General features: G+C 64.1%; 114 protein-coding genes, 3 tRNA genes and 1 pseudogene (1 of these 118 only partly in view). 69 read left to right on the top strand and 49 right to left on the bottom strand.

All coding sequences use genetic code 11. The annotated features are described in order from the left end of the window. Positions 1–119 precede the first annotated feature (119 nt). Both IVB01_RS03055 and phaC read right to left on the bottom strand, forming a co-directional pair. Positions 120–518 (bottom strand): MAPEG family protein, encoded by a 399-nt coding sequence (locus IVB01_RS03055; RefSeq protein ID WP_247280961.1) that lies wholly within the window; start codon positions 516–518, stop codon positions 120–122. A 64-nt stretch (positions 519–582) separates the two neighbouring features. Further along, the gene (gene phaC, locus IVB01_RS03060) at positions 583–2,403 is read right to left on the bottom strand and encodes a class I poly(R)-hydroxyalkanoic acid synthase (RefSeq protein ID WP_247280962.1); all 1,821 of its coding nucleotides are present in this window, start codon (positions 2,401–2,403) and stop codon (positions 583–585) included. Positions 2,404–2,659: 256 nt separating this feature from the next. Between phaC and IVB01_RS03065 the strand changes: the two genes are divergently transcribed. The 5 genes from IVB01_RS03065 to IVB01_RS03085 all read left to right on the top strand — a co-directional run bounded on the left by IVB01_RS03065 (position 2,660) and on the right by IVB01_RS03085 (position 7,689). Then, a complete protein-coding gene (locus tag IVB01_RS03065; RefSeq protein ID WP_247280963.1) occupies positions 2,660–2,935 on the top strand; it encodes a hypothetical protein in 276 nt (91 codons plus the stop codon). A 223-nt stretch (positions 2,936–3,158) separates the two neighbouring features. Next, positions 3,159–4,379 carry an LL-diaminopimelate aminotransferase gene (locus tag IVB01_RS03070; protein ID WP_247280964.1) on the top strand — a complete coding sequence of 407 codons (1,221 nt, stop codon included), beginning with the start codon at positions 3,159–3,161 and terminating at the stop codon, positions 4,377–4,379. A 28-nt stretch (positions 4,380–4,407) separates the two neighbouring features. Then, on the top strand, positions 4,408–5,724 hold the full coding sequence (locus IVB01_RS03075; protein ID WP_247280965.1) for a homoserine dehydrogenase: 1,317 nt from the start codon (positions 4,408–4,410) through the stop codon (positions 5,722–5,724). 81 nt (positions 5,725–5,805) lie between these two features. After that, positions 5,806–6,807 carry a class II fructose-bisphosphatase gene (gene glpX, locus IVB01_RS03080; protein ID WP_247280966.1) on the top strand — a complete coding sequence of 334 codons (1,002 nt, stop codon included), beginning with the start codon at positions 5,806–5,808 and terminating at the stop codon, positions 6,805–6,807. A 162-nt stretch (positions 6,808–6,969) separates the two neighbouring features. Continuing rightward, on the top strand, positions 6,970–7,689 hold the full coding sequence (locus IVB01_RS03085) for a haloacid dehalogenase type II (RefSeq protein ID WP_247280967.1): 720 nt from the start codon (positions 6,970–6,972) through the stop codon (positions 7,687–7,689). 72 nt (positions 7,690–7,761) lie between these two features. Here IVB01_RS03085 and IVB01_RS03090 read toward each other — a convergent pair whose 3' ends face one another. Both IVB01_RS03090 and IVB01_RS03095 read right to left on the bottom strand, forming a co-directional pair. Beyond that, the gene (locus IVB01_RS03090; protein ID WP_247280968.1) at positions 7,762–8,733 is read right to left on the bottom strand and encodes an MBL fold metallo-hydrolase; all 972 of its coding nucleotides are present in this window, start codon (positions 8,731–8,733) and stop codon (positions 7,762–7,764) included. 203 nt (positions 8,734–8,936) lie between these two features. Then, the gene (locus tag IVB01_RS03095) at positions 8,937–9,602 is read right to left on the bottom strand and encodes a GntR family transcriptional regulator (protein WP_247280969.1); all 666 of its coding nucleotides are present in this window, start codon (positions 9,600–9,602) and stop codon (positions 8,937–8,939) included. A 117-nt stretch (positions 9,603–9,719) separates the two neighbouring features. Here IVB01_RS03095 and IVB01_RS03100 point away from each other — a divergent pair, with 117 nt between their 5' ends. From IVB01_RS03100 to IVB01_RS03135, 8 genes are all read left to right on the top strand, one after another. Continuing rightward, on the top strand, positions 9,720–10,514 hold the full coding sequence (locus IVB01_RS03100) for an enoyl-CoA hydratase/isomerase family protein (protein ID WP_247280970.1): 795 nt from the start codon (positions 9,720–9,722) through the stop codon (positions 10,512–10,514). Between the two features lie 9 nt (positions 10,515–10,523). Beyond that, positions 10,524–11,783, top strand: a complete 1,260-nt coding sequence (locus tag IVB01_RS03105; RefSeq protein WP_247280971.1) for a CoA transferase — start codon at positions 10,524–10,526, stop codon at positions 11,781–11,783. A gap of 52 nt (positions 11,784–11,835) precedes the next feature. Continuing rightward, on the top strand, positions 11,836–12,828 hold the full coding sequence (locus tag IVB01_RS03110; RefSeq protein ID WP_247494245.1) for a tripartite tricarboxylate transporter substrate-binding protein: 993 nt from the start codon (positions 11,836–11,838) through the stop codon (positions 12,826–12,828). 199 nt (positions 12,829–13,027) lie between these two features. After that, the gene (locus tag IVB01_RS03115) at positions 13,028–13,510 is read left to right on the top strand and encodes a tripartite tricarboxylate transporter TctB family protein (RefSeq protein ID WP_247280973.1); all 483 of its coding nucleotides are present in this window, start codon (positions 13,028–13,030) and stop codon (positions 13,508–13,510) included. Between the two features lie 12 nt (positions 13,511–13,522). Then, positions 13,523–15,061: a tripartite tricarboxylate transporter permease gene (locus IVB01_RS03120; RefSeq protein ID WP_247280974.1), complete on the top strand. Its 1,539-nt coding sequence runs from the start codon at positions 13,523–13,525 to the stop codon at positions 15,059–15,061. Continuing rightward, a complete protein-coding gene (locus tag IVB01_RS03125; RefSeq protein ID WP_247280975.1) occupies positions 15,058–16,062 on the top strand; it encodes a 4-hydroxythreonine-4-phosphate dehydrogenase PdxA in 1,005 nt (334 codons plus the stop codon). The genes IVB01_RS03120 and IVB01_RS03125 overlap by 4 nt, the downstream gene beginning before the upstream one ends. Before the next feature lie 129 nt (positions 16,063–16,191). Next, positions 16,192–16,407, top strand: coding sequence for a hypothetical protein (locus IVB01_RS03130; protein ID WP_247280976.1), 216 nt, complete (start codon positions 16,192–16,194; stop codon positions 16,405–16,407). A 125-nt stretch (positions 16,408–16,532) separates the two neighbouring features. Continuing rightward, a complete protein-coding gene (locus IVB01_RS03135; RefSeq protein WP_247280977.1) occupies positions 16,533–17,564 on the top strand; it encodes a glycosyltransferase family 4 protein in 1,032 nt (343 codons plus the stop codon). A 60-nt stretch (positions 17,565–17,624) separates the two neighbouring features. Here IVB01_RS03135 and IVB01_RS03140 read toward each other — a convergent pair whose 3' ends face one another. The 5 genes from IVB01_RS03140 to IVB01_RS03160 form a co-directional block, all read right to left on the bottom strand. Beyond that, the gene (locus IVB01_RS03140; protein WP_247280978.1) at positions 17,625–18,041 is read right to left on the bottom strand and encodes a cupin domain-containing protein; all 417 of its coding nucleotides are present in this window, start codon (positions 18,039–18,041) and stop codon (positions 17,625–17,627) included. Positions 18,042–18,089: 48 nt separating this feature from the next. Beyond that, positions 18,090–18,833: an SDR family oxidoreductase gene (locus tag IVB01_RS03145; RefSeq protein WP_247280979.1), complete on the bottom strand. Its 744-nt coding sequence runs from the start codon at positions 18,831–18,833 to the stop codon at positions 18,090–18,092. Between the two features lie 204 nt (positions 18,834–19,037). Continuing rightward, a complete protein-coding gene (locus tag IVB01_RS03150; RefSeq protein ID WP_247280980.1) occupies positions 19,038–20,270 on the bottom strand; it encodes a biotin/lipoyl-binding protein in 1,233 nt (410 codons plus the stop codon). Then, positions 20,263–20,700, bottom strand: a complete 438-nt coding sequence (locus IVB01_RS03155; protein ID WP_247280981.1) for a hypothetical protein — start codon at positions 20,698–20,700, stop codon at positions 20,263–20,265. Before IVB01_RS03155 ends, IVB01_RS03150 begins: the two co-directional genes overlap by 8 nt. Positions 20,701–21,059: 359 nt before the next feature. Next, positions 21,060–22,139 (bottom strand): methyl-accepting chemotaxis protein, encoded by a 1,080-nt coding sequence (locus tag IVB01_RS03160; RefSeq protein ID WP_247280982.1) that lies wholly within the window; start codon positions 22,137–22,139, stop codon positions 21,060–21,062. A gap of 271 nt (positions 22,140–22,410) precedes the next feature. On the opposite strand from IVB01_RS03160, the gene recJ reads away from it, so the two are divergent. The 3 genes from recJ (at position 22,411) to IVB01_RS03175 (ending at position 26,077) form a co-directional block, all read left to right on the top strand. After that, entirely contained in the window at positions 22,411–24,252 is a 1,842-nt protein-coding gene (gene recJ, locus IVB01_RS03165) for a single-stranded-DNA-specific exonuclease RecJ (RefSeq protein ID WP_247280983.1), read from the top strand. Between the two features lie 130 nt (positions 24,253–24,382). Beyond that, the gene (locus IVB01_RS03170) at positions 24,383–25,192 is read left to right on the top strand and encodes a glucose 1-dehydrogenase (RefSeq protein WP_247280984.1); all 810 of its coding nucleotides are present in this window, start codon (positions 24,383–24,385) and stop codon (positions 25,190–25,192) included. 93 nt (positions 25,193–25,285) lie between these two features. Further along, the gene (locus IVB01_RS03175; protein ID WP_247280985.1) at positions 25,286–26,077 is read left to right on the top strand and encodes an aldolase; all 792 of its coding nucleotides are present in this window, start codon (positions 25,286–25,288) and stop codon (positions 26,075–26,077) included. 5 nt (positions 26,078–26,082) lie between these two features. Here the strand turns inward: IVB01_RS03175 and IVB01_RS03180 are convergent, their stop codons facing one another. Then, positions 26,083–27,312: a lytic murein transglycosylase gene (locus IVB01_RS03180; RefSeq protein WP_247280986.1), complete on the bottom strand. Its 1,230-nt coding sequence runs from the start codon at positions 27,310–27,312 to the stop codon at positions 26,083–26,085. Positions 27,313–27,457: 145 nt separating this feature from the next. Here IVB01_RS03180 and IVB01_RS03185 point away from each other — a divergent pair, with 145 nt between their 5' ends. Further along, a complete protein-coding gene (locus tag IVB01_RS03185) occupies positions 27,458–27,718 on the top strand; it encodes a hypothetical protein (RefSeq protein WP_247280987.1) in 261 nt (86 codons plus the stop codon). Positions 27,719–27,778: 60 nt separating this feature from the next. Continuing rightward, positions 27,779–28,030: a hypothetical protein gene (locus IVB01_RS03190; protein WP_247280988.1), complete on the top strand. Its 252-nt coding sequence runs from the start codon at positions 27,779–27,781 to the stop codon at positions 28,028–28,030. Here IVB01_RS03190 and IVB01_RS03195 read toward each other — a convergent pair. Beyond that, positions 28,027–28,551: a MarR family transcriptional regulator gene (locus IVB01_RS03195; protein WP_247280989.1), complete on the bottom strand. Its 525-nt coding sequence runs from the start codon at positions 28,549–28,551 to the stop codon at positions 28,027–28,029. The genes IVB01_RS03190 and IVB01_RS03195 overlap by 4 nt on opposite strands. A 54-nt stretch (positions 28,552–28,605) precedes the next feature. Between IVB01_RS03195 and IVB01_RS03200 the strand changes: the two genes are divergently transcribed. Both IVB01_RS03200 and IVB01_RS03205 read left to right on the top strand, forming a co-directional pair. After that, positions 28,606–29,085: a carboxymuconolactone decarboxylase family protein gene (locus tag IVB01_RS03200; protein ID WP_247280990.1), complete on the top strand. Its 480-nt coding sequence runs from the start codon at positions 28,606–28,608 to the stop codon at positions 29,083–29,085. Between the two features lie 21 nt (positions 29,086–29,106). After that, the gene (locus tag IVB01_RS03205) at positions 29,107–29,610 is read left to right on the top strand and encodes a cupin domain-containing protein (protein ID WP_247280991.1); all 504 of its coding nucleotides are present in this window, start codon (positions 29,107–29,109) and stop codon (positions 29,608–29,610) included. A gap of 30 nt (positions 29,611–29,640) precedes the next feature. On the opposite strand, the gene IVB01_RS03210 is transcribed toward IVB01_RS03205, so the two are convergent. The 3 genes from IVB01_RS03210 to efp all read right to left on the bottom strand — a co-directional run bounded on the left by IVB01_RS03210 (position 29,641) and on the right by efp (position 32,924). Beyond that, positions 29,641–30,627: a DUF808 domain-containing protein gene (locus IVB01_RS03210; protein ID WP_247280992.1), complete on the bottom strand. Its 987-nt coding sequence runs from the start codon at positions 30,625–30,627 to the stop codon at positions 29,641–29,643. An 83-nt stretch (positions 30,628–30,710) separates the two neighbouring features. Next, positions 30,711–32,333 (bottom strand): M23 family peptidase, encoded by a 1,623-nt coding sequence (locus IVB01_RS03215; protein WP_247449065.1) that lies wholly within the window; start codon positions 32,331–32,333, stop codon positions 30,711–30,713. Between the two features lie 24 nt (positions 32,334–32,357). Continuing rightward, on the bottom strand, positions 32,358–32,924 hold the full coding sequence (gene efp / locus IVB01_RS03220; protein WP_027572324.1) for an elongation factor P: 567 nt from the start codon (positions 32,922–32,924) through the stop codon (positions 32,358–32,360). 162 nt (positions 32,925–33,086) lie between these two features. Between efp and epmA the strand changes: the two genes are divergently transcribed. From epmA to IVB01_RS03235, 3 genes are read left to right on the top strand one after another with little or no spacing between them, the layout of a single operon-like run. Beyond that, complete coding sequence (epmA, locus tag IVB01_RS03225) at positions 33,087–34,139, top strand: EF-P lysine aminoacylase EpmA (protein ID WP_247280994.1); 1,053 nt, start codon at positions 33,087–33,089, stop codon at positions 34,137–34,139. Next, positions 34,136–35,230 carry a lysine-2,3-aminomutase-like protein gene (locus tag IVB01_RS03230; protein WP_247280995.1) on the top strand — a complete coding sequence of 365 codons (1,095 nt, stop codon included), beginning with the start codon at positions 34,136–34,138 and terminating at the stop codon, positions 35,228–35,230. The genes epmA and IVB01_RS03230 overlap by 4 nt, the downstream gene beginning before the upstream one ends. Positions 35,231–35,273: 43 nt before the next feature. Next, complete coding sequence (locus tag IVB01_RS03235) at positions 35,274–35,528, top strand: hypothetical protein (RefSeq protein WP_247280996.1); 255 nt, start codon at positions 35,274–35,276, stop codon at positions 35,526–35,528. A gap of 71 nt (positions 35,529–35,599) precedes the next feature. Here the strand turns inward: IVB01_RS03235 and IVB01_RS03240 are convergent, their stop codons facing one another. From IVB01_RS03240 to IVB01_RS03265, 6 genes and pseudogenes are all read right to left on the bottom strand, one after another. Further along, on the bottom strand, positions 35,600–36,685 hold the full coding sequence (locus tag IVB01_RS03240; protein ID WP_346015593.1) for a 3-deoxy-7-phosphoheptulonate synthase: 1,086 nt from the start codon (positions 36,683–36,685) through the stop codon (positions 35,600–35,602). A gap of 233 nt (positions 36,686–36,918) precedes the next feature. Then, positions 36,919–37,497, bottom strand: coding sequence for an HdeD family acid-resistance protein (locus IVB01_RS03245; protein ID WP_247280997.1), 579 nt, complete (start codon positions 37,495–37,497; stop codon positions 36,919–36,921). 71 nt (positions 37,498–37,568) lie between these two features. After that, positions 37,569–38,609 carry a PrsW family glutamic-type intramembrane protease gene (locus tag IVB01_RS03250; RefSeq protein ID WP_247280998.1) on the bottom strand — a complete coding sequence of 347 codons (1,041 nt, stop codon included), beginning with the start codon at positions 38,607–38,609 and terminating at the stop codon, positions 37,569–37,571. Between the two features lie 238 nt (positions 38,610–38,847). Continuing rightward, a complete protein-coding gene (locus tag IVB01_RS03255; RefSeq protein ID WP_247280999.1) occupies positions 38,848–39,120 on the bottom strand; it encodes a hypothetical protein in 273 nt (90 codons plus the stop codon). A 97-nt stretch (positions 39,121–39,217) separates the two neighbouring features. After that, positions 39,218–39,844: pseudogene (locus IVB01_RS03260) on the bottom strand (PilZ domain-containing protein). Positions 39,845–40,054: 210 nt separating this feature from the next. Continuing rightward, positions 40,055–40,129: transfer RNA gene (locus tag IVB01_RS03265), tRNA-Glu, on the bottom strand. Between the two features lie 223 nt (positions 40,130–40,352). On the opposite strand from IVB01_RS03265, the gene IVB01_RS03270 reads away from it, so the two are divergent. From IVB01_RS03270 to IVB01_RS03280, 3 genes are read left to right on the top strand one after another with little or no spacing between them, the layout of a single operon-like run. After that, a complete protein-coding gene (locus IVB01_RS03270) occupies positions 40,353–40,607 on the top strand; it encodes a PilZ domain-containing protein (RefSeq protein ID WP_247281001.1) in 255 nt (84 codons plus the stop codon). Between the two features lie 56 nt (positions 40,608–40,663). Continuing rightward, positions 40,664–40,921: a hypothetical protein gene (locus IVB01_RS03275; protein ID WP_247281002.1), complete on the top strand. Its 258-nt coding sequence runs from the start codon at positions 40,664–40,666 to the stop codon at positions 40,919–40,921. 6 nt (positions 40,922–40,927) lie between these two features. Further along, a complete protein-coding gene (locus IVB01_RS03280; RefSeq protein WP_247281003.1) occupies positions 40,928–41,095 on the top strand; it encodes a hypothetical protein in 168 nt (55 codons plus the stop codon). A gap of 125 nt (positions 41,096–41,220) precedes the next feature. On the opposite strand, the gene IVB01_RS03285 is transcribed toward IVB01_RS03280, so the two are convergent. From IVB01_RS03285 to IVB01_RS03310, 6 genes are all read right to left on the bottom strand, one after another. Further along, complete coding sequence (locus IVB01_RS03285; RefSeq protein WP_247281004.1) at positions 41,221–41,859, bottom strand: glutathione S-transferase; 639 nt, start codon at positions 41,857–41,859, stop codon at positions 41,221–41,223. A gap of 287 nt (positions 41,860–42,146) precedes the next feature. Continuing rightward, positions 42,147–42,599, bottom strand: a complete 453-nt coding sequence (locus IVB01_RS03290) for a VOC family protein (RefSeq protein ID WP_247281005.1) — start codon at positions 42,597–42,599, stop codon at positions 42,147–42,149. A 434-nt stretch (positions 42,600–43,033) separates the two neighbouring features. After that, positions 43,034–43,174 (bottom strand): hypothetical protein, encoded by a 141-nt coding sequence (locus IVB01_RS03295; protein ID WP_247494246.1) that lies wholly within the window; start codon positions 43,172–43,174, stop codon positions 43,034–43,036. Positions 43,175–43,196: 22 nt separating this feature from the next. Further along, a complete protein-coding gene (locus tag IVB01_RS03300; protein ID WP_247281007.1) occupies positions 43,197–43,406 on the bottom strand; it encodes a hypothetical protein in 210 nt (69 codons plus the stop codon). 181 nt (positions 43,407–43,587) lie between these two features. After that, positions 43,588–43,740: a hypothetical protein gene (locus IVB01_RS03305; protein WP_247281008.1), complete on the bottom strand. Its 153-nt coding sequence runs from the start codon at positions 43,738–43,740 to the stop codon at positions 43,588–43,590. A gap of 57 nt (positions 43,741–43,797) precedes the next feature. After that, a complete protein-coding gene (locus tag IVB01_RS03310; RefSeq protein ID WP_247281009.1) occupies positions 43,798–43,935 on the bottom strand; it encodes a DUF3072 domain-containing protein in 138 nt (45 codons plus the stop codon). Positions 43,936–44,076: 141 nt separating this feature from the next. On the opposite strand from IVB01_RS03310, the gene IVB01_RS03315 reads away from it, so the two are divergent. The 3 genes from IVB01_RS03315 (at position 44,077) to IVB01_RS03325 (ending at position 45,051) form a co-directional block, all read left to right on the top strand. Beyond that, complete coding sequence (locus IVB01_RS03315) at positions 44,077–44,310, top strand: hypothetical protein (RefSeq protein WP_247281010.1); 234 nt, start codon at positions 44,077–44,079, stop codon at positions 44,308–44,310. Next, on the top strand, positions 44,307–44,531 hold the full coding sequence (locus IVB01_RS03320) for a hypothetical protein (RefSeq protein WP_247281011.1): 225 nt from the start codon (positions 44,307–44,309) through the stop codon (positions 44,529–44,531). Before IVB01_RS03315 ends, IVB01_RS03320 begins: the two co-directional genes overlap by 4 nt. Positions 44,532–44,781: 250 nt before the next feature. After that, positions 44,782–45,051 carry a cupin domain-containing protein gene (locus tag IVB01_RS03325; RefSeq protein ID WP_247281012.1) on the top strand — a complete coding sequence of 90 codons (270 nt, stop codon included), beginning with the start codon at positions 44,782–44,784 and terminating at the stop codon, positions 45,049–45,051. 106 nt (positions 45,052–45,157) lie between these two features. On the opposite strand, the gene IVB01_RS03330 is transcribed toward IVB01_RS03325, so the two are convergent. The 3 genes from IVB01_RS03330 to IVB01_RS03340 form a co-directional block, all read right to left on the bottom strand. Further along, entirely contained in the window at positions 45,158–45,343 is a 186-nt protein-coding gene (locus IVB01_RS03330) for a hypothetical protein (protein ID WP_247281013.1), read from the bottom strand. A gap of 429 nt (positions 45,344–45,772) precedes the next feature. Next, a complete protein-coding gene (locus tag IVB01_RS03335; RefSeq protein WP_247281014.1) occupies positions 45,773–46,075 on the bottom strand; it encodes a hypothetical protein in 303 nt (100 codons plus the stop codon). 207 nt (positions 46,076–46,282) lie between these two features. Further along, positions 46,283–46,774, bottom strand: a complete 492-nt coding sequence (locus IVB01_RS03340; protein ID WP_247281015.1) for a hypothetical protein — start codon at positions 46,772–46,774, stop codon at positions 46,283–46,285. Between the two features lie 350 nt (positions 46,775–47,124). On the opposite strand from IVB01_RS03340, the gene IVB01_RS03345 reads away from it, so the two are divergent. From IVB01_RS03345 to IVB01_RS03360, 4 genes are all read left to right on the top strand, one after another. Further along, entirely contained in the window at positions 47,125–47,421 is a 297-nt protein-coding gene (locus IVB01_RS03345; RefSeq protein WP_008558895.1) for an HU family DNA-binding protein, read from the top strand. 54 nt (positions 47,422–47,475) lie between these two features. Continuing rightward, on the top strand, positions 47,476–47,679 hold the full coding sequence (locus tag IVB01_RS03350; RefSeq protein WP_247281016.1) for a hypothetical protein: 204 nt from the start codon (positions 47,476–47,478) through the stop codon (positions 47,677–47,679). Between the two features lie 400 nt (positions 47,680–48,079). Further along, positions 48,080–48,217, top strand: a complete 138-nt coding sequence (locus IVB01_RS03355) for a hypothetical protein (RefSeq protein WP_247281017.1) — start codon at positions 48,080–48,082, stop codon at positions 48,215–48,217. A gap of 814 nt (positions 48,218–49,031) precedes the next feature. Further along, positions 49,032–49,229, top strand: coding sequence for a hypothetical protein (locus IVB01_RS03360; protein WP_247281018.1), 198 nt, complete (start codon positions 49,032–49,034; stop codon positions 49,227–49,229). On the opposite strand, the gene IVB01_RS35415 is transcribed toward IVB01_RS03360, so the two are convergent. Continuing rightward, positions 49,226–49,351 (bottom strand): hypothetical protein, encoded by a 126-nt coding sequence (locus IVB01_RS35415; RefSeq protein ID WP_256464568.1) that lies wholly within the window; start codon positions 49,349–49,351, stop codon positions 49,226–49,228. The genes IVB01_RS03360 and IVB01_RS35415 overlap by 4 nt on opposite strands. A gap of 77 nt (positions 49,352–49,428) precedes the next feature. Further along, complete coding sequence (locus IVB01_RS03365) at positions 49,429–49,659, bottom strand: hypothetical protein (protein ID WP_247281019.1); 231 nt, start codon at positions 49,657–49,659, stop codon at positions 49,429–49,431. Positions 49,660–49,940: 281 nt separating this feature from the next. On the opposite strand from IVB01_RS03365, the gene IVB01_RS03370 reads away from it, so the two are divergent. Beyond that, entirely contained in the window at positions 49,941–50,228 is a 288-nt protein-coding gene (locus tag IVB01_RS03370; protein ID WP_247281020.1) for a hypothetical protein, read from the top strand. Positions 50,229–50,293: 65 nt separating this feature from the next. Here the strand turns inward: IVB01_RS03370 and IVB01_RS03375 are convergent, their stop codons facing one another. Further along, the gene (locus tag IVB01_RS03375; RefSeq protein ID WP_247281021.1) at positions 50,294–50,458 is read right to left on the bottom strand and encodes a hypothetical protein; all 165 of its coding nucleotides are present in this window, start codon (positions 50,456–50,458) and stop codon (positions 50,294–50,296) included. Positions 50,459–50,731: 273 nt separating this feature from the next. Between IVB01_RS03375 and IVB01_RS03380 the strand changes: the two genes are divergently transcribed. From IVB01_RS03380 to IVB01_RS03395, 4 genes are all read left to right on the top strand, one after another. Next, the gene (locus IVB01_RS03380; protein ID WP_247281022.1) at positions 50,732–51,493 is read left to right on the top strand and encodes a Sir2 family NAD-dependent protein deacetylase; all 762 of its coding nucleotides are present in this window, start codon (positions 50,732–50,734) and stop codon (positions 51,491–51,493) included. A 198-nt stretch (positions 51,494–51,691) separates the two neighbouring features. Continuing rightward, positions 51,692–52,321, top strand: a complete 630-nt coding sequence (locus tag IVB01_RS03385) for a cold-shock protein (RefSeq protein WP_247281023.1) — start codon at positions 51,692–51,694, stop codon at positions 52,319–52,321. 114 nt (positions 52,322–52,435) lie between these two features. Further along, complete coding sequence (locus IVB01_RS03390; RefSeq protein ID WP_247281024.1) at positions 52,436–52,921, top strand: DUF192 domain-containing protein; 486 nt, start codon at positions 52,436–52,438, stop codon at positions 52,919–52,921. Between the two features lie 74 nt (positions 52,922–52,995). Further along, positions 52,996–53,072 (top strand) — tRNA-Pro (locus IVB01_RS03395). Positions 53,073–53,138: 66 nt separating this feature from the next. Here IVB01_RS03395 and IVB01_RS03400 read toward each other — a convergent pair. Next, positions 53,139–53,360, bottom strand: a complete 222-nt coding sequence (locus tag IVB01_RS03400; RefSeq protein WP_247281025.1) for an RNA-binding protein — start codon at positions 53,358–53,360, stop codon at positions 53,139–53,141. A gap of 857 nt (positions 53,361–54,217) precedes the next feature. Here IVB01_RS03400 and IVB01_RS03405 point away from each other — a divergent pair. Continuing rightward, positions 54,218–54,412: a hypothetical protein gene (locus IVB01_RS03405; protein ID WP_247281026.1), complete on the top strand. Its 195-nt coding sequence runs from the start codon at positions 54,218–54,220 to the stop codon at positions 54,410–54,412. 25 nt (positions 54,413–54,437) lie between these two features. Here IVB01_RS03405 and IVB01_RS03410 read toward each other — a convergent pair whose 3' ends face one another. Continuing rightward, positions 54,438–55,604, bottom strand: coding sequence for an OpgC domain-containing protein (locus tag IVB01_RS03410; RefSeq protein ID WP_247281027.1), 1,167 nt, complete (start codon positions 55,602–55,604; stop codon positions 54,438–54,440). Positions 55,605–55,859: 255 nt separating this feature from the next. Between IVB01_RS03410 and IVB01_RS03415 the strand changes: the two genes are divergently transcribed. From IVB01_RS03415 to IVB01_RS03425, 3 genes are all read left to right on the top strand, one after another. Then, entirely contained in the window at positions 55,860–56,165 is a 306-nt protein-coding gene (locus IVB01_RS03415) for an ETC complex I subunit (protein ID WP_247281028.1), read from the top strand. Positions 56,166–56,376: 211 nt separating this feature from the next. Then, positions 56,377–56,871, top strand: a complete 495-nt coding sequence (locus IVB01_RS03420) for an Lrp/AsnC family transcriptional regulator (RefSeq protein ID WP_247281029.1) — start codon at positions 56,377–56,379, stop codon at positions 56,869–56,871. Positions 56,872–57,088: 217 nt separating this feature from the next. Further along, positions 57,089–57,385, top strand: coding sequence for a DUF3551 domain-containing protein (locus tag IVB01_RS03425; RefSeq protein WP_247281030.1), 297 nt, complete (start codon positions 57,089–57,091; stop codon positions 57,383–57,385). A gap of 102 nt (positions 57,386–57,487) precedes the next feature. Here the strand turns inward: IVB01_RS03425 and IVB01_RS03430 are convergent, their stop codons facing one another. Beyond that, on the bottom strand, positions 57,488–58,516 hold the full coding sequence (locus IVB01_RS03430) for an AraC family transcriptional regulator (protein ID WP_247281031.1): 1,029 nt from the start codon (positions 58,514–58,516) through the stop codon (positions 57,488–57,490). A gap of 111 nt (positions 58,517–58,627) precedes the next feature. On the opposite strand from IVB01_RS03430, the gene IVB01_RS03435 reads away from it, so the two are divergent. Genes IVB01_RS03435 through IVB01_RS03450 form a run of 4 tightly spaced genes read left to right on the top strand, consistent with a single transcriptional unit; the run spans position 58,628 to position 64,350 of the window. After that, positions 58,628–59,800 (top strand): isovaleryl-CoA dehydrogenase, encoded by a 1,173-nt coding sequence (locus IVB01_RS03435; RefSeq protein ID WP_247281032.1) that lies wholly within the window; start codon positions 58,628–58,630, stop codon positions 59,798–59,800. A gap of 24 nt (positions 59,801–59,824) precedes the next feature. Next, positions 59,825–61,429: a carboxyl transferase domain-containing protein gene (locus tag IVB01_RS03440; RefSeq protein WP_247281033.1), complete on the top strand. Its 1,605-nt coding sequence runs from the start codon at positions 59,825–59,827 to the stop codon at positions 61,427–61,429. 4 nt (positions 61,430–61,433) lie between these two features. Next, entirely contained in the window at positions 61,434–63,437 is a 2,004-nt protein-coding gene (locus IVB01_RS03445) for an acetyl/propionyl/methylcrotonyl-CoA carboxylase subunit alpha (protein ID WP_247281034.1), read from the top strand. A gap of 1 nt (position 63,438) precedes the next feature. Beyond that, on the top strand, positions 63,439–64,350 hold the full coding sequence (locus tag IVB01_RS03450; protein ID WP_247281035.1) for a hydroxymethylglutaryl-CoA lyase: 912 nt from the start codon (positions 63,439–63,441) through the stop codon (positions 64,348–64,350). A gap of 6 nt (positions 64,351–64,356) precedes the next feature. Here IVB01_RS03450 and IVB01_RS03455 read toward each other — a convergent pair whose 3' ends face one another. The 4 genes from IVB01_RS03455 to IVB01_RS03470 form a co-directional block, all read right to left on the bottom strand. Then, the gene (locus IVB01_RS03455; protein ID WP_247281036.1) at positions 64,357–65,280 is read right to left on the bottom strand and encodes a dihydrodipicolinate synthase family protein; all 924 of its coding nucleotides are present in this window, start codon (positions 65,278–65,280) and stop codon (positions 64,357–64,359) included. 75 nt (positions 65,281–65,355) lie between these two features. Further along, on the bottom strand, positions 65,356–66,339 hold the full coding sequence (locus IVB01_RS03460; protein ID WP_247281037.1) for a TRAP transporter substrate-binding protein: 984 nt from the start codon (positions 66,337–66,339) through the stop codon (positions 65,356–65,358). A 23-nt stretch (positions 66,340–66,362) separates the two neighbouring features. Beyond that, on the bottom strand, positions 66,363–67,628 hold the full coding sequence (locus IVB01_RS03465; protein ID WP_247281038.1) for a TRAP transporter large permease: 1,266 nt from the start codon (positions 67,626–67,628) through the stop codon (positions 66,363–66,365). After that, a complete protein-coding gene (locus IVB01_RS03470) occupies positions 67,628–68,236 on the bottom strand; it encodes a TRAP transporter small permease (protein ID WP_247281126.1) in 609 nt (202 codons plus the stop codon). The genes IVB01_RS03465 and IVB01_RS03470 overlap by 1 nt, the downstream gene beginning before the upstream one ends. Before the next feature lie 226 nt (positions 68,237–68,462). Between IVB01_RS03470 and IVB01_RS03475 the strand changes: the two genes are divergently transcribed. Continuing rightward, complete coding sequence (locus tag IVB01_RS03475; RefSeq protein WP_247281039.1) at positions 68,463–69,155, top strand: GntR family transcriptional regulator; 693 nt, start codon at positions 68,463–68,465, stop codon at positions 69,153–69,155. Positions 69,156–69,263: 108 nt separating this feature from the next. Here the strand turns inward: IVB01_RS03475 and IVB01_RS03480 are convergent, their stop codons facing one another. Genes IVB01_RS03480 through dctP form a run of 3 tightly spaced genes read right to left on the bottom strand, consistent with a single transcriptional unit; the run spans position 69,264 to position 72,192 of the window. Further along, a complete protein-coding gene (locus tag IVB01_RS03480; protein WP_247281040.1) occupies positions 69,264–70,622 on the bottom strand; it encodes a TRAP transporter large permease in 1,359 nt (452 codons plus the stop codon). Continuing rightward, positions 70,619–71,173: a TRAP transporter small permease gene (locus tag IVB01_RS03485; RefSeq protein WP_247281041.1), complete on the bottom strand. Its 555-nt coding sequence runs from the start codon at positions 71,171–71,173 to the stop codon at positions 70,619–70,621. The genes IVB01_RS03480 and IVB01_RS03485 overlap by 4 nt, the downstream gene beginning before the upstream one ends. Next, positions 71,170–72,192 carry a TRAP transporter substrate-binding protein DctP gene (gene dctP / locus IVB01_RS03490; RefSeq protein ID WP_247281042.1) on the bottom strand — a complete coding sequence of 341 codons (1,023 nt, stop codon included), beginning with the start codon at positions 72,190–72,192 and terminating at the stop codon, positions 71,170–71,172. Before dctP ends, IVB01_RS03485 begins: the two co-directional genes overlap by 4 nt. A 322-nt stretch (positions 72,193–72,514) precedes the next feature. Here dctP and IVB01_RS03495 point away from each other — a divergent pair, with 322 nt between their 5' ends. Next, complete coding sequence (locus IVB01_RS03495) at positions 72,515–72,757, top strand: pentapeptide MXKDX repeat protein (RefSeq protein ID WP_247281043.1); 243 nt, start codon at positions 72,515–72,517, stop codon at positions 72,755–72,757. A gap of 156 nt (positions 72,758–72,913) precedes the next feature. Here the strand turns inward: IVB01_RS03495 and IVB01_RS03500 are convergent, their stop codons facing one another. Then, entirely contained in the window at positions 72,914–73,261 is a 348-nt protein-coding gene (locus IVB01_RS03500) for a DUF6481 family protein (protein ID WP_247281044.1), read from the bottom strand. 263 nt (positions 73,262–73,524) lie between these two features. On the opposite strand from IVB01_RS03500, the gene IVB01_RS03505 reads away from it, so the two are divergent. The 3 genes from IVB01_RS03505 (at position 73,525) to IVB01_RS03515 (ending at position 75,004) form a co-directional block, all read left to right on the top strand. Beyond that, on the top strand, positions 73,525–73,752 hold the full coding sequence (locus IVB01_RS03505; protein ID WP_247281045.1) for a hypothetical protein: 228 nt from the start codon (positions 73,525–73,527) through the stop codon (positions 73,750–73,752). A gap of 76 nt (positions 73,753–73,828) precedes the next feature. Further along, complete coding sequence (locus IVB01_RS03510) at positions 73,829–74,041, top strand: hypothetical protein (protein ID WP_247281046.1); 213 nt, start codon at positions 73,829–73,831, stop codon at positions 74,039–74,041. Between the two features lie 198 nt (positions 74,042–74,239). Further along, positions 74,240–75,004, top strand: a complete 765-nt coding sequence (locus IVB01_RS03515) for a hypothetical protein (RefSeq protein WP_247494247.1) — start codon at positions 74,240–74,242, stop codon at positions 75,002–75,004. Positions 75,005–75,300: 296 nt separating this feature from the next. Here IVB01_RS03515 and IVB01_RS03520 read toward each other — a convergent pair whose 3' ends face one another. Further along, a complete protein-coding gene (locus tag IVB01_RS03520; protein ID WP_247281048.1) occupies positions 75,301–75,462 on the bottom strand; it encodes a hypothetical protein in 162 nt (53 codons plus the stop codon). 250 nt (positions 75,463–75,712) lie between these two features. On the opposite strand from IVB01_RS03520, the gene IVB01_RS03525 reads away from it, so the two are divergent. Next, positions 75,713–75,901 carry a hypothetical protein gene (locus IVB01_RS03525; RefSeq protein WP_247281049.1) on the top strand — a complete coding sequence of 63 codons (189 nt, stop codon included), beginning with the start codon at positions 75,713–75,715 and terminating at the stop codon, positions 75,899–75,901. Between the two features lie 250 nt (positions 75,902–76,151). Continuing rightward, complete coding sequence (locus tag IVB01_RS03530) at positions 76,152–76,370, top strand: hypothetical protein (RefSeq protein ID WP_247281050.1); 219 nt, start codon at positions 76,152–76,154, stop codon at positions 76,368–76,370. A 428-nt stretch (positions 76,371–76,798) separates the two neighbouring features. Here the strand turns inward: IVB01_RS03530 and IVB01_RS03535 are convergent, their stop codons facing one another. Beyond that, positions 76,799–77,026 carry a DUF2171 domain-containing protein gene (locus tag IVB01_RS03535; RefSeq protein WP_027574503.1) on the bottom strand — a complete coding sequence of 76 codons (228 nt, stop codon included), beginning with the start codon at positions 77,024–77,026 and terminating at the stop codon, positions 76,799–76,801. A gap of 124 nt (positions 77,027–77,150) precedes the next feature. Here IVB01_RS03535 and IVB01_RS03540 point away from each other — a divergent pair, with 124 nt between their 5' ends. After that, entirely contained in the window at positions 77,151–78,434 is a 1,284-nt protein-coding gene (locus IVB01_RS03540; RefSeq protein ID WP_247281127.1) for a hypothetical protein, read from the top strand. A gap of 55 nt (positions 78,435–78,489) precedes the next feature. Here the strand turns inward: IVB01_RS03540 and IVB01_RS03545 are convergent. After that, positions 78,490–78,566: transfer RNA gene (locus IVB01_RS03545), tRNA-Arg, on the bottom strand. Between the two features lie 405 nt (positions 78,567–78,971). Here IVB01_RS03545 and IVB01_RS03550 point away from each other — a divergent pair. The 6 genes from IVB01_RS03550 to IVB01_RS03575 all read left to right on the top strand — a co-directional run bounded on the left by IVB01_RS03550 (position 78,972) and on the right by IVB01_RS03575 (position 90,160). Next, on the top strand, positions 78,972–84,176 hold the full coding sequence (locus IVB01_RS03550; protein WP_247494248.1) for an alpha-2-macroglobulin: 5,205 nt from the start codon (positions 78,972–78,974) through the stop codon (positions 84,174–84,176). 9 nt (positions 84,177–84,185) lie between these two features. Continuing rightward, positions 84,186–86,384, top strand: a complete 2,199-nt coding sequence (gene pbpC / locus IVB01_RS03555; protein WP_247281052.1) for a penicillin-binding protein 1C — start codon at positions 84,186–84,188, stop codon at positions 86,382–86,384. A 50-nt stretch (positions 86,385–86,434) separates the two neighbouring features. Beyond that, positions 86,435–88,177, top strand: coding sequence for a glycosyltransferase family 39 protein (locus IVB01_RS03560; RefSeq protein WP_247281053.1), 1,743 nt, complete (start codon positions 86,435–86,437; stop codon positions 88,175–88,177). Next, entirely contained in the window at positions 88,178–89,023 is an 846-nt protein-coding gene (locus IVB01_RS03565) for a phosphatase PAP2 family protein (RefSeq protein WP_247281054.1), read from the top strand. It begins immediately after the preceding gene. Positions 89,024–89,087: 64 nt separating this feature from the next. Continuing rightward, positions 89,088–89,825, top strand: a complete 738-nt coding sequence (locus IVB01_RS03570) for a glycosyltransferase family 2 protein (protein ID WP_247281055.1) — start codon at positions 89,088–89,090, stop codon at positions 89,823–89,825. After that, the gene (locus tag IVB01_RS03575) at positions 89,822–90,160 is read left to right on the top strand and encodes a lipid-A-disaccharide synthase N-terminal domain-containing protein (RefSeq protein WP_061881543.1); all 339 of its coding nucleotides are present in this window, start codon (positions 89,822–89,824) and stop codon (positions 90,158–90,160) included. The genes IVB01_RS03570 and IVB01_RS03575 overlap by 4 nt, the downstream gene beginning before the upstream one ends. Positions 90,161–90,169: 9 nt before the next feature. Here the strand turns inward: IVB01_RS03575 and IVB01_RS03580 are convergent, their stop codons facing one another. Together IVB01_RS03580 and metC are read right to left on the bottom strand one after the other, a co-directional pair. Continuing rightward, positions 90,170–91,861, bottom strand: coding sequence for a Na/Pi cotransporter family protein (locus IVB01_RS03580; protein ID WP_247281056.1), 1,692 nt, complete (start codon positions 91,859–91,861; stop codon positions 90,170–90,172). A gap of 155 nt (positions 91,862–92,016) precedes the next feature. Next, positions 92,017–93,201 carry a cystathionine beta-lyase gene (metC, locus tag IVB01_RS03585; protein ID WP_247281057.1) on the bottom strand — a complete coding sequence of 395 codons (1,185 nt, stop codon included), beginning with the start codon at positions 93,199–93,201 and terminating at the stop codon, positions 92,017–92,019. A gap of 397 nt (positions 93,202–93,598) precedes the next feature. Between metC and IVB01_RS03590 the strand changes: the two genes are divergently transcribed. The 6 genes from IVB01_RS03590 (at position 93,599) to IVB01_RS03615 (ending at position 102,831) form a co-directional block, all read left to right on the top strand. Beyond that, positions 93,599–94,615: an amino acid ABC transporter substrate-binding protein gene (locus IVB01_RS03590; RefSeq protein ID WP_247281058.1), complete on the top strand. Its 1,017-nt coding sequence runs from the start codon at positions 93,599–93,601 to the stop codon at positions 94,613–94,615. 25 nt (positions 94,616–94,640) lie between these two features. Then, positions 94,641–95,846: an ABC transporter permease subunit gene (locus IVB01_RS03595; RefSeq protein WP_247281059.1), complete on the top strand. Its 1,206-nt coding sequence runs from the start codon at positions 94,641–94,643 to the stop codon at positions 95,844–95,846. Next, positions 95,843–97,363 (top strand): amino acid ABC transporter permease, encoded by a 1,521-nt coding sequence (locus tag IVB01_RS03600; RefSeq protein ID WP_247281060.1) that lies wholly within the window; start codon positions 95,843–95,845, stop codon positions 97,361–97,363. Before IVB01_RS03595 ends, IVB01_RS03600 begins: the two co-directional genes overlap by 4 nt. Positions 97,364–97,374: 11 nt before the next feature. Beyond that, on the top strand, positions 97,375–98,112 hold the full coding sequence (locus IVB01_RS03605) for an amino acid ABC transporter ATP-binding protein (RefSeq protein WP_247281061.1): 738 nt from the start codon (positions 97,375–97,377) through the stop codon (positions 98,110–98,112). 97 nt (positions 98,113–98,209) lie between these two features. Beyond that, positions 98,210–100,450: a tetratricopeptide repeat protein gene (locus IVB01_RS03610; protein WP_247281062.1), complete on the top strand. Its 2,241-nt coding sequence runs from the start codon at positions 98,210–98,212 to the stop codon at positions 100,448–100,450. 143 nt (positions 100,451–100,593) lie between these two features. Further along, complete coding sequence (locus tag IVB01_RS03615; protein WP_247449070.1) at positions 100,594–102,831, top strand: glycosyltransferase family 41 protein; 2,238 nt, start codon at positions 100,594–100,596, stop codon at positions 102,829–102,831. A 16-nt stretch (positions 102,832–102,847) separates the two neighbouring features. Here IVB01_RS03615 and IVB01_RS03620 read toward each other — a convergent pair whose 3' ends face one another. Beyond that, complete coding sequence (locus tag IVB01_RS03620) at positions 102,848–103,882, bottom strand: cysteine synthase A (RefSeq protein WP_247281064.1); 1,035 nt, start codon at positions 103,880–103,882, stop codon at positions 102,848–102,850. Between the two features lie 762 nt (positions 103,883–104,644). On the opposite strand from IVB01_RS03620, the gene IVB01_RS03625 reads away from it, so the two are divergent. The 3 genes in view from IVB01_RS03625 to IVB01_RS03635 are tightly spaced (at most 37 nt apart) and all read left to right on the top strand, a layout consistent with a single transcriptional unit that may run on beyond the window. After that, positions 104,645–106,096: an efflux transporter outer membrane subunit gene (locus IVB01_RS03625; RefSeq protein WP_247281065.1), complete on the top strand. Its 1,452-nt coding sequence runs from the start codon at positions 104,645–104,647 to the stop codon at positions 106,094–106,096. After that, positions 106,086–107,477, top strand: a complete 1,392-nt coding sequence (locus IVB01_RS03630; protein ID WP_247464937.1) for an efflux RND transporter periplasmic adaptor subunit — start codon at positions 106,086–106,088, stop codon at positions 107,475–107,477. Before IVB01_RS03625 ends, IVB01_RS03630 begins: the two co-directional genes overlap by 11 nt. 37 nt (positions 107,478–107,514) lie before the next feature. Further along, positions 107,515–110,637 carry the 5' portion of an efflux RND transporter permease subunit gene (locus IVB01_RS03635; protein WP_247281067.1) on the top strand. 27 nt of this gene lie beyond the right edge of the window, so 3,123 of the gene's 3,150 nt are visible here — the first part of the coding sequence; its start codon is at positions 107,515–107,517; its stop codon lies beyond the right edge, outside the window.

Below are 110,637 nucleotides of genomic sequence, written 5' to 3' on the forward strand. Positions count from 1 at the left end.
AACCACAGACCCCATCAGGCCTTGGCAGGACAAACTCCCAAGGCCTTCGCCGCTACCAAGACCACCGCGATCCAATCAGCGAATTATTGAACATCGACAGCAATGACAGTGAAATCGCGTCAAAGTACCCCGAAGATCGCCAGCGCCAGCACGGCCTGGGCGAGGAAGCCGACGGTGAATGCGAGCGTGCGGAAGATCGGGATCCCGATGGCGTAGACAATGATATGTGCGACGCGCGACCAGAAATACACCGCGCAGGCGAGCACCGTCCATTTCGTCGAATAGTCGATTGCGTTGAGGATCAGCACCAGCGGCGCGAAGATCACGAGGTTTTCGACCGCGTTGTCGTGCGCGAACATCAACCGGTTGGCCCAATCCGCCTGCGGCTTGTCGTTGCGCGACGGATTGGCCATCGCACCGCTGAGCCCGCGAACCTGGCAGCGGTTGATGATGTAGGGGATCCAGAGCACTCCGGTCAGGATCACCGTCAGTGTCAGCCAGAACAATTCGCGCGTCATGGTCCGGTCCCTTCTGTCGTCGCTGTGGTGAGAGCGAGTCTATACGAAAGCGCGGACGATTCCGCTATGCGCGAACCCTGACATAGCTGCCGGGCGCATCCTCGATCGGCGGGAACGTCTCGCTGCCGACCGGACGCGCCGGGACCTCCTCCGGATCCAGCTCGCCGAGCCATTGGCGCCAGTCCGGCCACCATGAGCCCTTGTGCTCCACCGCGCCCTTCATCCACTCGGCGACGCTGACGTCCTTGATGTTGTCGTTGGTCCAGTACTGATACTTGTTCGAGGCCGGCGGATTGACCACGCCGGCGATGTGGCCCGAGCCCGACAGCACGTATTTCACCGGGCCGCCAAAGAACTGCGAACCGTACAGCACCGATTCCGCCGGTGCGATGTGATCCTCGCGGGTGGCGAGATTGTAGACGGGGACCTTGACCTTGGAGAGATCGAGCAGGGTATTGTCGAGCACCATCGTGCCGGTCGAGAACCGATTTTCCAGATAACAGTTGCGCAAATAATAGGAATGGTTGGCCTGGGTCATCCGTGTCGCGTCCGAATTCCAGTGCAACAGGTCGAAAGCACTCGGCTGCTGGCCCTTCAGATAGTTGCTGACGACATAGGACCAGATCAAATCGTTGGAGCGCAGCATGTTGAAGGCCATCGCCATCTTCGAGCCTTCGAGCACGCCGGCCGCCTTCATGTCCTGCTCGAGGGCTGCGATCTGCTCCTCGTCGACGAACACGAGGAGATCGCCGGCATGGGTGAAGTCGACCTGGGCCGCGAAGAACGTCGCCGATGCAACGCGCTGGCGGCGTTTCTCGGCGAGCCAGGCCAGCGTGGTCGCGAGCATCGTGCCGCCGACACAATAGCCGGCAGTGTGTACCTTCATCTCGCCGGTGATCTTCTCGATCACGTCCATCGCCGCGAGCGGGCCTTCCTTCATGTAGTCTTCCCAGCCCTTGTTGCCGAGCCGCTTGTCGGGATTGACCCATGAGATCACGAACACGGTGATGCCCTGGTCGACGCACCACTTGATGTAGGATTTCTCCGGCTTGAGATCGAGGATGTAGAACTTGTTGATCCAGGGCGGCACGATCAGGAGCGGGGTGCGTAGCACTTTCTCGGTGGTCGGCGCATACTGGATCAGCTGCATCATTTCGTTCTGGTAGATCACCTTGCCCGGCGTCGTCGCCATGTTGACGCCGACGACGAGATTGTCCGGATTGGACTGGCGGATCTTCAACATGCCTTTGCCGGCCGCGATGTCCTCGGCCAACATCGTCAGGCCGCGCGCGAGGTTATCGCCGGACGTGGCAAGTGTCTCGCGCAGCACCTCCGGATTGGTCAGCACGAAGTTGGACGGCGACAGCGCGTTGGTGACCTGCTGGACGTAGAACTCGGCCTTGCGGCGGGTATGCGGATCGAGCCCTTCGGCAGCGCGCACCAGCTCCTGCGCCCATTTGGTCGTGAGCAGATAGAGCTGCATGACGAAATCGAAGAACTGGTTCGACTTCCATTCGGGATCGGCAAAGCGCTTGTCGCGCGGCGAGGGCGTGATCGCGGGCGGGGCGTCCTGGCCCGCCATGCGGCGAACCGCCGAGCCCCAGAGGTCGAGATAGTCCTTGGCGAGCTTGGTCTGGAGATCGGAGGAGCGGGACGTGTCCGACAGCCAGTATTCGGCGACCGAGGTGAAGGTCCTGACGATCTCGGCAAGCTCGGGCGGCGGGCGATCCTGCACCTCGCCGGTCTCGCGCGGTTTGAGGTAGGCAGCGAGCGCCTTGCCACCGCTCTCCATCGCCCGCGCGACATTCATCGCGAAAGCTTCGGCATCGAACTTCGTCTCGAACGGGGTGCCGGATTTGGGCGTGTCGGTTGTGACGGTACTCATGCGCAGAACAGTAACGATTCATTCTGTATTCGTCACCGCGAAGCTCGCATGTTTGGCGTTAAACACTCTCGAAGATGTGTTGCAGCGCGACAAATTTTCTTGGTTCCGTCACAATCGAGCCGCAACCGCTCGGCTTGGTAGCGCCGGGTGGTTTTCTCGCTCATACCATTTTGGGCAGCCATGGTTTGAGCTTGGGCGCGGTCTTGGGTAAGTTGCCCTGGGGGCCGTGCTTCGGGACGAGTAGGGGATTTCCCAAGTGTTGGTGTTATGGGACCTGCAAAAGACGCTGCCGATCTGTGGCGCGCTGTTGATCGCGGCGCTTGCCTTGGGCGGCTGCTCAAGCCAGCTCGCGGATATGACGCCCGCGGATGCGCAGGCGCATCCCAGGGAGCCCGGCAGCTATCTGCCGGTGCATGATCTGCCGCCGGATCGCGATCAGGCGACCATCCCGCCGGACCAGCGCGCCAAGATCGAGGCCGAGCTTGCCGCGGCGCGCGATCGTCAAGCTCTGGCCGCCAAGGACGCCAAGTGAGCAAATGAGGCGGTGCAAGGTAATCGCTGGCGCCCCCGTCTTGCCGTGCTAAAAGACCTCAGTTCAGCCAATAGTCAGGGCGAACGACCTCAGCCGCCATCGTCGATGATTGCTCTAAGTGTTTGATTTCGAGTAATTTTCGTGAAGGGACTGGGCGCGTTTCCGAACGGCCGTCATGGCCTGTCGATTCTGTCCTGACCGGTTGCCCGGAGCCCAGAGAGCCATGGAAGAGTTTTACCGCATCCGCCGCCTGCCGCCTTACGTGTTCGAACAGGTCAACCGGGCCAAGGCGGCCGCGCGGAACGCCGGCGCCGACATCATCGACCTCGGCATGGGCAATCCGGACCTGCCGGCGCCGCCGCACGTGCTTGAGAAGCTCAAGGAGACTCTTGGCAAGCCGCGCACCGACCGCTACTCGGCCTCACGCGGCATTCCGGGGCTGCGCCGGGCGCAAGCTGCCTACTACGCCCGCCGCTTCGGCGTGAAGCTCAATCCCGATACCCAGGTTGTCGCGACGCTCGGCTCCAAGGAAGGCTTTGCCAACGTGGCGCAGGCCATCACCGCGCCGGGCGACGTCATCCTCTGTCCGAACCCGAGCTATCCGATTCACGCCTTCGGCTTTTTGATGGCGGGCGGGGTGATCCGCTCGGTGCCTTCCGAGCCGACGCCGCAATTCTTCGAGGCGGCCGAGCGGGCGATCATCCATTCGATCCCCAAGCCGCTGGCGCTCGTCGTCTGCTACCCCTCGAACCCGACGGCCTATGTCGCGAGCCTCGACTTCTACAAGGACCTCGTCGCGTTCGCGAAGAAGCACGAGATCCTGATCCTGTCCGATCTCGCTTATGCCGAAGTCTATTTCGACGAGAGCAACCCGCCGCCCTCGGTGCTCCAGGTGCCCGGCGCGATGGACGTCGCCGTCGAGTTCACCTCGATGTCGAAGACCTATTCGATGGCCGGCTGGCGCATGGGCTTTGCGGTCGGCAATGAGCGCGTGATCGCGGCGCTCGCCCGCGTCAAATCCTATCTCGATTACGGCGCGTTCACGCCGGTCCAGGTCGCGGCGACCGCCGCATTGAACGGCCCGGACGATTGCATCAAGGAGATGCGCGACACTTACCGCAAGCGCCGCGACGCGCTGGTGGAATCGTTCGGCCGCGCCGGCTGGGAGATTCCGCCGCCGGAGGCCTCGATGTTCGCCTGGGTGCCGCTGCCAGAGGCCTTCCGCAGCATCGGCAGCATGCAGTTCGCGACCCTGATGGTGGAGAAATCCGGCGTCGCGGTCTCGCCCGGCGTCGGCTTTGGCGAGCATGGTGAAGGATATGTCCGCATCGCCATGGTGGAAAACGAGCAACGGATCAGGCAGGCCGCGCGCGGCGTGCGCCGCTTCCTTGAAAGCGGCGTCGAAACGTTGCACAACGTGGTTCCGCTCGCCAATCGGCGCTAATTCTCTTCTGCAGGTTTTCTGAACTATCATGGTCGCACCCCTGAAAGTGGGCATAGCGGGGCTCGGCACCGTGGGTGCCGAAGTCGTCCGTTTGATCGAAACGCAAGCGCGCGTGCTCACGGGACGCAGCGGCCGGGGCATCCGCGTCGTTGCCGTCACCGCGCGCTCGAAGGCGAAGAAGCGCGGCGTCGACTTGCGCGGCGTCGAATGGGCGAGGGATCCAATGGCGCTTGCCACCCATGCCGAGGTCGATTGCTTCGTCGAACTGATGGGCGGCGCCGGCGATCCCGCGCTGTCGGCGGTGGAAGCCGCGCTCAATGCCGGCAAGTCGGTTGTCACCGCCAACAAGGCGCTGCTCGCCAAGCATGGCCTCAAGCTCGCCAAGGCGGCTGAAAAGCACGGCGGCGCGCTGAATTTCGAGGCAGCGGTCGGCGCCGCTATCCCTGTCATCAAGACGTTACGCGAGGGGCTCGCTGGAACCGGCGTCAACCGCGTCTATGGCATCCTCAACGGCACCTGCAATTACATCCTGACCCGGATGGAGCAGGAGGGCCTGTCCTTTGCCGAATGCCTGAAGGACGCGCAGCGGCTCGGCTATGCCGAGGCCGATCCGTCCTTCGACGTCGACGGCCACGACACCGCGCAAAAACTCGCCATTCTGGCCAGCCTGGCCTTCGGCACGAAAGTTGCTCAAAGCGCGGTGTATGTCGAAGGCATCTCATCCATCGCGCCGGAAGACCTGCGCGCGGCGGCCGATCTCGGCTACCGCGTCAAGCTGCTCGGCGTTGCGGTTCGCACCGCCAAGGGCATCGAGCAGCGCGTGCATCCGACCATGGTGCCAAAATCCTCCTCGATCGCGCAGGTGATGGGTGTCACCAATGCGGTCACGATCGATGGCGAGGGGATTCCGCCGATCACGCTGGTCGGCCCCGGCGCAGGCGGTGCCGCGACCGCATCCGCCGTTGTCGCCGACATCGCCGACGTTGCGCGCGGCATTCGTGCCAATCCGTTCGGACGGCCGATTTCGCACTTGCGCGACACCAAGAAGGCGCCCATGGAGCGGCATGAGGGCGGTTATTACATCCGCCTGCTCGCCCGCGATTTCCCCGGCACTGCGGCCGCGATCGCCACGCGGCTTGCAGAACAGAAGATTTCGATCGAATCGATCGTGCAGCGTCATCCCAATGGCGGCGCTGCTCCCAGCGACGGCAAGACAGTCCCCGTGCCGGTCATCCTGATCACTTATGCGACCCATGAGGACGCCGTGCGCCGCGCGCTCGCCGCAGTCCAGCGCGACAAGGTGATCAGCGGAAGGCCGCAGGTGATCCGGATCGAGAAGAACTGACACGGTTCGAACGAACTGTGGGTGTTACGAGTTGATGCGGACGGAGATGTCCGTCCAAAACCGTTTCGAAGGAGTGAGCCGATGTCGACCCATATTTCAGTCCCGCCGCAAGCGTTGCTCGAGCGCATCCTCACGCTGGAGATCGTGCGGGTGACGGAGCGGGCGGCGGTGTCCTCGGCGCGGCTGCGCGGGCACGGCAACGAGAAGCAGGCTGACCAGGCTGCTGTCGACGCCATGCGCCGCGAGCTCAACAAGCTGCCGATCGAAGGCACTATCGTGATCGGCGAAGGTGAACGTGACGAGGCACCGATGCTCTTCATCGGCGAGAAGGTCGGCATGAATGCCGGTCCCCAGGTCGATATCGCGGTCGATCCGCTCGAAGGCACCACGCTATGCGCCAAGAACATGCCGGGCTCGATCGCCACAATGGCGATGGCCGACGGCGGCACGCTGCTGCATGCCCCCGACGTCTACATGCAGAAGCTCGCGATCGGACCCGGCTACGACAAGGGCGTCGTCGATCTCGATGCCTCGCCGGCTGATAACGTCCGCCGCCTCGCCAAGGCCAAGGGCGTCAAGCCTGATGGCATCACCGTTCTCGTGCTCGATCGTCCGCGCCATGCCGACATCATTGCGAGCGTGCGTTCGACCGGCGCCGCCGTGCGCCTGATCACCGACGGCGACGTCGCCGGCGTGATCCATTGCGCCGACCCCGACAACACCGGCGTCGACATGTATCTCGGCACCGGCGGTGCGCCGGAAGGCGTGCTCGCCGCCGTGGCGCTGCGCTGCATCGGCGGTCAGATGCAGTGCCGCCTCATCCTCGACTCCGAAGAGAAGCGCGAGCGCGCCGCCAAGATGGGCGTCAACGATCCCAAGATGATCTACGGCATCGAGGACATGGCGCGCGGCGACTGCCTGTTTGCCGCCACCGGCGTCACCACGGGCTCGCTGCTCTCGGGCGTCAAATTCCGCAAGGACGGCGTGATCGAGACCGAGACGGTGGTGATGCGCTCCGTCACCGGCACCGTGCGCTACATCAAGGCCGAGCACCGCGAGCTGGCCAAGTTCCATCTGGATTGATCCAGGCAACACCACTGTCGTCGTTCCGGGGCGACGGGACCGCGCAACGCGCGGCCCGCGAGCCCGGAATCCATCGGGCGACAGTCTCCGACGCGCAATGGGTTCCGGGTTCGATGCTGCGCATCGCCCCGGAATGACGATAAGAAAAAGAGGGGAAGCGCCATGTCCGATCTCTCCGCCGTCAAAGCCCTCGTCTTCGACGTGTTCGGTACCGTCGTGGACTGGCGCACCAGCCTGATCACCGATTTCATGTGGTGGGGCAAGCAGCGCGGCATCAGCGCTGATTGGACCGCGCTCGTCGATGGCTGGCGCGGCATGTACATGGCCTCGATGGACGACGTGCGCAAACATCCCGAGCGCGGCTACGTCATGCTCGACGATCTGCACCGCCGCTCGCTGGAAAAGCTGGTCGATCAATTCTCGATCAAGGGCCTCACCGAAGCCGATCTCGACTATCTCACCAAAGGCTGGCACCGCCTGCATCCCTGGCCCGACAGCGTCGGCGGTCTGACCCGGCTGAAGACCAAATTCGTGATCTCGCCGCTGTCGAACGGCAATGTCGCCCTGCTCACCAACATGGCGAAGTTTGCAGGGCTGCCCTGGGACCTCATCATGTCCGCCGAGCTGTTCGAGCACTACAAGCCTGATCCCGAGACCTATCTCGGCGCCGCGCGCCTGCTCTGCCTCAAGCCGCAAAAGGTGATGATGGTCGCGGCCCACAATGGCGATCTTGCGGCTGCGCAGAAGAACGGATTGAAGACCGCGTTCGTGGCGCGGCCGACCGAGTACGGACCGTTGCAGAAGGTCGACTTCGAGGCGACCGGCAATTGGGACATCGTCGCAAAGGATTTTGGCGGGATCGCCGACAAGCTCGGGTGCTAGCGACGTTCTTGATAGCTTGTACGCGGCAACGCCGGTCCGGGCAGCGCGCGCCGCCCGGACCTGATTTCGAAACTACAAGGTCATCTTCATCGGCTCCGGATAGTAGTGGAAGCCTTCGCCTGTCTTGGCGACATGGCCGTAGCCCGGCCAGGCGAAGTGATAGGACATCACGGGGGTCTTGTTTGCCGCAAGCATCGTCAGCAGCTTGACGCGCGAGTCTGCCGCCTGCTTCGGGTCGGTGTCGTAGGAGAACTCCATCCTCGGCCGCTCCAGCAGCAGCACCGAATGGTGCGAGAGATCGCCGAGGAAGGCGAACGATTTGCCCGCCGAGGAGACCATGAAGATGGTGTGGCCGACAGTGTGACCGGGCGCGGCGACCGCCTGCACGCCCGGCAAAAATTCCTGGCCGTCCTTGAAAAACACGATGCGGTCGCGGACCGGCAGCAGGTTCTTGCGGGCGTGGAGGACGAAGTCCTTGGCCGGGCTGCCGAGCTTGCCCTCATCGGTCCAGAAGTCGAAATCGGACTGGGAGATGTAGACCTGCGCGTTCGGAAACAACGGTTTGCCGCCCTCGTCCACGATGCCCCCGATGTGGTCGATATGGGCGTGCGAGCACACCACGGCGTCGATGTCCTCCGGCTTGATTCCGGCCTCGGTCATGCTCTTCTGCTGCCGTCCGGTGCTGGCGCCGAACATTTTTGAGCTGCCCATGCCGGTATCGAACAGGATGAGCTTGTCGCCGGTGTTCACGATCGGCGAGTTCTGCTCGAGCACGACATTGTCCGGCGACAGGAAATTGTCGGCCAGCATCTTCTTGACCTCTTCCTTGGGAACGCCGGTGAAGGTCCCGGAGGGATCGCCGAGCGGCAGCGGCCCATCGGATACGACGGTCACCTCGGCATCGCCGAGAATGAAGCGATGCCAGTAGGGCGTCTGGGTGCCGAGCTTGGGTGCCCGGGCCATCGCGCTGCTGCCGAGCAGCGCGCTGGCGCCAAGGCCGGCCCCGAGTGCGAGAAGGGATCGACGTGAGACATCGATTGTCATGCGTTTCCTCCGCTTTTTTGACCTGCGCGATTGTTGGCGCGGTGTGACCGGCCCCGGTCGACCATGAGGCCGGAGGTCGGCGGAAGGCATGCTGCGCCGGTTGCGATGAGCTAGCAAGTGGAATTGGTCCGCGGATGCATGCCGGGCAGGGACACGGCGTGCGGAGCACGTTCCGCAAAAACAAAGCCCCGCGGAATTGCGCCTTACGCAATTCTCAGCGTGAGGTCATTGCCGTCCGTTTCGGCAAAGCCGGCCTGTAAGACCTCTTCGCGCTTATGGCGCAGATGCGCACGCAGGATGTGGGCGAGGCCGGCGCCGTCGCGGCGCTGGAGCGCATTGAGGATTGCCTCGTGCTCCTTGACGGCGAGCGCCCAGCGCTGCGGCGTCATCGGCGTGACGTAGCGCGCGCGGCGGATCCGCGCTGTCACCGAGGTGTAAAGGCTCGCGAGCACCGGGTTTCCGGCCGCGTTGACGATGGCTTCGTGAATTGCGCGGTTGCCGCGATAGTACTGGATCAGGTCACCCTCGCGATAATGCTGCACCATGTCCGCATGCGCGGTGGCGATCGCGTCGATCTCGGCGTCCGTGATGCGCTCGCAGGCAAGCTCGCCGGCAAGGGCTTCGAGGCCCTGGCAGACCTCGAACAGGTCGCGCATGTCCTGGTCGGTCAGCTTCGCCGCGCGCGAGCCGCGATGCGGCAGCAGCTGCACGAGGCCTTCGGCGGCCAGCACCTTGAGCGCCTCGCGCAGCGGCGTGCGCGAGATCTCCAGCCGCTCGCACAGCTCGCGCTCCGGAATGCGCGCCCCTGGCGGGATTTCACCGTCGAGCAGGATGGCGCGAATGCGGCCGACGACTTCTTCGTGAAGCATGGTCTGAAACTCTATTTGCATGCAAAAATGGGCCTACAAACGGAAAATTGCAAGTTCCTGCTTGAAAATTCCAATTTTTGCATTCAAAATTGTAGAAAAGCAGAAAGGGTGTGGGGAATGGACCTGCAAGTGGAGGCACAAGAGCTCGTCTTCGAGCGCCAGGACGGCATCGGGCGGATCACCTTTAACCGCCCGCAGGCCCGCAACGCCTTCACGTTTGCCATGTACGAGCGGCTCGCTGCGATTTGCGAGGAGGCTGACCGCGACCCTGCGATCAAGGTGCTGGTGCTGCGCGGGGCTGGCGACAAGGCGTTCGCCTCGGGCACCGACATCAACCAGTTCCGCGAATTCAAGACGCCGCAGGACGCCATCGATTACGAGAACCGCATCGATCGCGTGCTCACAACGCTGGAGCAGTGCCGTGTGCCGACGATCGCGGCGATCAACGGGTTCTGTACCGGAGGCGGGGCCGGCATCGCTGCGGCCTGCGACCTCCGCATCGGCACCAAGACCGCCAAGATCGGTTTCCCCATCGCCCGCACGCTCGGCAATTGCCTGTCGATGTCCAATGTCAGCCGTCTCGCCGCGCTCATCGGCGCCGCGCGCGTCAAGGATCTGATCTTCACCGCGCGCCTGGTCGATGCCACCGAGGCCGCGAGCATCGGGCTGCTTGGCGAGGTCGTGGACGATCTTGCCGCGCTCGATCGGCGCACTGACGAGGTCGCTCGGCTGCTCGCCAGTCATGCGCCGCTGACGCTGAATGCGACCAAGCAGGCGGTGACGCGCCTGCAAAGACGGCTGACGCGGGACGAGGGCGAAGACCTCATCCTGATGTGCTACACGAGCCAGGATTTTCGCGAAGGGCTCGATGCTTTCCTCAACAAGCGCGCGCCGCAATGGCGCGGCCAATAGGACGGGCCCATGCAGAGCGATCGATCGCAATCCACCTCCCGCCGTTCGGGACCGCTCGCCGGTCTCAAGGTCATCGATCTCACCCATGTCATGGCCGGGCCGACCTGCACCTTGATGCTCGCCGACATGGGCGCCGACGTCATCAAGATCGAGAAATGGCCCAATGGCGACGATACCCGCCATTCGGTGCCGCCGAAGATCGGCGATGAGGCGGCCTCCTTCCTGATGATGAACCGCAACAAGCGCGGCATCGTGCTGGATCTGAAGACCGACGGTGGCAAGCAGGTGCTTCGGCGGTTGATCGCGAGCGCCGACGTGCTGGTGGAGAACTTTGCGCCCGGCGCGATGGAGCGTCTCGGTTTCGGCTACGAGGCACTGCACGCGGAATTTCCCGCGCTGATCTACTGCTCGCTGTCGGGCTTCGGCCGCACCGGCCCGTACAAGCACCGCCGCGGCTTCGATCTGGTCGCGCAGGCCATGAGCGGCATCATGAGCTTTACCGGCGAACGCCCCGACGGTCCGCCCGTCAAATGCGGCCCGCCACTGTCCGACATCACCGCCGGTCTGCTGGCGAGCATGGGCATCCTCGCGGCCTATACGCACCGTCTCAAGACCGGCGAAGGACAGTGGGTGGAGACATCGCTCTATGAAGCGGCCCTGGTGCAGACCTATTGGCAGTCCACCATCGCGCTGGCCGCGGGCACGGCACCGCGCGCGATGGGCTCGGCCCATCCGCTCAATGCGCCCTATCAGGCGTTCGAAGCCTCGGATGGCTGGCTCGTCGTCGGCGGCGCCAACAAGAAGCATTGGCTGTTGATGCTGGAAGCACTCGGCGCCAGCGAACTCGCCGCCGATCCGCGCTTCGTCACCGGCTCCGACCGTATGGCGCATCTGAAGGAGCTGGAAGCCGTCTTGAGCGAACGCTTCCGCACCAAATCGCGCGCGCATTGGCTTGCGGCGCTGGACGAGAAGGGCGTGCCGTGCGGCCCCGTGCACGACATGCTGGAAGCGCTCAGCGATCCGCAGACGCTGGCGCGCGAGATGGTCGTCGAGGTCGAGCACTCCACGCTCGGCCCCGTAAAGACGATCGGGCTTCCCATCAAGTTTTCGGAGACCCCAGGCAAAGTTCGCTCAGGCGCGCCGGTCTATGGTGAGCACACAAGTGAGGTGCTGGCCGAGCACGGGTTCGACCAGAAGCAGATCGAAGCGCTCGAAAAAGAAGGCGCAATCGTGCTGGCCTCAGCAAGTCGCGAGGAACGCGTCGCCTGAGCGGACGTCGATAAGACAACAACAAAAGACAAAAATCAGCTGGAGGAACATCATGGGTCGGACGTCAACACTTCTGCTCCCCGCGGCCGCGATCGTGCTCGCCGGCACGATGCCGGCGCTCGCCGCCTGGCAACCGCAAAAGCCGATCGAGTTCGTCGCCACGGCCGGGCCGGGTGGCGGCACTGACAATCTCGCGCGCGCGGTCCAGAACATCATCACCAAGTACAAGCTGACAGACCAGCCGATCGTCGTCGTCAACAAGGGCGGCGGCAGCGGCGCCGAAGGTTATGTCTACGGCAAGGCCTCCGCGGGCGATCCCCACAAGGTGATCTTCGGCACCTCCAACGCCTGGCAGCAGCCGCTCGTCTCCAAGGTCGCCTTCAACTACACCGATCTCACCCCGATCGCGGCGATGGCGCAGGATGAGTTCCTGCTCTGGGTCAAGCAGGACGCGCCCTACAAAACCGCGGGCGATTATCTGAAGGCGGCCGCATCGGGCGAATTCAAGATGGGCGGCGCGCAATCCAAGGACACCGACGAGGTGTTGACGCGCATGATCGAGAAGGCCGGCAAGGTCAAGCTGACCTACATCCCTTTCAAGAGCGGCGCCGAGACCGCTGTGCAGCTCGCCGGCGGACATCTCGATTCCCACGTCAACAATCCCAGCGAGAGCCTCGGGCAATGGCGCGGCGGTACGCAGCGCCCGCTCTGCGTTTTCAGCCCGAAACGGCTGCCGCAGGGTCCGAAGGTCACCGCAACCGAAGGCTGGAGCGACGTTCCGACCTGCGTCGAGCAGGGCCTCGACATCAGGCAGTATGAGCAGCCGCGCACGGTGTGGCTGCCCGGCAAGGTCACGCCGGACCAGGCGGCGTTCTATGTCGACCTGATGAAGAAGGTGCAGGCAACGCCGGAATGGAAGGACTACATCGAGAAGACCTCACAGGTCGACACCTTCCTGACCGGCGCCGAGTTCGAAAAATTCATCAAGGAGGACCTCGAGCACGTCAAGCAGGTCGCGGGCGAGCAGGGCTGGCTCGTCAAGTGAGGCGGCGGGCAGGTCGCCTGCGGCCATCCTTCGAGACGCCCGCCTGCGGCGGGCCCGCAGGGTGAGGTCGCGCGCCGTGGCAAGATATCCAACCCTCATGGTGAGGAGCCCGCCAAAGCGGGCGTCTCGAACCATGCAGGCCGAGCTCGTTCAGCAGGCCTCACCGCCGTCACATGGGATAGCTCAGAGGTAACAGACCATGATCTCCCGCCGCGCGCTTGAACTTGCGACCGCAGTCCTCACCGGGACCTTCGGTGTGGCAGTCGTCATCTCCAGCCTCGACAACGGCATCGGCTGGTCGAGCGCCGGGGTGGACGCCGGCACGTTTCCGTTCCTGACCGGGGTCATCATCGTGATCGGGAGCCTCTACAATCTGGTGCGGGGCGTGCTACCGGCCGCGACACTGGCAAATGTCCCCATCGCCATCACGTCCCTCGAGCTGCGCAGGCTCGCCGGCCTGTTCGTGCCGGCTGCGATTTTTGTTGCCGCGATCCCGCTGGCCGGGATGTACGTCGCTTCAGCATTGTACGTTTTCGCAGTGCTGGCGATCCCCAAGTATCAATCCGTGCCGCGTGCGCTCGCGATGGCGGGGGCGACGGCACTCGCGCTCTACGTCGTGTTCGAGCGCATGTTCCAGGTCAGCCTGCCGCATGGCGCGCTCGCCGCCGCGTTCGGGTTCTGATGGAGAGGTCCGATGGATAATCTCGCAGAGCTCCTGCACGGCTTCACCATCGCGGTCACCGCGCCACATCTGCTGCTCATGGTAATCGGCGTGCTGCTCGGCATTCTCGTCGGCGTGCTGCCGGGGCTGGGCGCGCCAAACGGAGTATCGCTGCTTTTGCCGATGACCTTCGGTATGCAGCCGGTCTCGGCCATCATCCTGCTCTCCAGCATGTATTGGGGGGCGCTGTTCGGCGGCTCCGTGACCTCGATCCTGTTCAACATTCCCGGCGAGCCGTCCTCGGTCGCGACCACGTTCGACGGCTACCCGATGGCGCGCGACGGCCGGCCAACGACGGCGCTCGCCACCGCCTTCGGTTCGGCGGCGTTCGGCGCGCTGATCGGCGTCATCCTGATCACCTTCCTTGCATCCTGGGTGGCCCAGGTTGCGCTCGCGTTCGGGCCGGCCGAGTATTTTGCGGTCTATTTCCTGGCCTTTGCCAGCTTCGTCGGCATGGGCGGTGCGGCGCCGATCAAGACCGTCGTGGCGCTGGCGATCGGCTTTGCGATCGCTGCCATCGGCATCGACACGGTGTCCGGCAGCGTGCGCCTCACCATGGGGGTCGATGAACTCGTCAAGGGCGTGAGCTTCGTCGTCGCCGTGATGGGTCTGTTCGGCATCGGCGAGCTCTTGGTTGCAGTCGAAGAGGAGTTTCACGCGCGCGCGGTCTCCTCGAAGATCGACTGGCGTGAGGTGTTCCGCGCGGTCGGCCGCCTGCCGCGGCATGGTATTGCCCTGTTGCGCAGCGCCGCGATCGGATGCTGGATGGGGATTACGCCGGGCGGCCCGACCGCGGCCTCCTTCATGAGCTACGGCATCGCGCGCCGCTTCTCGCGCCGCGGCCGATATTTCGGCACCGGCGAGGTCGAAGGCATCATCTCGCCGGAGACGGCCGACCATGCCGCCGGCACCAGCGCGCTGCTGCCGATGCTCTCGCTAGGCATTCCCGGCTCGGCGACCGCGGCGGTCATGATGGGCGGGCTGATGATCTGGGGCCTCAATCCCGGGCCGATGCTGTTCGTCGACAGTAAGGATTTCGTCTGGGGCCTGATCGCCTCGATGTATGTCGGCAACATCGTCGCCGTCGCGCTGGTGCTGCTCACCGTTCCGGTCTTCGCGGCCTTGATGCGGATTCCGTTTGTGGTGATCGCGCCCCTGATCGTGATCATCTGCGTCGTCGGCGCCTATTCGGTGTCGAACTCCTATCTCGACGTCGTCATGATGCTTGGCTTCGGGATCGTCGGCTATCTCTTCAAGAAGCTGTTCTATCCGCTGGCGCCGCTCGTGCTCGCGATCGTCATCGGCGACAAGGCCGAGGACGCGTTCCGGCAGTCGATGTTGATCTCCAAGGGATCGCTCGGGATATTCTTTGCAAACAAGCTGGTGACATGCCTGATCGTTGCCGGCATCGCATTGTTGCTGCTTCCGCTCGTGCTGCAGCTCACGCGGCTCTGGCGCAAACCCGCGCCGTCTACCGATCGGACGACAGCTGAGGAAAAGGTGATCATATGACCGCAAAGCCGCTCATTGCATTGGCAATGGGAGATCCCGCCGGCATCAGCCCGGAGCTGACGGCGAAGCTCGCGGTGCAGGATGACGTCCGCGCCCGCAGCCGGATCGTCGTCATCGGTGACCGCCGCATCTTCGACGAAGGCGCGCGCGTCGCCGGCGTGAAGTCGGAGCTGACCATGGTAGAGCAGGGCGCCGACCTTGGCGCGGCGCAGGGCGAGACGCTGTTTGTCGATCTCCGCCACCTCGACCCCAGGGAGGTCGAGCCGAAGACCGCGACGCTTGCCGGCGGAAAATTCGCGCTGACCAATTATCGGCACGCGCTCGAACTCGGCCGTGACGGAAGTGTCGATGCCGTCTGCTTTACCCCCTTCAACAAGCAGGCGATGCGCCTTGCCCGCGCCGAATACGACGACGAGATCGCGTTCTCCGCCGAGGTGGTCGGGCTCAAGACCGCGGCAAGCGAGTTCAACGTGCTGGACCGGCTCTGGAACGCGCGGGTCACCTCCCATATCCCTCTCAAGGACGTCGCTGCAAAGCTGTCCAGCGAGCGCATCCATCGCGCGCTCAAGCTGACCGATTCCTGTATGCGCAATGCCGGTTTCGCGCGGCCCCGCATCGCGGTCGCTGGTCTCAATCCGCATGCCGGCGACGGCGGCAATTTCGGCCGTGAGGAAATTGACATCATCTCGCCCGTAGTCGCGGCCGCCCAGCGCGAGGGTATCGCCGCGGAGGGACCGTTCCCCGCCGACACGGTGTTCCTGCGCGCCAAGGGCGGTGCCTTCGATGCGGTGCTGACGATGTATCACGACCAAGGTCAGATCGCGATGAAGCTGATGGGTTTTGATCGCGGTGTCACCTTGCTCGGTGGTTTCCCTTTCCCGATCTGCACGCCCGCGCACGGCACCGCCTATGATATCGCCGGGCAGGGCATCGCATCGGTTGGCGCTAGCCGCGCCGCTGTGCTGCTCGCATCGGAGATGGCCGCGCGTCGCGCCGCCTGATGGCGCGCGCCAGGGGAGCCCGCTCATGAAGTTCGTACGCGCAAAGCCTGCGAGTTTCGGGAAAAAGTGGAAACTTCCGGCGTGGTAATGAGTTGCGTCCCATGAACGTCTCCATCTGGGAGCTGGAACATGGTCGACTACGACCCGCTACGAACGGCCGTGGATACTGCTTGGTCCGTCTACCGCGCCCGGCATCGTCACGTCGATGCCGCGGATGGTCGTCGCTGTCTGCTCGAGCGTCATCTACAAGGGAGGCGGGAAGCGCGCGAGAGTGGCGGTGATGCCCAGGACCTTACGGCATCTGGCCTTGCCTATCTCGAGCGGCTTCACGATGACGAATGCTAGGGCTGGTGGAGGAACTGGCCTGCTGCCTGGCGGCCGCGACCGCAAGGCCGAATTGGACCTTGCTCGCGATTTCGAACCTTCTGGCGGCATTGATCGTGCTGATCGTGCGCTTGGCAGTTTAGCACATGCGTATCGCTCAGCTCGCTCCCCTGGCCGAAAGCGTTCCTCCGAAGCTCTACGGCGGCACCGAGCGGGTAGTAGCTTGGCTGGTGGATGAGCTGGTGCAGCTCGGCCACGACGTCACGCTGTTTGCGAGCGGCGATTCCCGGACGGCCGGCAGACTCTATCCGGTTTGGTCCCGTGCGTTGCGTCTCGGGCGGAAGGGCGCCGATCCGAGTGCAGCTTGCGCGATGCTGCTGGAAGCGATCGCGAAGCGAGCGAGGGATTTCGATGTGATCCACGCGCATATCGATTGGCTGCATCTGCCGTTGCTCAGTCGCCTGGGCGTGCCGTTCCTGACGACCATGCACGGCCGCCTCGACTTGCCTGGGTTGCCCGACGTGGTTCGGCAATTCCCCGAAGCAGCGCTCGTGTCGATTTCCGACCGTCAGCGCCTGCCGCTTCAAAATGCGAAATGGATTAGAACGATCCAGCACGGGATGCCGTCCGACCTGCTTCGCCCATGCTACGAGCAGGGATCCTACCTTGCATTTCTTGGCCGCCTGACGAAAGACAAAGGTCCGGAGGAGGCCATCCGCATCGCGCATCAAACCCGTATGCCCCTGCGCATCGCCGCGAAGATCCCGCGCGCCGAGACCGCCTATTTCAAGAAACATGTCGAGCCCCATATTGACGACGAGAAGATCAAGCTTGTCGGCGAAGTCGATAATGACAGAAAACAGCAGTTCCTTGGTCGAGCCGCCGCTCTGTTGTTCCCGATCGATTGGCCGGAGCCCTTCGGGCTGGTCATGATCGAAGCAATGGCCTGCGGAACTCCCGTGATCGCCTACCGCTCAGGCGCCGTCCCTGAGGTCATCGAGCACGGCCTGACTGGTCTCATCGTCGAGAACGAGGAGCAAGCCGTTCAGGCGGTCGGCGAGGTGGGCAAGTTGGATCGAAGGCAGGTGCGCGCACGGTTCGAGGAGCGTTTCTCGGCGCGCCGGATGGCGCGAGAGTACGAAGGCGAGTACAGCAAGCTGGTTGCCGCCGCGGCTTGAGAATTCGATAGGCGCGACGGGCTCCGGTTGACGCGGCGTCTCGCCTGCTGCCCCGGGGCGTTACTTCGCGATAGGCGTCACGAGCTCCTTGTCTGCTGTATCCACGACGAAGACGGCCAGCAGCTTCGCAGGCTCGGAATCGCTGGCATTCGCGCTTATGGCGTGGCGGTCGCCGGGTTTCTCGAAAAAATTCTCTCCCTTGCGATAGACCTTCGCGGGCTCGTCATTGACTTGACTGCGGATTGCTCCTTCCAGGATGGTCGCATAGATAAACGCGGAGCGCGGGTGCATGTGCGCCGGTGAGGAGCCTCCCGGACCATATTCGACCAGCACGCCCTTCATGCTCTTGCCGGGGACGTTGGGCAGGGCCTGGTCGAACACCACGGTTACTTTGGCCAATGGTGCTGCCGTCTCGGCTGCATGGGCCGTCAGGAAAGACGCGGCGTAAACCGCCGTTGCGATCAGCAATCTGCGCATGGGATTCCCTTCATTGTCATTTCCGTCGTGATTGAGGCTGACGGAGCTTCAGAGACTCGCGAGCCATGTTGCGAGCGGTGTTTTCCCGAGCCGCGCCTCGCCAAGCGGATTCAGCGATGTGTCGTCAATGAGAGCGCCGTAATAGGGCGCCTTTGGGTCTCCCACCACAGGTCGGACATCGCCGGACGCCTTCAGGCGCCGCGCGATGAATTCATTGAAGGGGGCCTTCTCGGGTCCAGCAATGTCGATCGTGCCGTTGAGCGGCCGGCCCGTTGCGATCTCCGCGAGACAATCGACCACATCGTCGGACGCGATCGGTTGAAACTGCGCCGATGGAACGACAATCCTGCCGCCCGTCACAGCCGTTTCGGCAATGGCGCCGAGGAATTCAAAGAACTGGGTGGCGCGCACGATCGAGTAGGGGACCGAAGAGGATTTGATGACGGTCTCCTGGGCGAGCTTGGCACGGAAATAGGCGTTGTCGGGCGACCGCTCGGTGCCGACGATGGAGAGCGCCACATGATGTTTCACGGCCGCTGCGGCTTCTGCCGCGACGAGATTCTTGCTCGAACGCTGGAAGAAATCGAGCACGGCGGTCGGCTCCCAGGACGGCGCGTTGGCGACGTCGACGACAACATCGGCGCCGGCCAGCACCGCAGCGAGACCTTCCCCGGTCACGGCGTTCACGCCTGATCTTGGCGAGGCTGCCACCGCCTCGTGGCCCTGCTGCTTGAGCTTCGCCACCAGTTTAGATCCGATCAATCCGGTCCCGCCGATCACGACGATCTTCATGGCACGTCTCCTCGGTGTTTCGGAGCGCGGGAAAAAGGCCAATTCCTGCTCTCGCGCTTACGTGCATCACGATCCAACGCCTGTTCTATCGGAGCAATCGGCAGGCCCTTGCCTGGAACGCGCCTGACTTGCCGAAAAATGCTCCAGAGAGATCGTTACGATACGACACAATTCGTCTGGGAGCATTCCCTTAAATCTCGGAGATCAGTGGCCGCTCAGCACCAGCGTCTTCACCGGCAACAGCAGCGCTTGAATGCGCAACAGAAGGGCATGTACAAGCCCCGTGGCATCGACGACATGCAGAGCAGATCCCTTGAGCGCGCCGGTCTTTGGGTCTGCAATCGCATCGTGGTTGCTCGTATAGGCATTGACGATGCAGGTCGAGCCTGGCGTGACGCCCTCGAGCCCGCCCTTATAGAGCGGTTCCAAAAATGCCAGGATCGTGCCCGGCTGCCGAAGATTTTGCGGATCGATGAGCTGTTCGCCCGAGCGGAATTGACCGGCGGCGATATAGTCCTGAACGCCCGTGATGACGAGCGGAATGATGACCCAGGGCTTCGAGATGCAAGTCGCTTCTGCGAGCATGCCGGGTCGTATGACCTGGGCTTCAATCTGGCCGAAGCCAGCCTGCAATACGCGCCGGCCCGCGCCCTCTGGGATCAAGAGGCCGGCGGGCCGCATCATCTGATTGACGACATCGCCAGTGCGCAGAAGGAATTGCTCCACTCGCCCATCGACCCCCGCCCGAATGGAAGTCTTGTCGAGGTCCACCTGCGCCTCTGCCATCGCGGCCTCTGCGCTCGCCTTCTCAGCCGGCAGAAGCGTTGAGATCCGCAGCGCCGAAGCCTCCCTGGCGGCACTGGCGGAATCGATGCCCGCCTGCCGCTGATCGACGGCGACCTGGAGTTTCTCGATGTCACGCTGCGGCACGATCCCAGGATTGCGCCGCTGCAATTCGCTCTTGGTGTCGAGCTCGTCCCTCGCTTGCTGCCAGGCCGCCCTCGCTTCTGCGATCTGGGCTTCCGCCTTGACCACATCGGCCCGCGCGCTGATCAGCGAGGCATCGATCTCGGCGACCTTTCGTTTTGTCGTCTCGAGCGCCGCCTGCTGCTTGGCGCTGTCCAGCCGGAAGAGGACGTCGCCCTTCTTCACAGGCGCGCTGTAATCGACGTTCACTTCGGCGACGCGGCCGGCCACTTCGGGCAGGATCGGCACGGTGCGGAAGTAGAGCGCCGCGGACGTGGTCGAGGGATGATAGTAGAAGATCATGGTGATCAGCGCGACGGTCAGCATCAGGCAGCCGGTAATGCCCCACCTCAGCTCAAACCAGACCGAGTAGAGGGTGATCTCCTTGCCGAACCGCTTACCTTGCCGATAGCGCCGATAGAGGTAGTCCGGAAGGATCGTCACGAGCGAGCAGAGCAGGAGCTCAAGCATGACCTTGGACTCCCTCGTTCGACGCACTCTTCGTGCCGGAATTGCCGGTCAGCTCGGTTTCGGATGCTGATTGCGACGTCTGCGGCGCTGCATCGGCGATCCGCTCCACCGAGCCGGCGATGGTGCGCAGCGGCGTCGAGAAGTCCGGCAGGTCGATCATCGCGAGCAGGAGGCCCGCGATCCAGAAGATGTGCATGTGCGTGAACAGCGAGATGAGGCCGAGCACGGCGACGATCTCGAATTGCAGCTTCTGCGATCGGTGCGCCATGCGCTCCGGAAGGCTGTGCAGCTTCCAATAGAGCGTGCCCACCCACAACACGACGACGATGAGGAAGATGGCCATGACGACCATCAGGGCGTCCGATCCATCAGGTCCAGGCACGAAGAATGGCAGATGATGAGGCGCTGCCGCATGCATTTGTTCGCTCAAGCTCGTCCCCCTGCCAGAAGAAGCCTGAGAGCCCAGAGCGAGGCTCGTACTTTGCCCAGCATTGTTTCCCAAGACGGGAACTGGAGCAAGGATCGTGTCGAGACTGCCGTTGCGTTCGGTGTGTACTAGATCGCCGCGTCCAACGAAATGTTCCTGAGACGGCCGCTGTCGGACAAGGACAAATATGCCGTGTTGGCACCCTTGGCGATCGTCACAGATTGCTCCTGTTTTGCCCGACGTGTCAAAGAGTTTTGGCGAGTGCAAAAACTATTAGGGAAGACAGCCCTTTGGCTACTGTGCATGGGGTTGTTTTCGCGAGTTTTGATAAAAGGGGCTATTCGCCGCCTTTGCGGGGCGCCTCACGCCCCGCAGATGATCACGCCGTACCAGCCGAGCCCACGATAGGTCTCATAGCCCGGGGTGGCATGGAAGGCGACCAGCGCACCGGTGCGGTCGTGGTAGAAGCCGGAGCGCTGGCCGTTCAGCGCGATCGAGATGCGCTCGCTGAGGATGCCCTGGCCGTCGGAGGCGGCAATCACGCGAAGGTTCGAATCGACCAGCAGTACGCGGGCCTTGTCGCTGTCGCCGACGCGCACGCCCTTGACGATGGCGCGGGCCTGCGCCTCCCAGTCGAAATGAATGGCGAGCACGCCGATCGGCCCCCCGTTGGCCTGGCCGCCGCTGCGGACGCTGGCGCAATAGGTCGCGACCTGGGCGTTGCCGAGCAGCGGCTGGTTCTCGACGTCACCGGCGACATAGTCGTCGCCGGAGCGCAAGGATTGCGCCTCGCGAAACCATTTGGTGTGGGCGACGTTCTGGCCGACGACGCGAAAGCGGTCGGCGCGGCCATTGGCGATGACGTTGCCGTCGAGATCGCAAAGCCAGAGGTCGAGGTAGACGGTGTAGGCCCCGAGGATCACGCCGAGGCGCTGCGAGGCGTGGTTTACAGCTGCCGCGGCCGGCGAGGCCGCGCAATCGACCACGGCGGAGTCGGTCGCCCACCAACGCACGTCGCAGGTGCGCTCATAGAGGTTGCGGTCGATCAGCTCGATAGCGTTGAGCGACAGATCGACCATGCGCTCGCCGCGCGAGCGCTGGCTCATGCGGTCGATCGAGGCGACGAGGTCGCCGGTTCGTTTGGTCAACTGTGTCTCGAACTCGCGGGCGATGGTCTCGACCTGCTGGCCGACGCCACGCACCTCCTGCGCCACGACCGCAAAGCCCGCGCCCTGCGCACCGGCGCGCGAGCTCTCGATCAGCGCGTTCAGCGCCAGCATCTTCATCTGATTGGTGATTTGCTGGATCGCCTTGGTCTTGTCGACCGCGATCTGGTTGACCTCCGCAGTCAGGCGGTTGATCAGCACGGAGATGTCGGAATCATTATCGGCGGGTTCGGTGGCGGTGATCGGCTTGGCTTTCAGACCCAGCGCAGCAGACATCGGGGAGCTTCCCTTGGCAATGAGGTCTGACCTGCAATGAACCCGGAAAAAATTACAGATCGAATGGGAATCTTCTTCGAGGACTCCACCTAACGCCCGCTTAATTTGCGGTTCCCTGGAATGCCCAAATGATAGTCAGTTCCGCGCCGCAAAAAGGCAATCCACCGCTTTGTGCGGCGCAGGCATTGCATATCTGGAGCGATTCCGGGCCAATCGTTCCTGCCGACAAATCTGCTGCCACCCGTCCGGGCTCCTCAATCAATCAACATTCATGACCCCGCCCGCAACTGCCTTGCCTGTCGAAGCGCCCCAGGCGTTCCTGGGGGTGACGCGCTCGCTCACCGACAAGCTCTGGCGCGACCGGCTCGACGCGCGCGGCGCGGCCAAGGCTCTTGCGATCGTGCAACGTCACCAATTGCCGGAACTGCTGGCGCGGGTGCTGGCCGGCCGCGGCGTCGATATCGACACCGTGCCGGACTTCCTCGATCCGACCATCCGAAAACTGCTGCCGGACCCGTTCACGGTGACGGAGATGGAAGCTGCCGCGCAGCGGATCGCGGATGCCGCGGGGAAGGGCGAAAGGGTCGCGATCTTCGGCGATTACGACGTCGACGGCGCCACTTCGGCGGCGCTGCTGGCCTGGCATCTGCGCCATTGCGGGCTCGATCCGCTGATCCACATTCCGGACCGGATCTTTGAGGGGTACGGCCCCAACACCGAAGCGGTGCGCGCGCTGGCGGCAAAGGGCGCCACGCTGCTCGTCACCGTCGATTGTGGCACCACCAGTATCGAGCCCTTGGCCGAGGCGAAGCGCCTCGGCATGTCCGTTGTCGTGATCGACCACCACCAATGCGGCCTCGATCTCCCCGAGGTCGATGCGCTGGTCAATCCGAACCGCCCCGACGATCTCTCGGGCCTCGGACATCTCGCCGCCGTCGGCCTCGTGCTGGTGACGCTGGTCGCCGTCAATCGCGAGCTGCGCCAGCGCGGTTTCTGGGGCGCCGAGATGCCTGAGCCCGATCTGCTCGGCATGCTGCATCACGTCGCACTCGGCACCGTCGCCGACGTTGCGCCGCTGATCGGGCTCAACCGCGCCTTCGTCGCAAAAGGGCTGATCGCGATGCGGCGGCGCGACCATGTCGGTCATACCGCGCTGATGGACGTGGCGCGGCTCAATGGTCCGCCGGAGGCCTGGCATCTCGGCTTCATGCTGGGGCCGCGCGTCAATGCCGGCGGTCGGATCGGTCGGGCCGATCTCGGCGTGCGCCTTTTGCTCGAAGGTGACAGCGTCGAGGCCGCACGCATCGCCGCCGAGCTCGACCGCCTCAACAGTGAGCGCCGCGTCATCGAGCAGGCGGCCGAAGCGCAGGCGGAAGCCGAGGCGCTTGCCTCGATCGGGCTGGAAGACAAGCTCGGCGTCATCGTCACGGCCTCCGAAGGCTGGCATCCCGGCGTCGTCGGCCTCGTCGCCTCACGCCTGAAGGAGAAGTTTTCCCGGCCTGCTTTTGCCATCGCGCTCGAGCCCGGCGGCATCGGCACCGGCTCGGGCCGCTCGATCGCCGGCGTCGATCTCGGCAAGGCGGTGCGGCAAGCGGTTACTGACGGCATTCTGCTCAAGGGCGGCGGCCACGCGATGGCTGCGGGCGTCACGCTGCGCAGGGAGAAGCTCGCCGAATTCCGCGCCTATCTGGAGAGCGCGCTGGCGCGCGACGTCGCGGAGGCGCGGCACGTCAACGAGCTCTATGTCGACGGCGCAGTCTCCGCGCGCGCAGTGGCGCCGGAGCTTGCGACGACTCTCAATCGCGCCGGCCCGTTCGGCAGCGGCAATCCGGAAGTCGTGCTGGCCCTGCCGGCGCATCAGCTCGTCTATGCCGATGAGGTCGGCCAGGCGCACTTGAGGCTGCGCTTCAAGTCCGGTGACGGCGCCATCGTCAACGGCATCGCGTTCCGTTCGGTCGGCCAGAAGCTCGGCAATGCGCTGCTCGCCAACCGTGGTCAGCAATTGCATGTCGCGGGATCTTTGTCGGTCGATCGCTACCAGGGCGTCGAGCGTGTGCAATTCCGCGTCGTCGACGTCGCGCTACCGGACCAGGGGCCATCCGTGATTAGATAGCGCGCGAGCCGGACCCGAAAGGCCTCGTGAGCGCACAGTGCGACGCGGTTTTCGGCAAGATTATGCGAAAAAATAGATCGCTCAAACAACAAAAAAATAGATCGCTCAAACAACAAAAAAGGGAGTGAACATGGCAGGGCAGGTTGAGGGCAAGGTCGCGCTGGTGACGGGCGGCGCCTCCGGCATTGGCGAGGCCATCGTCGAGCTGTTCGCGCGCGAGGGCGCCACCGTCATTGCGACAGACATCGACGAGCTGCGCGGCCCAGAGCTTGCCAACCGGATTACAAGAGCCGGCGGCAAGGCGATCTTCCTGGCGCAGGATGTCACCAGCGAGGAACGCTGGATCGAGGTCGTCACCGAGGTCGCAAAGCGCTACGGCCGGCTGGACATCATGGTCTCCAATGCCGGCATCGGCATCTCCGTGCCCTCCATCGTCGACATGACGCTGGCCGACTGGCGCAAGCAGAACGCCATCAACCTCGATGGCGTGTTCCTCTCTGTTAAGCATTGCCTGCCCTTGATGCGCAAGACCGGCGGCGGCTCGATCGTGATGATGTCTTCACTGGCGGGCCTGCGCGGTGCCCCCGGGCTGTCGGCCTATTCGGCCACCAAGGGCGGAGTGCGGCTGTTTGCGAAATCGATCGCGATGGAATGCGCGGCCGCTGGCGACGGCATCCGCGTCAACTCGGTGCATCCCGGCATCATCGACACGCCGATCTGGGGCAAGATCCCGACCGGCGCGACCGGTGCCGGCCAGAACGCGCCGATCGATCCAGAAGAGCGCGCCAAGGTCGTCACGCCGCTCGGCCGTGCCGGCCAGGCTGCGGAGATCGCTTCTGGCGTGCTGTATCTGGCCTCCGATGCCTCGCGCTACGTCACCGGCAGCGAACTCATCATCGACGGCGGCATGAATGCCGGCGGCGTGCCGCGGCGCGCATGAGCCGCGCAGGGCAGGGCGGCGCCGGCAGGGGCTGACGCGCAGGCGCAGCCCCTGTACAACGCGGCCAGCTCCGACCGACATAGGTGTCCTTCCATGGCGCATAGTCTTCACGCTTCCTCTCCCGCGCCCCATCGTTCGAACCGGCCGGACCTCGCCACCGAGGCGATCCGCACCGCGCGCGAGGATCTTGCCGCCTGCTTCCGCATGGCCGCGCGCAACGGTTTTGAGGAAGGCATCTGCAATCATTTCTCGGCCGTGGTGCCGGGACATGACGATCTCTTCCTGGTCAATCCGTACGGCTACGCCTTCCGCGAGCTGACCGCGTCAAAGCTGCTGATCTGCGACTTCCACGGCAACGTGCTCGACGGCGAGGGCGTGCCCGAGGCGACGGCCTTCTACATCCATGCCGAGATGCACAAGCGCCTGCCGCGCGCCAAGGTCGCTTTCCACACCCACATGCCCTATGCGACGGCGCTCTCAATGACCGAGGGCGAGCCTCTGATCTGGGCCGGCCAGACTGCGCTGAAATTCTACGGCCGTACCGCGGTGGACCGCGACTATAACGGCCTTGCCCTCGACAACCGCGAGGGCGCGCGCATCGCCTCCGCCGTCGGCGATGCGGATATCGTTTTCATGAAGAACCACGGCGTGATGGTACTGGCCCCGACCATCGCCGAGGCCTGGGACGATCTCTATTACCTCGAACGCGCAGCCGAGGTGCAGGTGCTGGCGATGTCGACCGGACGAAAGGTGCTGCCGATCGATCCCGCTGTTGCCGCCGAAACCTACAGGCAGATGCGCGAAGGCGATTCCGAATCCGCGCGGCTGCATCTCGCCGCGATCCGCCGCCAGCTCGACGCGGAAGAACCGCAGTATAGGCACTGAGCCGCTTACAATCCCTGCCGCAGTCTCGCCAGCACCTTCAGCCCGCCATAGCCGTCCGCCGGCGTGATTCCTGCGCGCTGCTGAAAATCCTTGACCGCCTTCATCGTGTCGTTGCCGACGCGGCCGTCGGTGCCGCCGGTATCGAAGCCGGCCTTGGTCAGGCGCGTCTGCATCTCCTGCACCTCGGCAAGCGTCAGCGCGCGCTCGGAGCCGGGAAAGGGCTGGATGAAGGGGGGCGCGCCCAGACAGCGGTCGCCGAGATGGCAGATCGCCAGCGCGTAGTTCATGGAAGGGTTGTAGCTCTTCACCGAGTAGAAATTCGGTCCGAGCAGGAAGCTCGGCCCGCCCGTAACAGGCGTCCACAGCTGCGCCGACGCATTCGGTTGCGGGAATGGCTGGCCGTCGGCGCGGGTGACACCGGCCGCTTGCCACGCCGCATAGGTGCGGCTGCCGCTGATGTTGCCGGGCGCGCGCACTTCGTAGCCCCAATGCTCGCCGCGATGCCACTTGCCGCGATTGACGAGATATTTTGCGGTCGAGCCCAGCGCGTCATCGGGCTTGCCGAAGGGCGAGACCTTGCCGTCGCCGTCATAGTCGATGCCGACATTGAGCCAGACTTCCGGCATCCATTGCGAATGGCCCATCGCACCGGCCCAGGATCCCTGCATCTGCTCCGGCGTGCTCCAGCCCTTGTTGACGATGCGCAGTGCGTTGATCAGCTCGGTCTCCCAATAGGCCTTGCGCCGCGGTTCGTTCCAGGCGAGCGCGGCGAGTGAGGGAAACACCGGGGTCATATGGTTCTGCTGCACCAGGGGATCGCCATAGGCGGACTCGACGCCCCACAGCGCCAGCAGCGTGCCGCGCTCGACGCCGAAATCGCGCTCGATGCGCGCGAACAGCGCTTCGTTGTTTTTCAGCGCGATCTTTCCGTTGATGATGCGCCAGTCCGAGACGCGGCGGTTGATGTATTGCCAGACCTGCTCGTGGAATTCCGGCTGGTTGCGCATCTGCTTGAACACGCTCATGTCCGGCTCGACCCGCGCCATCGCGCGCTGCCAGGTCGCTGCCGAAATGCCCTTGGCCAATGCCCGCGCGCGAAAGGCTTCGCGCCATTCATCGAAGCCTGGAGGCGCGGCGAGGGCGCGTTTTGGGAATGCAAGCAACGCCGCTGCACCGAACGTCGATTGCAGCAGGGCGCGGCGAGTTGGATGGGAGGAGGAATCAGCGTGCGTCATGGGCACATTCTAGCCTGAAACATGGCGTGCGTGAGTCGGTTCCCGGAACAGATGCTGCGGCTGATCTTGCGCGGCGGGATCAATCGTTCCGTCGGAACAAATTGTCGCAGTCTCGCATTCCCCTTGCGACAACGAGGAGGAGAAGATGAGGAAATATCTGTTTGCCGCCGCCATGGCTACCGCCGTCGCGCTGCCCGCATTCGCGGACGAGGTCGGCGTTCACGTCGGGCCGGCCGGGGCCGGTGTGACGGTTGGTCAGTCCCATGAATATCGCGAGCGAGACCGAGATCGCGACCGCACCACGGTCATCAAAGAGCGTGAACCCGCCGACCGCACCACGGTGATCAAGAAGGAAGATGAATTCGGCAATCGCGAGAAGACTGTGATTCATCACGACAACGATTGACGGAGCATGGGCCTCGGCCTGCGGCCGGGGCCCGCACTCGGCGAATAGAATCGGGGTGGAATGAAGATACACGCACACGCGGAAAGCCATGTCGTCGAACTCGACGACGGATCGCAATGGCAGATCTTTCCCGGCGATCTTGCGACCACGCTGAGCTGGAAGCCCGAAACTGATCTGCACCTGGAGCCGAGCCGCGACCGGGTGAGTTCGCATGTGCTGGTCAATGCCGCGGACCGAACCCGCGTGCGGGTGATTGCCGCAGGCGAGACTTGGCCCGACGGCGAGGTCAAGAACGCGTTGAAGGGCGGCTAATCCTCCTGCAACTCGGCCGCGACCCCGGCGAGCCAGCGCCGGATCGTCGTTTCCGTCTTGCTGTCCAAACCCAGAGCGAGGCGCTTCTCCAATTCGAGCACACGTTGCCGGCAAGCCTTTAGCAGCGTCGCGCCCCGCGGCGTCAGCGTCCATTGCTGAATGCGGCCATGGACCGGATGCGGCGTCATTGCGATGGCGCCGTCGCGTTCGAGGTTGCGGATGATGACGCCGACCGTCTGGGGGGTCAGAAAGGTGAGGCGGGCAACGTCGGCGCCGGACAGGCCGGGATAGGCGTTGAGCATGGTCAGCACCGCGAATTGCGGCGAGGTCACGCCGAGATCGGCGAGGGTGCGCTCCATTTTCAGCCGCACCGCGGCGTGGGCCTGGCGCAGCAGATAGCCGAGATAGCCTTGCTCGCCGCGCTTGCCTTCGCCGGGAGCGGGTACACGCACGGCGACGTCGCCGGCGGGCGCCGTGCGCGCGGTTTTCGATCTTGTGATGGCAGCGGTCTTGTGTGACATATAAGAGCTCTTATAAGATATAAGCACGCTTACAATAATACGAGGTGAACGGCAATGTCACAGGCCCGCAGCGAATACGAGGATTTCAAGCGCCTCGCGCCCGATGTTTATGATCTGGTGCTGGCGCTGGGTCAGCTTGCAACCAAGGCCGGTCTCGACAAGCAGCTCATCGAACTCGTCAAGCTGCGCGCCTCGCAGATCAACGGCTGTGCCTTCTGCGTGCAGCATCACGTCCTTCTGTCGGAACGGATCGGGGTTTCCACCGACAAGCTCCATCTGGTCGCGGTCTGGCGCGAGGCGCCGATCTTTTCCGCGCGCGAGCGCGCGGCGCTGGCCTGGACGGAGGCCTTGACGATGCTTCCCGGTGGCGTCAGCGAGGAGGTCTATTCGGAGGCAAAGCGCGAATTCTCCGAAACCGAGCTGACCTACCTGACCTCGGCGGTTGCCTCGATCAACGTCTGGAATCGGTTTGGTGCGGCGTATCGCTGGACGCCGGCCAAGCGGCCTGTGGCCACGAATGCCGCGGCATCCTGATCGCAGCGCGGGGACGTCAGCATGACAGCAATGAGTTTGGCCGCTGCGCAGCGCCCGATAGCATCTCGTTCAATGGCGATCGCCGCCCTCGGCGGGCTCGCCTGCGCACTCGCAATCGGCAAGGCGCTGCCGGTGACGATCGACACTGTGTCAGGCGCGCTGGCGCCGCTCTGCGCCACGGCTGCGGAGGGTTCGCCGCTCGATAAGGTCGAGCCGATCGGGTCCTACGCGCTGCCGAACGTCCCGGGCAAGCGCGTCACCATCGTACGTGTGTCCTACGGTCCGGGCGGGTTTTCGCGGCCGCATCGTCACGCGGGCTCTGTGACGGCCTACATCACCAAGGGCGAGATCCGCTCGCAACTCGGCGGCGGCCCGATCGAGACGTTCGGCGTCGGCGAGTCCTTCTTCGAGCCGCCGGGCTCGACACATCTCGTCTCCGCCAATGCCAGTACAACAGAGCCGGCGGAATTGATCGCGGTGTTCGTGGCGGATGAGGGCGCGCAGTTGACGACGTTCTTGGAGTAGCTGGCACTCCTAGCCCGCGACCGCCTTTGTTCAGGTTGGCTGCGATCGCCTCAACCGTTTCCACAGGGGTGAGAGACCGTATTCGACTGCCGGAATCGCAAGTGCGCCGACAAGCAGTCCGAGTACGCCTGAGATGGCTGCTTCGACCGACCATTCGATGATGCCGGCAACGGATGGAAGGACATGTGCGGCAGCCTCGGTTGCGACATGGATCGTGCGGCCGACCTCGGGTGGGCCATATTTCTCAATGCCGTGCAGGATGATGCCGCCGCCGACCCAGATCATGGCGGCGGTGCCGATGGTGCTTAGCACCGCCAGGAAGGTGGGCATACCGCGGACGAGCGCGCGTCCAAGTAAGCGGATCGCGCCGCCAGTGACGGAGGCGCTGTCATAGCGGGCAAGGGCCATGCCGACATCGTCCGCCTTCACGATCAGGGCTACCACACCGTAGACCCCGGCAGTGATACAGACGCCAACCAGCGCAAGCACCAGCGCCTGCGTCCAGATGCTCCCCGCCGGGAGGGCTGCCAGCGTGATCGCCATGATCTCCGCCGACAGGATGAAATCTGTCTTGATGGCGCTCGCGACCTTCTCGTCCTCGACCGACCGGGCATTCAGCGCAATCGGCTGGAGCTGAGCCTCGTGGTGGCGCGCATGATGCGGCATCATGGCCTCGAGCACCTTCTCGGCACCCTCGTAGCAGAGAAAGGCTCCGCCCAGCATGAGCAGCGGCGTGACCGCGGCAGGAAGGAAATAGCCAAGCAGCAGGGCAAGGGGAAGCAGAAGCAGCAACTTATTGCGTAGCGATCCGACCGCAATCTTAGCGACGATCGGCAGTTCGCGTTTCGAGGCAAAACCGATGACGAAGTTAGGCGTGACCGCCGCGTCATCGATGACCACGCCAGCCGCCTTTGTGCCCGCTTTGGCAGCCTGACTCGCCACATCGTCGAGCGAGGCTGCTGCCGCCTTTGCAATCGCCGCGATATCGTCGAGAAGACCGATCAGTCCGACACTCATAAACCCTTTCCCTTCTTCGTTCGAGCCGGCGGTGTGCGCGACGACACGCTCTTGCTCCGCCTGGGCTTGGAACGAGCAAGTCCTCAATTCTCCTCGCCGCTCGAGCCCTCGCGCAGGTCCTGCTTGATCACATCTTCCGGCAGCGCGTGTGCCACGGGCTGCGGAGTGCCTGCGACCTCCGGGCCGATCTCGCGGCCGCGGGCGCGGATCAGGCGCTCATAGGCCGAGACCAGCGTGACGTAGGGACTGACCCAGATCCAACCGTCGCGGGTGAACACCTGCACGTCGAAATGCAAATGCATCGAGGTGCCGGCGGGATGGTCGAGATAGTTCGAGATCACCCCGATCTTCTCGCCTTCGGTGACGATGCGGCCATTGAGCACGCCATCGGCGTTCAGCGCCTGCGGGTTCATGTGCATGTAGCGGAAGCGGATGTGCTCGGTGCGGCTGTTGACTTGCAGCGTCACAGCCTGGTCCTTGGCAGAGCGGATCACGATCGCGTCGCGGACGGCGACGACACCGCGCCGCTTGGGATCGCAGGGCTCGCGGCCGTCGCCGGGCGGCGGGCAATCGGCGGCGCGAATATCCTCGCCCTGGTGACCATATCCGCCGGCGCACTGCCAGACCTCGAAACTGCGGGACTCGCAGAAATTGTCGCGCCAGGGATAGGCGGTCGGGCTGTCGCTCCTGTCACGCCTGCCATGGGATTGCGAGCGCACGAAGGCCGGCGCCTTTTCGAGCGGAAAGCGGATCTGTGCATAGGCCATCACGTCGGGATGGCCGCCTTGCTTGCGATAGCCCGTATTCGGGATGATATCGCCGCTCGGTCGATAGCTGAAATCTGCCGAGCGTCCGGCCGGACGATCGAGGACGTTAGAGGCAACGTCCATCAGAGGCCGCATCCGTTGCCCGCCCGCGATCCGGAGCGCCTTCAGGAAGCGTTCTGCGACCGGATAGGCTTCCTTGCAGGCGAGCCGCCGCGGCTTGGCGATGCTGTCAAGGCACTGGATCGACACCACATAGGCAACGCCGAAACGGGTGAAGGCATAGCGCAGATAGCCTTCCCGGATGAACCTGCGCAGGTCTGGATAGGTTGCTGCGAGGGGTTTGACCGGCTCGCCCTTGCCGCCAGAGGGATCGGCGATGTCATAGACGAGCGCCGAGCCCGTGATCTGCACCTCAACCGGCCTTGCGTACACCCGGCTCGGCATGCCGTCGCCGGCGCCAGGCTCGAACGAGAACGTCGCGCTGTAGCCGGCGGGGCCGGCGTCGAACATGTCGACGGGATTGAATTCAGCCTGGTAGCGCGACAGCGCGAGCATAGCCGGCGCGCCGTTGCGCTGCGCCTCGAGATACGCGGCGGCGTCGAACGGTAGCAGCACCGGCACGGGGCTGCGGGCGATGCCAGTGAAGAATTGCGAGGAGACCGCGTTGAGCTGAACCAACGCGGGTATTGCGCGCGGATCATGGCGCGGCACCGAACGGCGGGGCGCGACAATGAAATCGTCCGCGACCCGCCGACGACTATTGATCTCGGCGCGGAACTGGTCGAGCGCTGCGCGCCAATCGACGCGCAGGGCCGTGAGCGAGGGGCTGCGAAATTCTTCCGCAGCAAGCGGGGTGGCAATGAGGAGCGAAAGCGACGCCAGGAGTTGCGAGACGAAGCGGAAAGCTTTCCCAACCACTGTCTCGCCCCCCGGCGGCACCTGTTGCGATCGCTCTGTTCCCCGTTAGTCCTTGGCGCGTTCGGCGTAGGAGCCGTCTTCGGTCATCACCACGACGCGGGTGCCGACGGTGATGTGCGGCGGCACGGTGGTGCGCACGCCGTTGGAGAGCACCGCGGGCTTGTAGGAGGAGGAGGCAGTCTGGCCCTTGGTCACCGGCTCGGTCTCGACCACTTCCAGCGTCACGCGCTGCGGCAGCGCGATCGAGACCGGGTTGGTGTCGTGCATGGACAGCTTGACCGTCATGCTCTCCTGAAGATAGGCAGCAGCGTCGCCGACGACATCCTTGGAGACCTGGACCTGGTCGTAAGTCTCCGGGTTCATGAAATGGTAGCCGTCACCGTCCTCATAGAGGTAGGTGTAGTTGCGCTCTTCGATCGTGGCCTTTTCGACCTGGTCGGTCGTCTTGTAGCGTTCGGAGATCTTTACCCCGTCCGAGATTCGGCGCATTTCGATCTGGCTGACCGGGGTGCCCTTGCCGGGATGGATGTTCTCGGCGCTGACGACGACATAAAGCTTGCCGTCTTGCTCGATCACGTTGCCCTTGCGAATAGAACTGGCGATGACTCTCAAAGCTGTATTTCCTGCTTGCTTGGCCCGGCACCGGCCAGGACGTGGTCGAATGGATGGGGGACTTGGGGCCTCAAATCGGACCTCGGCGCCCGTTTCGGGCCGCAACATACTGATTTTGCCGTTGGATGCCAGCATTTTGCTGTTCCGAGGGGCAATCGGCTAATGGCTGGGGACAAGCCGATTTCGCCGTTCTGGTCGCCCGGGCGGCACCGCGACCGACAGCCTTTCCTCCAGGCCAGGGGGGCCATTACCGCGGCTCTCCGGGAATTTTTCGCCGAGCAGGGCTTCGTCGAGGTCGAAACCTCCGTCCTCCAGATCTCGCCCGGCAATGAGACCCATCTGCACGCGCCCCGGACCGAGATCATGCGGCCGGACGGCAGCCGCGCGAGCCGTTACCTGCGAACCTCGCCGGAATTCGCCTGCAAGAAGCTGCTGGCGGCGGGCGAGACGCGGATTTTCGAGTTTGCCCGTGTGTTCCGAGACCGCGAGCGCGGCGACCTGCACCTGCCCGAATTCACCATGCTGGAATGGTACCGCGCAGGCGCCCCCTATGACGCCATCATGGCGGACACCGTCGTGGTCATTGCCCGTGCGGCGCGGGCGACCGGCATCGGAACCTTCTCGTTCCGAGGCCGGACCGCCGATCCCTTCGCCGAGCCGGAGCTTGTGACGGTCGCGGGGGCGTTCGAGCGGTTCGCCGGCATCGACCTGCTGTCGACAATCTCGGGCGGCGAGGGTAACCGTGCCGCGCTCGCCGAGGCGGCCGGTGCCAAGGTCCGTGTGGCCGAGGACGACACCTGGTCCGACATCTTCAGCAAGGTTCTGGTTGAGCATGTCGAGCCGCATCTGGGGCAGGGCCGTTTGACCATTCTGTTCGAATACCCATCTCCAGAGGCGGCGCTGGCGCGGGTGAAGCTTGATGATCCGCGGCTTGCGGAACGGTTCGAGGTCTATGCTTGCGGCGTCGAGCTTGCGAACGGCTTTGGCGAACTCACCGACGCCGAGGAGCAGCGCAAGCGCTTCGCGGAATCGATGACGGAGAAGCAGCGCCGCTACGGAGAGGCCTATCCGCTGGATGAGGACTTTCTGGCCGCGGTCGCTGCGATGCCGGAGGCGAGCGGCGTCGCGCTCGGCTTCGACCGGCTGGTCATGCTGGCGAGCGGCGCATCGCGAATTGATCAGGTGGTGTGGACACCGCCTGCGGGTGAGGCATGACGAAGACCAATCTTGCACGCACTTTGCGCGAGTCGGCTGAGCTCGTCGCCGAAGGCCTGGCGCCCGCAGCGACGCTGCCGGCGCTGGAGCGCGTTGCCGCGCGCTATGCGGTGGCGATTACGCCGGCGCTGGTCGAACTGATTGACACCGGCAATCCCGACGATCCCATCGCACGGCAGTTCGTTCCGACCGCGGCCGAGCTGGACGCACAGCCGGGCGAGAACGCCGATCCGATCGGCGATCATCCGCACTCGCCGGTTCCCGGAATCGTGCACCGCTATCCGGATCGCGTGCTGTTCAAGTTGGTTCACGTCTGTGCGGTCTATTGCCGCTTCTGCTTCCGCCGCGAGATGGTCGGGCCCGGTAAGGAAACCGCACTCTCGGACAGCGCCTATCGCGCAGCGATCGACTACATCCGCGCGCATGGCGAGATCTGGGAAGTCATCCTCACCGGCGGCGATCCGCTGATGCTGTCGCCGCGTCGCATGAGCGAGATCATGGCCGATCTGGCGGGAATCGATCACGTCAGGATCATCCGTCTTCATACTCGCGTGCCCGTGGCCGATCCCGCGCGCATCAGCGAGGAGATGATCGCCGCGCTCAAGGTCGAGGGAGCGACCACCTGGGTCGCGTTGCACGCCAACCATGCGCGGGAACTGACCGGAACGGCGCGCGCCGCCTGCGCGCGGCTCGTCGATGCCGGCATTCCCATGGTGAGCCAGTCCGTGCTTTTGCGCGGCGTCAACGACGACGTCGCTGCTCTATCGGATTTGATGCGAGCTTTCGTCGAATGCCGGATCAAACCCTATTACCTGCATCATGGCGATCTCGCGCCGGGCACTGCGCATCTGCGAACCACGCTGGCGCAGGGACAGGAGTTGATGCGGCAGTTGCGTGGGCGGGTGTCAGGGCTGTGTCAGCCTGATTATGTCGTCGATATTCCCGGCGGCGCCGGCAAGTCGCCGGTCGGGCCGAATTATGTGGTGGTGGCACAAAATACCGCAGGCGATGCGGGTGAAGCGGGAGCCGAAACGCGCTATCGTATCATGGACTATTGCGGCGACGTTCATCTCTATCCGCCGGAAACATGAGCGGTGCTGGAGCGTGCGTCGGTTTGAGAATGGAGAAGCGGACATGAAAAAGATCATGGTGGCAGCATCGCTCGTGGTCTTGCTCGGTGGCGCGGCGGTTGCACAGACCGGCGGCTCCAAGGGCTCGACATCGGGCGGCGCCACCTCTGGAACGGTGTTGCCGGCACCCGTCGGTCACCGCCAGCCGCGCGCGGCTGACGTGCCGAGCGAAAAAAATCTGAGCGACGCCAATGATCCCTTGAGCAAGGAAAACCAGGCGCTCGACAAGAAGATCAAGAGCATCTGCCGGGGCTGCTAGGAACCGCACCTCTCCCCGGCGGGGAGAGGTGAAGAATTGAGCCCGCGACTGACACTTCGCCTCGTCACGTCCTAAGCTGATCGCTCGTGCAGACCAGCGCGCTGGGTGTTGCGGCGGATCTCGACTGCATCGGCGAGCTGCTCAAGCACGGCGGCCGTGGTCGTCCAGTCAATGCAGCCGTCGGTGATGCTCTGTCCATAGGCAAGCGGCTTGCCGGGCACCACATCCTGACGGCCGGCGACCAGATTACTCTCGATCATCACGCCCATGATGCGGTTCTCGCCGCTTGAGATCTGGCCGGCAATATCGGTCATCACCAGCGGCTGGTTCTCCGGCTTTTTGCTCGAATTGGCGTGGCTTGCATCGATCATCACGAGCGGCGCAACGCCGGACTTGGTCAGCTCGTTGCAGGTGGCCGCGACGCTTGCCGCGTCATAGTTCGGCTTGCTGCCGCCGCGCAGGATGATGTGGCAGTCCTCGTTGCCCGCGGTCGAGGCGATCGCCGAGCGGCCGAGCTTGGTCACCGCCATGAAATGATGCGGATGCGAGGCCGACTTCACCGCGTCCGCGGCGATCCGCACGTTGCCGTCGGTGCCGTTCTTGAAGCCGACTGGGCAGGACAGCCCCGACGCCAGTTCGCGATGGATCTGGCTCTCGGTCGTACGCGCGCCGATCGCAGCCCATGACACCAGGTCGGCGATGTATTGCGGCGTCGTCATGTCCAGGAATTCGGTGCCGGCGGGCAGGCCGAGATTGTTCACCGCCGACAGCACGTTGCGCGCCAGACGCAGGCCCTTGTTGATGTCGAAGCTGCCGTCGAGATCGGGATCGTTGATCAGGCCCTTCCAGCCGACCGTGGTGCGCGGCTTCTCGAAATAGACCCGCATCACAATCTCGAGCTGGTCGGCGAGGTCTTCGCGTACGCGTACGAGGCGCTCGGCGTAGTCGAGCGCGGCCCTGGGATCATGCACTGAGCACGGGCCAACCACGACCAGCAGGCGGTCGTCTTGGCCGTTGAGGATCGCATGGATGGCATTGCGCGCTGCCATCACCACGCGCGTCGCGGTGAGCGTGCGCGGGACCTCCCGCATCACCTCTTCCGGCGTGTTCAGCTCTTTCAGTTCGCGGATACGAAGATCGTCGGTCGTGCTCAGCACGGCGGGCTCCTGTCTGTTAAGAACCTGCCGGCCAATAAAAAAGCCGCCAGGTCTGGCGGCTTGTTCGGACGTTTGCTGCAATGTGTCAGATTGAGCGCGATCCTCCCGCCGCCAGCGAGCTGTCGTAGCTAAAGTACCAAAAATAGCTGGTGGCGACGGTGATCATGGCAGGCCATATAGCGCGGCGCTGGCGGGTTGTCACCCCCAAAACAGAACACGGCGCAACGAGCGTCTCAGGTGTTGCTCTTGCGTGCCGCCAGGGCCATGCCGATCAGGGTGGCGCCGCCGAACAGCAGGTTGATACCGACCAGGACGCCGATCGCCCATTCCGCCGAGCTTGGCAGTCCGGCGATCACCATAAAGGAGATCGCGATGTCGACGAGGCCCGAGATCAGGAGCCATGACCAGCGGCTGCTTAGCTCGCGACGGTGCTCCAGTGCGTACATGATGGTGGTGACGCCTTCGGCGAGAAAATAGGCACCGAGCACGATGGTCAGCGTCAGCACCGCTTGGATCGGCCGCGCCAGCAGAATTCCGCCGGCGAGCACCGCCAGCGCGGCCGAGATCAGCGACCACCAGAACCCCGGCGTGCTGCGCGCCCAGTAGGTCGCGATCAATCCGCCGATGCCGCTGATCAGGAACATCCAGCCGAGGAAGATCGCGGTCGCAAGGCTCGCGAGGGGCGGCAGGATCAGCGCGGCAATGCCGAGAACGGCGAGGAGGATGCCTTCGAACAGAAAGGCCTTCCAATGCGCCTTCACCGCCCGGCTCATCGCCGATTGCATCCGTGAGAACTCCTCGGGCGATGTCATCAGCAGGCTCCGGGACGAGAGGGCTGGGCTCAATCTACTAGTTGCGTGTCGCGCTGGCCATCCCGCGAGGGTTATCCCCCGCCGGGCGCCGAGGAAAAGCCTTCGGCGCTGGTGCGGATGCGGTTGCGGCCGAGAATGTAGATCGCCGTCGTGACAATCAGAAGTGCAAGACCGAGCAGGATCGAGGTGAGGCCGATCGGGATCAGCGCCAGCGTCAGATTGCGCTCGGGATTGATCAGCCAGTGATGGAGCGAGGTCAGCACGAAGGCGAGGCCGAGGAAGCCGACGCCGCCGCCGGCAAGCAGCAGCGCCCACATCCGGCGCAGCTGGCTGAGCCGCTCGCGGGCGACGTCGGTCCGGGGCGCGTGATGGCGCGCGACCCGCCGGACCAGCCGGATGGCGAACGCGATCGAGCTGAAGCCGATCAACAGGCTCGCCGCGCCCAGCCACATCCGCAGCGTCGGGTCCAGATCCGGCATGCGCTGGAGAGTCAGCAGCGGAAAATCGAACGCCGAATGCAGCGCGAGTGGGCCGGCGAAGATCAGCAGGCGGCTGGACAGGCGGGCCCAGTCGCGATGATGGCGGTTGGCTCCGAGCGCCGTGCCGGCACGGGCAATGGTGAGGTAGGCGCCTGCGATGATGCCAAGCGCGCCGTGGAACGGCACCGTCAGCACGCTGCGCAGGGCGGCCAGCGAGCGCCACATCTCGGCATGCTGCACGAGATACGCAAGGTTCTCGTAAGCGGCAAAGCCGAGGCCGACTGCGGCACCATAGACCACGGTGTCCATCGGATTGGCGAAGGTCCGCCGCTTGGTCGAGGAGACCAGCACGATGGCGATCACCTTGACGGCTTCCTCCGGCAGCGCGACGCCGAAGACCGAATGCATGGCGAGCGCCGCCCAGGGATCGTCGGGCGCTGCGACCATCCTGGCGAAGGGCGCGCGGGCGAGGCCCAGCAGCGAGATGCTGGCCGCCCCGAGCAGGAAGGCGGTCCAGACCTGGGCGGGCGGGCCCGGGCGCTCCTCGGCGGCGATGACAAGCCACAGCATCAGCAGCGCAGGCGCGACGGCGGCAGTTCCGATGACAGTGGGTAGCGCTTCAATCAGGTACATCGGCGCCGAAAATAGGTTCCCTTGATGAGCTTATCTACATTCACCGGTGCGACCATGTGTCATGCGCTCGCTGCCGGCTCGCTTAACGAGCGCGACAGCCAGCGTTCATCAGGGCGCCCAACGCCAAATGTGAGCATCATCAATTGCATGGCAAAGCCAGCTCGTCACCTGTCGCAGCGCGCCCCGTCGTTGGATCTGATTGGTAAGTCAGATCAAGCGAATGGGTGGGTTTCTTCGCTCAATGGGTGGTGAACGGCGATGGCCCGCTGGGGGCGATATCGAAGGCTCCGAGATGGAATTCCGCGCCAACGGAATCGTCCGGCTCGGCCGGTTGCGCCAGCAGCGTGAAGGCGGCCTGCGGGTATTGCTTCCAGATTTCGAGATCGCCGGCGGTGATGGTGAGCCAGCCGAAGGTATACATGTAGCGTCCGGGCTCGGTGACCCGGCCAACCCTGTCCCAAGTGATCTTATCAACTGTGACTTTATCAATCGTGATCTTGTCGACTGCCATTCGGTCCCCCGATCGCAAGTCTGCAAATGTGACATCCGGATCGGCAAAAACTGATCCTGCAATGGGGCCGCGATAGGGCAGCGATCTGCCCGGCTTCTCAGGCCGACTGGAGCATGGGCGTGCGGACAATCAGCCGGACGAGGTCGTCCCGGGACTGCTTCTCGGCGAACTTGACCGCAAAGCCGTGGTGGAATTTGCGGATCACGCGCCCGACGCAGGCGCCGACCGCAAGCGGGGTTCCAATCGGCGGGTCGTATTCGCAGGAGATCGCGACGCCTGCGGTGGAGACGTCGATGATGAAGCACGAATGGGTGCTGCCGTTGGCAAGCGTCAGGAACGTGTGCGGGACTTGCGGAACGAAACGCGCGTCTTGCCGCAGCTCCTGGACGCTGGCGTCCTTCTGTTTTTTCTCGAGTCAGGTTAGCTTTTCGGACATCCAGGCGCGCCGCGCCCGCGTCATCTCGAGCTCCATCAGGAAGCCCGACTTCAGCGTCGCGCTGATCGTGCACTGGAATTCGCCGAAATCCTGGAAGTAGGAGGTCAAGCGCTCGCCGACTTTTCCGACCACCGGTACGTCGACGATCATGCGGAAGGGCGAGACGCGCTTAGTGCGGCAGGCGAAGCTGCGCAGCTTGCCTTCGCAATCATACCAGCGCGGCAGCGAGTAGCTGCCGTTCAAGGTGACTTCCACTGCACGCTGCCTCAGGAACTCTGCAACAGACATGAACGCCAACCGGGGTTTCAGGGTGATTTCCGTAGTTCGACGGTAGCGGCCAAATTCTAAGCAAACGATACCGTCGCGCAGGAGCAGGGGTAAATTTCCGGTAAATGCGCGGATCGGTCGGACATTGGGCTGATGACGTGCAGGCGGCGTGCCATCAGGCGCGCCTTGCCCCGAAATGGCAGGCTGAAGAGGCGGGAGCTCGATAGAGCGTGGCGCTCCCTAGCGGAATCGAACCGCTCTCTCCACCGTGAAAGGGTGGCGTCCTAACCGATAGACGAAGGGAGCAAACGCAGGGCCCCGCCGCTTTCCGCGGCACGGCCGCTGGCCGGCCGAACAGTGCCCGGCGGCTTGCAGCGCGCGAACGTATAGTGGCCTTTGCGCTCCCGGGCAAGCCGTTCGGGAACGCTCTTTTGCTCCCGGTGGATAGCGCCGAGGCGGGATGATCAGGGGGCGAATTCAACGGTTTCTTAGGGTTCCCTGAGTAGCGCTGGAGTGGGAGATTTTTCCGATGCCACCGCCCAAGAAGCGCTCAGAGCGCAAGCTGCTGTCGCGGCACGCCTGGATCACGCTCGACGGCGGATTCGCGGCGCGGCATTGCCTGGTCCAGGACATCTCGGATACGGGCGCGAAGATCACGATGGACGAGGATGCGAGCCAGCTTCCCGGGGTGATCCGGTTGGCCTTCGCGCGCGATGCGCGGACCGGGCGAAGCTGCCAGGTGGTCTGGCGCCGCGGCAAGTCGGCCGGCATCAAATTCCTCTGACATCGCTGCGCGCCGATCCGGTGGCGCGCACGGCCCGTCCGGGCTACAAGGCGGCCATGCGCATGCCGCTCCTCATCCTGATCTCGTTTGCTGCCGTGTCCGCGAACGCAGCGGAGAGCCTGCGCCTGCCGCCCGCCGAGCGGCCACAGGCGGGCAAGGAGACCGGCAAGATCCTGCCGCTGAAGGGCACGGACGGTGCAGGAAAGGCCGGCTCCTGCGCCTCCTATGGCCCGCGCTTCGTCATGGTCGAGGGCACCGGGACCTGCGTGAAGGTCGGCGGCTCGGTCAGCGTCGACACCAGCATCCGGCGCTAAAGGCCCATGTCGGCGGACCTGTTGCGGCTCGATATCCTCGTCCCCGTGCTGATGTACTGCGCGCTGCTGTGGTGGGTCGGCCGTGGCCTCAGCTGGACCGCACGGCTCGCCACCGCGGCGGTGACGCTGATGCTGATCATCTGCGTGCTGCTGGTCGAGCGCGGCTGGCTCTAGGGCCCAACAAAATATGCGAAAACAACCCCATGCACAGTAGCCATCAAGTGCTGCCGTGACGCCGGGCGCTTGCGCCGCGACGACGATTCCTCGCGCGATCATCGCAACTTACGCCGCGTCAGCGGTCACGACATCGGCGGTGCGACGAATTGCGCAAATCCGGGCCGCTTGCCGAGCTCGGCGAGCCAGCGCGTGAGGTGCGGCTGCGCCGGACGGCTGATGCCTTCGACGCCGAGCCAGCGCCGCGCATAGGACCCGATCGCGATGTCGGCGAGCGTGAACGCATCACCCTCGATGAAACGGCGCGAGGCGAGCAGGCCGTCGGCGATGGCCCAAACCTCGGCAGCGGCATCGGCATCGCGCTGCACCTGGAGCATGTCGCGCTCGGCGGGCGCGGCGCGAACGATGCCCCAGAACACCGGGCGGTCGACCGGCTGCACCGTCGACAGCGTCCAGTCGAGCCAACGGTCGACCGAGGCGCGCAGCTTCGGCGGCTCCGGGTAGATCGGCGTGCTGCGCCCATGCGCGAGGCAGAGATAGCGCATGATCGAATTGGACTCCCACAGCGCGAAATCGCCCTCGACCAGCGTCGGAATCCGCGCATTGGGATTCATCGCCAGATACCCGGCCTCGCGGGTCTTGCCGTATTGCATGCCGGCATCGATGCGCTCGTAGGGCAGGCCGAGCTCGGTGAGGCACCACAGCACCTTCTGCACGTTGACCGAGTTGGCGCGGCCCCAAATCGTCAGTTTGGTGTCAGGCATGAGGCGTCTCCCGCGGCGTTGTCGTTTGCGCGGGTGATAGCGGAATTCGCCTCATCGAGCGATGCGCGATTGCGCCGAGCCCATCATGCAAAAAGCTCCGCCCGGGGCGGAGCCTTCATTGCAAATTCAACGCGACGCTCAGCGGCCGAAGAACAGCCACAACAGAATGATCACCGGAATCGGCACGCCAAGCATCCACAGCAACAGCCCTCTCGCCATCGCATCCTCCTCCAATCGGCTTCGTTGGGAAGAGAACGACGGGCGAGAGGGCTTGTTCCTGCTGGGTCTTACCAATGACCGGTATTCGGCATCGATGCCCAAGGCTCCTGCGGCGGCTTCGGTTCGCCCTTCTGCAACAGCTCGATCGAGTGCAGGTCGGGCGAGCGGACGAAGGCCATGTTGCCGTCGCGCGGCGGCCGGTTGATGGTGACGCCGGCCTTCATCAGGTTCTCGCAGGTGGCGTAGATGTCGTCGACCTCATAAGCGAGATGGCCGAAGAAGCGATCCTCGCCGTACTTCTCCTCGTCCCAATTCCAGGTGAGCTCGACCAGCGGCGCGCCGCGCGTTTGCGGCTGCTTCTTCAGGCCTTCAAGATCGTCCGCCGAGCACAGGAACACCAGCGTGAAGCGCCCCTTGTCGTTCTCGATCCGCCGCACCTCCTTCAAGCCAAGCGCATCCTGGTAAAACTTGAGCGCGACATCGAGATTGCGCACGCGCAGCATGGTGTGGAGGTATCGCATGGTTGTTGCTCCCTGGACGTATGGAGGGTCTTTGCTTTGGGCCGGGACGGCGGGGCTAGGAGGTAGCAGGAAAATCGGAGGAGGGGCAGGGGGCGGGCGCACGTGTGCGTGAGCGGAATACAGCTGGTGAACTACACCAACCAACGTGAACCGAAGGGGGCGATCGGGATCGCTTGTTGTAGTCGCCTTCGATCTCCTGTAGCCCGCTGGCCAAGACCTTCGGACACGCCCGTCAGAGTCGAGCCGAAGTTCTACGCTGACGTGGAGTATCGCGACATCACATCCGAAGGGTTGTTGCGCGCCAGCTCATTCGAGGGGCTGAGCAAAGGAACGCGCCGTTCCTATCTGCGTTTTAGCTTCCACAGTGTAAGTAGAGTACCGGCCGTGAAACCGGATCGCGTGAGGGTAGCCGTCTGCGCAAGGCACTGGCAGAACTAAGTGAGGACGAACGTGACGTGTTGCTTTATCTCGCCGACCTCGGCACTGCAGCATGTCTCTCTGGCCTGATCGTCAGCATCATCAAGTTCATAGGCGATCAGTTTTGACAAGCCCGACTGCCCCGTCTGCTTCGGCATGGAGCCACCACGGGAAAGTCCACTAGCGAACTACGCCTGCCGCATCGTCCTCGTTCGGCAAGAGCCAATCAATCGCAAGTAGGCCGGCCTCAACTACAACGAAGGCGGCAATGCCGCCGAGCAGTCCGAAAAACACAATCGAGAAGGTCGCGAGCAAAATCGCGCAGAACACGTCGGCCAGCACCTTGCAAATGCGTTGCGCCTGGTCCTGCTTGGATGTGAAGTACGGCATCTTGGCTCCTCCAGAATTTGGATCAGCCTAGCCAAAGCGAGCAGCGGTCGTCCATTCCCCATGGACGGCAGGGCCGCCGCGCACTCGCACGCTTGCATCCGTTCTGGGCAGGGGCGACCCAACAAGTGCGGCGCAGGCGGAGGAGCACCTACGCCAGGGCGCGCAATGCGACACCAGTTGCTCAGGCGGCCTTCTCGGCCGCTTTCGCGATGATCTCGACTTCGAAGTAGCCAACGTCACGGAGCTCGGCGGCCTTTTTCTCGGCCGCTTCCCTGGTGTCCCTCTTCAAAATGATCTGCCCGGCACCGTCGCGGGCGCAAACGAAATAGGGCATTTTCGATTCCCAATTTCGTTTGCATCCACACGACCGCAGGTTCCCACAATCATGGGGTCACTCCTCCAACCCGGCCTTTTGCCGCATCTTGTCGATCAGCTCGGAGGCCTCGGCCTTGGTCAGCTCTTCCTCAGGCAGGTTCTGATGGGCCTGCTCGGCGAGGGTCTTGAGGTAGGATTCCTGGGCTCCTGTCATCGGGTCATCCCCGGAAACCCAGTCTTTCGGGTCTTCTGGGTGTTATCGGCCATCACACGTCTCCTTTTTCGTCCAACGTCTGACTCGACTCTTCGTTCCGTTTTTGTTCTCATGGGCCATATTCAAATCGCGGGGTTGAACATGCCGGACCTGGACGCTGTCAGGCTGGAGATCGAACGGATGCGCATCCAGATGGGGAGGCAGAGGAAGGAAATCCTCCAGCTACAGCGGGCGGGTCTCGGGACGGCATCGGCCGAAGCCCTGCTGTCGCGGATGGAGGCGAAGGTTGAAAGTCTCTGTGCCCAGCGGGACGCGCTGAAGAGTGCGCAGCCGCCCCAGACCAAGGGCAGGGTGCTTGGCGGGAGAACGTGGTGAGCAGGCGTTGGTTCGACGACGAGCAAGGGCTCTCGCCCTTCCTGACCGCGCTCGAGGATGTTCGCCGAAAGGCGACGCGGGAGGGGTGGTGCTATCCGCACGTCCAGGCCATCATCGTGGCCATCGACCAGTATGCGGAAGCAGCGACAGGTAACCGCGAGTATTTCCTGAACAAGCCGGTTTCAATTGGCGAGAGCCGGAAGGCCAAGGACAGTCCATGAGCAAGTCAGGAAATGGGCGACGGCTTACGAGGACAGTGCACTCAGTTGGCGGCGCCGAGCCGAGACCGTGTCTTTGCGACATGGACGCGCATGATGCAGGATGCCAATTTTCACAGCTATATTGCGAGGGAGGTTTGCAATGCGACTGGCCCTTTCCATATTTGCTACCGCTTGCTTGATCGGCTCTGCGAGTTCTCAAACGTCGATTTCCAGAACGGAATTGAAGAGAGGTGATCTCACCGGAAAGGACATGGACGTCGTCGTGGTGGTCGTCGAAGTGCCTCCCGGTGAGTCGCTGGCCAAGCACATCTATCCCGGTGAGGAAATCGTCTACGTGCTGCAAGGCGCTACGCTCGATTTGCCGGATGGAAGTCATCGCGAGTTGCCCACAGGGGCTGCGATCATAAACGCGCGCGATGTGCCTCACGCCGGATTCAAGATCGGCGGTGACCGGCCGTTGAAGATGCTGAACGTCTTTGTCGTTGACAAGGGCAAGCCGATGACGGAGTTCATCAAGTAGCAACGCGTTCCTAGGTGCTGCTATGAACCGAAGGCGGGTCGTTGCAGCCTTGGAGGACCAAGGCCGCCCGCGTGGAGCTGAAGGGCGATGCGATCGAGCTAGTGCGTCACTTGGCGTAACCCTGAGAGCGGAGCCAGGCGATCTTGCGGTCGCCGTTGATCCAGTCGTCGGCATCCGCCTTGCTGGTGAATCCGCTGATTTCGCGCTGTTCGCTGTTGGGGTAGTCTGCCAGTATCTTCCAGTCGTTCTCTGAGATCCGGACGGTTTTGAAAGTAACTTTTATTTTTGCCATGCAGCATTATGCAGGAAATGCTTCCAAAAGAGAACCCCATCCTGCAGCTCTCATGCTGGCTTCCTCCTAAGCTTGCTGCAAGGTGCTTCAACGGTGACGGTGCGCGCTGCTGAAGAACCATGCGGCTCGTAGCGAAATCGGCTTCGCTCGCTCGTTCGAGGGTTCACCTCTCCCCAGCGGGCAAGGCCTATGGCAGGTCAAGAAACGTAGCGTTAGCTCGCCCGGAGCCCATCCGTCGAGACGCCCGCTTCCAGCGGGCCTCAGGTCGCTTTGTGGCGAGATATCAGACCGTCACGGTGAGGAGGCCGCCGACGCGGGTGTCTCCGGACAATGCTTTGCATCGCCGAGCGAAAAAGGCCGGCCGAACACCTTCGGCACTACGGGAGAGGTGAACCCTCGGCCCGCACCGATTCAACAAAACCTCCCGCTTCAGGCTGCGATCCGTTGCTCGACGGGGGCCGTCAGGTATTTGAGCACTTCTGCGTGCTCGAGGTCAGGAACCGCGATGGCCGTGTGGCTGTACGTCGCGTGGCTCCGCGAGTTTGCGATCTTGTCCAGGATCCCTTTGCCTTTGACGACGTGGAGGCCCATGCCGTCTCCAGAGGGGAAGATCGCGAGCACGACGTCATAGGCTGCGATGACGGCTCGCAGCGCTTCGGCCTTGTCCTCGGCGACATCGACGAAAATACGCACGTCAGCTGCGAGTTCACGCAGCTCGTTAAAATCCAGCACTGTGGGATACTCCAACGCAACGATACTGATGCGAGATTGGAGGCGTTAGGTTACCGAAGTCTCAACAAGGTGTGCCGAGTCACAAGTTTCACGATGAGGTGACCCGCAGTGCTCTCTCTAAAGCGCATGAATCAGGATGAAGCGTCATCGCGAAGGACATTGTTTGAGCATGATCTTTTCGGACAACCGCTGTACACTTTTCCGGATCTAGCGCTTGGCTTCGTCTTTGCGAAGCCGGGCCTCCGCGCTCTCGTCCACGAGATTCAAGGCGAGGCCGTCATAGCTCAGCTTGAGCCCACGGCCGACGATCCATGTCCAACCATCGCGGTCCTTGGCTGGCTGGGCGTTGAACTGGTCGGAGATCGATTTGACGGCGACGTCCTGCGGCCCCGGATTAGTCAACTCCGCATGGACACGCCAGATCGGATGCCTGACGTCGGCCTCGTCGCTATGGACCGTGACCTTGGCGCCATTGATGTCGCATTCGAGGGTATACGAACCGCGGATCTGGCGGCACAGATAGCGACGTTGACTGACGAGCTTGCTTGTCTCGTCGAATGTCATCCCGGGCGAGAAGCCGAAGATGTCGGATTTTTTCACGAGGGCCAATGACGCAGGCTTCAAAAAGCTCGGCTGGATGGCTACGAGGGCGGCGATTGCAACAACGATCAAGCCGGCGATGACGATAGCGATCTTCATGAGCCCCCACGAGAAACCTCTCGACCATATAGCAGCCGCGGCGTCCTAACAGGCACCCAACAGCGAAAACCCCGCCTGGGGGAAGCGGGGCTTTCTGGTGGGGTGAAGCTTAGGGACTTCAAGAGTAAGACGCGCCAGGGGGCAAATGGTTCAACAAGTACCGGCACATGCCGTGACACCGTTCACCGGCGTCGGGAACCCCAGAGAGCCCCTGCTTGCGTTTTGAGCCTCGATAGGCTCTAAGCCCGTCACTTCATGACCTCTGGCATGAATCAGAAGCGCGCCTCCGCGGGTCCGGCCGCGTCCACAGCAGAGTTATTCGCGCGCATCCCTTTAAAGGAATTCAGAACATGGCGAAGATGACGAAGACCCAATTGATCGATGCAATTGCGGAAGGCACGCAGCTGTCAAAGAACGACGTGAAGTCGGTGATCGAATACATGGCGACGGTCGGCTACAAGGAGCTCAACGAGTCCGGCGAGTTCGTCATTCCCGGCTTCGTCAAGATGTCGGTGGTGAACAAGCCGGCGACCGAAGCCAGGATGGGCATCAATCCCTTCACCAAGGAGCCGATGCAGTTTGCGGCAAAGCCGGCGAGCAAGTCGGTCAAGGCCTCGCCGCTGAAGGTGGCCAAGGACGCCGTCTAAGACCGGAGATGCTTCGCGAAGAATCACGACGGGTCAACCGCTGAAGAAAAAGTGGTGCTCGGCGACGGCAACGCCGAACATCACCACGACGATCAGGAGAAGCCCCAGGGAGCGCCGACTGTTTTGTCCCGGCGCGCCCTGCGGTTTGCCGCAAGCGGGCACACCGAAAGACCGATCGGGATTTCGCTCTCGCAGAACTGGCAGATCATCGGCGCCTCGCGCAAGTCCCGCACGTGGCGCGGGAACTCCGGGACCTAGCGCCGCGTCGCACCAGGGCGCCGGCGCCATCGAATTCGGCCGGACAATGCGACAGAGGAAAACTCGTCCTCACGGCGGTGGCCTGCCGCCCAGCCGCGGCTGAAAAGAAAAACTCCGCGCGTTCGCACGGGGCTCTCTTGGCTGACGGCGTTGGGATTTCAGCGCCTGGCCGCTTGCGCTTGTAACGTAAGGTTGAAAATCCAAATAGCAACCGCGCCGCGAGGACGGGATATGTTCGTCAGGCGGCGCTGCCGTATGACAAGGCGCTGAAATCCCGAGCCTCCTTGGTCTGCACAGCGCGGAGCAGGTTCAAGCCGCCACGCCCTGTGGAATTTCGGGGAGGACTGGACTTTCTGTTCTCATTTTGTTCTAGTTGGTCATCTTCTCTTGGAGGTGATTCATGACCGTCGAGAAACAGCGCGAGGTGATCAGGCTCTGGAACGAGCTCAGAAAGCTCGATGGCCCGGCCGCAGAAGAGCTCCGCATCCAAATCCTGGAATGCTTTTCGGAGAAGGGCAAGGCGAAGCGGGCGGCGTGATTGGATCAGCGAACGCCATCGCTGATTGCCCTTGGAAGCCAACGTGACGGAACGAACCTGTGACGTCAGCGTTCCCGCAGCATGACATGCCCGCAATGCGCCAAGCCGATGACGGCGAACTCACCCAACAGCTTTCGATGCGAGCCGTGCCGTGAGATCGTCATCGTGTTCGCCGTCGTCTCGAAATTCTTACCGCCGAAAATTCTCCCGCCAAGGACTCGTGCGCCGAAGACGTGACGGCGCACGCTTTCACGGATCGTTAGGATTCGCGCCCCGCTGATTTTCCGATTCTGATTCGTTCTTTGCGAACGAAATGGAGTCGGATGCAGAACAAGCCACGCCTTCTGTGTCGATGCGGGACACGTCCGTCACGGCGGGGCTGCGCGGCGGTCGTCCGGTGCGTCCGCCACTCGCAGCCACGCCAAGGCAAGCTATCGGTGCCGCAGCGACCGACCTTACGTGCTCGGACGTTCGCCGCGCGCCTCCTCACCGCCCATTAACGGTTGCTCCGCGCCGATTTCCCGGATTCCGATTCGTTCTTTGCGAACGAAAAGGAGTCGAAGCTGGAACAAAGGAGGTCGGGAGTAGCGGGCCGTGACAGCGCGGACCTTCCGCGCGATGCAGAAGCGGCGCACCAAGATCGCGGCGCAGCGCCTAACGAAAGCTTGGGGGAAAGCAAATAACCCTATTCGGTTAGGTTAAAAGCCCAATCGCGTTGCACTCGCCGCTACTTGGGATAGGTGTCTGGCAACGACAATCAAGAAACGACCTTGCGAGTTTGCAAGAAACGCCTTTGTCCAGAAGCCATTTTGTCATGACACCATTTTCGGAGCCGTTCTTTTATCAAGGCGACCGCCACACCTACCGGCGCGTCGCCATCGTCGGCACGCTCTTCTGTCTCGCTTTCGTGGCCATCAGCTTTTCGCTGCGGCCGCAGGTCGAGGACACGCGTGTCGCGGTCAAGGCGGATCGGCTGATGCGCACGGCAGGGCAGGCGCCGCACGCGAACTAGCGCTTCTCGCCGCAAATCCGATCGTCCGCGGACGTATCCCGGAACATGCCGCCGCGCGTTGCAAGCGCGACGAAACCGGCATAGCCGGACAGGTTGAGCAAGACTTCGAGCCACACGGGCATGTCGGGCCTCATCTGCCTGAAGACGACTCAACGTGTGCGCGAAAATGTTGTTCCGTGCACACAGGAAGTTACGCCGTTCAGAGGCCGGACGAGGGATCGAGCCTTCGGCCGAGGGCCGCAACGGACTCGCTCGACGGCCGTTCCTTGAGGAACTCGGCGATGGCCTGCGCCAGTTCGCGGTCGCTCATTGGCTTCGCCGGCGGGCGCAGCGTGCCGACTCCGAAGCTGCGGACGATCTCCTCGTAGTGCTGATCGTCGGATTTGGGCACGAGCCGGCGGATACGGGCCAGCAAAGCGGATATGGGCATCTCTCCTCCTCGATCGTCCGCCCCGCTGGCAGAAGCTCACCTCTGCTGCCATCTCTCCCGTGAAACTAAAAACCCCGCCAGCATCGCGGAGGATGCTGGCGGGGTCTTCGTGCTGTCGCCTCAACCGGATGGTGAAGGCTTCCGCACTTGCAGAGTTAATCCGCGCAGGCAGCGTTCGTTCCTGCTGGCTCGCTATTTTTTGGACGGCTTGCGGTTCCGCATTGCCGCAACCATCGCAGGCCCTCGCCGTTATCTCCGCGAGACGCGCGAAGGAGGAGATTATGAGGAAGACATTGGCAGTTCTGGCCACCGTCGCAGCCGTCGGCGTAACCGCGGTCGCGGCGCCTGCGCCTGCCGAGGCGCGTGGCCGCGGTATCGGGCCGGGCCTCGCATTCGGCCTTGCCGCCGGCGCAATCACGGCGGGCGCGGTCGCGGCATCGCATCCGTACGGCTATTACGGTCCGGGTTACGGCTATTACGACGGCCCGGGCTACTATTACGGACCGGGTCCTTACGCCTATTACGGCGGCGGACCGTACTATCGGCACCACCACTGGCGCCACTGGTAGCGACTGACAAGCGAAAAGCCCGGAGCAAGGCTCCGGGCTTTTTTTCGTTCGCCTGATGTCACGCTCTACGGCCAGAGCGAGGGACGCTCCGCCTTGCGGGCATTATCGAGCGTCGACACGAAATATTCCTCGCGCTCGCGCTTGAACTTCTCCTGGGTGGCGCGGAAGGCGGCAACACGGGCGGCGATCTCATCGCGTTCGCGGGCTTTGCGTTCTTCATCTTCGGTCATGTCCATCCCCTCTGTTCGCACCTGAACCTGTGTTTTCGACTGACCTCGAGCGCTGCCGCCGCATTGCGTCGTGAGTCGGATTCAACACATCCATTGGGGCTCTCGAATGGGGCGTCAATTGGGAGGAGGCATTGCAGGATTGTGATATGCGAGGGGCGGCAGGAGTTGCCTACTCTGTTTCTCTTCGCTCTTTTTCATCATGTTGGACAAGAGCGTCAACAATCTTGCCGCTTGTGCGCCTTGCAGCTAGCGCAAACACATCGGGAGCAGCGATTGATTGCATTGGATCTTCGCAGCGGCGTCGAACGGCTCGGCGAGATGATCGCCGAAGCGAAGCGAATCGTGCCGTTCACCGGCGCCGGCATCTCGACCGAATGCGGCATCCCCGACTTCCGCTCGCCGGGCGGACTGTGGATGCGCAACCGTCCGATCCCGTTCGACGAGTTCGTGGCGAGCCAAGAGGCGCGCGACGAATCCTGGCGTCGCCGCTTTGCGATGGAGCAGGTCTTCGCAGCTGCAAAGCCGGGCCGCGGCCACCGAGCGCTGGCCTCGCTCTGTCGCGCCGGCAAGGTTCCCGCGATCATCACCCAGAATATCGACAATCTGCACCAGGCCTCGGGGGTGGCGGCCGAGCACGTGATTGAACTTCACGGAAATACTACTTATGCGCGCTGCCTCGGGTGCGGCAAGGTCTACCAGCTCGACTGGGTGAAGCGCCGATTCGACGCGGAGGGCGCTGCGCCCAACTGCACCACGTGCGACGAGCCGGTGAAGACCGCCACGATCTCGTTCGGCCAGATGATGCCCGAGGACGAAATGCAGCGGGCAACCGCGCTGTCGCAGGCCTGCGACCTCTTCATCGCAATCGGTTCCTCGCTGGTGGTGTGGCCGGCGGCAGGCTTTCCGATGTTGGCCAAGGACGCCGGCGCACGTCTGGTGATCATCAACCGCGAGCCGACCGAGCAGGACGACATCGCCGACCTCGTGATCCATCACGACATCGGCGAAACGCTCGGGCCCTTTGCCGGGAATTGAGGCATCAATTTGATTCGCGGCTGTGCAAGCTGTTCATAGGTCCCGGCGAATCTCTTTTTTGTCTATGCCTCGCAACCGGGAGTGTTATCTTTTGAGTCGAAAGATTCGCGTCGCGTCGAATTGAGAACATTCTCTTAAGACGCGTGATTCGAGCGCCGCCAATGTGGCGGGTTGCATGGCAGTGTGGGGTCCGGGGTTATGGGGTCGTCGGACGGATTTGAGTCCAAGAAGGTTGGAGTTCCCGTGGGCGAGCACGGTGGCGGTCGCGACAGCGCGCTCAGCCCCTTCACCGGACTGGGTGAGGGCAGCGGCAATCTGGTCGAGGTTCACGGCGTCATCAAATGGTTCGACGCCTCAAAGGGCTATGGCTTCATCGTTCCCGACAATGGTTGGCCCGACGTGCTCCTGCACGTCACCGTGCTGAGGCGCGACGGCTTTCAGACCGCTTACGAGGGCGCCCGCATCGTCGTCGAGTGCATCCAGCGCGCCAAGGGCTATCAGGCATTCCGCGTGGTCTCGATGGACGAATCCACCGCGATCCATCCGGCGCAGATGCTGCCGCCGCGCACCCACGTCACGGTCACCCCGACCAGCGGCCTGGAGCGGGCTCAGGTCAAATGGTTCAACCGGCTGCGCGGCTTCGGCTTCCTCACCTGCGGCGAGGGCACGCCCGACATCTTCGTGCACATGGAGACGCTGCGCCGATTCGGCATGACTGAACTGCGCCCCGGCCAATATGTGCTGGTTCGGTTCGGGCCCGGCTCCAAGGGCATGATGGCGGCCGAAATCCATCCCGAGACCGGCTCGCCGGGCTTGCAGTCGCACTAAAGGCACCAATTCCCGCAATCGTGAGCAGAGGCGCACCGGCCGACCGGCGCGCCTCTGGCTTTTCCGGCGACCGTTGCGTAAGGACTGTTCCAGTCCCACGCCCCGAGTACTCCCATGAATTCTGATCGAAAGGCCGTCTGGTCCGTTGTGAAGGGCTGGCTTGCCGTCATCCTCGTCGTTGCCGGCATGGTCGCCGCAATCGGATCCGTCCGCGCCGCGAGTTTCCAGCCGCTCGAGATCGTCACCAGAAGCGGCGTGCAGGTGTTCTCGGTCGAGATGGCGACGACCGAGCAGGAGAAGCAGACCGGCCTGATGTATCGCAAGGAACTGGCCGACGGCAAAGGCATGCTGTTCGACTTCAATCCCGAGCAGGAAGTTTCGATGTGGATGAAGAACACCTACGTCTCGCTCGACATGATCTTCATCCGCGCCGACGGCCGCATCCTGCGCATCGCCGAGAACACCGAGCCGCTCTCGACCAAGATCATCTCGTCTCAGGGCCCCGCCCGGGCGGTGCTGGAGGTGGTGGCGGGAACGGCGCAGAAATACGGCATCCGTCCTGGCGACCGGGTCGCCCACCCGCTGTTCGGCAGCAAATAGGCGCCCCGGATCGGCGTCATTGGCGCCTTGCTGGCGAGCCGGGAAGCGTGTATCGACGGGGCGCGCCGGACATTCGGGGTATAGCGCAGCCTGGTAGCGCGGCAGTTTTGGGTACTGCAGGTCGTTGGTTCGAATCCAGCTGCCCCGACCAGTCCCGACGTGCGCCTCAAGCATCCCCAGGCCGACGCCCAAGCCTTATGAGGGCTTCGGGACCGCGTCAGAACAACAGCCAGCTGACGAGGTGCCAAGCAACCCAGGCGAGGGCGCAAATCCAGCCCAGCATGGCGATCCCCGCGAGGCCGAGCCCGCCGAGCGCAAGCAGCGAGCTTCCGGCCTCCGGCGTCTCGACGAGCTTCTCCGGCGTATCGACTTGGCTCCCAGCGTTTCCTCGCCCTGCGGCCTGGCATTCGTTGGTTTCGGCTCGTTCGCGACAGTTCACCGGCCGCGCTCCAGCTCATATGGACGTGCGACGCCTCCGTGCAGGCGGGCGCACGCTGATTGCGGACACCCTCGGACAGGCGGGAAAAAGCTGCAACGCGTGGCGCAGCGATTGGTTGCCCTCGTGTGGGCCGAAAGGCGCGGCGGAAGCTTTGGCGCTCAACCTCGTTGCCGCGCGACTTCGGTGCGACGCCTCAAGCCGTGCGGTCGTCAGAGCGGCGCAGAATTTCCGGACGCTCTTCGAACCTTCTGAGCGCCGCCAAAGACATATTCGTGTTGGGGATTTCAGCGCCCAATGCCTAACGGACGCCGCCGAGCGATGATACTCCGCTTGCGCGGCGTTGCGCTTTTCAGGCATCACTGTTCAGATCTCGTCATCAGCTCGAGGCGTGCCAGCCGAGCGGAAATGGCACGAACGGCCAGACCGTCTGGTTATCGTTGGCGGCTTTCGGCGGCTGCTGGGCGGACGTGTTTACGATCGGGACAGGCGCCGTCGATCGCAGTGCCAAGCGCAGACATGCACATTGCAAATTCATTGTGGTCGCCCCGGCCGGTCAATTGTTTTCAAAATACGTGTCGGGCCAAAAACACGCGCGTCTCAAATCGGCGCGCTCTCAAATCACGCAAGCATTCTAGAAAAGTCGACCGCGGCTTTCAACCAATCTCGCCGTTTGCGCACGAGAAGTAAGGTTGACCGGTTAGGTTAAGGGCGAGCGATTGTTGCGGCCGCCTCAGTGACTGTTATCACATCAAGCACGGCTCGCGATGGGCTGCCGGAAATCCGCGCTCGCACGTGGACGGCAGCGCGCGCATCAGTTGAGTTCTGCGCGGGTGACTTCCGCGCCAGTGAGTTCTGCCATGTCTTTCGATCGCAATTCCAAGACCGCCGGTCCGCAGACGAGCTGGACCGAAATCTGGCATCTCTGGACCGTGATCGTGCCGCGCCGTTCGATCAACGGGCAGCTCGTGTACGGCAAGGTCTGGCGCCGCCATGACGGCCGCGACTGGATCTACAAGAAGTTCACCGAGTTCGACGGCGAAGCGGCGGCCTGACGCGGCTTCGGCCGCCGCGTCACGATCAGGCCGCCTTCGCTGCCGGCTTGGACGGTGGCGGCTTCAAGGGCTTGTCCTGCTTCTTCGACCAGGAGATGTAATAGGCCACCGTCGTCATGATCGCGATGCCGGCGATGCTGACGAAGAGCTGCGCAAGCAGCGAGCCCGAGCTCATCGACAGCTCGAAATGGCCGACGAAGGAGAGGAACACGCCGACGCAGAACACCGCGAGTGACTGCTGGCCGCAGACGATCAGCGGATCGAACACCTTCCACTCTAGGCCCGGCCACTCCTTCGGCACGAAGCGGATCACCAGGATCACGATCACGACGAAGTGGATGAAGCGGTAGGGCGCGAGGTTGGTCTTGTCGTTCGGGTTGAAGGCCGAGAACAGCCACTGCGGGAACATGCCGCCGAAGGTCGGGAAGCGCCCAGCCATAGTCATGATCAGCGCGAAGGCGAGATAGGCGAGGCAGAGGTAGAGCGTGACCGGCGCATTGATCAGCGCCATCGAGCGCCGCGCGCCGCCCATGGCGCACCAGGCCCCGAACACGAACAGCACCTGCCAGCAATACGGGTTGAAGTACCACTGCCCGGCCGGATAGGCCGTCAGATTCCAGCCGAAATGGCGCGCGGCGAGCCACAGCACGATTGACAGCGCCATCGTCACGTCGGGTTTGCGCAGCATGAACCACAGCACCGGCGGGAACAGTCCCATCAGCACGATGTAGAGCGGTAGCACGTCGAGATTGAGCGGCTTGAAGCGCAGAAACAGGCCCTGGCGCAGCGTCTCGGTGGCATTGTCGACGAGGCCGGCGACGTTGAACTCGTTGATCATCTCGGAATCGCCGAAGCGCAGGGCGAGGTAGCTGATCGAGGCGATATAGATCACGAACAGGATGATGTGGGCGACATAGAGCTGCCAGACCCGCTTGGTCAGCCTTGTGGCGCCGACGATGAAGCCGCGCTCCAGCATCATGCGCGCATAGACGAAGGACGCCGTGTAGCCGGAGATGAAGACGAAAAGGTCGGCGGCGTCGGAAAAACCGTAATTGCGCGTCGTGACCCAGTTCACGACGTTGTCGGGGATGTGGTCGAGGAAGATCGCCCAGTTCGCGACGCCGCGAAACAGGTCGAGCCGGAGGTCGCGACCCTTTTCGGGAAGTGTTGCGCTGATGTTCAGGAAGGCCATGCAACGAGAGCTTTCGGAAGGAACAAATACGCTGATGTCGGGGAGGCAATGGCGTCGGGCGGGGTCCCGGCGCGGAAGGCGGGTACGCAATTGTCACGGTGCAGCATAATGACTATACCCGTAAGGTAGGGCACCCGGGAGCCGGAATCACCGAACATTTCTCCAACGGTGTCTCTATACTATCCCCGAGGTTTCCACCAACTGCCACCGTGACGCATCGAAATCGAGCGAAAGACCAAGAGGCCCGGACCACCCATGACCGCACGCATTTTCAAGCCCGCCAAGAACGCGATGCAATCCGGCCGGTCCAAGACGAGGGAATGGCAGCTCGACTACGAGCCGGAGCAGCCGCGTTCGGTCGAGCCGCTGATGGGCTGGACCTCGTCCGGCGACATGAAGCAGCAGATCACCCTGCGCTTCCACTCTAAGGAAGAGGCGGTCGCCTATTGCGAGCGCAAGGGGATCGCCTACCAGGTGATCGAGCCGCAGGAGTCGGTGCGCCGGCCGGTCGCTTATGCCGACAATTTCTCGTTCCGGCGCGGCGAGCCCTGGACGCATTGAGGAGCGGGCGAGACTGCGCCGCGTCCAAACGACGTCAACTCGTCATGCCCGGGCTTGTCCCGGGCATCTACATCTCAGGGGCGCGCGAAAGAACCTAGATGGCCCGGACAGGGCCCGGCCATGAGGCAACCAGTGGCTCTGGCCCTTGGCAGCTATTCCGCCGCGTGCTTCGCTGGTGCGAGGCATGACGAGCTTATGGGCGAGGTGGGGTATGGCGGGGCGTGACCAGCTCGATCGCGTCGATCTGAAGATACTGTCCGAGCTGCAGCAGGACGGGCGGGTTCGCAACAACGAGCTGGCGCTGCGCGTCGGCGTATCCGCGCCCAACTGCCTGCGGCGGCTGAAATCGTTGTTCAGCCGCGGCGTGATCCGGGCGGTGCGCGCTGTCATCGACGAACGGCGGCTCGGCTTTGAGGTGGTGTCGTTCGTGTCGATCCAGCTCGGCAGCCAGGCCCAGCCGGTGCTGGAGGCGTTCGAGAGCTCGATCGCCGCAATCCCGCGCATCCAGCAGTGCTGGCGGATTTCGGGCGACACCGATTATCTCCTTAAATGCGTGGCGCCGAGCGTCGAGAGCATGCGCCAGCAGCTCCTGCATTTCGCCGCGATGCCGAACGTGAAGAACGTCCGCAGCTTTCCGGTGCTGGGTGTCGCGAAGGACGTGCCACTGCCGTTGCAGGAGGTCGCCGTGGCGGCGCCGGCAGGATAGGATCCGAATACTCCGGTCGGACAAATCGGTATTTCATGCAATCCGAATTATAATACATGAGTCAATAACCTAACTGTGACATGTGATTTGCGAAGTCCTGCAATGCGCTCGGCCGTGATTGTCGGTTCCCCGGCGCCGCTTAGATGCAAGGTGTGAACCTCGGCGTGCCTGCCATGCCGAGGACTCTTTTGTGGGACCCTGAAGCAGGAAAGACACCATGACATCGATTTCGAAGACGTTCGTCGCATCCGCTGCGACGCTGTTTGCATCTGCGTTTCTGATGATGACCGCACCCGCAGCACAGGCGGAAGAATACTGCATCACCAACGGCGCCCAGGCCGCTCATGGCTGCGGCTATCCGACGATGGAAGCGTGCCGGGCCGCGGCCGGCGGCATCGGCGGCACGTGCTCGCAGAGCGGCGGAGCGAAAACCTCCAGCGACGCGTTCGCCTTGCAGCCGAAGCAGACGCAGTCGCGCAAGCTTCGGTCGGGCGGACAGACCAATTCGAACTGACGTTGCAATCGAGACTGGTTTGGAGATGTTACGGCCTCCGAGAGTCATCTCGGAGGCCGTCAATTTCATGACGACCACGCAACGCACGCGCTCGCGTGTGCCTCACCGATACCGGCCGCGAAATTCACGCGGGCTCGCGCCGGTCCAGGTACGGAAGGCGCGCGAGAAGCTCTTCTCGTTGCGGAAGCCGGCGATCTCCGCGATGCGCTTGATCGGGGTGCGGCCGCGCATCAGCTCCTGCTTGGCGAGCTCGAACTTCGCCTCTTCCTTGAGATCGCGCAGTGAGGTGGCCTCTTCGCGCAGGCGTCGGTGCATGGTGCGTGTGGACAGCGCGAGCTCGCGCGCGACATCCTCGGCACCGAGGACCCGCCCACGCGCATTGCGGAGCACGCGGCGGACGCGCTCGACCAGCAGGCGGTCGCGCCGATAGGGCAGCACGGTCAGCCGCAACGCGCCTTTGAGCATGTTGTCGAGGTCGACCGCGGTGCGCGTGAGCGGCAGCGAGAGATAGTGCTTGTCGAAGATGATCGCGGCGCGGTCCGCGTCGAAGCGGATAGTCCGACAGAAGATGGTCGGATAGACGGAGACGTGGCCGGGCTCCGGGTACGGGAATTCAGCCGCGCGGAGCGCGATCTGGGAGTCGACCGCCCAACACGAGAAGCCGAGCACGTAGCGGAACAGGGTGACCAGGCAGAACTCGCGGAAGGGCCCGAGGTCACGGAGCTCGCGGATCGACACGACGGCCGTCTCTTCGCCAACCTCGAGATCGAGCAGCACATCCTCGGTCACCAGACGGTGATGCCGGCACCATCGCTTGAGCGCGACCTCCAGCGTCTGTGCGGTGATAGAGGCCCGGCACAGCATGCCGTAGGTGCCCCAAGGCAGCCGCCGCGAGAACCAGCCGAGCGCTTCGTCATCGAGCTCGCGCATGGCATGGCCTGCCACGGCCTCGAACTGGGCGGCGGTGATCCGCCCATCCGGAGAATTGACAAGGTCCAGCGCTACCTGACCCCGGCTCAGCGCCTCCGCTGGATCGCGGCCGTATCGTTCATAAGCGGCGACCACGCCGCGGACGAAGGCGGCAGGGGTCACGGCGCGGCGCGGGATAGCGGTGGCGGCTTGAAAAGGCATCGGAATTCCCTCGGAAAATCCTCGCCAAGTTTGGCGGAAAATGCAACCTTTTCGACCGCAAGAGCGCCTGGGCCCCGCTAGGTTCGGACGCAAAGATACGGAGGAATCGCCTTGAACATCCCGAGCATCGACTTCGATCTGGGCGAAGACATCGGCATGCTGCGCGACACGCTTCGCGCTTTCGTGGAGGCGGAGATCACCCCGCGCGCTGCCGACATCGAGAAAGCCAATCTGTTTCCGGCAGACCTCTGGAAGCGTTTCGGCGACCTCGGCCTGCTCGGCATGACCGCGCCGGAGCAATATGGCGGGTCAAACATGGGCTACCTCGCCCATATCGTCGCCATGGAGGAGATTTCGCGCGGCTCGGCTGCCGTGGGGCTCTCCTACGGCGCCCATTCCAATCTCTGCGTCAACCAGATCCGCCGCAACGGCAACGACACCCAGCGCCAGCGCTATCTGCCGAAGCTGATCTCCGGCGAGCATGTCGGCGCGCTCGCGATGTCGGAGCCCGGCGCCGGCTCCGACGTGGTCTCGATGAAGCTGCGCGCCGACAAGCGCGGCGACCGCTACGTGCTCAACGGCTCCAAGATGTGGATTACCAATGGCGGCGACGCCGACGTGCTCGTCGTCTACGCCAAGACCGATCCGGAGGCCGGTCCGCGCGGCATGACCGCCTTCCTCATCGAGAAAGGCTTCAAGGGATTCACCCACGGCCAGCACCTCGACAAGCTCGGCATGCGCGGCTCCAACACCTACCCCTTGTTCTTCGACGAATGCGAGGTGCCGGAGGAGAACGTGCTCGGCAAGGTGGGCGAGGGCGTCAAGGTGCTGATGTCCGGCCTCGACTATGAGCGCGCGGTACTGTCAGGCGGCCCGCTCGGCATTATGGCGGCCTGCATGGATGCGGTGGTGCCCTACATGCACGAGCGCAAGCAGTTCGGCCAGCCGATCGGCGACTTCCAGCTGATGCAGGGCAAGCTTGCCGACATGTATTCGACCTGGCAGGCCACGCGCGCTTATGTCTATGCGGTGGGGCGCGCCTGTGACCGCGCCGACCACGCGCGCAGCTTGCGCAAGGATGCCGCTGCCGCGATCCTCTATTCCGCGGAGAAGGCGACATGGATGGCGGGCGAGGCGATTCAGGCGCTCGGCGGGGTCGGCTACACCAGTGAATTTCCGGTCGGACGTCTGTGGCGCGACGCCAAACTGTACGAGATCGGCGCCGGCACCTCGGAGGTCCGCCGCATGCTGATCGGCCGCGAGCTGATGGCCGAGACGGCTTGAAACGTTCACCTCATTGGAATCATCATGCCGCTCCATTCCAGCATCGATCCGTCTTCATCAGACTTCGCGCGCAATTCCGAGGCCATGCGCACCCTCGTCGCGGACTTGCGTGAAAAGCTTAGCCAGGTCGCCGGCGGCGGCGGTGAGGCGTCGCGCAACCGCCACACCGCACGCGGCAAGATGCTGGCGCGCCAGCGCGTCGACCTGCTTGTCGATCCCGGGACGTCATTCTTGGAGCTGTCGCCGCTCGCGGCCTATGGCCTCTATGGCGGCGACGTGCATTCGGCGAGCGTCGTCACCGGGGTCGGGCGCATCTCGGGTCGCGAATGCGTGATCGTCGCCAATGATGCCACCATCAAGGGCGGCACCTACTATCCAATGACGGTGAAGAAGCATCTGCGTGCGCAGGACATCGCGCGGCAGAACAACCTTCCTTGCGTCTACATGGTCGATTCCGGCGGTGCCTTCCTGCCGCTCCAGGACGAGATCTTTCCGGATGAGCGGCATTTCGGCCGCATCTTCTACAACCAGGCGCAGATGTCCTCGGCTGGTATCCCGCAGATCGCGATCGTGATGGGCTCCTGCACTGCCGGCGGCGCCTATGTTCCAGCGATGTCGGACGAGAGCATCATCGTTCGCAATCAAGGCACCATCTTCCTCGGCGGTCCGCCACTGGTGAAGGCTGCGACCGGCGAAGTCGTGAGTGCGGAGGAGCTCGGCGGCGCCGACGTGCATTCGCGGCAGTCCGGCGTGACCGACCATTACGCACAGAACGATGCACACGCGATCGGCATCGCCCGGCGCATTGTCGGCACCTTGAAGCCACCGACGCGGCCGAACCTCAACATGCATCCGCCGCGCGAACCGCTGTTTGCGGCGGAGGAGATCTACGGCGTGGTCCCGGTCGACGGCCGCAAGCCATTCGACGTGCGCGACATCATCGCCCGCATCGTCGACGGCTCCGAGTTCGACGAGTTCAAGAAGCTTTACGGCACGACGCTGGTGTGCGGCTTCGCTCATATCTGGGGCTATCCGGTCGGAATTATCGCCAACAACGGCATCCTGTTCAGCGAGAGCTCGCTCAAGGGCGCACATTTCATCGAACTGTGCTGCCAGCGCGGCATCCCGCTGGTTTTCCTGCAGAACATCACGGGCTTCATGGTCGGCAAGAAATACGAGGCCGGCGGCATTGCGCGCGACGGCGCCAAGCTGGTGACGGCGGTTGCGACCGCTTCGGTGCCGAAATTCACCGTCGTGATCGGGGGCTCCTATGGCGCCGGCAATTACGGCATGTGCGGCCGCGCTTACTCGCCGCGCTTCCTGTGGATGTGGCCGAACGCGCGCATCTCGGTAATGGGCGGCGAGCAGGCCTCGATGGTGCTGAGCCAGGTCCGGCGCGACAATATCGAGGCCAAGGGTGATAGCTGGTCCAAGGAAGAGGAAGAGAAATTCCGTAGCCCCATCCGCGCGCAATATGAGAGCCAGGGGCATCCCTATTACGCGACCGCGCGCCTCTGGGACGACGGCGTGATCGATCCGGCCGACACGCGGCTGGTGCTTGGGCTCGGCCTCTCGGCGGCGTCGAATGCGCCGATCGAGCCGACGAAATTCGGCCTGTTCAGGATGTGATGCGATGGACCGCTCAAAGCTCTACCGGCGATTTCGCACGCTCCTGATCGCCAACCGCGGCGAGATCGCCTGCCGCGTCATCCGCACTGCGCGGGCCATGGGCCTGCGCACGGTCGCGGTCTATTCCGAGGCCGATCGCGACGCGATGCATGTCGCGCTCGCCGACGAGGCCGTGCTGCTCGGGCCGGCGCGGGCACGCGACAGCTATCTCAATGTCGAGCGGCTGATCGAGGCCGCGCGCAAGACCGGCGCCGAAGCCGTGCATCCCGGCTACGGCTTCCTATCGGAGAATGCCGAATTCGCGCGGGCCTGCCTCGATGCGGGGCTTGTTTTCGTCGGGCCAACCGCCGAGATGATGAATGCGATGGGCTCGAAATCCGGCTCCAAGGCGCTGATGGAGAAGGCTGGCGTGCCGCTGGTGCCCGGCTATCACGGCGAAGTCCAGGACGAGGCGACGCTTTCGAAGGCTGCGGACAGGATCGGCTTTCCCATCCTGGTGAAGGCGTCGGCCGGCGGCGGCGGCCGCGGTATGAGGATCGTGCGCTCGGCGGCCGAACTCGGGCCCGCGATCATCAGCGCCAAACGCGAAGCCAAGGCTGCGTTCGGCGACGACCGCATGCTGATCGAGAAGTATGTCGACAATCCTCGGCACATCGAGGTGCAGGTGATCGGCGACAGCCACGGCAATCTCTTGTCGCTGTTCGAGCGCGAGTGCACGCTCCAGCGCCGGCACCAGAAGGTGATCGAGGAGGCACCATCGCCGACACTCAATCCTGCCCAGCGCGAGACCGTTTGCGCCGCCGCGCGAAAGGCGGCGGGCGCGGTGAACTATGTCGGGGCGGGTACGATCGAGTTCGTCTCCGACGGCAAGGACGTGTTCTTCATCGAGATGAACACGCGCCTCCAGGTCGAGCATCCCGTGACCGAGCTGATTACGGGCATCGACCTCGTCGAATGGCAGCTGCGCGTCGCCTTCGGCGAGGCGCTGCCTTTGAAGCAGGACGAGATCCGGCTCAACGGCCATGCGGTCGAGGCGCGCGTCTATGCGGAAAATCCAACCAAGAATTTCATGCCATCGGTCGGCAGGATCTCGATCTGGCGTTTGCCGGCCGAGACCGGCGGACTGCGCATCGATGCCGGCTATCGCGAGGGCGACAGCGTGTCGCCGTATTACGATGCGATGCTCGCCAAGATGATTGCCTGGGCGCCGACGCGGGACGTCGCGATCGAGCGGCTCAACCGCGGACTGCAGGAGTCCGACGTCCGCGGCATCGTCACCAACATTCCGTTCCTGTCGGCGCTGATGACGCATCCGAAGGTGCGGACCAATGCGATCGACACCGGCTTCATCGAGCGCGAACTGGCGGTGCTGACACAGGCAGCGCCGGCGCCCGGCGAGCTCGAGCTGTGCGCCGCCGTGGCCGCAATCGTCAATGACGAACGGCAAGCAGCGCAGGCGGATGCGAATTCGCCCTGGCAGACCTTCGGCTGGCAGCCGGTCGGCTGCCGCCAGCGCATTTTCGCCTTTCGCGTCGGCCATGGGCCAGAGCAGAAGATTACGCTGAACTACGGGAGCGGCGCCTCGACGCTGGTGATCGGCGAACGCGAGCTGGCGTTCGCGATTGCCACCAAGGAAGGCGGCTTTGACTTGACGCTGGACGGCGTCAAATCGCAGGTCGCGGCGGTGATCGACGGCCATGAGCTGTATTTGCGCACGCGCAACGGCCGCTTCGACCTGCACTGGGTCGATCCGTTCGGCGGCGAGAGCGAAGAGCATGCCGGCGAGGACAAGATCGCGGCGCCGTTGCCGGGTACCGTCGTCGCCGTGCTGGCGGAGGAGGGCGCCAAGCTCGATAAGGGCGCGCCGATCCTCACGCTCGAAGTGATGAAAATGGAGCAGACGCTGCGCGCGCCCTATGCCGGCGTGCTGAAGTCCGTCAAATGCAAGGTCGGCGACATCGTGCAGGAGGGGATCGAACTCGCTGTGGTCGAGCCTTCGGGAGAGTGAGATGAGCGACCAAATCCGCATCATCGAGATGGGGCCGCGCGACGGCCTCCAGAACGAGAAGACGGTCGTCAGCGTCGGGTCCCGTATCGCCTTCGTCGAGGCGCTGGTCGCGGCTGGCCTCACCACGGTCGAGGTCGGCGCTTTCGTCTCGCCCAAGGCGATCCCGCAGATGGCAAGCTCGGACGCCGTGCTGCGCGGCGTCAGCCATGTGCAGGGCGCCGAATTCCATGTGCTGGTGCCGAACGAGAAGGGCTATGACGCCGCGAGCGCGGCGGGCGCGAAGGTCGTCTCGGTGTTCGCGGCAGCCTCGGAAGGCTTTTCGCGCGCCAACATCAATTGCTCGGTCGCGGAGTCCATCGAGCGGTTCAAGCCGGTGCTCGCGCGCGCCAAAGCCGATGGCGTCAAAGTGCGTGGCTATATCTCCTGCGTGCTGGGCTGCCCGTTCGACGGCGAGATCAAGCCGAAGGCGGTCGCCGATCTTGCCAACTCGCTATGGGAGCTCGGCTGCTACGAGATCTCGCTCGGCGATACAATCGGCGTCGGCACGCCGAGCAAGGCAAGGGAGATGCTGCGCGCAGTTGCCGCCAACATTCCTCCCGCCCATCTCGCAATGCATTTCCACGACACCTACGGCCAAGCCCTCGCCAATCTCTATGCGGGGATGGAGGAGGGCGTCCGCGTCATCGACGCCGCCGCGGGCGGCCTCGGCGGCTGCCCCTACGCCCCCGGAGCGACTGGCAATGTCGCGACCGAGGACGTCGTCTACATGCTCGAAGGTATGGGCATCAAGACCGGTATAGATATGGACCGGCTGCTGGCGGCGACCAACGAGATGAGTGCCGTGCTGGGCAAGCCGCCAGTGAGCCGCGTGGCGTCCGCGCTGAACGCCAAGCGGAGGCGCGCGGCGACTTAAGGCCGCTTACGCCGCCTTCAAGCCCACATCCGGCAGGCGCGGCCGGTTCTTGAGCGCCTTGTCCATCATGGCCTCGACTTCTGTCTTCTCTTGCGGCAGCAGCGCCAGGCGCGGCGGGCGCGTCAGCGCGGTGCCGCGGCCCATGATGTGCTCGCACAGTTTGATACACTGGACGAGGTCCGGGCGTGCATCCAGATGCAACAGCGGCATGAACCATTCGTAGAGCGGCATCGCCTCGGCGTAGCGCCCTGCCTTGGCGAGACGGAACAGGGTCTCGCCCTCGCGCGGGAAGGCGTTCGACATGCCGGAGACCCAGCCAACGGCGCCCATGGCGACGCTCTCGACGATGACGTCGTCAAGGCCCGCGAACAGCACGAAGCGGTCGCCGACCATGTTGCGGGTGTCGATGAACCGTCGCGTGTCGCCGGACGAATCCTTGAAGCAGACGACGGTGTCGACATCGGCGAGCGAGGCCAGGATGTCCGGAGTGACGTCGTTCTTGTAGATTGGCGGGTTGTTGTAGAGCATCACCGGCAGGTCGGTGGCACTGGCAACGGCGCGGAAATGCGCAGCCGTCTCGTGCGGCTTGGACGAATAGACCAGCGCCGGCATCACCATCACACCGTCGATACCGGCGCGCGCGGCTTCCCTGGCGGTCTCGACTGCAAACGCCGTGGTGAATTCGGCGATGCCGCACAGCACGGGCACACGGCCGGCCGCAACCGACTTCGCGGCCTCCATGATCGCGACCTTCTCCTTGCGCTCCAGCGAGGTGTTCTCGCCGACCGAGCCGCAGACGATCAGACCGGAAACGCCGTCGCGGATCAGCCCATCCATGACCTTGGCTGTCGCATCGATATTGAGCGACAGGTCGTCGTTGAATTGCGTGGTGACGGCCGGGAAGACGCCTTCCCAGGAAATGCGGTTCATTGCTTGGCTCCGATTGGAATTGTATCGGCGGATGGTTCGATCCGCCGGGCATTGACGGTGAGGGCGAGAGTGGGATCAGAGCGTCGCGCCGACCTTGCGCAGCTCGGCGAGGACAGGGGCTTTTGGCAGCCAGATCTTGTCGAACTCGGCAATGACGGCCTCGGTGTCCTTGGCGTCAACCTGGCGGATCGGAATCGGCGCGTTCTTGAAATTCTCGATCAGCGCGGGCTCATTGCCGGCGAGCTCGTCGATCTGCACATCCAGCGTCGACCTGATCGTCTTCGTGATCAGCTCGCGGTCGGCCGCGGGGAGCGACTGCCAGACCCGGCCCGAGACGACCGCCGCCATCGGCATGAAGACGGCATTCATCTGGAGGATCACTTTCGACACCTTGTCGAAGCGCTGGTTCCAGGAGAATTCGAGATCGGCCTCGAGGCCGTCGACCTGGCCGTTGGCCATGGCGTCGAACACCTGCGGCGTCGGGATCGGAGTCGGTGCAGCGCCCAGCGAGGAATAGAAATCGCGATAGACCGGCGTCGGATTGATGCGCAGCTTCATGCCGCGAATGTCGGCCAGCGTATTCAGATCCTTGGAGGAGAACACGGCGCGCATGCCGGTGATGCCCCAGCCGAGCCCGATCGTTCCGGTCTCCTGCGGCAGCACTTCGAACAGCTTCACCGCAGCCGGATGCCGCACGAATTTCGCGACCGCAGGCGTCGAGCGGACGATGTAGGGCGCATTGATCGCGGCGATGTGCGGCACGCGCGAGCCGAGCTCGGCGGCCTGGATGAAGCCCATGTCGAGTGCGCCGGATTGCAATTGCTGCATCATCGCGGGCTCGTTGCCGAGCTGCCCGGAGTGGAACACGCTGACGCTCAAGCGGCCGCTCGTGACCGCCTTGAGATCTTCGCCGAATTTGAGGGCGGCCTTGTTCCAGGAATGGCCGTTGGGCGTGATCAGGCCGAGCCGGAATTCCTTGGGTTGGGCGAGCGCCAGCGACGGCGCGAACACCGATGCGGCGGCACTGGCGGCCAGAAAGCGGCGACGTGAAAGCGGCATGGTCGGGCTCCTTTCGGATGGGCCTATTTGACGAGGATCAGCGAGAGTGACGGGTAGAGCGAGAGCAGCACGAGGAGGACGCAGGAGATGACGAAGAAGGGCAGCGTCACCATGAACATCTTGCCCGGCTTGGCACCGGTGACAGCGGCCGCAACGAAGAAGCAAAGTCCGACCGGCGGCGACAGCAGGCCGAGCACGAGATTGATCACCACCACGACGCCGAAATGCCGGGGGTCGATGTGATAGACGTCGGTCGCGACCGGAAGCAGGATCGGCACCGTCATGATCAGGCCGGGAATGCCGTCGATCACCGTGCCGATCACCAGCAGGATGACGTTGCAGATCAGCATGAAGCTGACCGGGTCCTTGGCGGCCGTCTGGATCCAGGCGGCAGTCTCCTGCGGCACTTTGCCGAAGATCAGGACCCAGGAGAACACCGCCGCGGCTGCCACCAGGAACAGCACGATTGCCGAGTAGATGCCGCTGCGCAGCATCATCTGCGGCAGCTGGGAAACTTCGAACTCCTTGGTCCAGAATTTTCCGACCAGTGCTGCTGCGACGGCCCCGACGGCGGCGGATTCGGTCGCGTTGGCGAGGCCGCCGAGAATGGTGCCGACGATGACGATGGGGATCAGCAGCGTCGGAGACGTCCGCAGGATCGTCATGATGCGCTGACGCGGCGTCTGATAGTCCGCACGGGGATAGTTGTAGACATAGCCCATCAGCGCGATGACGAGGCAGAACATCACGGTGAGGATGACGCCAGGCACGATGCCGGCGATCAGCATGTCGCTGACCGAGACCTGCGCGAGCACGCTGTAGACCACGAACATCACCGATGGCGGGATGATCGGGCCGAGCATGCCGCCATAGGCGGTCAGTCCCGCGGCGAAGGTCTTGTCGTAGCCCTTCTTCTCCATCTCCGGCACCATGATCTGGGCCATGATCGCGACCTGCGCAGTCGCAGAGCCCAGGATCGACGAGATGAACATGTTGGCGAGGATATTGACGTAGGCGAGCCCGCCCTTGAACGAGCCGACGAACGCCATCGCCATGTCGACGATGCGCCTTGTGATGCCGCCGCCATTCATGATCTCGCCGATAAGGATGAAGAGCGGAATGGCGATCAGGCCGTAGCTGTCGACGCCGCCGAAAAGCTGGAGCGGGTAAGACTGGAACAGCACGGGATTGCCGGATGCGGCGATGTAGACGAGGCCGGCGAGGCACAGGCAGAGGCCGATCGGCACGCCGACCAGCATGAAAGCCATGAAGGCGGCTGATGTGATCATCAGTTGACCCCGTCCAGCTCGGAGAGCTGAAAGCCTTTTGGCGAGGTGCGCGGGACCAACTCGAGATCTTCCAGCAGATTGGCGAGGCCGTGAATGGTCATCGACACCGCGAAGATCGGCAGCGTCAGGTATAGCATCCAGGTCGGCCAGTTCAGCGTCTGGGTGTGCTCGGTGTAGAGGAAGTTGAAGGTCTCGGCGGCGAGCTTGCGCCCGTCGAAGCCAGCGCGGGCGAGACCAATCGGGTCCATCCAAAGCACGCAGGTGACGATCAGTGCGGCGCCGAACACGACCACGAGGCCGGTCGAGATCACTTTGGCGAGCTTCTGGCGCGGCGCCGAAAGACGCTCCGTCAGCATAGTCACCGCGAAATCGAGCCGCAGCCGGGTCATTGCGGAGGCGCCGATGAAGGTCAGCCAGACCACGCAATAGACGGCGGATTCGTCGATCCAGTAGATCGGGAAATGCGAGTACCGGGTGACGACGTTCACCAGGATCAATCCGGTGAGCAGGTACATGAGGCCCATCAGCGCGAGGCGCTCGACCGCGAGCAGGGCGCTGGACGCGCGGACGATCATGCGTCGAACGCTGAATGCGCGTGTGGGCAGCATCGTCTGTTCGATCATGGAGGCCCAACCTCGAGATTTGTCGTGCTATCGCCAAATGTATAATTTATACATTTAGGCTGCCAAACGGAGATTGCGGCCACTTCGGCGGCAGGACGCGGTTTTGCTGGGCACTGGCTTTTGCTGGACTCTAGCTTTCGCTGAAGCCTTCAACATGCAAGAGAGGGACCGCTTCGGCCGGATGAATCGCGAAGGAAAGGCAGAAGGTCAGATGAAACAGCCTCTGAAGCATCGCACGCTGTCGGCCGCGATCGTCGACCAGCTCAGGCAGGCGATCCTCGACGGCACCTATCCGGCGGGATCGCAGCTGCGCCAAGATGCGCTTGGCGAGGCCTATGGCGTCAGCCGCATCCCGGTGCGGGAGGCGCTGTTTCAGCTGGAGGCGGAAGGGCTGGTGCGCATCGTGCCGCAGAAGGGCGCCATCGTCTCCGAGCTGTCGCTGGACGAGATCAACGACGTGTTCGATTTGCGCCGCATCCTGGAGCCGAGATTGCTGGCGCAGTCGGCGCCACGTTTCACCGTTGATGATTTCGACGGGCTCGACGACATCCACAAGAGTTTTGAGAAGGCGATCAAGGCGCGCAACGTCAGCGAATGGGGGCAGCTCAATGCCGACTTCCACATGGCGCTCTACGTTCATGCGCCGCAGCCGCGCACAAGAGCGATCGTGCTGTCACTGCTCCAGACCAGCGACCGCTACACCCGCTTGCAGCTCTCCAACACCAAGGCGATGGGGATCGCCGAGAAGGAGCACGCGTATCTGATCACGCTCTGCCGCGCACGGAAGGTCGATGAGGCCTGCCGTTTCCTGGAGCGGCACATCGAAGCCGTGCGTAAGGATCTGTTGCAGGTGGTGGCCGGCAGCGCGATCGCGCCGAAGTCACGGCGGAAGGAGAAATCGTAAAGCGAGGAAAAGCGCGCAGCGCCGTGCCCACCATCTGTCCATGATCGCGACAGAAGTGGTGGGCACGCTTCCGCCTTCGCTCCTCGAGCTACGGCAGTTCGGCTAGCTCTACCTGCTCCCGTCCGGCCCCATCACGAGATCCGGCAGCCAGGTCGAGATCTCCGGCACGAGGCACAGCAGCAGGACTGCGAGCATCATCAGCAGCACGAAGGGGAGCGTGCCCCAGATCACCTCGCGCAAGGGAATGTCGGGCGCGACATTGCGGATGACGAAGATGTTGAGGCCAACCGGCGGGTGGATCAGGCCCATCTCCATCACGATGGTCATGACCACGCCGAACCAGATGATGTCGAAATTGGCGGCGCGGAGCGGCGGCAGGATGATCGGCGCCGTCATCAGGATAATCGAGACCGGCGGCAGGAAGAAGCCGAGCACCACGACCATGACGAGGATCGCGAACAGCAGCTCCCAGCGCGGCAGGTGCATCGCGACGATCGATTCGGCGACCGATTGCGAGATGTGCAGATAGCTCATCACGTAGGAATAGAGCAACGACATGCCGATGATCATCATTAGCATGGTCGATTCCCGGATCGTCGACCGCATAATCGGAGCGAGATCGCTCGGTCGCCACACGCTGTAGATCGCTGCGATCAGCGCCAGCGCCAAGAGGCCGCCGAGGCCGGCGGTTTCCGACGGCGTGGCGTAGCCGCCATAGAGCGCGATCATGACGCCGGTGAGCAGCAGCACGAAGGGGATCACCCGCGGCAGCACGCTGAAGCGTTCGGCGAGCGTATACTCGTCGCGCTGCAGGATCGCAGCTTCCGCGCCGCCGTTCTTGTAAATCGCTTCGGCGGCGGCATATTCCTGGCGGAAGCGGATCACGGCATAGGCGCCGAACAGCGAGACCAGCAAGAGGCCGGGCCCGATGCCGGCGAGGAACAGCCGCCCGAGCGACTTTTCGGCGGCGACGGCGAACAGGATCATGGTGATCGAGGGCGGCAGCAGAATGCCGAGCGTGCCGCCGGCAGCGATGATGCCGGCAGCAAAGCCGCCGGAATAGCCGCGCTTGCGCATCTCGGGGATGCCGGCCGAGCCGATCGCCGAGCAGGTCGCGGGCGAGGAGCCCGCCATCGCTGCAAACAGCGCACAGGCGAAGACGTTGGCAACGCCGAGGCCGCCCGGCACCCGATGCAGCCAGGCATGCAGCGCCGAATAGAGATCCTGGCCGGCGCGCGACTTGCCGATCGCGGCACCCTTGAGAATGAAGAGCGGGATCGACAAGAGTGTGATCGAGGCCATTTCCTCGTAGACGTTCTGCGTCACCGTATCGAGCGAAGCGGCGGGCATGTAGATGCCCATGAACACGACTGCGACTGCGCCAAGCGCGAACGCAATCGGCATGCCCGAAAACATCACGAGCAGCGTCGCGATTCCATAGGCGAGGCCGATACCAAAGACGCTCATGGCCGCCGGGCTCCGGTGAAGGGCAGCGCAAGCTGCACGAGGATCTGGATGCAGAGCAGGCTCATGCCGAGTGCCATCAGCGAATAGGGAATGGCGAGGGGCGGCGACCACATCGAGTTGGAGACCTGGCCGTCGACATAGGCTTCATGGGCCAGGGTCCAGGACTTCCAGGCGAAGAAGGCGCAGAACAGGAACGTTGCGGCGTCGACCAGCCAGAGCCGGACCTTGTTCGCGAACGGCGAGAGCAGGCCGACGAAGGCCTCGATGCCGATGTGGCCGCGGTTCTGCTGCACATAGGCCGCCGTCATGAAGGTGGCGCCGACCAGCAGGAACACGGCGGCCTCGTCCTGCCAGTAATTGGCGGCCTTGAACAGCGCGCGGCTGAGCACGCTGTAGCTCAGGATCATACAGGCCGCGACCAGCGCGATCGCGGCGAACACGACGATGATGCTGTTGAGGACGGCGAGGCCGCGATCGATCGCCGCCGCAAGGCCTGTTCTTGCGGCAGCGTTCGGCAGGTCATCACGATCCGGAAGCGGACCGTGGCTCATGCTGCGACGTCGGTGGCGAGCTTGAGCAGGTTCGCAGCGGTCGCGGTCTTGGCGCTGTAGTCCTTCCAGGCGGTGTCGCGGGCGATGTCGCGCCACTTGCCGACGGTCGCGGCGTCGAGCGCCGAGACCTTGGCGCCGGCTTTCTCGTAGACCTTGGCGACCTCGACGTCGTCGTCCTGCGCGCCCTTGCGGCCGAAGGCTTCGAGCTCGGTGCCGACCGCGAGCAGGATGTCCTGATGGTTCTTCGGCAGCTTGTCGAAGATCGCCTTCGACATCATCAGCGGCTCGAGCATGAACCAATAGGAGGTGCCGGCCCCTGATGTCAGCGACTTCGCGACCTCTTCGAGACGGAACGAGATCAGGCTGGTGGACGAGGTGATGCCGGCATCGCAGGCGCCGGTCTGCATCGCCGCATAGATTTCGTTCGATGGCACCGACAGCACCGAGGCACCGGCGGTCTGGAGCACCATGTCCATCTCGCGCGAGCCGCCGCGCACCTTCAGGCCCTTGGCGTCTTCAGGCGCGACGATCGGCTTGGAGCGGCTGGCGACGCCGCCGGCCTGCCAGACCCAGGTGAGCAGAATGATGCCCTTATCGGCGAGGAAGTCGGTCAGCGCCTTTCCGACCGGTTCTTTCTTCCAGCGCAAGCCCTGGTCGTAGGTGGTCACGAGGCCGGGCATCAGGCCGATATTGGTCTCCGGCAGCTCGCCGCCCGCATAAGGCATCGGATAGAGGCTGATGTCGAGCGCGCCCTTGCGCATCGCGGAGAACTGCGCGTTGGTCTTGATCAGCGAGGAGTTCGGATAGATTTCAGCGGCGATGTCGCCATTGCTGCGCTTGGCGACTTCGGCGGCGAACATGCGGCAGAGCCGGTCGCGGAAATCGCCTTTGTCGATGGTGCCACCTGGGAATTGGTGCGAGATCTTCAGCGTGGTGGCGGCCTGCGCCGTCCCGGTGCCGAAGCGAAGAATGGCGGGTGCGGCGACGGCGGTCGCGAGCAGATGACGGCGCGTGAGCATGGTGTGATCCCCTTGGGCGGTTCTTTGCACGGTTCTTGTTTGGCGTGAATTTGGGTCCGGGTTTTCGAGCCCGGCGCGTAGGCCCATCCTAGCCGGTCTTACACCCGATGATCTCTCATCTGATAGTTCGAGACCGAATGCCGCGGCAAGTGCCGGACGTGCTGCGCTGCACACTTCGATCTGCGTGGGACTACGCCAGACGAAGGACGGCAGCGGGCGCGCGGAAATTATCGGCCGGCGCGTAACAACACCACGTGGCAATCCGTCGACAGGACAGCGGCATCCGTCGCTGACAAACACCATCTCGAAGGGAAGACTGCTCATGACCATTCGCACCCGCATCGTGCTCGGCGTTTCGGCTGCCGCCCTGTCGCTTGGCCTCGCGCTGATGCCTGCCGCCTTTGCTCAGGACAAGATGGGCAAGGACGAGGGCATGATGAAGAAGGACACCATGTCCAAGGACGGCATGAAGAAGAATACCATGTCCAAGGACGAGGGCATGAAGAAGGATCACATGTCGAAGGACGGCATGAAGAAAGACGACGGGATGATGAAGAAGAATTGATCATCCGGGTCGTCGCGAAGCGCCTCGCCGAGGCGAAGGCGCGCGCTTCGGATGCCCTCCGCAATCGGCCATCGGGGCGGCGCATTCGCGCGCTCCGGTGGACCATCTCGAAGTGAAGTGAACTGAGGCGTGCCTCAGTTCAATTTGATTTGAACGCTACTTCCGCTTGGCCTTGCGGGCCGCGTAGCGGGCGTCGCGCTTTGCCTTCTGCTCGGCCTCGAGCGCAGCCATCCTTTCGGCCGCCTCCTGAGCCTCGCGTGCAATCCGCGCGGCCTCGGCTGCCTTCGCCTCTTCCTCGCGGCGCTTCTGCTCAGCCTTCTCCGCGTCGCGCGCGGCCTTTGCCTCGGCGCGCTTCGCTGCGAGAGCCTCGCGCTCGGCGCGCTTCGCCGCAACCGCGGGATCATCGGGCCCGGGTTGGGATTTGAATTTGTTCAAAAGATTTTTGCGTGCGTCCTGCGCCGCCTTCTGACGGTCTGCGAAACCGGGTTCCCTGAATCCACTCATCGACCAGCCTTGTCTTCCTCGCTTTCGATCCTAAATCACTGCCTGTTGGTACGTCGGCTGGGCATAGCAGGCGCCACGCGACGCACATGCGTGTACATCGACGCACGTCGCAACGCCACCCAAATCGCAGCCGATCAGGTCAACGAAAAATCGCCCCCCGACGATCTCTCGTAGCCCGGAAAAACTGCCGAATTGTGATGTCCCTCATAAGGGAGCACGCGGAGCGGCGCCTAGCGTCCGCCCCAACGAGACGGAGCACGGGCATGACGATCTTCCGACTGAGCCTGAAGGCGCTCGGAGCTGCCTTCGTGGTGGCGGCGCTGGCCGGCGCCGCGTTGCTGCTAGCCCGTCCGCAGCCGATCGAGAGCGCCGTGTTGGGCGCCGATTGGGAGTGCACCCGGACCGCATTCGTGCTCACCACCTGTGCACCGCGGACGACCCCGGCGGTCGAGACCTCGCGCAAGGATGCAATCCGGCCGACCCGGGGCTGAACTGGATCGGACGATCGGATGTGACGCCACGTCGCAGAGGTGCTAAAGGCGCCTTGCCCGACCGAGTCTGGTAGCCATGTCCAAGCCCGAATCGGGCCCGAAGCCCAAATCCTCTCAAAAGTCCCCATCCGGCGACAACCGGCGCGGCGCGGTCGCCGGCTTGATTATTGCGATCGTGATCCTGGGCGTCGGCTGGTGGCTCGCGCGGGATCTCACGGCCGCCAGCAAGATGCAGGACTGCCTGATGTCAGGGCGGAGCAACTGCAACGTGATCGAGCCGGCGCGCTAGGAGCGGTCCGGCGCGCACCGCTGCAGCTCTTTCGGGCCAAAAATTGCTCTGATCTTAATCATTTTTAACGGGACTTGGCCGATCAAGCAGGTCAGTTATGTCAGCCCGGCGTCAGCTCGGCGTGAGATGAAGCGTTTATCGCGCCAGGAACCACGGCAATTGAGCACGGCAATCGAGAGAGTAGGGGGTCAAACACGCATGAGTGCGTCCAGCCGCATGAAGATCATCATTCCCTTGGTTTCGGCCATGTCGTTGCTCGCGCTGTCGGCGCAGGCGCAGGAGGCCAGACCGCCGAAGGAGGCCGGCCAACAGCCGGCAGGGTCGCGACCCGGCGCGCCGCCCCAGGACAATCAGTCCATGCGCAAGGGGCCTCCGCCGCAGCAGGCGGCCCGGCCCGCGCTGCAGCCTTCCGGTCAGCCTCATGCCGGTCCCGGCTCGCACAATGCCGGCGGCCCGCCCGCGCGCAATTATGCCCGCGGGCCCGCACCGGCGCGCGATTGGGGCGGTCACGCCTATCGCGGCAACCGCGCCTGGGAGGGCGGACGCTGGCGCCACGAGGTCCGCAACGGCCGATCGGGCTGGTGGTGGGATGTCGGCGGCGTCTGGTATTATTATCCGCAGCGCATGGCCGGACCGCCGGCCTACATCTCCGAGGAGTATATCGACGACGTGCCGGTGGCTTATGCGCCGCCGCCGGCGGCGTACGCGCCGCCACCGCCTCCGCCGCCAGCTGATCCCGGTGCAAGCGCGCTGGGCGGCGCCATCGTCGGTGGGGTGCTGGGCGGCCTGCTCTCCGGCAATGCAACCGGAGCTGCCGCAGGCGCGGTTCTCGGCGTGGCGACCGGCGCGATCGCCGGCGCTACGGCCGCCTCGCAACCCGGCTACTATCTGGCTCAGGGCGTTTGCTACTACCGCTATCCCAACGGTCAGTATGTGCAGGCCGATCCCCGCGCATGCTACTGAGTTTTCCCAGCCGGATTTGAAGCGCAGAAGCGGGCTCAGGCCCGCCTCTTTCGTCTGGCGCCCCGCGATAGGCATCACATCCAGCACTGCGCTCGCTGACACTCACGCAAGTCTCGAAAGAAAACGTCGGGATGATTCGCGGGGTGTAGCTCATGCTGGATTCCATCCAGATCAGCATGGCGTGGTGGGACATGATCGTTTGCGGGGGGATCAAGCTCTCGCAGGTACTGCATTAGCTGTTCTAGCGCACCATCGGCGGCGGCTCCCCAGCGGGCAGACCAAATCGCCTTTGCGCTTCAAGATACCAGCCAGTTGAAAAACGCCATCGCGGCCCAGACCAGGCCGCCGATCCATGCCAGCATTACGATGGTGATGGTGCCGAGATAGGCGATCCCGAGCAGGGCGGACCCTTGTCGTTGGGTCGGGACGACCACCTCGGCTGCTGCTTTGTGTGTCATGAGCGGACCATCCTGTCCTCTGCGCTCCTGCAAGCGCTCGCGCCTAGAGAGCGCCAAGTAGTGTTTATCGGAGATGCCGTCCGCAGCCTGTGAGGCAATTCACAGACCAGTCTGAATGACACACCAGTCTGAATGAATCTCGGCCCTGGCGTCACGATGCCTGCATACATCGAAGCGATCGCTCCGGAGTCTCCCGTGACAATTCCGCCGGACGCCGGCGCTGCCCCGCAATGATACGGACGAAATTGCCATGCGCTTGTCCAGATCGGCCGGTTATACGGTCGGCATCATGTGCAGCAAGTACGATCCACAGCACGAGGCCGAGGCCGCGATGAAGCGGGCCGCTGCGTCCGAAGGCGCTGATCGGCAGCGCCTGATCCAGCTGGCCCTGGCTTGGCATCAGCTCGCCCGCGACCGGCGTGAGGAGCGGACGGATTAGCCGCATTCCCGCCGACAGCCCTTTCGTGGCAAGAAAAACCCCGTGCTCGGGGGGACAAGCACGGGGTTCTTCAAAGCCGACCGGGGCTGGTAGGTCGGCACCACCTGTTTCGTCGCATGCAACGTGCCGGTGGTGAACTCGTTCCATGACGCGCAGAAATTTATCGCGCCTTTGCCCAGGGCGACCGGCTTGCGCGGTCCACCTCGGCTCAGATCTCGGAACATTCGATCCGCAGCAGCGTTGGCCGGCCATGACCGACCCCGAATTGCGTGCACAGTCCTTCGAGATCGCCTGGAGATATCTCGACCAATCCGGTCTGCTAACCGGTGAACCCAAGGATTCAGCCCGCTTCATCCTGAACAGGATCGACCGCATGATGCTGCGCGGCGAGCGGCGCAGACTGCTACTGTCAAACGCCGCGATTGATGCCTACCGGCTGCGGCCTCTGCTCGTGACGCTGGATGCATGATCGATACGCCGCCGGGTGCGTCTGGTCGCCTCCACGCGCCCAGGCCCGAACGGCGAAGGCCAGTTGATGGTGACCAACCGCGACATCCGTCAGAGAAGCTTGCACAACTTCGAGGCGCTTCGCAATTCCGCCCGGGCTCACGTCTACGGCAGCGTCGATCGCCAAAAATGCCATGGCGCTGGCGGCAACCCCGGACGTGATGGCGATTCTTGTCCAATCGGATGGCGGCATCACAATAACCTTCGACAGCTCTTTTGCATGCCGGATAGGTAGGGCTCTGCTGTCCGCTGGACAGGCCTGCGCACGCTTTCTTGAAGTGCGATAGATTTGCAAAGTTTGCTGCGTAGCGATGTTGCGCTTGACACGAATCGGCGAACCCCGAAACGGGTCCGTGAACAAAGAAAAAGCCCCCAAAGGGGCTTGCTGTGTTATGCCGCTTCCGTTTTCGGCACGGCGTCGGCGTTCACCGACAGCTTGACGACATCGCCTTCGACGGCGCCGACATATTTCGTGTCGATGTAGTGATGGTGGTCCTTGTGACCTTCGGGACTGTCCTTCCGGGTCAGCTTGATGCGGTTGCCCTCGACGCGGTCGACGGTGCCGACATGGGCGCCGTCCTTGCCGATGATTTTCATGTGCTCTCTGATATCAGCCATATGGTCCTCCTTGCACAGTCTTTAACTGCGAAGAGCGGCCTTCGTTGCAGGCCGCGCGGGCAGATACTGGACCCAACGCAGGGCGCAGACGTTGAATTGCGGATGGCACATGTCCAAGATCCGCATGGAGACGCTTGAGGCCTATCTGGAACGAAAGCATCAGGAACTCAGGCTATTGAATGATTGTCTGAGAAACCGGCTCGATTTGGCACGTCCGCGATCCGTCGACGAGGTCGTCAGGTCCAAATTCCAGATCACTGCGGCGCTGAGAGCGGAGCATGAGCTGCATGAGTGGAAGGCGACGGAGACGGCCTGGTCGCACACGGCCGATCCCGCCAGCGGGCCGTTCCAGTTCAGTTATGACTACCAGCGGGCCGATCTCAGGGTACGCGGTCCTTCGTTCTATGAGCTCGCGTGCGGCTGCACGATCGAGACGATCTATACCGCGTCAGGCATGGCCGCGATCTCCGCTGTGCTCCTCGCTTCCGCACAGATCATCGACAAGGCCGACATCCTGGTGCTCCCGAGCACCTACGGCGAAACGCTGGAGCTGATCCGAAGCTTTGTCCCGCACCTGCAACTCGTCGGCTTGAAGCCCGCGCTGGGCGATGGGTTTGCCCGGGGGAATTCTCCGCAAATCCTGTTGCTCGATTCCTGCTCCTTTGCCGGCGCTTTCGAGGCGGCGCTCCGCAGTGACGGCTCGGGGCTCGATCTCCTCGTCTTCGACACGACCTGTTTCGCCGGCAGATCCGGGCGGATCAGACGCGTCCTGCGATGGGCCCGGCGATACGGAATTCCGCTGGTGCTGGTGCGAAGCCACAACAAGCTCGATTCGCTCGGAGCGGAATATGGCCGGCTCGGCTCGGCGGTTTTCGTCTATGACAAGGAGCACGAGCGGCGGGCAGGGCGCCTTGACTGCAAAGGGCTCGCCGCCGCAACGCGTAACGCGGTGCGGCTGCTCGGCGGCGCGGCGTTGCCGGCACACTTCCCGCCCTTTGCGGGCAGTGCAACCTACTGGGCTCTGACGAAAAGGCGCGTTGCGGCGATCTTGCGCAACGGACGAAGCACGGCCCGATATTTTGCCGCAAGGCTCCCGGCGCTCTCGGCCGAGCTCCATTTCACCCACGGCCTCTACGTTACGCTTCGGAGCAGGCATCCGCTGGACGAGGCGAGCGCGCGACAGGCCGCCGAAGACATGAGCAACGAACTCCGCGCCGAGGGTTTTCCCATCCGTCACGCCGGCAGCTTCGGTTTCGACTTCGCCGCGACCGAGTGGTTTCACGATGCCACTAGGGAACAGTATAGCGTCCGGGTGGCTATTCCCGATCTTCCGACGGAGCTCTGGAATGATCTGGCCGCGGCGATTGCGTCGTGGTGGCGGGCGCATCAGGCCGAGGTTGGAAGATGAACGCCGCTGCGGCGCCGCGGGGGCCGAGCGAGACTAGCCCCCTTTTAGCGTCGGTTGGCGATCCCGGCAGGACTCGAACCTGCAACCCGCGGAGTAGAAATCCGCTACTCTATCCAGTTGAGCTACGGGACCGTCTTCAGCCGCCCCGGTTTTGAGGGCCGGCTGTTCACCTCCATGCCAATAGGAAAATTCTTGCCTTTCGCCAAGTCTGAACCGAACCGTTTTCCTCAGAGCGGCGACAAAGCGGAACGGTGGCGTGTCAGGGTGCCGGGTCGAGCGGCAGCGCGACGGACGATGGATCACATCTCCGGGAACGCTGAATAGCTTCCGGGACACGGGCGCCCCCCGACTGGTCTCTGGTATTGATGCGCCGTCAGGACACGTGCGCGGAGGTATCTTGATCGGTCTCCTCTGAGCTTGCGTTGTCATGGCGAAGCGACGATTTGCACCCTTGGTTCCATCGCCTTGAGTCCGTCACCTTTCCGCGCACTTCATTTTGCCGCCGCGGCGCTCGTCCGCGATTTCCGGGAGTCCCTCATGATCGGTCTGATCCGCGCCGTCACACTCTGCGCCACGCTGGCGCTCGGCCTTGGCGCAGCGCAAGGAGCCGACAAGGCGTTCAAGCGCGACGATCTTGCCGATTCCGCGATCAAGCTGGAAGCCCAGATCAAGAGCGAGGCGGGACCGGTCGCCAAGTCCATTGCGACGCTGCGCACCGACGCCGACGCCGCATTCCGGCGCAACGACTATCGCACCGGCCTTTCGGTGCTCGGGCAGATTGCGGCGATCACGCCGGAGGATACCGGCAACTGGCTGCGGCTCGCCAAGGTCATCTTCCAGATCTCGCCGAAGAGCTCGAGCGAGCAGACGTTCCTCTGGGAGCGTGCGTCGACCGCCGCCTACATCGCCTATATGCGTGCCGGGAATTCGGGCGAGGAGGCCGACGCGCTCGCCGCGCTCGGCAAGTCGCTGGCCGAACGCAAGCTGTGGCGGCCGGCGCTGGATGCGATGCGGCTGTCGCTGGACATGCGCGAGGTCGCCGACGTCCGCGGCCCGTATGAAAAGCTGCGCGATGAGCATGGTTTTCGGCTGCTCGACTATACCGTGGACTCGGATTCGGCGAGCCCGCGCGCCTGCTTCCAGTTCTCTGAGGAGGTGGCCAAGCGGACCGACTTTGCGCCGTTCCTGGCGTTGGCCGGCACCGACAGGCCGGCGCTGTCGGCCGAGGGTAAGCAGCTCTGCGTCGACGGGCTGAAGCATGGCGAGCGCTACAACATCAACCTGCGCGCCGGGCTGCCGTCGGCCGTGAAGGAGGGTCTGCCGAAATCGGCCGAATTCAATGTTTATGTGCGCGACCGGAAACCCTTCGTGCGCTTCACCAGCCGCGCCTATGTACTGCCGAGGACCGGCCAGCGCGGCATTCCCGTGGTCAGCGTCAATACGCCCGCCGTCAGCATCAACGTGTTCAGGATCGGCGACCGCAACCTGATCAACACGGTTGTGGACAGCGACTTCCAGAAGACGTTGTCGAAATATCAGCTCACCGATCTCGGCGACGAGCGCGGTGTCAAGGTCTGGTCCGGCCAGCTCGCGACCGCGACGACGCTGAACCAGGACGTCACCACCGCATTCCCAGTCGATCAGGCGCTCGGCGAGCTTCAGCCTGGCGTGTACGTCATGACCGCCGCGGCCAAGGGGCCAGGCTCCGACGATGATTACCAGCTCGCGACGCAATGGTTCATCGTCTCCGATCTCGGCGTGTCGGCCTATTCCGGCAACGACGGCATCCACGTCTTCGTCAACTCGCTGGCTTCGACCGATCCGGTCGGCAAGGCCGAGGTGCGGCTGGTTGCCCGCAACAACGAGATCTTGGCTAGCCGCAAGACTGACGACAGCGGCCACGTGCTGTTCGAGGCGGGGCTCGCGCGCGGTGAGGGCGGGCTGTCGCCGGCGCTGCTGACCGTAACTGGCGATAACGCCGATTATGCCTTCCTCAGCCTCAAGACGAGCGCCTTCGACCTGTCCGACCGCGGCGTTTCGGGCCGCGCGGTCCCGGCCGGCGCCGACGCCTTCGTCTATGCCGAGCGCGGCGTCTACCGTTCCAGCGAAACCGTCTATCTCACTGCGCTCTTGCGCGACGGGCAGGGCAATGCCGTGACCGGCGGGCCGCTCACGCTAGTGATCGAGCGTCCCGACGGCGTCGAATTCCGCCGCGCCGTGCTGTCCGACCAGGGCGCGGGCGGCCGCACGCTCGCCGTGCCGCTCAACTCGGCCGTCCCGACCGGGACCTGGCGAGCGCGCGCTTTCACCGATCCGAAGGGCGCCTCGGTCGGCGAAACCACCTTCATGGTCGAGGATTACGTCCCCGATCGGATCGAATTCGACTTGTCCGCCAAGGACAAGCTGATCAAAGCTAATGCTCCAGTGGAGCTGAAGGCGGACGGTCATTTCCTCTATGGCGCGCCGGCCTCGGGCCTTCAGCTCGAAGGCGACATGCTGGTCGCGCCTGCGAGCGAGCGTCCGGGCTTTGCCGGCTACCAGTTCGGCGTCAACGACGAGGAGACCACCTCGAACGAGCGCACGCCGCTGGAGAACCTGCCTGAAGCCGACGCCAATGGCGTTGCGACCTTCCCGGTGACGCTGGACAAGCAGCCGGCCTCGACCCGCCCGCAGGAGGCGCAGATCTTCGTCCGCATGGTCGAGACCGGCGGTCGCGCCGTCGAGCGCAAGCTGGTGCTGCCGATCGCGCCAGCGACCGCCATGATCGGCATCAAGCCGCTGTTCGGCGACAAGAACGTCGCCGAGGGCGACAAGGCCGAGTTCGACGTCGTGTTAGTCTCGCCCGAGGGCAAGACGCTCCCCCGCGATGGCCTCCGCTACGAGCTCCTGAAGATAGAGTCGCGCTATCAGTGGTATCGCCAGAATAATTACTGGGAGTACGAGCCGGTCAAGTCGACCTCGCGCGTCGCCGATGGCGATGTCGTGATCGCCGCCGATAAGCCGTCGCGGATTTCGCTGAACCCCCAGCCCGGCCGCTATCGGCTCGATGTGAAGTCGAACGACGCTGACGGCCCGGTGACCTCCGTGCAGTTCGACGTCGGCTGGTACTCCGATGGCAGCGCCGACACACCGGACCTGTTGGAGACCTCGATCGACAAGCCGCAATACGCCTCCGGCGACACCATGACAGTGTCGGTCAATGTGCGCAGCGCCGGCAAGCTGACCATCAACGTGCTCGGCGACCGCCTGCTGACGACGCAGACCATCGACGTCAAGGAAGGCACCGCGCAAGTCAAGCTTCCGATCGGCAAGGACTGGGGCACCGGCGCCTACGTCGTGGCGACGCTGCGCCGTCCGCTCGATGCGGCCGCCCAGCGCATGCCGGGCCGGGCGATCGGCCTGAAATGGTTCGGCATCGACAAGCAGACTCGCACGTTGCAAGTGAAGCTGACGCCGCCGGCGCTGATCCGGCCGAACTCGACGCTGAAAATCCCGGTCAAGCTCGACGGGCTCAATCCGGGCGAGGACGCCAAGGTCGTCATCGCCGCAGTCGACGTCGGCATCCTCAACCTCACCAATTACAAGCCGCCGGCGCCGGATGATTACTATCTCGGCCAGCGTCGCCTCAGCGCCGAGATCCGCGATCTCTACGGGCAACTCATCGATGGGATGTCGGGCACCCGCGGCCAGATCAAGTCCGGCGGCGACGCCGGTGCGGGCGAGCTCCAGGGCTCGCCGCCCACGCAAAAACCGCTGGCCCTGTATTCAGGCATCGTCACGCTCGGCGCTGACGGCACCGCAGAAGTGAGCTTCGTCATTCCGGAGTTCGCCGGCATCGCGCGCGTGATGGCGGTGGCGTGGACCGCCACGAAACTTGGTCGCGCCAGCACCGATGTCGTGATCCGCGATCCCGTGGTGCTGACGGCGACCCTGCCGCGGTTCCTGCTCAATGGTGATCGCGGCACGGTCAATCTGGAGATCGACAATGTCGAGGGCCAGGCCGGCGACTATGTCGTCAACGTGAAGGCGGGCGGCCCGGTGAAGATGACTGGCAATCCCGCCACCACGGTCAAGCTTGCCGCCAAGCAGCGCAACGCGTTCTCGCTGGCGATCGATGCAACGGCCGCGGGGCAGGCGACGCTCGACGTCGACATCAAGGGACCGAACGGCCTTATGCTCGCGCGTCACTATGCGCTCGACGTCAAGGCGGTGACGCAGGTGTTGGCGCGGCGCTCGATCCGTACCCTGGCGAAGGGCGAGAGCCTGACGCTGACCGCGGATATGTTCTCCGATCTCGTGCCGGGCACCGGCAGCGTCTCGGTGTCGGCCAGCCTGTCGACCGCGCTCGATGCGGCGACGATCCTGAAAGCGCTCGACCGCTATCCCTATGGCTGCTCGGAGCAGATCACGAGCCGCGCGATGCCATTGCTCTATGTCAATGACCTCGCCGCCGGGGCGCACCTCGCCATGGATACCGAGGTCGACCAGCGCATCCGCGACGCGATCGAGCGGCTGTTGGCGCGCCAGGGTTCGAACGGCTCGTTCGGCCTGTGGTCGGCCGGGGGCGACGATGCCTGGCTGGATGCCTATGTCACGGACTTCCTGACCCGCGCCCGCGAAAAGGGCTTTGCAGTGCCGGACGCGCTGTTCAAGAACGCGCTCGACCGCATCCGCAACTCCGTCGTCAATGCCGACGAGCCAGAGAAAGACGGCGGCCGGGAGCTCGCCTATGGCCTCTATGTGCTTGCCCGTAATGGCGCAGCTCCGATCGGAGACCTCCGCTATCTCGCCGACACCAAGCTCGCCAACCTTGCGACGCCGATTGCGAAGTCGCAGCTCGCGGCGGCGCTCGCGCTGGTCGGCGATCGTAACCGCGCGGAACGCGTCTATGGCGCCGCACTCGATAGCCTCGCGCCGAAGCCCGCACTCGAGTTCGGCCGCACCGACTACGGTTCGCAGCTCCGTGATGCTGCGGCGCTGGTCTCACTCGCCAGTGAAGGAAACGCGCCGAAGGCGACGCTGACGCAGGCGGTGTCGCGGGTCGAGACCGCGCGCGGGCTTACGCCCTACACCTCCACGCAGGAGAATGCCTGGCTGGTATTGGCGGCGCGCGCGCTCGCCAAGGAGAACCTGTCGATGGAAGTCGACGGCCAGCCGGTGAAGACTGCGCTCTATCGCAGCTACAAGGCGGCGACGCTGGAGGGCAAGCCGCTGAAGATCACCAACACTGGCGATGTGCCGGTGCAGGCGGTGGTCTCGGTGTCGGGCTCGCCCGTGACGCCGGAGCCGGCGGCGTCGAACGGCTTCAAGATCGAGCGCAACTACTTCACTCTCGACGGCAAGCCGGCCGACATCAGCAAGGTCAAGCAGAACCAGCGCTTTGCGGTGGTGCTGAAGATCACCGAGGCCAAGCCCGAGGACGGCCACATCATGGTGTCGGACTATCTGCCGGCGGGCCTCGAGATCGACAATCCGAAGCTGGTCTCGTCCGGCGATAGCGGTACGCTGGACTGGATCGAGGACGGCGAGGAGCCTGAGGATACCGAGTTCCGCGACGACCGCTTCACCGCGGCTATCGACCGCGCCTCGGACTCAAAGTCGGTCTTCACAGTCGCCTATGTCGTGCGCGCAGTCTCGCCGGGCAAATACGTGCTGCCGCAGGCCTATGTCGAGGACATGTATAATCCCTCGCGCTACGGCCGTACCGGGACGGGCACCGTCGAGGTGCGGGCTGCGAAGTGAGCAACGAGGATGAGTGACGCTCTGAACGCGCCAAATTCTCCGCCGTCATGCCCGGGCGCGTCCCGGGCATCTACGGCTTTTGGGGCCGCGGGCAAGAACGTGGATGGCCAGTACAAGCGCGGCGATGACGTAGCCAGCGGCAAGGGCCATCGCGTCCTCTCAGCCGTCGCCCTCACACTCATCCTCGCCATCGTCGGGTTCGTCGCCTGGGTCTACTCCCTCGGTCCGCTGCCACTCGACGAGGCGCGGCAGGTCTCGACCACCATCGTCGACCGCAACGGCAAGCTGCTGCGCGCCTATGCCATGGCCGATGGGCGGTGGCGGCTGCCCGTCGATGCCAGGACGAACGTTGATCCGACCTATCTTAAACTGCTGCTGGCCTATGAGGACCAGCGCTTCTATGCGCATGACGGCATCGACCCGCTGGCGCTGGGCCGGGCCGCATTGCAGCTTGCAACGCGCGGCCACATCGTGTCGGGCGGCTCGACCATTACCATGCAGCTTGCGCGGCTGATGGAGCCGCGGCGACAGCGCTCGCTCTATGCCAAGCTGCGGCAGATGGTTCGCGCGATCGAGATCGAGCGGAGCTTGAGCAAGGACGAGATCCTCGACCTTTATCTCGCGCTCGCGCCTTACGGTGGCAATCTCGAAGGCATCCGCGCCGCGTCGATCGCATATCTCGGCAAAGAGCCGAAGCGTCTGTCGCTGGCCGAGGCCGCGCTGCTGGTCGCACTCCCGCAATCGCCGGAGACGCGCCGGCTTGATCGGCATCCAGAGACAGCCCGCATTGCGCGTGATCGTGTGCTCGACCGCATGGTCTCGGAGCATCAGGTCAGCGCGGAGGATGCAAAGCAGTCCAAGGCCGTTGCCATTCCGAAGCTGCGCAAGCCGATGCCGATCCTGGCGCCGCATGCATCCGACACCGCGCTTTCCACGGCGAAGGACACGCCGGTCATCAGGCTGACGCTGGACGCGAACTTGCAGAAGGTGCTGGAGCCGCTGGCACGTGATCGCGCCATTGCGCTCGGGCCCAACATCTCGGTCGGCATCATCGTGGTCGACAATGAGAGCGGCGACGTGCTCGCCCGTGTCGGCTCGGCCGATTATTTCGACGAGAGTCGGGCAGGGCAAGTCGACATGACTCGCGCTATCCGCTCGCCGGGCTCGACGCTCAAACCTTTCATCTACGGGCTCGCCTTCGAGGATGGCTTCGTGCATCCGGAGAGCCTGATCGACGACCGGCCGGTTCGCTTCGGCTCCTACGCGCCGGAAAATTTCGACATGATGTTCCAGGGCACGGTGCCGGTGAAGAAGGCGCTGCAATTGTCGTTGAACGTGCCCGCCATCGTGCTGCTCGATCGCGTTGGCTCCAGCCGGCTGGCCTCGCGGCTGCGGCAGGCTGGTGGCAATCTCGTGCTGCCCAAGGACGAGGCGCCGGGGCTTGTCATGGGTCTCGGCGGTGTCGGAATCACGCTCCAGGACCTCGTCCAGCTCTATACGGGCTTCGCCCGGCTCGGCACCACCAAGCCGCTGCGCGAGGTCATGACTGACAGGGATGATCGCGAGCCGTTGCGGCTGCTCGATCAGGTCGCGGCCTGGCAGGTCGGCAACGTGCTTCTGGGCACACCGCCGCCCGAGAACGCCGCCCACAACCGGATCGCCTTCAAGACCGGCACCTCCTACGGCTATCGCGATGCTTGGTCGGTCGGGTTCGACGGCCGCATGACCGTCGGCGTCTGGGTCGGCCGGCCCGACGGCGCCCCGGTTCCCGGCCTGATCGGGCGCGTCGCTGCCGCGCCGATCCTGTTCGACGCGTTCGCCCGAACCGGCAAGACGCTCGCTCCGTTGCCGAAGCCGCCCAAGGGAACCCTGGTCGCCAGCAATACCAAGTTGCCGCTGCCGCTGAAGCGGTTCCGTCCCGTTGGGGAATTGGTGCGCACCGGCGGCGAGCAGGCGCTGCACATTCAGTTTCCGCTGAACGGCTCGCGGATCGACGTCGATCGATCGAGTGGTCGGGAGGGCGCGGCGATGCCGGTCAAGGTCGCCGGCGGCGTTCTGCCCATGATCGTCATGGTTAACGGAACCGCGCTTGGCGAGATCGACGGCCGTCGCCAGCGCCTGATCGATCCGCCCGGTCCGGGCTTTGCGCGGCTCACCGTCATCGATGCGACGGGCGCCGCGGACACAGTTGTCATTCGAATTCAATGACCCTGCCTCAAGCGGTTGTGGCGATGGCGGTTTCAGCGTAAGCGGAACCAATGGCCGAGACCTACCCGAGCCCCCGTTTTGGAGCACCCCGCGAGCCGAAAGCGCCCGTGAATCCGGGCAGCGGGCTCGTGCGCATGCTCGATATTGTCACGGCCAGTCACGCCCGTGCAGTCGGCTTTCTGGTGCTGAGTGCGCTGCTGCTGTTCCTGCCGGGCTTCTTCACCATCCCGCCTATTGACCGCGATGAAGCGCGCTTTGCCCAGGCCACCAAGCAGATGGTCGAGAGCGGCGACTATGTCGACATCCGCTTCCAGGAGGATGTCCGCTACAAGAAGCCGGTCGGCATCTACTGGCTGCAATCGGCCGCGGTCGAAACCGCCGCGGCGCTCAAGCTGCCGAAGGCCGAATTGCGCATCTGGGTCTACCGGCTGCCGTCGCTGCTGGGAGCGATCGGCGCCGTGCTCATGACCTATTGGGCCGCACTCGGCTTCGTCACCCGGCGTGCCGCGGTGCTGGCGGCGCTGATGATGTCCGCCTCGGTGCTGCTCGGCGTCGAGGCGCGGCTGGCCAAGACCGACGCGATGCTGCTGCTCTGCGTGGTCGCCGCGATGGGCGCGATGGCGCGGGCCTACCTGTCATGGCAACGCGCCGAGGACGAGACCCATCCGCCCTGGAGCTGGCCGGCGATCTTCTGGAGCGCGCTCGCCATCGGCATCCTGATCAAGGGTCCGCTGATCCTGATGTTCGCGGGCCTCACTATCGTCGCGCTCGCGATCCAGGACCGCGACGCCTCCTGGCTGCGGAAGCTGCGCCCGGTCTGGGGCCTGATGTGGATGCTGGTCCTGGTGCTGCCCTGGTTCGTCGCAATCTTCTGGCGCGCGGGCGAGGCCTTCTTCGCCGATTCCGTCGGCGGCGACATGCTGAGCAAGTTAGGGGCCCAGGAATCCCATGGCGCGCCGCCCGGTCTTTACCTCGCGCTGTTCTGGATCACGTTCTGGCCGGGCGCGCCGCTCGCGGCCATGGCGGCGCCCGCAGTGTGGCGAGCGCGGCGCGAGCCCGGCGCGCAGTTCCTGCTGGCCTGGCTGGTCCCGTCCTGGATCGTGTTCGAGGCCGTACTGACCAAGCTGCCGCATTACGTGCTGCCGCTGTACCCCGCGATCGCGATCCTCACCGCGGGCGCGCTGGAGCGGCGTGTGCTGTCGCGGTCCTGGCTGATGCGCGGCTCGGCCTGGTGGTTCGCGATCCCCGCGGCCGCCTCGATCATCGCCGTGGTCGGCGCCGTGATGCTGACGCGCCAGCCGGCCTTCGTGGCCTGGCCTTTCATCGCGGCGTCGCTGATCTTCGGCCTGTTCGCCTGGTGGCTCTACGACAACAATCGCGCCGAGCGCTCGCTGCTCAACGCGCTGGTCGCCGCGCTCATGTTGGCGGTGACGGTCTACGGAATCGTGCTGCCGTCGCTGACTCCGCTGTTTCCGAGCATCGAGATCGCGCGCGCGCTTCGCAACGTCACCTGCGTGGGACCGAAGGCGGCTGCTGCCGGCTATCACGAGCCGAGCCTGGTGTTCCTGACAGGCACGCAGACGCTGCTCACCGACGGCTCGGGCGCAGCTGACTTTCTGCGGCAGGGCAGCTGTCGCTTCGCCCTGATCGAGCAACGCTCGGAGCGTAGCTTCGTGCAGCGCGCCGAGGCGATCGGGCTGCGCTACAAGGTTGGCACGCGCATCGAGGGCTACAATTTCTCGCAAGGGCGCGCGATCTCGATCTCGATCTTCCGCTCGGAGGGCACCGAATAGATGCGGGCCCCGAACGACATTGGGCCGCCTGCAGGCTATCCCGCGCAATTGCTCGCCGTGTCCTGGCGCGCGCTGGCGCAGCTCGTGCGCACGCCCTCGCATTCGCGCCGCGCCGAGGCCGCCCGGAAGCTGGCGCGGCATTCGCTCTGGCTCAGCGCAGCAGGCGCAGCCCTGGTCATCGTGCTGATGGTCGGGCTCGACCAGACTGAGATCCAACTGATGCCGGCGCGCGGCACGCCAAGCCTCTGGCCGATCCGCATCCTCACCGACTTCGGCAAGGACGAGTATGTGCTGTCTCTCCTGGGCGCTGCGCTGGTGGTCGTGGCCTTCGTCGCGGCAGCACTGCACGGGACCCGCCGCGCGTTGCTGCTCGGCCTCGGCACGCGGCTGCAATTCATGTTTCTGTCGGTTGCCGTGTCGGCGTTCGCTGCCGAGATCCTGAAATATCTCATCGGGCGCGGACGTCCGTTCGTCGGCGGCAAGCCCGATCCGTTCAACTTCGTCCCGTTGGAGGGCACGGGTGCCTACGCCAGCCTGCCGTCGGGCCATGCGGTCGCCGCATTCGCCTTGGCGTTTGCAGTGTCGGCATTGTGGCCGCACCTGCGCGTATTCATGTTCACTTACGCGATCGTGATCCTCTTGACCCGCTTGGTGCTGCTCGCGCATCACCCGAGCGATGTCGTCGCCGGCGCCATGGTCGGCCTGGTCGGTGCCATGGCGGTCCGCTACTGGTTTGCGGCCCGAAAACTAGGCTTTGCCATCCGGGCGGACGGCACCATCGTGCCAATTGCGGGGATGGTCTCCGGCCGCCTCAAAAGGGTTGCCCGCCGGACATCCGGCCCATAAAAGCGGCTGCCTGCCGGACCGCCGGTTCCACGGGGCAGGCCCATTCCAACCCACGAGCCTCGATTTGTCGACGTCCCAGCCTTCGGTTTCCATCGTCGTTCCCGTGCGCAACGAAGCCGAGAACATCGCGCCCTTGATCGAGGAGATCACGGCGGCGCTCGATGGCCGCTGGGCCTATGAGATCATCTATGTCAACGACGGCTCGACGGATGCGACCGGCGAGCGGCTCAGCGCCATGATGAAGCAGCGGGACAATCTGCGTCAGCTCCGCCATGCGAGATCGGGCGGCCAGTCGGCGGCGGTGCGCAGTGGCGTGCGTGCGGCGCGCGGGATGATCGTGGCCACGCTTGACGGAGACGGCCAGAATAATCCGGCGTTTCTGCCGGACCTGATCGCGGCAGTCGAGAAGGGAGCAGGGCGGGTCGGGCTCGCCGCCGGCCAGCGGATCGGGCGCAAGGACACCGGCTTCAAGAAATTTCAGTCGCGCGTGGCGAACGGCATTCGCAACGCGATCCTGAAGGACGGCACGCGCGACACCGGCTGCGGCCTGAAGGCGTTCCGGCGCGACGTCTTCCTGATGCTGCCCTATTTCGACGGGCTGCATCGCTTCCTGCCGGCGCTGGTCCGCCGCGAGGGCTACGACATTGCCTATGTCGACGTGATCGATCGGCCGCGCCGCGCCGGCGTGTCGAATTATGGCTTTTTCGACCGGCTGTGGATCGGCATCATGGATCTCGCAGGCGTGTGGTGGCTGATCCGGCGCAAGAAGCCGACGCCAGATGTGACCGAGGTGAACCCATGATCATCCAATACGGTCAAGCGCTGAGCAACTATCTCTACGACGTCTTCGTCGCCAAGTTCGATTTCTGGCTCGCGTTCGGCCTCGTCGCGCAATTGTTCTTCACCGCGCGCTTCCTGGTGCAGTGGATCGCGAGCGAACGCGCCGGCAACAGCGTGGTGCCGATGGCGTTCTGGTTCTGCTCGATGGGCGGCGGGCTGATGACGCTGGTCTATGGCGTCGTGAAGCGCGAGCCCGTCATCATCCTCGGACAGTCGCTCGCGACCATCATCTACATCAGAAACATCATGCTGATCTGGAAGAACCGCGGCAGCGCCTCGAAGACGCTGGATCGCTGACCGGAGACGCTAGTGCGGCAGCGCCGACGCCGCGCCTGACGCGGGCAGGGCAGCTGCTTCGGCCGCACTCCTCCGATAGGGCTCACCTGCCGCGTCCAGCACGGGGTAGGCGACCGAGCAGATATGCGAGTGGATGCGACGCAGATCACGCAGCACGTCCAGATGCAGCGACGTGGTCTCGATGGTCTCGGGGCGGCCCTTCCGCAGCCGGTCCAGATGGCGCTCGACCGCAGCAAGCTCGGTGTTGCGCAGCGCCGTCTTCTCTACCAGCAGCTTGCGCGCCTCATTGGCGTCGCCCGACATGAAGACGCCGAAGGCGATCCGCAGCGAATCCATCGTGCGCTTGTGGAAAGCGGCGAGCTCCTCAGCCCCTTCGGCCGAGAATTGGAAGCGCCGCTTGATCTTCTTGGTGGCGAGCTCGCTCAGGCTCTTGTCGATGATGTCGCCGATATGCTCGAGGTTGATGGCGAAGGAGATGATCTCCATCGCGCGCCGCCCTTCGCTCTCGTCGAGGCTGCCTCGCATGAGTTTTGTGACGTAGAGCTTGATGGCCTCGTCCAGGCCGTCGACGAGATTGTCCGTCTTCGAGACCTGGTCGACCAGTGCGCGGTCGCCCGTCATCATCGCGGCCATCACCTTGCGCAGCATGACCTCGACGAGATCCCCCATGCGCAAGGTCTCGCGGGCGGCGTCGGCCAGCGCCAGTGACGGTGTCTCCAGTGCGGTCTCGTCGAGATAGCGCGGGCGGGCCGGATCGGCCTCCTTGACGCGATCGGGCAAGAGGCGGGTCAACAGACGCGACATGATATCGAGCAGACCGATGAAGAGGACGGCGGTGCCGGCATTGAAGGCGATGTGGAAGGCCGCCGTCAGCTTGGCGAGATCGGGCTGCCAGGCGTGCATGTGCTCGGCGATCGCGCCGAGGAAGGGCAGGACGAGAGCAATCCCGATCGCGCGGTTGATGAGATTGCCGACCGGCAGGCGGTAGCTCGCGGGATCGTCGCGCCTGGCGCCCTCGAACACCGGATTGATGGCGCTGCCGAGATTGGCCCCGAGCACCAGCGCCAGAGCCGCGGCAGGCGAGATGAACTGCGAATAGGCCAGCGACATGATCAACAGGACGCTGGCGACGCTCGAATGTACAGCCCAGGTGACGAGAGCGGCGATAAAGATGCACAGAATGGGGTCGCCTGTTATGGCCGACATCACGACGCGCACGCCGGGTGCGTTCTCCGCCGGCGCCAACGTGTCGAGCAGGATGTGCAGCGAGAGCAGCATCAGGCCGAGGCCAATGCAGACTCGGCCGATGTCCTTGATCCGGGATCGCGGGCCGGAGCGGAAGGCGACCAGGCCGAGCACGAACAGCACCGGGGCAACGGCTGCGATGTTGAACGACAGCACCTGCACGATCAGCGTCGTGCCGACATTGGCCCCGAGCATGATGGCGAGGGCGGCAGCGAGGCTGACGAGGCCCTCGGCCGCGAACGAACTGGTGATCAGCGCCGTCGCCGTGCTGCTCTGGAGCAGGGCGGTGAGCCCGAGGCCGGCAGCGAAGGCGCTGACGCGGTTGCTCAGCGCCTTGCCGAGCAGGCGCCGAAGGTCGGGACCGAAGGCGCGCAAGATCCCGCTATGGACCATGTGCAGGCCCCACAGCAACAGCGCCACGCCGCCCATGAGATCGAGCAGAACCAACGTTCCCATGCTCCGTGTCCGGATTGGAGTCGATTGGTGAGGCTAGCGCCAAACGTCGGCGGATCAAACCATTTGTTGGCGCGTCGGCGTTAACGTTTACGGCGCGTGCACGTTCCCCCGGCGCGCGATGGCGCGTCCGCCGGCACGATGCCTTGTGAGCAGGCTCACATTGCCGCTTTCAGTGCAGCGAAGCCGCGATCGAGATCGGCCTTGAGATCATCGACGCTCTCGAGCCCGATGTGCAGACGCAGCGTCGGGCCGCCCGGCGCCCATTTGGTCGCGGTGCGATAGCTGTCGCAGTCGAACGGAATCACGAGGCTCTCGAAGCCGCCCCAGGAGAAGCCCATGCCGAACAGTTTGAGCGTGTCGAGCATGGTGTCGACTGCCTTCTGCGGCGCCGGCTTAAGCACGATACTGAACAGGCCGGACGCGCCGGTGAAGTCACGCTTCCAGATCGCATGGCCGGGATCGGTTTCGAGTGCCGGATGCAGCACGCGCGCGACCTCCGCCCGGCTAGCCAGCCAGCGCGCCATGTCGAGTCCCGAACGATGATGCTGCGCCAGCCGCACCGACAGCGTGCGCAGGCCGCGTAGCGCCAGGAAGACGTCGTCGGGGCCGGCGCAGACGCCGAGCAGGCGGATGCCTTCGGCGACCATCGGCCAGGTCTTTGCGTTGGCGGAGATGGTGCCGAACATGATGTCGGAATGGCCGCCGATATATTTTGTGGCCGCCTGCATGCTGATGTCGACGCCCTGTTCAAGCGACCGGTGATAGAGTGGTGTCGCCCAGGTATTGTCGTCGATGACGAGCGCGTCGCGCCCATGCGCGACCTCGGCGATGGCGCGGATATCTGGCATTTCGAACGACTGCGAGCCTGGCGCCTCCACCAGCACCGCGCGGGTGTTGGGCTTGAACAGCTTCTCGATCCCGGCGCCGATCAGCGGATCGAAATAGGTGGTCTCGATGCCATAGCGGGTGAGCATGCCGTTGCAGAAATTGCGCGAGGGCCGATAGACGTTGTCGCAGACCAGGAGATGGTCGCCGGCGTTCAGCACCGAGAGCAGGGTGGTCGAGATCGCCGACAGCCCCGACGGCACGATGCCGACGCCGGCGCATTGCGGCCCCTCCAGCGCCATCAGCGTCTCCTGGAAAGCCTTGGTGGTGGGGGAGCCGTGGCGGCCATAGGTGAACTCGCCGCGATGGGCGTGCAGGTCCTCGGCGGTCGGATAGAGCACGGTCGAGCCGTGAAACACAGGCGGATTGACGAACCCCTTCTGCGCCTTGGTGTCGCGGCCGGAGGTGACCAGCCGGGTCTCGGCATGCTGCTGGGAGGGGTGCGAGGAATCCATGCGTCTGCTTTCAAAACCGCGTTTCCGCCGGGCGCGTCGCGCCCGCGGGGCTGGCCGAAAGGCCGCCGCCGTTAATAACAGAATACAGAAGAGTCCCGTCAACCCCTTGACCCGGCACGCCAGTCGTTCTGTGATGCGCAGGTGCTATTCAGTCGCCGCATGTTGAGGGGCCTGCTGCGACCTTCGATCCATCGCCTGAACGGACTTCGCGTCACAGCCATCCCGGCGGGCGCCTCTTCGGCGGGACGAAGGTATGGCCTCCCGGGATCGGCGGGTGTTCGGCTAGGTTTTCCAGCATGAGTCTTGCAAGACTAGCCTAGGTACGATTAGCCCTGGCAGAGATGACCCCAAAGACAACGTTCCCGACCTTGAGGCGATTTTGAAAGGCCCAAAGCCCATGAAACGCGTAACCCTGGCTCTCACTCTTGCTCTCGCCGCCGGCCTCTCGGCCCAGGCCGCCGATGCGCAAACGCTCAAGACCGTCAAGGACCGGGGCATGCTGTCCTGCGGCGTCAGCCAGGGGCTGCCAGGCTTTTCATCGCCGGACGACAAGGGCAATTGGACGGGGCTCGACGTCGACGTCTGCCGCGCCATCGCCGGAGCGATCTTCAACGATCCGACCAAGGTCAAGTACGTGCCGCTGTCCGCCAAGGACCGCTTCACGGCGCTGCAATCCGGCGAAATCGATGTGCTCTCGCGCAACACCACCTGGACCATCTCGCGCGACACCTCGCTCGGCGCCAACTTCACCGGCGTGACCTATTATGACGGGCAGGGCTTCATGGTGAAGAAGTCGCTCAAGGTGAACTCGGCGCTCGAGCTCAACAGCGCATCGGTCTGCGTGCAGACCGGCACCACCACAGAGCAAAATCTCGCCGACTATTTCAAAGCCAACAACATGAAGTACGAGGTGATCGCGTTCGGCACCAACGACGAAACGGTCAAGGCCTATGAGGCCGGCCGCTGCGACGTCTTCACGACCGACCAATCGGGCCTGTACGCCAATCGCCTCAAGCTCGCCAATCCCAACGACCATATGGTGCTCCCCGAAATCATCTCGAAGGAGCCGCTTGGGCCGATGGTGCGCCACGGCGACGACCAGTGGTTCGACATCGTGAAATGGACGCTGTTTGCGATGATCACAGCCGAAGAGCTCGGCGTGACCTCGAAGAACGTCGACGAGAAAGCGAAGCTGGAAAGCCCGGAGCTGAAGCGCGTGCTCGGCAGCGACGGCAATTTCGGCGAACAGCTCGGCCTGACCAAGGACTGGGTGGTGCGGATCGTGAAGGCGGTCGGCAATTACGGCGAGGTGTTCGACCGCAACGTCGGCGCGGGCTCGCCGCTCGCCATCAACCGCGGTCTCAACAACCTCTGGAACAAGGGCGGTCTCCAGTACGCGCCGCCGATCCGCTGATCATCCTGATCCGCAGCTCGCGGCGATGAGCACCGAGGCCCGTAAACCGTCGCCCCAGATTGCGCTGAAGGTCAGGCGCGTGCTGGGCGGCAAGGCAGGCTGGAACGGCATTGCCGTCCAGTTTGCCTTCGCGGCGATCCTGGGCTGGATCGGCTATGAGATCGTCTCCAATGCTCGCGCCAACCTCGAAAATCAGCACATCGCCGCCGGATTCGGCTTCCTCCGGAACAATGCCGGCTTCGACGTCAATCAGACTCTGATCTCCTACACCGGCTCGGACACGTTCCTGCGCGTGTTCGTGGTCGGGCTTCTGAACACGCTCGTGGTCTCCGTGGTCGGCATCGTCTTCGCCACCGTGATTGGCTTCATCGTCGCGCTGTGCCGGCTGTCGCCGAACTGGCTGTTGTCGCGCGTCGGCGAGATCTATGTCGAGATCATCCGCAACCTGCCGCTGCTGTTCCAGATCCTGTTCTGGTACCTCGCGGTGCTGGCGGCGTTGCCCAATCCGCGGCAGAGCATTTCGCTGCTCGGCATTGCCTTCCTCAGCAACCGGGGCCTTGTCGTTCCCAGCCCGATCGGCCAGAGCGGTCTCGAGCCGTTCCTGGCGATGCTGGCGCTCGGCTTCGTCGCGGCGCTGGCCTTGCGCATCCACGCGCGGCGCGCGCTGTTTCAGGAGGGGCGGATGATCCGGATCTGGCCCTATGTGCTGGGTCTGCTGTTCGGGCTGCCGCTCGCTACCATCTTGGTGTTCGGTTTGCCCTTCACCTTCGAGCTGCCGCAGCTCAAAGGGTTCAATTTCGCCGGTGGCTCGCGCATCATCCCGGAGTTCGTGGCGCTGACCTTGGCGCTATCGACCTATACCGCCGCCTTCATCGCCGAGATCGTGCGCGCCGGCATCCTGTCCGTCCACAAGGGGCAGATGGAGGCGGGGTCCTCGCTAGGCCTGAGCCGCGGCACCACGCTCCGTCTGATCGTCGTGCCGCAGGCCATGCGCGTCATCGTGCCGCCGCTGACCAATCAATACCTCAACCTGACCAAGAATTCTTCGCTTGCCGTCGCGATCGGCTATCCTGACCTGGTGTCGGTATTCGCCGGCACCTCGCTGAGCCAGACCGGACAGGCGATCGAGATCATCGCGATGACGATGGGCGTCTACCTCCTGATCTCACTCGTCACCAGCGCGATCATGAGCGTCTACGGTTGGCGCGTCAGCCGGAGCCTGGACGCATGAGCGATGTGGCGACGTCCGCCTTCGTCCGTCAGGACCTGGTCGCTGAGCGTCCCGCGCCGGTCCAGACCACGGGCTTCATCGGCGTGCTGCGCACCCGCTTGTTCAACTCGCCGACCAACATCCTCCTCACGATCGTGGGCGCCCTGCTGCTCTGGTTCACCATCGTTCCCTCCGTCAAGTTCCTGATGGTCGATGCGGTCTGGACCGGCAAGGATCGCACGGCCTGCCTCACCGAGAACGTCGGTTTTGCGGTCGGCGCCTGCTGGCCTTACATTCAGGCCAAGCTGCCGCAACTGATCTACGGCTTCTATCCCGAGGCCGAGCGCTGGCGGGTCAATCTCACGTTCGTCTTGGCGGTGGTGCTGCTGATGCCGCTGCTCATTCCCAGGCTGCCGGCGAAGAGTTTGAATGCCGGCCTGTTCTTCATCGCCTTTCCGGTGGTCGCATTCTTCCTGCTGCACGGCGGCGGCATCAAGGGATTTGGCCTGAGCTGGACGGTTGGCCTGCTGCAATTGTTCGACGAAAGCATCATCGGCGCCGGGCAGGCGATGCTCAATCTCAGCAAGACGTCAGCGGTCGCACCGCTGCTGTGGGCCGTCGGGAGCCTGATTGTACTGGTCGGCACGGCGATCTCCTGGCTGATCTTTCCGCTCGTCTGGCTGCGTGATCATGTCCAGAGGACGGGGGAGCCGGTCTGGGCCGATTTCGCCACCACGGCCGTGATTGTCTGCTGGATCGCCTTCCTTCTTGGCGGCGGCGTTCGTACCGGCGGGCGGGCTCTGGCATCCAGTATCGCCACCTTCATTGGCATCGCGATCGTCATCAAGCTGATGGGGCTCGATCGTGGTGGGTTGCCGATCGTGTCAACCAACTTGTGGGGTGGCCTTCTGGTGACGCTGGTGGTCTCGGTCACCGGCATTGTGACCTCACTGCCGATCGGCATCGCGCTGGCGCTCGGCCGCCGCTCCACCATTCCGCTGATCCGGATATTCTCGATCGCCTTCATCGAGTTCTGGCGCGGCGTGCCGCTGATCACCGTGCTGTTCTTTGCCACCTACATGCTGCCTTTGTTCCTGCCCGGCAATTTCACCGTCGACGGGCTCGTGCGCGCCCTGATCGGGATTGCTCTGTTCACGGGCGCCTATCAGGCCGAGAACGTCCGCGGCGGGCTGGCCGCGATTCCGCGAGGGCAGGGCGAGGCGGCGGCCGCCCTGGGGCTATCCTGGTGGAAGACGACCTCCCTGATCGTGCTGCCGCAGGCGCTGCGCCATGTCATTCCGAACCTCGTCAACAGCTTCATCTCGCTGTTCAAGGACACCTCGCTGGTGTCGATCGTGGCGCTGTTCGACCTCCTCGGCTCGCTCCGCGCCTCGTTCTCGGATCCGAAATGGTCGACGCCGTCGACCGCGTTTACCGGCTTTGCCTTCGCCGGCATCGTCTACTTCATCTTCTGTTTTGGAATGTCGCGATATTCGCTGTTCGTCGAGCACCGCCTCAACGCTCACCGCCGCACCTGATGGAGCTCACCATGTCCGACCCCATCGTCAAGATTTCCGGCCTCAACAAATGGTACGGCGACTTTCACGTCCTGCGCGACATCGACCTGGAGGTCCGCAAGGGCGAGCGCATCGTGATCTGCGGGCCGTCGGGCTCAGGCAAGTCGACGCTGATCCGCTGCATCAACGCGCTCGAGGAATTCCAGGAGGGCGAGATCGTCGTCGACGGCATCGAGCTCGGGCCGAACCTCAAGCATGTCGACGCGGTGCGACGCGAAGTCGGCATGGTGTTTCAGAGCTTTAATCTGTTTCCGCATCTCACGGTCCTCGACAATTGCACGCTGGCGCCGATCTGGGTGCGCAACATCCCCAAAAGGGATGCCGAGGCGACCGCCATGAAATTCCTGGAGCGCGTCAAGATTCCGCACCAGGCCCACAAGTTTCCCGGCCAGATGTCGGGCGGCCAGCAGCAGCGCGTCGCGATCGCTCGTGCGCTGACCATGAACCCGAAGGTGATGCTGTTCGACGAGCCGACCTCGGCGCTCGACCCCGAAATGGTCAAGGAGGTGCTCGACACCATGGTCGATCTCGCCGAGGAGGGCATGACCATGCTGGTCGTAACCCACGAGATGGGCTTTGCCCGCGAGGTCGCCAACCGCGTGGTGTTCATGGACGCCGGCCAGATCATCGAGGCCAACACGCCGAACGAGTTCTTCGCGGCCCCGCAGCACGCCCGCACCAAGCTTTTCCTGAGCCAGATCCTGCGCTGACCCCGGGGAATCCCGGGGGCGTCCTCGGCAGCTGACCGGCAGGCCCCGGCCGCGAATCAGTTAGACTCCTTTCCGGGCAATCCTCCGGAGAGACACCTTGCAGAGCAGCGGCGGCGCGCGCGCATTCCAGAACGCGCGATTGCAGAAGAAATTGATGAAGCAGGCGGACGCCATCCTCTCCGCCGCGGCCGCCGCCTATGGCCAGGGCAGATATGCCGAGACCGAGGCGCTCTGCCGTGAGATCCTGAAAGCGATTCCGGATCATGTCGATTCCATGCACCTGCTCGGCATGTGCGCCCATGACCGCCGGCGCCTTGAGGAGGCGCAACAGTTGCTCGAGCGTGTGATCGAGCTCGACCCGCGCTTGCACGATGCCCATAACAATCTCGCCACCGTGCATTTCGATCTTGGTGACTACGAAGAGGCGCGGCGGTGTCAGGAGAGGGCCATCGCGCTGAAGCCGAATTTCGCGGTGGCGCTGACCAATCTCGGCAACACGCTGATGCATTTAGGACTGTACGGACAGGCGCTGGAGCTGCACGAGCGCGCCATCAAGTTGAAGCCGGATTACGCTGATGCATTCTGCAATCGCGGCATGGTCGAGATCTTGCTTGGACAGGTCACTCGCGCCAAGGAAAGTTTCGAGCGCGCCCTGCTGTTTCAGCCGCGTCACGCGGAGGCCATCGTCGGCAAGGGCATGGTCAGCATGGAGCTGCGGCACCACGAAGAGGCGGCGGCCAAATTTGCCATGGCGCTCGCGATCAAGCCCGACTCGCCAAGGATCCTGGCCCAGCGCGGGCGGCTCAGTTACGAGCTGCAGCGCCTGGAGCAGGCGCTTGCGGATTTCGAGGCGGCGCTTGCGATTTCGCCCAAGCTCGAACTGGCTCTCCGGGGGAAGGCACAGGCCTGCCTCGTCATGGGAAAGACCGCGCAGGCGATGGCCGCCGCTACGACCTTGATCGAGCGAAATCCGCGCTCCGAGATCGGGTTGGCGCTGATGGGCTTCGCTTATTCCAACCAGGGGGAGATGGACGCCGCGATCGACTATCTCGATCGTGCGCTGGCCATCCGACCGGACTATGGAGATGCGATCAGAGGCAAGATCTTCTTGCAGGACTACCGCGCCGACGCCGATTTCGCCGTCCAGCAGGCGGTCCGAAGAGACTGGTGGGACCTGATCGGCTCCAAGCTGCCGCGAAGGGAGCTGCCGAAGCGGCCGCTTGATCCGGAAAAGCGGATCGTGGTCGGCTATGTCGCCGCTGAATTTCGGCAACACTCGGCGGGGCTCACCCTGCTGCCGGTGCTGCGCCATCATGATCACGCCAGGTTTGAAATCATCTGCTACTACTCTTGGCCGGGAGAGGACGAGTACACAGCCAAGTTCAAGCAAATGGCGGACGTCTGGGTCGACGCCTGGCAGCTATCAGACGACGAACTCGCCGATCGCATTCAGGCCGACAATGTCGACATCCTGATCGACGTTTCGGGCCACACAACCGCTAACAGGCTGCAGGTGTTCGCGCGGAAGCCGGCCCCGATCCAGGCCACGGGCTTCGGACACGCCACGGGCACGGGCATGCAGACCATGGACTACGTGCTCGCGGATTCCATTTTCATTCCGCCATCGGTTCGGCATCTGTTTGCCGAAAGGATTCACGACCTGCCGTGCCTGATCACGATGGAGCCCGTCGCGGATCTGCAGCCTTCGGAGCTTCCGATGCTCCGCAAGGGTTACGTCACCTTCGGCGTGTTCAACCGCATCTACAAGATATCGGACGATGCGATCCGTGTGTGGTCGCGCCTGATGCGAGAGGTGCCGGGATCCAAGATTGTTCTCAAACATGGTCTGCTCGATGACCCATTGCTGCGCGATGGTCTGATCGCACGTTTCGCGGCCCAGGGCATTGCCGAAGAGCATATCACCTGCATGGGCTCCACTTCGCGCAACGACCATTTGTTGGCCTTTGCCAATATCGATATTTCCCTCGATACGTTCCCGCAAAATGGCGGCATCAGCACCTGGGAATCGCTCTACAAAGGCGTTCCCGTCGTGGCCAGGCTCGGCAACGGCGCTTCCTCGCGTGCCGGTGCCTCTATCGTGACGGCCGTTGGGCTCGGCGACTGGGTCGCCGAGGATGACGAGGGCTACATCGAGATCGCCCGCAAATTTGCGACGCAGCCTGATCATCTGGCGAAGTTGCGCGCGGAGTTGCCGGCTCAGATCGCAGCATCGCCCGCCGGCAATGTCGAGATCTACACGCGTGAGCTCGAAGCTGGTTATCGCCAGTTCTGGCGCGATTATTGTGCTGCCGCCTCGGAAAGCGGCGATGCTGCGTAGGCCGGTCGGGCAGATCCAGCTGCTCCCTGCCAGATGCCGCGCCGAGCCCCGGGAAATACCGGGGCGGTTGCCGATGCCGCCGACCAGCCGGCCCGGCATGCGAATCAGCTAGACTCGCTCCGGGCCATTTCCGGAGAGACATCTTGCAGAGCAGCGCCGGCGCGCGCGCATTCCACAATGCGCGCTTGCAGAAGAAATTGAAGAAACAGGCGGATGGCCTCATCTCTGCTGCCGCAAGCGCCTATGGCCAGGGCCGTTATGCCGAGACTGATGCGCTCTGCCGCCAGATCCTGCAGGCTGTTCCGGATCATTTCGATGCCACGCACATGCTCGGCCTGTGCGGGCAACAGGCCGGGCGGCTGGAAGAGGGGCAACAGCTGCTCGAGCGCGCGGTCGCAATCGATCCGCGTTCGCACGAGGCCCACAACAACCTCGCGACCGTGTACTTCGTCCAGCAGAAGTTCGGGGCCGCTCGCGCTTGTCTGGAGAAGGCGATCGCACTGAAGCCGAATTTCGCACCGGCCCTGACCGGTCTCGGCAACACCTTGCTCCACATGAACCTGCCCGAGCAGGCCATCGAGATGTACGATCGCGCCATCGGGCTGAAGCCTGACTATGCCGACGCGCTCTGCAATCGCGGCTTGGCCGAGCTGGCGCTGGGCCGGATCGAGCGCGCCAAACAGAGTTTCGAGCGCGCCCTGCTGTTCCAGCCGCGTCACGCGGAAGGGCTTGTCGGCAAGGGCGTGGTCAGTATCGAGCTCAAGCACTACGACGAGGCGGAAGCCGCGCTCGAAGCGGCGCTCGCCATCAGGCCCCGTTCGGCGAAGGTCCTGGCGCACCGAGGCCGGCTCCATCTTGCGCGGTCGCGCCCCGAACAGGCGGCGTCGGATTTTGATGCCGCACTCGCGCTTGCACCGAATCTCGAGGCAGCCTTGCGGGGAAAGGCGGAAGTCTCGCTGAGCATGGGAAAGACGGCGCAGGCGATCCTCGCCTGCAAGTCGTTGCTTCAGGAAAATCCGCGCTCGGCGGTCGCGTTGGCGCTGCTCAGCGCCTGTTTTGCGAATCAGGGCGAGATCGCAGCGGCGATCGAACATCTCGACGCCGCGCTGGCAATCGCACCGGATCCGGACCTGATCGCGCGGAAGATCTTCTTTCTCGACTATCTCCCCGACGCCGATTTCGCGGTCCAGCAGGGCGCGCGACGATATTGGGGCGAGACGATTGGCGCCAGGGTGCAGCGACGCAAGCTTTCGCCCCGGCAGGTCGATCCGGACAGGCGGATCGTGATCGGCTATGTCGCTGCCGAGTTCTGGTACCATTCGGCGGCATTCGCGCTGCTCCCGGTGCTGAGCCGCCATGATCGCGCCCAGTTCGAGATCATCTGTTATTCTTGCTCGCCGTCACAGGACGCGATGACCGCCAGGTTCAGGTCGGTGGCGGACGTCTGGGTCGATGCCTGGCAGCTATCGGACGAGGAACTCGCCGATCGTATTGAAGCTGACAAGGTCGATATCCTGATCGACGTGTCTGGTCATTCGACCGGCAACAGGCTGCCCGTGTTCGCGCGCAAGCCTGCCCCTATCCAGGTCACGGGCTTCGGGCATGCCACGGGAACGGGGCTTCAGGCCATGGACTATGTGCTCGCCGATCCCGTCTTCATCCCGCAGTTGGCACGACATCTGCTGACGGAAAAGGTCTACGACCTGCCGTGCCTGATCACGATCGACCCGATCCTGGATGCGCCGCCTTCAGAGCTTCCCATGCTCCGCAAGGGCCATGTGACCTTCGGCGTATTCAACCGCATCAACAAGATCTCGGACGAGGCCATTCGCGTGTGGTCGCAAATCATGCGCGAGGTGACCGGGTCGAAGCTCATCGTCAAGCATACCCTGCTTGACGATCCCTTGGTGCGCGACGGTCTCCTCGCTCGATTCGCGGCACAGGGCATTGCCGAAGAGCATGTCACCTGCCTGGGCTCGTCGGAACGTGCGGAGCACCTGCGGGCGTTCATGGAGGTCGATATATCGCTCGATCCATTTCCGCAGAACGGCGGCATCAGCACCTGGGAATCGCTCTATGCCGGCGTTCCGGTCGTCGCCAAGCTCGGCCACGGTGCCTCGTCCCGCGCCGGCGCCTCCATCCTGACCGGTGCCGGTCTCGATGACTGGGTCACCGAGGATGACGAGGGCTATGCGGCGATCGCCCGCAAGTTCGCGGCACAGCCCGGGCATCTGGCGAAGCTGCGCTCGGAATTGCCGGCCCGGATCGCGCACTCGCCGGCGGGCAATGTCGAGATCTATACGCGCAGGGTCGAGGCGGGCTATCGCCAGTTCTGGCGCGATTATTGTGCGGCAGCCTCGGAACGCGTCGAGGTCGCGTAGACCGCCCGCGCCGCTATCAGACGAACGGCGGTTTGATGTTGCTGCGCTTCTCCAGCCACTCGGGTACTGGAAGGTTCTTGGCGCGCATGAAGTCGGCGTTGAACAGCTTCGACAGGTAGCGGCTGCCGGAATCGCAGAGCACCGTGACGATCGTCTTGCCGGGCCCGAGCTGCTTCGCAAGGCGCATCGCTCCGACGATATTGATGCCGGTCGAGCCGCCGAGGCACAGGCCTTCGTGCTGGAGCAGCTCGTAGATCGCACTTACGGCTTCGGCGTCGGGAATGAGATAGGCGTCATCGACCTTGGCTGTCTCCACGATCGCGGTCGCGCGGTTCAGTCCGATGCCCTCGGTGATCGAGCCACCCGGCGTCGCCTTGGGATCGCCGGTCCTGAAATATTCGTACATGCCGGCGCCGTGCGGATCGGCACAGGCGATGCGGATGCTCTTGTTCCTCTCTTTGAGGTAGCGGCTGACGCCGGCGAGCGTGCCGCCGCTGCCGACCGAGCAGACAAAGCCGTCGACCTTGCCGCCGGTCTGCTCCCAGATCTCAGGTCCGGTGGATTCGTAATGCGCCTTGGCGTTGTCGAGATTGTTCCATTGGTCTGCGAACAGCACGCCATTGGGTTCGGTCTTGCGCAGCTCGTCGGCGAGCCTGCGGCCGACATGCTGATAGTTATTCGGATTGGCATAGGGCAGGGCCGGCACCTCGATCAGCTCGGCGCCGCACAGCTTCAAGAAATCCTTCTTTTCCTGGCTCTGCGTCTCCGGGATCACGATCAGCGTGCGGTAGCCGCGCGCGCTCGCAACGACCGCGAGACCGATTCCGGTATTGCCGGCGGTCGCCTCGACCACGAGGCCACCGGGCTTCAGCTCGCCACGCTTCTCGGCCTCCAGGATCATCCATTTGCCGGCGCGATCCTTCACCGACTGGCCGGGATTCATGAACTCGGCCTTGCCCAGGATGGTGCAGCCGGTCAACTCCGAGGCGCGCGTGAGCCTGATGAGCGGGGTGTTGCCGATGGCTTCGACAACGTCGTTGTTGATGGTCATGTCGGAGGAAATCACTGGCAAAGGGTTGATCAGGTTGGCCAGAACCTAGTGCTTGGGAGCCAAAAGGGAAAGGCTTTTGCGCTGCGGCGAAACCAGCCGAAGCGCCGCCGCAGCACTGGATTCTTGAGAGGGTAAAGCGGGCGATGATGTGCTCGGCCACGAGGGCGCGATATCAGGGGAAGGATATCCCTGACATCTATGAGAGTGCAGAAGACAACGGTCGCAAGAGCGGCTCCCGCGTCAATCTTCGCCTTCGGCAGGATGTCTCGATGGCGAAAGCGTCGATGGCGCGTGGAAGTTTGAGGAGATATCTACACGACGGAGACGGGCTCGTTTTCGGCCAATGACGACATCGTGAGACCAGCCGGCCAGGCGCCGAGACTGAGCTGAAGCCGCATGACGCCCATTGCGAGCGGTGCGCCCGGATCGGGCCGCGCCGGTATCACATGAAATCTTAGTAAGCTTGAACGCGCTCCAGGAGGGGGCCGGAATTGAAGAAATCGCTGCCAGACAGGGATCTTTCCCATTTGGCAGGTTCGATAGACGCTTGTCCGAGCCGTCTATCTCGCACCTGCGGCACTGTCCCGCCGTTGCGCACCCGGCTAGTATGAGTCTGAGGTTCCGCAGAAAGCATCACGCTGTGAACGAGTTGTCCAACGCCCCCCGACTCTGCCGCCGCGAATCGGTTAATCCGGCTTCGCGGTGGCGGCTGGATCTGCCCGGCGGGGGGTGGATGTGACACAGGATGTTCCTGCGACCGCCATGCGGCGGTCTCCGGGGTCTGCGTCCTGGACGCGGCGCGCTGCGCGCTGGCTTGCGGCGCTGTGCCTCGCGGCGAATTCGGGCGCTTGCGTGCTGACGCAGGATCTTCCCGATCCCGCGCTCGATGTTCCCACCCAATACAAATACGCCGGCAAAGGGGATGCGCCGCCATCGCTGGATTGGTGGCGCGGTTTCCGCTCCACGGAGCTGACGCAGCTCATGGAGGAGGCGCAGACCGTCAACCTCGACATCGCCGCTGCGGTCGCGCGCATCGTCCAGGCCGACGCCCAGGCGCGGCAGGCGGGCGCGGCGCTGCTGCCGAGCCTGTCCACGGCCGGATCGGAAACCTATTCACGCACCTCGGGCTCCAGCGCCTCCGGCCTGTCCATAGGCGGGCGCGAAGTCGTCAACTATTCGGCCTCGTTGAGCGCGAGCTACCAGCTCGACTTCTGGGGCCAGAACCGCGATGCGCTGCAAACGGCCGAGGAGACGGCGAACGCCAACCGCTTCGATCGCGACACGGTCGCGCTGACGACGCTGGCGGCCGTCGCCAATGCCTATTTCCAGGTCCTGGCCTCACAGGACCGCATCAGGACCTCACAGCGCAACATCGCGAGCGCGCAGCGCATCCTCGATGCGGTCAAGGAGCGGCGCAGGGCCGGCACCGGCACCGATCTCGACGTCGCCCAGCAGGAGAGCGTGCTCGCGAACCAGAAGGCGCTGGTCCCGCCGCTGCGCCAGACGCTCGACCAGAACATCAATGCGCTGGCTGTCTTGGTATCGCGTCCGCCGGAGAGCGTGCGGGTGCTCGGCGGCTCGCTCGACCGGATCGCGATCCCCCGCGTCACGCCCGGACTGCCGTCGGAGCTCCTGACGCAGCGGCCGGACATCCGCCGGCAGGAGGCACAGCTCGCCTCCGCTACCGCAAACATCGGTAATGCCCGCGCGCAATTCTTTCCGACGATCCAGCTGACCGGCAATGGCGGCTATCAGAGCTCGGCGCTGGTCTCGCTATTCCAGCCGCATGCCGCCTTCTTCCAGCTCGTCGGCAGTGCCACGCAGCCGATCTTCGACGGGGGCAGGATCCTCGGCAATTTCGAACTGGCCAAGGCGCGGCAGGACGAGCTGCTCCAGACCTACCGCAAGACCATCGTCCAGGCTTTTGCCGACGTCGACAACGCGCTGTTCTCGATCAAGCAGACCACGATCAAGCTGCAATTGCAGCGCGACGTCGTTGCCGCCTCGCGCCGCGCCTTCGATCTCTCCGAGCAGCAATTGCGCGCCGGCACTGCCGACATCGTGACCGTGCTCAACACCCAACTGACCCTGTTTCAGGCGGAAGACGCGCTGTCGCAGGCCCAACTCGGACGGCTCCTCGCCATCGTCAGCCTGTACCAGGCGCTCGGCGGCGGTTGGGAGCCGAGGATGGAGAAACCGGTCAATGCTCTTTAAGCCGGAGACTAAGAAGGACGCGACGGAGGGCACGGCGAAAAAGTCGCGCGGCCGCGGCCTGATCATGACCCTGATCACGCTCGCGATCCTCGGCGGCCTCGGTTATCTCGGCTGGACCGTCACGCATCAGCAGCAAGCGAACAACCGCAACCAGCGACCCGATCTGCCGGTGCCGGTGCTGGCGGCAAGCCCGCGCATCCAGGACGTGCCGGTTTATCTCGATGGCGTCGGGGCGATCCGCGCGCTCAATACCGTGACCGTGCGCTCGCAGGTGGATGGCAAGCTGATCGCGGTCAATTTCACCGAAGGCCAGGACGTCAAGAAAGGCGACGTGCTCGGCGAGATCGATCCGGCGATCTACCAGGCCCAATACGACCAAGCCGTCGCGAAGAAGGCGCAGGACCAAGCCCAGCTGGCCAACCAGCGCATCGACCTTGCGCGCTACGAGCAGCTTGCCGCCTCCAATGCCGGCTCGAAGCAGCAGGCGGACACCCAGCGCGCGCTGGTAGCCCAGACTGAGGCGCTGGTGAAGGCGGATCAGGCCGCGATCGACAATGCAGCGGCGACGCTGAGCTACACTAAGATCGTAGCGCCGATCTCGGGTCGGGCCGGCCTACGCCAGGTCGACCAGGGCAACATCATCCATGCCTCGGACACCACAGGGCTCGTGGTGATCACTCAGCTGCAGCCGATCGCGGTGTGGTTCAGCTTGCCGCAACAGCAGATCATGCGCGTCAACGCCGCGGCGGCGAAGGGGACGCTCGCGGTCGACGTGTTCGGCAATGACGGCATCACGGTGATCGATACCGGCAAGCTCACCGGCATCGACAACCAGGTCGACCAGACCACTGGCACGCTCAAGCTCAAGGCGGAATTTCCCAACGCCAATTACCAGCTCTGGCCGGGCCAGTTCGTCAATGTCCGCCTCAAAGTCGAGACCTTGACGCAGGCGCTGGTGGTGCCGACCTCTGCGGTGCAGCGCGGTCCGATCGGGACCTTCAGCTATGTCATCGGCGAGGACAACGTCGTCTCGGCCAAGCCCGTGACGGTGACGCAGCAGAACGAGCATGATGCCGTGATCGCCAGCGGCCTCTCGCCGAATGACAAGATCGTCACCACGGGTTTTGCCAATTTGTCCGACGGCTCCAAAGTGATCGTCGGCCGCGACGACCAGACCCCCTCGGCCGATCTAGCCCCGCGCAAGCGCTCGCGCGGGCCGGACGCTCAGAAGAAGGATGGTGCCAAAGAAGGCCAGAAGGAGGGACAAGGCAACGAGGGCGAGTTCCGCGCCAAGCGGAAGAGCAGCGAAGGCGATCAGAAGGGGCAGACCGGACCGGCACCGGGGCCGGGCGCATCGGGAAGTGGAGCCAAGCAGCCATGATCCCGACAACAGCCGCCTGAAGCGGCAGGCGTAGCCCATGGGTGTCTCCGAACCCTTCATCCGACGGCCGATTGCGACCTCGCTGCTCGGCATCGCGCTGTTGATCGGCGGCGCGCTCGGCTACTTCGCGCTGCCGGTCTCGGCGTTGCCGCAGGTCGATTTCCCGACCGTGCAGGTGACGACGCAGCTGCCAGGCGCGAGCCCCGACGTGATCGCCTCGCTCATCACCGCGCCGCTCGAGCGGCAGCTCGGCCAGATCCCCTCGCTGTCGGCGATAAACTCGACCAGCTCGTTCGGCGTCAGCCAGATCTCGCTTCAGTTCGACCTCAACCGCGACATCGACGGTGCGACCCAGGACGTGCAGGCCGCGATCAACGCGGCGGCTGGTGTGCTGCCCAAAACGCTGCCTTATCCGCCGACCTACGCCAAGGTGAATCCGGCGGACGCGCCGGTGATGACGCTGGCGCTGCGCTCGGACACGATCTCGCTGCGCGTGATGAGCGACATCGCCGACACCATTCTGGCGCAACGCTTGAGCCAGATTTCTGGCGTCGGACGCGTTTCGGTGCTCGGCGGGCTGAAGCCGGCCGTGCGCATCCAGGCCGATCTGGCGCGGCTGGCCGCCTATGGCATCGCCATGGAGGACCTGCGCACGGCGATCGCCAATGCCAACGTCTCCGGGCCGAAGGGATCGCTCGACGGCGCGCAACAATCCTACATCATTGCCGCCAACGACCAGATCGCCGCGGCGGACGCCTACAAGCCCGTCATCATTGCCTATCGCAATGGCTCGCCCGTGACCATCGCCGACGTCGCGCAGATCGTCGACGGCCTCGAGAACGACCGCACTGGCGGCTGGTACCAGGGCACGCCGGCGGTCATCATCGACATCCAGCGCCAGCCCGGCGCCAACGTCATCGACGTCGTCAGCCAGATCCGCGCCGAGATCCCCAAGGTGCAGCGCGCGATTCCTGCCGGCGTGAACCTCACCATCGTCTCCGACCGCACCGTCACCATTCGTGCTTCGGTCCATGACGTGCAGTTCACCTTGATCCTGAGCGTCGTGCTGGTGACCCTGGTGGTGCTGCTGTTCCTGCGTTCGCTACGGGCTACGTTGATCGCAGGCGTGGCGCTGCCGCTATCGCTGATTACGAGCTTCGGCATCATGTATTTTGCCGGCTTCAGCCTCGACAATCTCTCGCTGATGGCGCTGACGATCGGCACCGGCTTCGTCGTCGACGACGCCATCGTCATGATCGAGAACATCGTCCGCCACATGGAGAATGGCGAGAGTGCGATGGAGGCCTCGCTGAAGGGCGCCAGCGAAATCGGCTTCACGGTGATCTCGCTGACGGTGTCGCTGATCGCGGTCTTCATTCCGCTGTTGTTCATGTCCGGTCTCGTCGGGCGCATGTTCCGCGAATTCGCGTTGACGCTGACCATCGCCGTCGTCACCTCGGCGGTGGTCTCGCTGACGCTGACGCCGATGATGTGCTCGCGTCTGCTTAAAGCCGCCCACGAGGAGCTGGCGGTGCCGGGCCTCGCCGCTGTCAGCCGTTTCATCGACCGCACCGTCGAGGCCTATCACCGGACGCTGCTGTGGGTGCTGGAACGCCAGCGCGCCACCTTGGTCGTAACCTTTGCCACGCTGGTTGCGACCCTCGTCCTCTATGTCGTCGCGCCAAAAGGCTTCCTGCCGCTCCAGGACACCGCCTCGATCACGGCGGTGACGGAGGCCGGGCCCGACGTGTCGTTCGCGGAGATGCAGAAGCGGCAAGCCGAGGCCGCCGCCGCCATCAAGGCCGATCCCGACGTGGTTGGCGTGGTCTCCGTGATCGGGGCGGGCTCGGTCAACCCGACCACCAATGTCGGGCGCATCGTGATGACCTTGAAACCGCGCGGCGAACGGCGCGACGATGTCGCCGCGGTCGTGATTCGCCTGAAGGAGAGGGTATCTGGCATTCCCGGCATGACGGTCTATTTCCAGCCGGTGCAGGACGTGCAGATCTCGACCCAGTCGAGCCGCTCGCAATACCAGTACACGCTGACCGGCACCGATGCGACGCTGGTCTCGGAATGGGCGGGCAAGCTGGTGGCGGAGATGCGGCGGAATCCGCTGTTCCGTGACGTCTCCTCGGAGGCGCAGGAAGGCGGGCTGCGGGCGCAGCTCGACGTGGATCGCACGCGGGCGGGGCAACTCGGCGTCAGCCTCCAGGCCATCACCGACACGCTGAACGACGCCTTCGCGCAGCGGCAGATCTCGACTATCTACGGCCAGGCCAACCAGTACCGAGTCGTGCTGGAGGCGCTGCCGATGTACCAGCGCGACCCTTCGATCCTGTCAAAGCTCTATCTGCCGGGCGCCGCGAGCACCACCGTCGGCGCGCCAAGCGCCCAGGTGCCGCTGTCGGCCGTGGCGACGCTGAAGCGCACCACGGCGCCGCTCGCGATCTCGCACCAGGCGCAATTCCCCTCCGTGTCGCTCAGCTTCAATCTTGCGCCGGGCGCGGCGCTGGGCGATGCGGTCGAGGCGGTCAAGACGATCGAGACCCGGATCGGCATGCCCAACAGCATCGTCGGCGTCTATGCCGGCGATGCCGCCGAATTCGCCAAGGCGCTGGCCGGCCAGCCCTGGCTGCTGCTTGCCGCCGTCATCACCATCTACATCGTGCTCGGCGTGCTCTATGAGAGCTACATCCACCCGATCACCATCCTCTCGACGCTGCCCTCGGCCGGCGTCGGCGCTATCCTGGCCCTGGTGCTGTGCGGCCAGGACCTCTCGGTGATCGGCCTGATCGGCATCATCCTCTTGATGGGCATCGTCAAGAAGAACGCGATCATGATGATCGACTTCGCGCTGGAGGCCGAGCGCAGGCAGGGCATGTCGCCGAACGAGGCGATCGTGCAGGCCTGCCTCTTGCGCTTCCGTCCGATCATGATGACGACGCTGGCGGCGCTGTTCGGCGCGCTGCCGCTGGCGATCGAGAGCGGCACCGGCGCCGAGCTGCGCTTTCCGCTCGGCATCTCCATCATCGGCGGCCTGCTGCTGAGCCAGTTACTGACGCTCTATACCACCCCCGTGATCTACCTCGCGCTCGACCGCATCAACCGCCGCCTCGAGCAGGCGCTGCCGCCGGCCGAATCCGGCGGCCCGCCGATT

The sequence above is a fragment of the Bradyrhizobium sp. 164 genome, assembly GCF_023073715.1.
Taxonomy (GTDB): domain Bacteria; phylum Pseudomonadota; class Alphaproteobacteria; order Rhizobiales; family Xanthobacteraceae; genus Bradyrhizobium.

Bases quoted from the DNA above. Each gene is read 5' to 3' on its own strand.
- IVB01_RS03055 (WP_247280961.1), bottom strand. From the start codon at position 518: ATGACGCGCGAATTGTTCTGGCTGACACTGACGGTGATCCTGACCGGA.
- phaC (WP_247280962.1), bottom strand. From the start codon at position 2,403: ATGAGTACCGTCACAACCGACACGCCCAAATCCGGCACCCCGTTCGAG.
- IVB01_RS03070 (WP_247280964.1), top strand. From the start codon at position 3,159: ATGGAAGAGTTTTACCGCATCCGCCGCCTGCCGCCTTACGTGTTCGAA.
- IVB01_RS03075 (WP_247280965.1), top strand. From the start codon at position 4,408: ATGGTCGCACCCCTGAAAGTGGGCATAGCGGGGCTCGGCACCGTGGGT.
- glpX (WP_247280966.1), top strand. From the start codon at position 5,806: ATGTCGACCCATATTTCAGTCCCGCCGCAAGCGTTGCTCGAGCGCATC.
- IVB01_RS03085 (WP_247280967.1), top strand. From the start codon at position 6,970: ATGTCCGATCTCTCCGCCGTCAAAGCCCTCGTCTTCGACGTGTTCGGT.
- IVB01_RS03090 (WP_247280968.1), bottom strand. From the start codon at position 8,733: ATGACAATCGATGTCTCACGTCGATCCCTTCTCGCACTCGGGGCCGGC.
- IVB01_RS03095 (WP_247280969.1), bottom strand. From the start codon at position 9,602: ATGCTTCACGAAGAAGTCGTCGGCCGCATTCGCGCCATCCTGCTCGAC.
- IVB01_RS03100 (WP_247280970.1), top strand. From the start codon at position 9,720: ATGGACCTGCAAGTGGAGGCACAAGAGCTCGTCTTCGAGCGCCAGGAC.
- IVB01_RS03105 (WP_247280971.1), top strand. From the start codon at position 10,524: ATGCAGAGCGATCGATCGCAATCCACCTCCCGCCGTTCGGGACCGCTC.
- IVB01_RS03110 (WP_247494245.1), top strand. From the start codon at position 11,836: ATGGGTCGGACGTCAACACTTCTGCTCCCCGCGGCCGCGATCGTGCTC.
- IVB01_RS03115 (WP_247280973.1), top strand. From the start codon at position 13,028: ATGATCTCCCGCCGCGCGCTTGAACTTGCGACCGCAGTCCTCACCGGG.
- IVB01_RS03120 (WP_247280974.1), top strand. From the start codon at position 13,523: ATGGATAATCTCGCAGAGCTCCTGCACGGCTTCACCATCGCGGTCACC.
- IVB01_RS03125 (WP_247280975.1), top strand. From the start codon at position 15,058: ATGACCGCAAAGCCGCTCATTGCATTGGCAATGGGAGATCCCGCCGGC.
- IVB01_RS03130 (WP_247280976.1), top strand. From the start codon at position 16,192: ATGGTCGACTACGACCCGCTACGAACGGCCGTGGATACTGCTTGGTCC.
- IVB01_RS03135 (WP_247280977.1), top strand. From the start codon at position 16,533: ATGCGTATCGCTCAGCTCGCTCCCCTGGCCGAAAGCGTTCCTCCGAAG.
- IVB01_RS03140 (WP_247280978.1), bottom strand. From the start codon at position 18,041: ATGCGCAGATTGCTGATCGCAACGGCGGTTTACGCCGCGTCTTTCCTG.
- IVB01_RS03145 (WP_247280979.1), bottom strand. From the start codon at position 18,833: ATGAAGATCGTCGTGATCGGCGGGACCGGATTGATCGGATCTAAACTG.
- IVB01_RS03150 (WP_247280980.1), bottom strand. From the start codon at position 20,270: ATGCTTGAGCTCCTGCTCTGCTCGCTCGTGACGATCCTTCCGGACTAC.
- IVB01_RS03160 (WP_247280982.1), bottom strand. From the start codon at position 22,139: ATGTCTGCTGCGCTGGGTCTGAAAGCCAAGCCGATCACCGCCACCGAA.
- recJ (WP_247280983.1), top strand. From the start codon at position 22,411: ATGACCCCGCCCGCAACTGCCTTGCCTGTCGAAGCGCCCCAGGCGTTC.
- IVB01_RS03170 (WP_247280984.1), top strand. From the start codon at position 24,383: ATGGCAGGGCAGGTTGAGGGCAAGGTCGCGCTGGTGACGGGCGGCGCC.
- IVB01_RS03175 (WP_247280985.1), top strand. From the start codon at position 25,286: ATGGCGCATAGTCTTCACGCTTCCTCTCCCGCGCCCCATCGTTCGAAC.
- IVB01_RS03180 (WP_247280986.1), bottom strand. From the start codon at position 27,312: ATGACGCACGCTGATTCCTCCTCCCATCCAACTCGCCGCGCCCTGCTG.
- IVB01_RS03185 (WP_247280987.1), top strand. From the start codon at position 27,458: ATGAGGAAATATCTGTTTGCCGCCGCCATGGCTACCGCCGTCGCGCTG.
- IVB01_RS03190 (WP_247280988.1), top strand. From the start codon at position 27,779: ATGAAGATACACGCACACGCGGAAAGCCATGTCGTCGAACTCGACGAC.
- IVB01_RS03195 (WP_247280989.1), bottom strand. From the start codon at position 28,551: ATGTCACACAAGACCGCTGCCATCACAAGATCGAAAACCGCGCGCACG.
- IVB01_RS03200 (WP_247280990.1), top strand. From the start codon at position 28,606: ATGTCACAGGCCCGCAGCGAATACGAGGATTTCAAGCGCCTCGCGCCC.
- IVB01_RS03205 (WP_247280991.1), top strand. From the start codon at position 29,107: ATGACAGCAATGAGTTTGGCCGCTGCGCAGCGCCCGATAGCATCTCGT.
- IVB01_RS03210 (WP_247280992.1), bottom strand. From the start codon at position 30,627: ATGAGTGTCGGACTGATCGGTCTTCTCGACGATATCGCGGCGATTGCA.
- epmA (WP_247280994.1), top strand. From the start codon at position 33,087: ATGGCTGGGGACAAGCCGATTTCGCCGTTCTGGTCGCCCGGGCGGCAC.
- IVB01_RS03230 (WP_247280995.1), top strand. From the start codon at position 34,136: ATGACGAAGACCAATCTTGCACGCACTTTGCGCGAGTCGGCTGAGCTC.
- IVB01_RS03235 (WP_247280996.1), top strand. From the start codon at position 35,274: ATGAAAAAGATCATGGTGGCAGCATCGCTCGTGGTCTTGCTCGGTGGC.
- IVB01_RS03245 (WP_247280997.1), bottom strand. From the start codon at position 37,497: ATGACATCGCCCGAGGAGTTCTCACGGATGCAATCGGCGATGAGCCGG.
- IVB01_RS03250 (WP_247280998.1), bottom strand. From the start codon at position 38,609: ATGTACCTGATTGAAGCGCTACCCACTGTCATCGGAACTGCCGCCGTC.
- IVB01_RS03255 (WP_247280999.1), bottom strand. From the start codon at position 39,120: ATGGCAGTCGACAAGATCACGATTGATAAAGTCACAGTTGATAAGATC.
- IVB01_RS03270 (WP_247281001.1), top strand. From the start codon at position 40,353: ATGCCACCGCCCAAGAAGCGCTCAGAGCGCAAGCTGCTGTCGCGGCAC.
- IVB01_RS03275 (WP_247281002.1), top strand. From the start codon at position 40,664: ATGCGCATGCCGCTCCTCATCCTGATCTCGTTTGCTGCCGTGTCCGCG.
- IVB01_RS03280 (WP_247281003.1), top strand. From the start codon at position 40,928: ATGTCGGCGGACCTGTTGCGGCTCGATATCCTCGTCCCCGTGCTGATG.
- IVB01_RS03285 (WP_247281004.1), bottom strand. From the start codon at position 41,859: ATGCCTGACACCAAACTGACGATTTGGGGCCGCGCCAACTCGGTCAAC.
- IVB01_RS03290 (WP_247281005.1), bottom strand. From the start codon at position 42,599: ATGCGATACCTCCACACCATGCTGCGCGTGCGCAATCTCGATGTCGCG.
- IVB01_RS03295 (WP_247494246.1), bottom strand. From the start codon at position 43,174: ATGCCGAAGCAGACGGGGCAGTCGGGCTTGTCAAAACTGATCGCCTAT.
- IVB01_RS03300 (WP_247281007.1), bottom strand. From the start codon at position 43,406: ATGCCGTACTTCACATCCAAGCAGGACCAGGCGCAACGCATTTGCAAG.
- IVB01_RS03305 (WP_247281008.1), bottom strand. From the start codon at position 43,740: ATGCCCTATTTCGTTTGCGCCCGCGACGGTGCCGGGCAGATCATTTTG.
- IVB01_RS03310 (WP_247281009.1), bottom strand. From the start codon at position 43,935: ATGACAGGAGCCCAGGAATCCTACCTCAAGACCCTCGCCGAGCAGGCC.
- IVB01_RS03315 (WP_247281010.1), top strand. From the start codon at position 44,077: ATGCCGGACCTGGACGCTGTCAGGCTGGAGATCGAACGGATGCGCATC.
- IVB01_RS03325 (WP_247281012.1), top strand. From the start codon at position 44,782: ATGGACGTCGTCGTGGTGGTCGTCGAAGTGCCTCCCGGTGAGTCGCTG.
- IVB01_RS03330 (WP_247281013.1), bottom strand. From the start codon at position 45,343: ATGGCAAAAATAAAAGTTACTTTCAAAACCGTCCGGATCTCAGAGAAC.
- IVB01_RS03340 (WP_247281015.1), bottom strand. From the start codon at position 46,774: ATGAAGATCGCTATCGTCATCGCCGGCTTGATCGTTGTTGCAATCGCC.
- IVB01_RS03345 (WP_008558895.1), top strand. From the start codon at position 47,125: ATGGCGAAGATGACGAAGACCCAATTGATCGATGCAATTGCGGAAGGC.
- IVB01_RS03355 (WP_247281017.1), top strand. From the start codon at position 48,080: ATGACCGTCGAGAAACAGCGCGAGGTGATCAGGCTCTGGAACGAGCTC.
- IVB01_RS03360 (WP_247281018.1), top strand. From the start codon at position 49,032: ATGACACCATTTTCGGAGCCGTTCTTTTATCAAGGCGACCGCCACACC.
- IVB01_RS35415 (WP_256464568.1), bottom strand. From the start codon at position 49,351: ATGCCCGTGTGGCTCGAAGTCTTGCTCAACCTGTCCGGCTATGCCGGT.
- IVB01_RS03365 (WP_247281019.1), bottom strand. From the start codon at position 49,659: ATGCCCATATCCGCTTTGCTGGCCCGTATCCGCCGGCTCGTGCCCAAA.
- IVB01_RS03370 (WP_247281020.1), top strand. From the start codon at position 49,941: ATGAGGAAGACATTGGCAGTTCTGGCCACCGTCGCAGCCGTCGGCGTA.
- IVB01_RS03375 (WP_247281021.1), bottom strand. From the start codon at position 50,458: ATGACCGAAGATGAAGAACGCAAAGCCCGCGAACGCGATGAGATCGCC.
- IVB01_RS03385 (WP_247281023.1), top strand. From the start codon at position 51,692: ATGGGGTCGTCGGACGGATTTGAGTCCAAGAAGGTTGGAGTTCCCGTG.
- IVB01_RS03390 (WP_247281024.1), top strand. From the start codon at position 52,436: ATGAATTCTGATCGAAAGGCCGTCTGGTCCGTTGTGAAGGGCTGGCTT.
- IVB01_RS03405 (WP_247281026.1), top strand. From the start codon at position 54,218: ATGTCTTTCGATCGCAATTCCAAGACCGCCGGTCCGCAGACGAGCTGG.
- IVB01_RS03410 (WP_247281027.1), bottom strand. From the start codon at position 55,604: ATGGCCTTCCTGAACATCAGCGCAACACTTCCCGAAAAGGGTCGCGAC.
- IVB01_RS03415 (WP_247281028.1), top strand. From the start codon at position 55,860: ATGACCGCACGCATTTTCAAGCCCGCCAAGAACGCGATGCAATCCGGC.
- IVB01_RS03420 (WP_247281029.1), top strand. From the start codon at position 56,377: ATGGCGGGGCGTGACCAGCTCGATCGCGTCGATCTGAAGATACTGTCC.
- IVB01_RS03425 (WP_247281030.1), top strand. From the start codon at position 57,089: ATGACATCGATTTCGAAGACGTTCGTCGCATCCGCTGCGACGCTGTTT.
- IVB01_RS03430 (WP_247281031.1), bottom strand. From the start codon at position 58,516: ATGCCTTTTCAAGCCGCCACCGCTATCCCGCGCCGCGCCGTGACCCCT.
- IVB01_RS03440 (WP_247281033.1), top strand. From the start codon at position 59,825: ATGCCGCTCCATTCCAGCATCGATCCGTCTTCATCAGACTTCGCGCGC.
- IVB01_RS03445 (WP_247281034.1), top strand. From the start codon at position 61,434: ATGGACCGCTCAAAGCTCTACCGGCGATTTCGCACGCTCCTGATCGCC.
- IVB01_RS03450 (WP_247281035.1), top strand. From the start codon at position 63,439: ATGAGCGACCAAATCCGCATCATCGAGATGGGGCCGCGCGACGGCCTC.
- IVB01_RS03455 (WP_247281036.1), bottom strand. From the start codon at position 65,280: ATGAACCGCATTTCCTGGGAAGGCGTCTTCCCGGCCGTCACCACGCAA.
- IVB01_RS03460 (WP_247281037.1), bottom strand. From the start codon at position 66,339: ATGCCGCTTTCACGTCGCCGCTTTCTGGCCGCCAGTGCCGCCGCATCG.
- IVB01_RS03465 (WP_247281038.1), bottom strand. From the start codon at position 67,628: ATGATCACATCAGCCGCCTTCATGGCTTTCATGCTGGTCGGCGTGCCG.
- IVB01_RS03470 (WP_247281126.1), bottom strand. From the start codon at position 68,236: ATGCTGCCCACACGCGCATTCAGCGTTCGACGCATGATCGTCCGCGCG.
- IVB01_RS03475 (WP_247281039.1), top strand. From the start codon at position 68,463: ATGAAACAGCCTCTGAAGCATCGCACGCTGTCGGCCGCGATCGTCGAC.
- IVB01_RS03480 (WP_247281040.1), bottom strand. From the start codon at position 70,622: ATGAGCGTCTTTGGTATCGGCCTCGCCTATGGAATCGCGACGCTGCTC.
- IVB01_RS03485 (WP_247281041.1), bottom strand. From the start codon at position 71,173: ATGAGCCACGGTCCGCTTCCGGATCGTGATGACCTGCCGAACGCTGCC.
- dctP (WP_247281042.1), bottom strand. From the start codon at position 72,192: ATGCTCACGCGCCGTCATCTGCTCGCGACCGCCGTCGCCGCACCCGCC.
- IVB01_RS03495 (WP_247281043.1), top strand. From the start codon at position 72,515: ATGACCATTCGCACCCGCATCGTGCTCGGCGTTTCGGCTGCCGCCCTG.
- IVB01_RS03500 (WP_247281044.1), bottom strand. From the start codon at position 73,261: ATGAGTGGATTCAGGGAACCCGGTTTCGCAGACCGTCAGAAGGCGGCG.
- IVB01_RS03505 (WP_247281045.1), top strand. From the start codon at position 73,525: ATGACGATCTTCCGACTGAGCCTGAAGGCGCTCGGAGCTGCCTTCGTG.
- IVB01_RS03510 (WP_247281046.1), top strand. From the start codon at position 73,829: ATGTCCAAGCCCGAATCGGGCCCGAAGCCCAAATCCTCTCAAAAGTCC.
- IVB01_RS03515 (WP_247494247.1), top strand. From the start codon at position 74,240: ATGAGTGCGTCCAGCCGCATGAAGATCATCATTCCCTTGGTTTCGGCC.
- IVB01_RS03520 (WP_247281048.1), bottom strand. From the start codon at position 75,462: ATGACACACAAAGCAGCAGCCGAGGTGGTCGTCCCGACCCAACGACAA.
- IVB01_RS03525 (WP_247281049.1), top strand. From the start codon at position 75,713: ATGCGCTTGTCCAGATCGGCCGGTTATACGGTCGGCATCATGTGCAGC.
- IVB01_RS03530 (WP_247281050.1), top strand. From the start codon at position 76,152: ATGACCGACCCCGAATTGCGTGCACAGTCCTTCGAGATCGCCTGGAGA.
- IVB01_RS03535 (WP_027574503.1), bottom strand. From the start codon at position 77,026: ATGGCTGATATCAGAGAGCACATGAAAATCATCGGCAAGGACGGCGCC.
- IVB01_RS03540 (WP_247281127.1), top strand. From the start codon at position 77,151: ATGGAGACGCTTGAGGCCTATCTGGAACGAAAGCATCAGGAACTCAGG.
- IVB01_RS03550 (WP_247494248.1), top strand. From the start codon at position 78,972: ATGATCGGTCTGATCCGCGCCGTCACACTCTGCGCCACGCTGGCGCTC.
- pbpC (WP_247281052.1), top strand. From the start codon at position 84,186: ATGAGTGACGCTCTGAACGCGCCAAATTCTCCGCCGTCATGCCCGGGC.
- IVB01_RS03560 (WP_247281053.1), top strand. From the start codon at position 86,435: ATGGCCGAGACCTACCCGAGCCCCCGTTTTGGAGCACCCCGCGAGCCG.
- IVB01_RS03565 (WP_247281054.1), top strand. From the start codon at position 88,178: ATGCGGGCCCCGAACGACATTGGGCCGCCTGCAGGCTATCCCGCGCAA.
- IVB01_RS03575 (WP_061881543.1), top strand. From the start codon at position 89,822: ATGATCATCCAATACGGTCAAGCGCTGAGCAACTATCTCTACGACGTC.
- IVB01_RS03580 (WP_247281056.1), bottom strand. From the start codon at position 91,861: ATGGGAACGTTGGTTCTGCTCGATCTCATGGGCGGCGTGGCGCTGTTG.
- metC (WP_247281057.1), bottom strand. From the start codon at position 93,201: ATGGATTCCTCGCACCCCTCCCAGCAGCATGCCGAGACCCGGCTGGTC.
- IVB01_RS03590 (WP_247281058.1), top strand. From the start codon at position 93,599: ATGAAACGCGTAACCCTGGCTCTCACTCTTGCTCTCGCCGCCGGCCTC.
- IVB01_RS03595 (WP_247281059.1), top strand. From the start codon at position 94,641: ATGAGCACCGAGGCCCGTAAACCGTCGCCCCAGATTGCGCTGAAGGTC.
- IVB01_RS03600 (WP_247281060.1), top strand. From the start codon at position 95,843: ATGAGCGATGTGGCGACGTCCGCCTTCGTCCGTCAGGACCTGGTCGCT.
- IVB01_RS03605 (WP_247281061.1), top strand. From the start codon at position 97,375: ATGTCCGACCCCATCGTCAAGATTTCCGGCCTCAACAAATGGTACGGC.
- IVB01_RS03620 (WP_247281064.1), bottom strand. From the start codon at position 103,882: ATGACCATCAACAACGACGTTGTCGAAGCCATCGGCAACACCCCGCTC.
- IVB01_RS03625 (WP_247281065.1), top strand. From the start codon at position 104,645: ATGCGGCGGTCTCCGGGGTCTGCGTCCTGGACGCGGCGCGCTGCGCGC.
- IVB01_RS03630 (WP_247464937.1), top strand. From the start codon at position 106,086: ATGCTCTTTAAGCCGGAGACTAAGAAGGACGCGACGGAGGGCACGGCG.